The following is a 115219-nucleotide window of genomic DNA, read 5'->3' on the forward strand; positions in this document are numbered from 1 at the left end:
ATCGACCCTTTGCAGCCATTCTAGGTACCAAACCAAGAGCGACTAAAGAATCACATCCGCACGTGAGCGATCGCCTTTGCTCTTGACCCGTCGTCGTCGCCCCCTAAAATGGCGATCCCAAATCAAGGAACGATTTCATGATCACCTGTCATGTCCGGTACATCATCGACCCCTATCAGATCAATGCGTTCGAACGCTATTCCCGCTCTTGGATTCCAGTAGTAACCCGAATGGGTGGCCAGCATCACGGCTACTTCCTACCGGCTGAAGGAGCAAATAACGTCGCGTATTGCCTCTTTAGCTTCTCCGGCCTTGCCGACTACGAACGATATCGGCAAGAAGCCGCAGTCGATCCTGAATGTTTACGTTTGGTTGAGGAAGCGTCCGAATTGAAGTTCATCGTGAGCTACGAGAGAACCTTCCTTCGCCCTTTGCTTGCGTGATGCTCAGGCAACCTCAGCGTCATGCGTATTGAGTCGGTCTGGACTAACACCGTCACGTCCATGCGAGTTTCAATGGGTCGAGCCGCGCCCCCTATGCGTGGCTGAGCTACGCACTGAAACAGTTGCCGCATGCGTCAACAGTTGGTGACTTCGAAGCGTTGTTGCCGTGAAACTGTAAGCCAGTAATGCCACGGTAAACTAATAGCTCACCTTGTGGGCAGGTGGGGTTCATAAATTGGTTAGATATTTTAAGTAAGGACACAAGCATGACCAAGTACAAACTCATCCTGCTCCTGCTGGCGACTGCGGCAATGGCGGGCTGTGTAACCACCGAGCAGATGCCGGACGGCACCACCAAGATTCGCTTTTCGGACGAGGCTGTCAGTTCTCTGACCTCGATGATGCCTAATGCCCTTGTGACCGGGGTTGCGGGTGGTGCAGGTGGGGAGGCGGTCAACCTTATCCCCACTATAAGCCCGCTGGGGACCGGTGAGCCACTGTACCTCAATGGGCAGTTCGAGCTGCAATGCGCATCCGCTTTGCTTTACAGCGCAAAGTCTGGTCGGCCGCTGGACGCGCAGATCAGCAACAGGTGCCGCTCCAGCTACTTCTTGCGCCAGGAGCAGCTCAGGATGGCGGGCAAGTCCTATGATCGAGGAGCGCCAGCATATGATCCTTCAAATCCGCCAAATGAGTACTGGTCCAAAGTGGTGAGTCGCACGGTAAACCAGTTGGCGGCTAAGGATAAGTTCACTGCACGGTTTGCCGGCTACCCGCGGATCGAGAGCGGTGGTGGCATCACGATTTCCGTACGTTTGCTGGGGGAATCCCAGGGGACTTACGCTGCATTGGCGACCACGCCAGCGCGTACGCCGGTTGTTCTGGATGATGCGGGGTTCGAGCTGGGTATGCGCCAGCGTGCGGCACGTGTCGGTAACCAGGTCGTGGATGCTATCGCGTGCGATGCGGTGCTCGCATATAGCAAAACTGTTGATAAAGGGCCCAGGCCATCGAGCATTGATGCAAGTTCGTACACGCGCTATGAGGTATTGTTCACGGTTGCATCCATGGGGTGCAAGGACAGCACCCGGCAGTTCAAGACTGCTTCGCGATAGCGCTTGAATTCACCGGCTGTTGTCGGTTTTGTGCCTGCATTTCTGGCTAGGGGTTCATGTTCCAGATGTCGTCTGCGGCTGACTCGATGATCCCTGTGGTGGGTATATCGGCAGCGTTCAGCCAGTCTTGGCTGACGTCAGCCTGCTGTGCGGCACTTTAGTGGGCAAACTCGCGAGCCAGGATGGAGCCCTCGACCGACGTTACGAGCGCTGGGTAAGCCTGGCCGTACTCGCCCAGCACGGGCTGCATGTGTTCAACTGCAATTTTTCGACATTCATTTTCATGAGCTGAACTGCTCTGGTGCCCTTCATGCAAGATGATGAAAATACCTGCCACGACTCAGGTGCCGAGATGGAATTGCCGGATGGCGTTTTTCCGCCGATGTCTGGCTATACCCACGAAGATCTGTCTGCGGTTGCCCAGATTGCTACTCAGGCTTTCCTGGAAGCGCAGGGTGTTGACCCTGGCCTGATTCGAGAAACCATCATTGCACTGGTCTCTCATCTGTACGCCAAGTTCGAAAAGCAGGGTGTCGAGTTCCAGATCGCGACGTGGTATGAGAAACCGTATGACAACCTGGACAGGCGTAAGCGCTGCGTCACCAGCATGGCTGAAGAGTTCGGAGTGCTTGCACTGCATGCTTCGGCGGACGCTTTGCGAGGCTCGCCACTCATGGCCAGGGGGCGTGAGTTCTGGGAACCACTCATCGACCAGGCCGGGTTTGCAATACGTGAGCACATTCTGAAGTTGAATGCGGACTGATCCGACGTATGTTCATAGGGACACGGCATGAGTGATTCATTGCACGTCACGGCGCACTTAGATGGTACTGGCAGCAACAAGGACATGGCCAGCCCAAGGCTACCCACACCAATGCTGCCCGATTCCGAGCGCTGTACGACGCTGACATTAATCCGCCACCCTGTGCCAGACTTCGCCGGTGGGCATGCTAACGACAGTCGGATCAAAGGAGGTGGCAGATGGATCACAACTGGGGTGCGGGCAGGCGCGGTGGCGGCCTGGATGGCGGTTATACCGGGTCCCTGGACCATGCGATCTCCAACTTGCATGTCGGGCGCAGCCAGGGGCGGCAAGAAGGGCGCAAGGAGGGTTTCTATGAAGGGCATTCCCACGGCTACTCGCAAGGCTGGGATGCGGGGGCGGCGTGCGCCAATGAAAAACTGGAGCCGCTGAGGGGGCATCTACGGCAGTATTTCGAGGAGGCAGTGCAGCTCAGGGCCGTTGTCGAGCGCCAGGAGACAATGATTGACCTGATGTACCAACAACTCTCCCAAGTCGCGAAAGCGGGCAAGCACGCCGAGGGCGGACAGACGACTGGAATGTCAAAAGCGTTTGAGGCGTTGCAGAGCACCAATGACCTGTTGCAGGCAAGGGTTGAGGTCATGGATGAGCATTATGCAGCAGCGCTCGAGCAATCCAGGCTGCGAGACCAGCAGTACAAGCGCAGCTTGGTGTTCATGCAAGCAATGCAAGGGGTTCTTGAAGAACTTGTCGCCAACGATACCCCCGAGGCACTGCACATCCGGCAGCGTTTTGTTGAGCGTTACCAGGATCAGGTTGCCCAGGGTTTACGAGGCGGGAATATCCAGATTGCCCCGGAACTGGACGAGGTATTCCAGAAACTATTGCCCGAGACCCAGCAATTCATTTTGAGGATGCAGCATTCCGTCGCCCCGGGGCAGGATGCTGACGGCCCCTAACCAATGCTTTAGGCCCTCAGGCAGGGGCAGCACTTATCGAGGGTCTTCGGGCGCCCGACACGTGCCTTCTATCACGCCCTGCCGCGGCGTGGAGAAATTACAGCTCTCGCCTTCATGGCGACTGGCGCACGAACGCTAAGCAGAGATTGGCTGTCGACGTTCCCAATACCACACCTTGATGCGATTGCGAGCTTTATTGAGGAAGACGACGAGTAGGGCAGGCAGTTGTTGGTGAGTTGGTGCTGTATTATAGCCTCTGATGAATGCCCGCAATGGGTCGAAAGCAGCCGGTCGTGGGTGACCGTTTTCGACCCAAAGCGAACACTGATCCAAAGCTCTGTAGTCAGTGCAGGCCTCATCGCCGGCAAGCCGGCTCCCACAGGAATATCACCAGCCTTCAGGCATGCGCTGTACTTGTGGGAGCCGCGCTTGCCGGCGATGGGCCGCGAAGCGGCCCCGATTACAGATGTCCGCTTCGAGTCGATAGCTGGATGGGCGGGGCTGAAAATTGGCCGCCTACACATTGCTCTTTCTGAACGATGTCGAGAGCAGATGGGGGCATCATCGGGCTTGTATCAACTGGATTTTTCACCGTTTGCCCCATTCGCCACCAAGTGTTTTGTACAAGGTCACCCGGTTGGTCTGTTCTGTCAGTTTCAGGTTGATCAGCGACTGCTGCGCCGAATACAAAGAGCGCTGGGCGTCGAGTACGTCCATAAAGCTTTCCGAGCCTTCCTTGTATAGGGCCAACGAGAGCTGATAAGCGGTGTCGGTAGCGTCGGTCAGGCTGCGCTGGGCATCAAGGCGCTCATTGATATGACCACGCACTGACAGCGCATCGGCCACTTCGCTGAACGCGGTCTGGATCGTCTTCTCGTAGGTCGCCACTTCGATTTTGCTGTTGACCTTGGCTGCATCCAGACTGGCCCGATTGCTGCCTGCGTTGAAGATCGGCAGGTTGATCGAGGGGGCGAAGCTCCATGCGCCACTGCCGTCTTTGAACAACCCGGACAGCTCGCTGCTGGCGGTGCCGCCGCTGGCGGTAAGGGTAATGCTCGGGAAAAACGCAGCCCGAGCCGCGCCGATATCAGCATTGGCCGCCTTCAGTGAATGCTCAGCGGCCAAAACGTCCGGGCGACGCTGCAGCAGGCTCGAGGGCAGGCCCTGCGGCACGCCCACCAGCAGTGTGGTATCGAATGGCTGGTCGCCTGGCAGCAGCGTGTCGCTCAGGCGTTCGCCGACCAGCAGTTCGAGGGCGTTACGGTCCTGCTCGACCTGGCTGGCATAATTGGCCGCATCGGCCCGGGCGGACTCGACTGTACTGCGCGCTTGCGCCAGGCTCACCCCGGACTCGCCGCCCAGTCCATGGCTCTGCTGCACCAGAGTGTAGGTTTTCTGCTGGCTGGCATAGGTGTCATTTGCCAGCTTGAGCAGTTGCTGGTCGGCGGCCAGGGTCATCCAGGCCGTCGCGACCTCGGCTACCAGACTGAGCTGCGTGCTGCGGCGAGTTTGCTCCAGCGAAAGGTACTGCTCCAGCGCAGCATCCTTGAGGTTACCCATGCGGCCAAACAGGTCCAGCTCATAGCTGCTGACGCCCAGGCCGACGCTGTACTGGCTGCTGACCGCCGAGCTGCCGTTGGTCACGCTGCGCTGTCGGGTACCTTCGGCAGTTGCCGAAACTGCCGGAAACAGCTCGGCGCGCTGGATGCGGTACTGCGCCCGCTGGTATTCGACATTCAATGCGGCCACGCGCAGGTCGCGGTTGTTGGTCAACGCCAGCGCCACGGTATCGCGTAGGCGGGCATCGGTGAACAGCGATTTCCAGTTGATATCGGCGCTCGTGGTGCTTGCGCTGGTGGCGGCTGGCCACTGCTCGGCTACCGGTGCTGCCGGGCGCTGGTAGTCGGGTGCGAGGTTTACGCAGCCAGTAAGAACCAGCGCCAGCAACAAGGGGGACAGACGCATCACGCTTCTCCTGCAACAGTATCGACAGTGCTGGCGCCTCGGCCGGCCAAGCGCTGCACAAGGGCATAAAACAACGGGATGAAGAACAGGCCAAGCAGGGTGGCGGCGAGCATGCCACCCAGCACGCCGGTGCCAATTGCTTTTCGTCCACCGGCCCCGGCGCCGCTGCTCAGTGCCAGCGGCAGTACGCCAAGGATGAATGCCAGCGAGGTCATCAGTACTGGCCGCAGGCGAATGCGCACGGCCTCCAGGATGGCAGTGATGAGGTCCTGGCCGCGCTCGTATCCTTCTTTGGCGAACTCGACGATCAGAATGGCGTTTTTCGCCGTCAAACCCACCGTGGTCAGCAACCCGACCTGGAAGTAGACATCGTTGGCCAGGCCGCGCAGGCCCGTCAGCAGCAGCGCGCCAAGGATCCCCACCGGCACCACCAGCATCACCGCAAAGGGCACCGACCAGCTTTCGTACAGCGCCGCCAGGCACAGGAACACGAACATGATCGAGATGGCATACAGCAGGGGGGCTTGGGTACCCGCCATACGTTCCTGGTATGACTGCCCAGCCCAGGCGTAGCCGATACCGTCAGGCAATTGCGCCATGATCTGCTCGACTGCCGTCATGGCCTCGCCGGAGCTCACGCCACTGGCCGGCTCACCTACCAGTTCGTACGAGCCGAAGCCATTGAAGCGCTCCAGTAACGGCGAAGCGGTGCTCCATGAGGTGTTGGTGAATGCCGACAACGGCACCATGGCATCACTGTCGTTGCGCACATACCAGGCGCCGATATCCTCTGCCAGCATGCGCTTGTCGGCCTCGCCCTGCAGGTAGACTTTCTTCACCCGGCCGGCGTCGACGAAGTCGTTAACGTAACTGCCGCCCATCACGGTGCTGAGGGTGTCATTGATATCGCTGGCTGAAACACCCATGGCACCGGCCTTGCGGTCGTCGATGGCGACGTTCAGCTGGGGCGTGTCTTCCAGCCCCTGAGCACGAACGTTGGCCAGGCGCGCGTCTTTGGCCGCCAAGGTAAGGAACTGATCGCGGGCCTTGAGCAGCTCGGCGTGACCGAGGCCAGCCAGGTCCTGCAACCGCACATCGAAGCCTGAGCTCTGCCCCAAGCCTTGGATAGCCGGTGGGGCTATGACGAACACATTGGCATCGAGGATCTTTGCCAGCGCCATGTTGGCCCTTCGTGCCACCGCTGTGGCGCTGTGTTCGTCGCCCTGGCGTTCGCTCCAGTCCTTGAGTTTGATGAAGGCTCGCCCCGAATTCTGTGCGTTACCGCCGGTACCCAGGCCGCGCACAGTGAGGATCGACGCCACCTCCGGTTGTTGCAGTATGTATTCCTGAACCTGGCGGTTGACCGCTTGCAAGCGCTCGTCGGTGCCGCCCACCGGCAGGGTCATCTGCATCATCAGCATGCCCTGGTCTTCCTCAGGCAGAAAAGCCGTGGGCAGTTTCTCGAACATCAGCGCCACGCCACCCAGCAGCAGTACGTAGACCAGCAGGCCGCGCAGCGGACGCGCAAGTACATTGCCGACACCGCGCTGGTAGCGCTGTGAGGTACGGTCGAAGGTACGGTTGAACCAGCCGAAGAAGCCACGCTGCGTTGTACCGTGGGCCGTCACCGGCTTGAGCAGGGTGGCACAGAGGGCCGGGGTCAGGGTCATCGCCACCAGGACAGACAAGGCCATGGCTGCTACCAGGGTTACCGAAAACTGACGGTAGATGATCCCGGTTGAGCCGCCGAAGAAGGCCATCGGGATGAATACTGCCGAGAGCACCACGGCAATACCGATCAACGCGCCGCTGATCTCGCCCATCGACTGGCGGGTCGCCTCACGCGGCGACAGGCCTTTTTCGGTCATGATGCGCTCGACGTTCTCCACCACCACGATGGCATCGTCAACCAACAAGCCGATCGCCAGCACCATGCCGAACATGGTCAACGTGTTGATCGAGTAGCCGAGCATCGCCAATACGCCGAAGGTGCCGAGCAAAACCACTGGTACGGCAATGGCGGGGATCAGCGTGGCGCGCAGGTTCTGCATGAACAGGTACATGATCAGCACCACCAGGGCGATGGCTTCGAACAGGGTCTTGACCACCTCCTCGATGGAAATCTTCACGAACGGCGCGGTGTTGTAGGCCACCTCGCTACGCAGTTGCAGCTTGCTAGGGAAGAACTGCTCCAGTTCGGCCAACTTGGCTTGCACCGCTTCAGAAACGTCCAGCGCGTTGGCACCGGTGGCCAGGCTCACCGCAAGGCCGCCGGAAGGCCGGCCATTGTGCTCGGCGACCACGTCGTAGCTTTCGCTGCCCAGCTCTACCCGGGCCACGTCGGCCAGAGTCACCATAGCGCCGGCACTGTTGGACTTGAGAACCAGGTCGCGGAACTGCGCGGCGGTCTGTAGCTTGCTGCGGGCGTTGATGGTGGCGTTGAGCTGCTGGCCGGCGCGGGCAGGCAGAGTGCCCAACTGGCCGGCCGAGGTGTCGACGTTCTGCGCTTCCAGCGCGCCGCTGATGTCCGAGGGCATCAGCGCGAATTGCTTGAGCTTGTCCGGGTCGAGCCAGATGCGCATGGCGTAGCTCGAACCGAGGGTGGTCACATCGCCGACGCCGCTGACCCGGCTGATCTGGTCATACAAGGTGCTGGAGATGAAGTCACTGATGTCGGTGGCGGTCACATCAGGGCTGTCCGATACCAGGGATACGATGATGAGGAAGTCGCTGGCCGAATTGTTGATCTGGATACCCTGCTGCTGCACGGTATCGGGCAGGCGCGCCTTGGCCTGCTCCAGCTTGGTCTGCACCTGCATTTGCGCAGTATTTACATCCGTGCCGGCCTCGAATGTCAGGGTGATTTTGGCGCTGCCGGACGAGCTGCTGGTGGAGGACATGTAGGTGAGGCCGTCGAGGCCGGTCATCTGCTGTTCGATGACCTGGGTCACCGAATCTTCCATTGTCTTGGCCGACGCGCCTGTGTAGGTGGCGTTGAGGCTGATCTGCGGCGGGGCGATGTTGGGATACTGCGCCAGCGGCAGTTCGAAGATGGCCAGGCCACCGCCAAGCATGATCAGGATGGCGATGACCCAGGCGAAGATTGGCCGGTCGATGAAAAAACGTGCCATGGGATGGGCCTCAGTTGCTATCGTTGTGAGCGGTCAGGGGGGTGTTCTGCACCTGCACCTGTTGGCCAACACGCACCTTTTGCAAACCCTCCATGATGACCTTGTCGCCAGCTGCCAGGCCGTGACTGACCCACCAACGGTTGTCCACAGCACGGGCCAACGTCAGCTCACGCTGTTCTACCTTGCCATCGACCACTACCAGGGCGGTGGCGCTACCGCGCTCGTCACGGCTGACGGCCTGCTGCGGTACCAAAATAGCGTCGTTCTGTACGCCTTCCTGCAACGTTGCCTTGATGTACATGCCCGGCATCAGCAGGCCGTCGGGATTGGGCACCACTGCGCGGAACGTCACACTGCCGGTGCTTTGGTCAACGCTGACGCCGTTGAAGGTGAGGGTGCCGGCATGGGCGTAGGCGCTCCCATCTTCAAGTTCCAGGGTCACACGAGCGGCATCCGCCTGCCCGCTGCGTGCCAGCTTGCCTTCGGCCAGTTCGCGCTTGAGGCGTAGCAGGGTGCTGCTCGGCTGGGTGAAGTCGACGTAGATCGGATCGAGTTGCTGTACCGTGGTGAGGGCCGTGGTCTGTTCGGCAGTGACCAGTGCGCCAGGGGTGACCGAGGAAGTGGCTGTGCGGCCATCGATCGGTGCGTTGATGCGGGTGTAGTCGAGGTTGATCTGTGCGGTACGCTGCTCTGCCAAGGCAGACTGCAGGCTGGCACGGGCCTCGAGCAAGGCCGACTGGGCGCTTTCGTTGTCTTCGGCACTGATTGCGTCGAGCTTCACCAGTTGAGCATCACGCTTGGCTTTGAGTTCGGCAGCCCGCAGCGTGGCTCTGGCCGAGCTGACGGTGGCCTTGGCCTGTGCCAAGGTGGCCTGGTAGGACTGCGGGTCAATCTGGTACAGCGCCTGGCCGGCCTTGACCGTGTCACCCTCATTGAACAGACGTTTCTGAATGATGCCGCCAACTTGCGGACGGATCTCGGCAATCAGGTGGGCGCTGGCGCGACCGGGCAGGGTGGTGGTCAGGGCCTGGGCGGCGGTTGTCACTTCATGCACCGCCACTTCCTGTACAGGAGCAAGGGCTGCAGCGGTTTCGGTTTCACCGCAACCTCCCAGGACAAGCAGGCCGGCGCCAAGCAGTAGCGCCCGGGACCAAGGTGATCGTGTATAGAACAGGGAGTGGAATAACGTATGCATCGCAGGCTCCGACCCAATTGATTCAGATGGCCCAAGCGTGCGTGGGAATTGTGCAGCAAATGTGCAGAAAGGATGGAGATTGGCCTGCGCGCCTTGCGGCACTGGAGTTGGCACGCTTCAATGGTGGCAATTCCAATTCACCGGCGGAGCCATGAAAGTCAGCCTTTCGCACAAGTTTTTCTTCGCGATGCTCTTGGTCTGCACTTTCGCCGTGTTGGGCATGGTGTTCGCCGCCTACTTAAGCTTGAAGTATGGCTTTCTCGGCTACCTCAATCAGCAAGCCGAGGAGCGCATGGATCGCATCGTGCCGCGGGTCGAGCAGGCCTATGCGCGTAATGGCAGCTGGGACTTCATCCGTCGCGACAAGGACCAGTGGTTCGAACTGCTGCGCCCGGACGATATCCAGCCGGACAAGACTTTCGACCCCAGCTTGCTGACGGTCTCCGACCTGACTGGCGCGTTCGTGCGCTTCGCCCTGCTCGATGCCCAGCGCCGGCCGATCATCGGCTACCAGGGGCCTAGCAGTGAAATGCTGCTGCGCCCGATCAGGCATCAAGAACAGCTGGTCGGCTGGATGGCTCTTGCGCCGCTGCAGTCGGTGACCAGCGTGGGTGACCGCCGCTTCCAGCTGAACCAGCTGCGCTCCAGCCTGCTGATAGGTCTGGCCTGCCTGTTGGCCACGGGTGTGATCGCCTGGTGGCTTAGCCGTGCCTTGCTGCGCCCGATCCGTGAAGTGGCCAGTGCCACCCATCGCCTGGCTGCGGGTGATTATGAAATCCAGCTGCCGGTGCGTTCGGCAGACGAAGCTGGGCAATTGGCCGTCGATTTCAACCGCATGGCCGCCACGCTGGCGAGCAACGAGCGCCTGCGCCGCGACTTCATGGCCGATATTTCCCACGAGCTGCGCACGCCGCTGGCGGTGATGCGGGCCGAACTCGAAGCCATGGAAGATGGCATTCGCCCGGTCGATAGCAACGGTCTGCGCTCGCTGCAAGGCGAAGTCGGGTCGCTGAGCAAGCTGGTCGACGACCTGTTCGACCTGTCGTTGACCGAAGTAGGTGGACCGACCTATCGTCGCGAACGTATCGACCTGCGGGTGCTGCTGCCGGTGGTGGCCGATGCCTTCCAGGCCGGTTTTGCCGAGCGTGGCCTGGCGTTGCGCCTGGAGTTGCCGGAAGAACCGCTGTGGGTGCTGGGCGATGAGTCACGCCTGGGCCAGTTGCTGCACAACCTGCTGGAAAACAGTCGCCGTTATACCGATGCGGGCGGCCACACGGTGCTGCGCGCATTCCAGGACGGCGACCAAGTGCTGGTGCAATGCGAGGACACCGCCCCCGGCGTGGACAGTGCATCCCTGGCGCGTCTGTTCGAGCGTTTCTACCGCGCCGAGCGTTCGCGTAACCGTGCCAGTGGGGGCACCGGCCTGGGCCTGGCAATCTGCCGTGGCATCGCCGAAGTACACGGTGGCAAGCTGACGGCCAAAGCCTCGGCCTTGGGCGGCTTGCTGTTGTCACTCACGCTTCCGGTTGCCGGAGATCAGGCATGAGCCAGATTCTGTTGGTGGAAGATGAACCCAAGCTCGCCGCGCTGGTGGGCGATTACCTGCGCGCCGGTGGCTACCGCGTCGACCACCAAGAGGACGGCCTGGCGGTGATCCCGGCGATTCGCCAGGGCCAGTACGACCTGATTCTGCTCGACCTGATGCTGCCCGGTCGCGATGGCCTGGATATCTGCCGCGAGCTGCGCGGCTTCAGCCAGATGCCATTGATCATGATGACCGCCAGGGTCGACGAGATCGACCGCCTGCTGGGCTTGGAGCTGGGCGCCGACGACTACATCTGCAAGCCGTTCTCACCACGCGAGTTAGTCGCACGGGTCAAGGCCGTGTTGCGCCGTAGCGGGCAGCAGGCACCGAGCCTAGGCGTGGAGCTCGACTCTCGATCATTCCAGGCGCGCTACATGGGGGTGGCGCTGGACCTGACACCGGTAGAGTTTCGCATGCTTGCGGCACTGGCGGCTCGCCCGGGACAAGTGCTGTCACGCGACCAACTGATGAATCACATCTACCGAGACCATCGCGTGGTCGCAGACCGAACCGTAGACAGTCACGTGAAGAATTTACGGCGCAAACTGTCAGGGGTAACTCCAGGACATGACCCGCTCAGGTCGGTATATGGGGTGGGTTACAGCCTGGAGCTTGAGTAGAACCCGGCCGCCAGCGGAGCGCCAGTGCCAGGCGCAACCGGTTGGGCACAAGGTTATCGAAATCAACTGCTCATCTATTTCATACCTAAATTCCCGAGCGGTTTGGTTGTTACGTCAGACCGGAGCAGATACGAGGGCGCTTTCGACCCGTAGCGGTCATTTTGCCCCACAGCAATCATTGTGGGAGCGGGTTCACCCGCGAACACCGGCACGGCCGGTGCCATCCACCGCGGCGCCTGCTTCGCGGGTAAACCCGCTCCCACAGAGTACGCGTCGCGCTTACGAAACCAGTTATCTTTTAGCGTCACCGATCGCCAGCCCCAACATGTCTGGGCCTTACGCCAGCCAATAAAGGTATGGCCCACATCTGAATCTTGTATTTCATCTGCACGCGTTCGCCTGATTAGCATCGTCGATGTCTTCCTGTCGACGAGAACAACAACGTGAACCTTGGAACGATCATTACCCGAAGTGCCCGCTACTGGCCGGACCACATCGCCGTGGCGGACAGCCAGACACGCGTCACATACGCCCAACTGGAGCACCGCAGCAACCGCTTGGCCTCAGCGCTGGGTACGCTAGGCGTGGGTGTCGGGGAGCATGTGGCGATACTCGCCGCCAACCGCGTGGAGCTGGTCGAAGCTGAAGTGGCGCTGTACAAGGCGGCGATGGTCAAGGTGCCGATCAATGCGCGGCTGTCAGTGGATGAAGTGGTGCGGGTGCTGGAAGACTCCTGCAGCGTTGCACTGATCACCGATGCCAGTTTTGCCCAGGCGCTGGCAGCGCGGCGCACGGAGTTACCGCTGCTGCGCCAGCTGATCGTGCTGGAAGACGAGGGCGGTGATCTGGGTTATGCCGCGTTACTAGAGCGCGGCAGTGAGGCACCGCTGGGCCTGGACCCGGCCGACGATGCGCTGGCCGTGCTGCATTACACCTCCGGCAGCTCCGGCGTGCTCAAGGCTGCGATGCTGTCGTTCGGCAACCGCAAGGCGCTGGTGCGCAAGAGCATTGCCAGCCCCACACGGCGCTCCGGGCCAGGCGATGTCATGGCCCACGTGGGGCCCATCACCCATGCCAGCGGTATGCAGATCATGCCGCTGCTGGCGGTGGGCGCCTGCAACCTGCTACTCGATCGTTATGACGACCGCCTGTTGCTGGAGACCATTCAGCGCGAACGGGTGACGCGGCTGTTCCTGGTGCCGGCGATGATCAACCGCCTGGTCAATTACCCCGGCGTCGAACGCTTCGACCTGTCGAGCCTGAAGCTGGTCATGTACGGCGCCGCGCCCATGGCACCTGCCCTGGTGAAAAAGGCCATCGAACTGTTCGGGCCGATTCTCGCGCAAGGTTACGGGGCCGGTGAAACCTGTTCGCTGGTCACGGTGTTGACCGAGCAGGACCATTTGGTGGAAGACGGCGATTATCAACGCCTGGCCTCGTGCGGGCGGTGCTACTTCGAGACCGACCTGCGGGTGGTCAACGAGGCATTCGAGGATGTGACCCCGGGTGAGGTCGGCGAGATCGTGGTCAAAGGGCCCGACGTGATGCAGGGCTACTGGCGCGCCCCAGCGCTCACCGCCGAAGTGATGCGTGACGGTTACTACCTTACCGGCGACCTGGCGACGGTCGATGCCCAGGGGTACGTGTTCATCGTCGATCGCAAGAAGGAAATGATCATTTCCGGCGGTTTCAACGTGTACCCCAGCGAAGTGGAGCAGGTGATCTACGGTTTCCCCGAAGTGTTTGAGGTGGCGGTGGTCGGCGTGCCCGACGCCCAGTGGGGCGAAGCGGTGCGCGCGGTGGTTGTGCTCAAGCCCGGGGCGCAACTGGAGGCCGCCGAGCTGATCGATCGTTGCGGCCGTGCGCTGGCCGGTTTCAAGAAACCGCGCGGTGTCGACTTTGTCAGCGAACTGCCGAAAAACCCCAATGGCAAGGTGGTGCGCCGCCTGGTCCGGGACACCTACTGGCAACACAGCGAACGTCGTATCTGACCCGGGAGCATCACCATGTATCAACCCAGTGCAAAGGCTGCGCAGATTATCGAAGCGATCGAGGGTTTCGTCCGCGATCAGGTACGCCCGCTGGAACAGCAGGCACAGCTGGACTGGGCGCGCCCGCACCCCCAGCCGGTGCTGCGGCAGGTGTGGAAACTTTCCAGCGAGCAGGGCCTGTACACCGTCATGCTGCCCGAAAGCATGGGCGGAGCCGGCCTGAACGTGGCCGACCTTTGCGCGGTGAAGGAGGCCACGATGCTGACAGGCTCGATGCTTGCCTCACACGTGTTGGGCGAGCTGTCGGGGCCACCGCGCGTCGGCCACCTGTTCAAGGTGGCCAGCCCCTACCAGGTCGAGACCTTTCTCAAGCCAGTGTGCCGCGCTGAAAAGGCCGTGTGCTTTGCCCTGACCGAAGCCGAGGCAGGTTCCGATGCCACCGCCATTACTACCCAGGCGCGCCGCGACGGCGACCACTATGTGCTCAGCGGCTGCAAGCGTTACATCTCTGGCGCCTCCTACGCCGACCTGGCGGTGCTGCTGGCGGTGACCGGGCCGGGGAAGGGCGCCCAGGGCATTTCGGCGTTCTTCGTCGACCTCAACGCGCCGGGTGTGCGAATTGACAGCGATTACTCGGTGATGTCCGGTGGCGGTGCCCACGGCGACATCGTGCTTGACCAGGTGCGCGTGCCCGCGGCCAACCTGATCGGTGAAGAGGGACAGGGGTTCAAACTGGCCATGGGGCGCATCACCCTCAACCGTCTGCTGCATTGCCCGACCCTGCTGGGGATGGCCGGCCTGGCGCTGAACTTGTCGATCGAGCATGCACGCAGCCGCAAGCAGTTCGGCCAGCCGATCGCCATGTTCCAGGCGGTCAACCACATGATCGCCGACATGGCCACCGAGCTGCACGCTGCGCGAAGCATGGTCTACGCCACGGCCCAGGTGAACGACGCAGGGGGCGATATCCGCACCCAGGCGCCGATGTGCAAGCTGTTCGTATCCGAGGCGGCCTTCCGCATCGCCGACAAGGCGGTGCAGGTGCACGGCGGTGCCGGGCTGATGCAGGGCCATCCGGTGGAGTGGATTTTCCGCGCCACGCGGATGATGCGTATCCTTACCGGCACCAGCGAGATCCAGCGCAACACCATCGCCAAAGGCGTGCTGATGCCTGCCTGAACGACGGGCCGCCCTTGCGGCGGCCTTTTTGCAACACCTCACAACAATAACAAGAGTACTCGCCATGACTGCGGATTCTTCCCTGCCTAACCCCCGTACCGCCTGGCTGGTGGCCGCGCTGCTGGCCCTGCTGATGCTGGTCAACTTTCTCGACAAGGTGGTGATTGGCCTGGTGGCCGTGCCGATGAGCGCCGAACTGGGCCTGACGGCCACCGAGTTCGGCCTGATCGGTGGTGCCTTGCATTGGTTTTTCGCGATCTCCGCCGTGGTCGGTGGCTTCATGGCCAACCGGCGCCCCACGCGCACCTTGCTGTTGGGCATGGGCCTGTTCTGGGCGCTGATCCAGCTGCCGATGCTGTTCGCCACCTCACTGTGGACCATCGTCGCCTGCCGGGTGCTGCTGGGCATCGGTGAGGGGCCGGCATCGCCGGTGGCCACTCATGCACTGTACAAGTGGTTCCCCAACGACCGGCGCAACCTGCCGGTGGCCCTGCTGCATGCTGGCAGTGCCATGGGCCTGCTGGTGGCGGGGGCAATGATCCCCTGGGTCAGCCTGCATTACGGCTGGCGCACCAATTTCATCATCCTTGCGTTGATCGGCCTGGTCTGGTGCCTGTTGTGGTGGCGGCTGGGCGAGGAGGGCACCCTCGAACGCCTGCGTGCCAGCCAGCTCAAGGCCGACGAATCGGCTATCCCCTATCGCAGGCTGCTGGGCGACCCCAGCGTGATGGGCAACTATCTGTGCCACTTCGCCGCCAACTGGTCGCTTGCCCTCACCCTGACCTGGGTGCCCAGTTACCTGCAGGTGGGCCTGGGTATCGACCCGCTGCAGACCGGGCGCATCTTCATCATGTTCGTGGTCGTGACCACGCCGCTGAGCTTGCTGCTGGCCTGGTTTTCCCAGCGCCTGATGCGTCGCGGCGTGAAGTCAAGGGTGGCACGCGGCGTGTTCGTTTCGGTGTGCCTGATACTGGGCGGCCTGTTGTCGGCTTCGTTGATGCTACCTGGCTTGAGCACGGCCGTAAGGGTCGCCGCGCTGACTTTGAGTGGTGGCCTGGCGCTGGTGATGTATTCCGTGGGCCCGGCAATGCTCGCCGAGTTCACCCCGGCGGCCCAGCGCGGCGGCATCCTCGCCATGGGCAACGGCATCGCCTCGCTGGCCGGGCTGGCAGCGCCGGTGGTGACCGGCTTGCTGGTACAAGGTGCGGGTAGCGAACACCCGGCGGGGTATGCCCAGGGCTTCCTGGTGTGCGGCGCGGTGCTGGTGATGGCCGGATTGGTGGGCCTGGCCACCATGAACCCGCAGCGCACCCAGCAGCGCCTGCGCGAATCTGCTGCCGCTGGCGGGCAGGTGTGCGCTCAGACCGCCAGCTGAACGCCGAGCACCGACTCCAGCGGCTCGGTCTCCTTGCCGATCAGTTCGCCCCGCCACCGGCCGCTGTTGACCAGGTCAATCAGCACGCTGCGCACCAGGTCGCGCAGGCAACCGGCAGCGAACGACAGGGGTTTGTGCTGGGAGTGCGCCAAGGCGATGGTGCGGCTGATGCGCGGTTCGACGATGCGCCGCGCCGCCGTGGGTTCGAGCAGTACGCTCAGCGGCGGCCAGTTGCTGATGGTCGCCGCCAGGCCGGCGCGCACCAGGCTGGCGATACCGGGTGCCGATTGCTGCTCGTAGGCAGCGGCCAGGGGGACGGCGGCTTCCATGGCGGCTTGCTCGATGCGTCGGCGCAGGTGCAGCGTCTTGGGCGGCAGCACCAGCCGGGTGGCGGCGGCTTCGGCTAGGGTGATGGTGTCGGGGGTGCCGGGGGCTGATGCGCCAACCCAGTACAGCGCCTCGGTGAAGATCGGCTCGGCCTCCACATGGTCGAGTTCCTCGGCATTGGGCACCACTCCGAAGTCCACCTTGCCCAGCTCGATGGCCTGGCCGCCTTCACGGCTGAGGCCGTCCCATACGGTCAGAGTGACGCCGGGGAAGCGCTGTTCGGCGCGCCTGACGATTTCTGGCAGCAGCAGGTCGGCGGCTGTGGCCGGGATGGAAATGGCCACGTGGCCCTTGGGGTCGCCGCGGCTGGATTTCAGCTCATCCTTCACCGAGTCGAGTTTCTGCACTACCTGCCGGGCCACTTCGTAGAGCTGGCGCCCGGCATCGGTCAGGGCAATGCCATCGTGCTGGCGGTCGAGCAGCTGCATCTCCAGTTCACTTTCCAGCAGGCTGATCTGCCGGCTCAACGCCGGCTGGGCAATGTAGGCGCGACGTGAAGCCGAAGAGAAGCTGCCGGCTTCGACGATGGCGATCAGGTAGCGGAGCTGTTTCAGGGTCATCGGAGCGGTTCCAAGGGTATGCCGAACTGATATGGCACGTATCCGAACACGTTATTTGTGGGGTTCGAAGCGCGGCTCCTAGTATCACCCCGAAAGGGCGTGCCAAGGCAAGCCCGGCCAGGACACCACAACAACAAGAGGCCAAGCCCGATGAAACCATTCGCTCTGCTGCGCAGCTTCCTGTTCGTCAACGCCAGCCTGCTGAGCCTGTACGTGGGGGCCACGCCACTGCCCGCAGACCTGACGCCGGTGGGGGCCGAACGCGGGCCCAGCGGCGACGGGCGCATACCGGCCTGGAACGGCGGTCTGCGGGCGGGGCAAGTGTCTCTGGCGGTCAACGGCACGCCGCTGGACCCGTACGCCGATGAGCAGCCGCTGTATGTGATCACCGCCAACAACTACACCCAGTACCGGGAGCAACTGACGGCGGGGCAGGTGGCCTTGATGCAGCGTTACCCCCAGTCTTTCCGTCTGCCTGTGTATCCCTCGCACCGCAGTGTCGCGGTGCCGCCACCCGTGGGCGAGTGGGCCCGGCACAATGCGGCCAGTGCCCGGCTGGTCAATGACGGCAACGGCGTGGCGGGCTTTGCCGGCGTAGTGGCATTCCCCAAGCCCGAGAATGGCCTGCAGGTGCTGTGGAACCACCTCACCCGGCCGCGCAACGGCAGTTACAGCCTGGCCTCGGACAGCATCACCCCGCGTGGCGATGGCCGCTTCGCGACGATGAGCCTGCAACAGAACTTCGCCCGCCCCGACGTACTGGAAGGCGGCCAAGCGGGCAACGTGCTGTATTACCTGAGTTACCGTATGACCGCGCCGTCGCGTCTGGCGGGCGATGCCGTGGTGCTGCACGAAACCCTCGATCAGGTCGCCCAGCCGCGCCTCTCGTGGCTGTACAGCAGCAGTCAGCGGCGGGTGCGGCGTGCCCCGACGCTGGCTTATGACAGCATCACCCCGGGCACGGCCGGCCTGCGCACCGCCGACAGCCGCGACATGTTCAACGGCGCCCCGGACCTCTACCAGTGGACCCTGGTGGGCAAGAAGGCCCTGCACGTGCCGTACAACAGCTATCGCCTGGCTTCGCCCGTGCTCGGTTATGCCGCGCTGATCGGGCCGGGGCACGTCAACCCGCAACCCACCCGCTACGAGCTGCACCGGGTGTGGGAAGTGGTGGGCACCCTCAAACCTGGGGCGAAGCACCTGTACGCCAGTCGCCGCTATTACCTGGACGAGGACAGCTGGGCAATCCTCGAGGCGGACTTTTTCGACCACAAGGGCCAGTTGTGGCGCACCGCCCAGGCCCACAGCTACTACCACGTGACTGGGCAGGCGCTGGTCAACGCCATGGAGGCGATCTACGACCTGCGCAGTGGCCGCTACCAGCTGTCAGGCCTGACCAACGAGCAGCCAAGGCCGTACGCCTTCGACGTGCGCACCAGTGCTTCCTACTTTTCCCCCGGCGCATTGCGCAGCCAAGGGCTGCGCTGACACAGGGCTCTCATGAATTCCGATCACCGTCGTACTCCTTGGGAGCGCTGGTTGCTGGGGCAGGGCAAGGCGCCCGACCCGCGTTTTACCTTGGCCAATGAGCGCACCTTTCTTGCTTGGATCCGCACCGCACTGGCCTTGCTCGGCGGCGCCATCGCCATCGAAACCTTCGCTGCCCATGCCTGGCCACCCTCTGGGCGCGTGGCGATGGAGCTGGCGTTGCTGGCCTTCAGCTTGCTGGTGAGCCTGGGCGCCGGCTGGCGCTGGTTCGCGGTGGAGCGCGCATTGCGCCGCGAGGCGCCGCTGCCGTTCCCGCGCCTGGTGCCACTGCTGAGCGTGGCGTGCGGGCTTGCCGGCGTGGCGCTTGTCGGCGTGCTATGGGCGCGTTGGCATGGCGGATAGCGCCAGAGACACCGGGCTGCAGGCCGAGCGTACCGTGCTGGCCTGGCGGCGCACGCAGGTCTCGTTGCTGCTGGTAGCGTGCCTCGCCTGGCGTGGCGAGATGTGGATGGTGGCTGGCCTGGCGGCGCTGCTGGCGGTGTTGTGTCGGGCCCGTGACCGCCGGGTGTACCGCCGTGGGCTGGGCATGCTGCATCGCGAGCAGGGCCACGCGGCCGCCTGGAGTGTGCTGCTCTGTGCCCTGGGGGTGGCGGGCCTGGTGCTGAGCGTGTGGTTGCGCCGCTCGCTTTAGGGCGGCGCTGTAGGTGATTTAGGGGGTGACGATATTGAAGCGCCCGTCCGGCTCGTCCAGCCCTGCCATGAAGCGCATGAACATCATGCGCTCGCCACTGATGTCGATATCACCCACGGTCGCTTCCTTGAGAAAGCCGGTCTGCTTCAGGGCGATGCGGTCCAGAATAGCCTTGCTCATTTTCACCTCGACATCCGCCTGCCTGTGGCGGGTGTGGTCGCGGTGGGTGAGAACGCCGTTGCGTAGGGTCAGTGCATAATCTTCGTTCAGGTCGGTGAAGTGCCAGTTGATGGTCAGGTCCTGCTCGGCGGCCTTGGCAGCATCCACGCGTACGCCCAGGTAATCGAAGAACAGCGTCGGACTCAGGGCGCGTACCAGGTCGTCCGCGCTGCCGCCTTTGCTGGCGGTCGGCGCCACACCGTTGCGCAGCTCTTGCGCACCGGTCAGGTAGGCGTTGCGCCAGGTGGCGTTCTCGCTCTGGTAGCCCAGTTGCTCCAGGGCGTCGGCCTGCAGCTCGCGCGCTGCGCTGTTGTCGGGCTCGGCGAATACCAAGTGCCGGGTGAGCTCGGCAACCCAGCGGTAATCACCGCTGCCGTAGGCCTCAAGGGCCAGGGTCAGCACCCGCTCGGCACCGCCCAGGGCCTTGACGTAATGCGCACCGGCCTCGCTCGGCGGCAAGGGGTTGAGGGTTGCCGGGTTGCCGTCGTAAAAGCCCATGTAGCGCTGATACACCGCTCGTACGTTGTGGCTGAGCGAGCCATAGTAGTCGCGGCTGTACCATTTGCTGGCCAGCCGAGGCGGCAAGGTGGTCAGCTCAGCGGCGATCTCGGTGGGGCCAAGGCCACGGTTGATCAGGCGCAAGGTCTGGCTGTCGATGAAGGCGTACATGTCGCGCTGGTCAGCCAGGTAGTCGCGGATCGCCGCGCCGCCCCAGGTCGGCCAGTGGTGCTGGGCAAACACCACTTCGGCCTGCTCGCCATAGCGCAACAGCGACTGGTCGAGGTAGTGCGCCCACACCTTGGCATCGCGCACCTGGGCGCCGCGCAGGGTCAGCACGTTGTGCTGCACGTGGGAGGCGTTCTCGGCCATGCACAGGGCCTTGAACTGGGGGAACCACAGGTTCATTTCAGCAGGCGCTTCGGTGCCAGGGGTGAGCTGGAATTCGATGTCGACACCGTCGATGCGCAGGGTCTCGAAGGGCTGTTCGATCAGCCGGGTCGGGGCAATCAGGCTAACCGTGGCATTGGTCGGCACACCCTTGCCCAGGCCGGCATCCACCTGGCCGCGTGGACCGCGTGGCAGTGGTGCGCCGTACATGTACTGTGCCCGGCGCTTCATTGCCGGCCCGGCCAGCACGTTTTCGCTGACGGCATGTTCGAAGAAGCCCTGCGGGGCGATGACCTGCACCTTGCCGGCCTTGACGTCCGCCTCGTCGATCACCCCACGCACGCCCCCGAAATGATCGACGTGCGGGTGGGTATAGATTACCGCCACCACCGGTCGCTGCGGGCGATGGCGAAAGTACATGGCCAACCCGGCCCTGGCGGTTTCCACCGACAGCAGCGGGTCCATCACGATCAGACCGTGCTCGCCTTCGATCAGGGTCATGTTGGCCAGGTCCAGGCCGCGCACCTGGTAGATGCCTTCGCTGACCTTGAACAACCCGGCAAGGGTGTTGAGCTGGGCAATGCGCCACAGGCTTGGGTTGACCGTGGCCGGTGCCTCGCCTTTCAGGAAGGCATAGCGCTGCAGGTCCCAGACGGTTTTACCGTCGGCATTGACCACGGGCTGGTCAACAGCTTCGAGCAGCCCGCGGCGGGCATTGTCGAAGTCGCTGCGGTCGCCGAAGGGCAGGCGCTGCAACCATTGCTGATTGCTCTGGCGGGTGAGGTCGCTGGCGTCCTTGGCCGGCCCGCCGGCCAGCGCCGCGTAGGGCAGGGCCAGGGCCAGCAGGCAGGGCAGTGTGCGTAGGCGCATGGGGTAGTCCTTGTTGTTCTGAGGGCGAACACTCTAAGGACAGAGCTCGCCGGCAAACCAATACCACTCTTGCATGGCCACCCATGCCCAAGTGCTATGGCTCAGCCGGCACCAATTTCCATGATGCGCGCCACCAGCCAGGCCAGTGCCGGGTCGTGCTGGCGATGGGCAAGGTACACCAGCTCCAGCTGGAAGGGCTCCAGGGCGAACGGCAGCTCGAATACCTGAAGCGGCAGCAGCCGGGCGAAATAGCGGGCCAGGGCGGTGGGCAGCACCACGCACAAGTCGGAGCTTGCGGCCAGGTGTGCGGCCTGCAGGTAATTGGGCGTGGTGTAGACGATGCGCCGGGCCAGACGCTGTTCCCCCAGCCATTGGTCGACCATGCCACGTGTCTGCCCGCCGTGCACCCACAGGTGGCGCAGGGCGAGAAACGCTTGAAGGTCGAGGGTGCCATCCACTTCGGGGTGGCCCTGGCGCACCGCCACGTGCAGGGTTTCGCTGCGCCAGTGGCGCCGCTCGTAGCGCGCGGGCACCTCATCGAAGCGCCCCAGCACCAGGTCGAGCTCGCCGCGATCGAGGGCTTCGGCGGGCAGATTGGGCGTCAGGTGCAGCACATCCACGCGCAAGTGCGGGGCCTGGGTTTGCAAGGTGGCCAGCAACTTTGGCATGCAAAGCTGTTCGGCGAAGTCGGTGAGCGCGATACGCAGCTGGCGGTGGCTGAGCCGCGGGTCGAAGCTGTCGCCGGCGCCAAGGGTCTGTTCGATCTGCAGCAATGCCGCGCGAATCGGGCCTTCCAGGGCCAAGGCGCGCGGAGTGGGGCGCATGCGTCGGCCCACGCGCACCAGCAGCGGGTCGCCCAGCAGGTCGCGCAGACGCGCCAGCGCATTGCTCACCGTCGGCTGGGTCAGCGCCAGGCGTTCGGCGGCGCGCGACACATTCTGTTCACGCAGCAGCATGTCCAGGACGCGCAGCAGGTTGAGGTCGAAGTTGGTTATATTCATGCGAAAAATACATGGGATGGAAAATGAGAATTTCAAAAATAGTAGGCGCCTGACTAGGGTGAGGGCAATGCCTTCACACCTTGAATCAGGAGCGTCACGCGTGATTATTTCCTACAACGTTCAACAGGCGGCGGTGATCGGCGCCGGCACCATGGGCCGCGGCATCGTCATCAGCCTGGCCCGTGCGGGCCTTGCGGTGCTGTGGCTGGACAACGACTCCAGCGCTACCGAAGCCGGCCTGGCGATGATCGCGCAAACCTGGGCACAGCAGGTGGCCAAGGGCCGTATCGATCAGGCTGAGGCTGACGCCTGCCTGGCGCGGGTGCGCCAGGTAACGGCTTATGATGACCTCGCCGAAGCCGACCTGGTGATCGAAGCGGTGTACGAGAACCTGGCGCTCAAGCAGGCCATCTTCCGTACCCTGGACAGCACGCTCAAGGCCGACGCCATCCTTGCCAGCAACACCTCGGCACTGGACATCGACGCCATCGCGGCAGTCACCCGCCGGCCCGAACAGGTGCTCGGGCTGCACTTCTTCAGCCCGGCCCATGTGATGAAGCTATTGGAAGTGGTGCGCGGGGAGCGCACTTCGCCCGCGGTGCTCGAGGCTGCCCAGGCCCTTGGGCAGCGCATGGGCAAGGAAGTGGTGGTGGCCGGCAACTGTCCAGGCTTCATCGGCAACCGCATGCTCGCCAGCTATGTGGCCGAGGCGCGCAAGCTGCTGCTCGAAGGCGCCACGCCGCGGCAGGTGGATGAGACGTTGCAAAGGTTTGGCATGGCCATGGGCCCGTTTCGCATGTACGACGTGATCGGCATCGACCTGGAGTGGCGGGCCCGTCAGCTGGCTGGGAAAGGCATGGATGCGCCGTTGGCCCAGGTCGACAACAGCCTGTGTGCGCTGGGGCGCTTCGGGCAGAAGGCCGGCCAGGGTTACTACCGTTATGCCCCTGGCAGCCGTGATGCGGTGCACGACCCCGAAGTCGATGCACTGGTGCTCAAGGTCGCCCATGACCTGGGCGTGCGTCGGCGCCAGATCGACGACGAGGAAATCCGTGAGCGCTGCCTGCTGGCGCTGGTCAACGAAGGGGCAAAGATACTTGAGGAATCGGTGGCCAGCTGCAGCGCTGACATCGACCGTGTCTACCTGCATGGCTACGGCTTCCCGCACGAGGTTGGCGGGCCGATGCGCTGGGCTGACCAGCAGGGGCTGGGCTTGCTGCTGGCACGCCTGGAACGCTTGGAGGGACTGTTCGGCGAGCACTGGCGCCAGGCCGGATTGCTGAGGAGCCTGGTGGCTGAGGGTAAACAGTTGGCCGACGTTCGCGAGGGCCGCGCATGAACTACCGAGCCCCCCAGCGTGACATGCACTTCGTGCTGCATGAACTGTTCGATGTGACGGCGCACTGTGCCCGCCTGGGCAATGAGCTGGACCGCGAAACCATCGATGGCATTCTTGAGCAGGGTGCACGCTTTGCCAGCGAAGTGGTTGCGCCGCTCAACCGCCAGGGCGATGAGCAGGGCTGCCGCCTGGAGCAAGGCAACGTGCGCACTCCGGATGGCTTTCGCCAGGCTTACCGGCAGTATGTGGAGCAGGGCTGGGGTGGCATGACCGGCCCGCTGGAACATGACGGCCAGGGCCTGCCGCAAATGGTTTCGGCCTGCTTTCACGAAATGCTGATGGGCGCGTCGCTGTCGTTCCGGATCTATTCCGGGCTGACCGAGGGCGCCGTGCTGGCCTTGCACCGGCATGGCAGCGCAGCGATCAAGCGCGATTACCTGGGCAAGCTGGTCAGCGGCGAATGGGCCGGCACCATGTGCCTGACCGAGCCGCAGGCCGGCACCGACCTGGCGCTGCTGCGTACCCGTGCCGAGCCGCAGGGCGATGGCAGCTACCGCATCAGCGGTAGCAAGATCTTCATCAGCGGCGGCGATCAGGATCTCACCGACAACATCGTCCACCTGGTGCTGGCGCGGCTGCCGGATGCGCCGGCCGGTGTGCGTGGCATCAGCCTGTTCCTGGTGCCCAAGTTCGAATGCACAGAAAACGGAGGGCTGGGCCCGCGCAATGCGGTCGAATGCGGCGCGCTTGAGCACAAGATGGGCATCAAGGGCGCGGCGACCTGCGTGATGAATTTCGATGGCGCCCGTGGCTGGCTGGTGGGAGAGGCCAACCAGGGCCTGGCGTGCATGTTCACCATGATGAACGATGCGCGCTTCCAGGTCGGCCTGCAGGGGCTGGGCATCGCCGAGGCGGCCTTCCAGGGTGGCCTGGGCTATGCCCGCGAACGCTTGCAGTCGCGCAGTCTGGCAGGGCCGGTGGCGCCCGAGCGCAGTGCCGACCCGATCATCTGCCACCCTGACGTGCGGCGCATGCTGCTGACTCAGAAAACCCTCAGCGAAGGTTGCCGCATGCTGGCGGCCTTTGCCGCCCAAGCGCTGGACCTGGAGCACGGTGCTTTGCAGCCTGAAGTGCAGGCGGCCGCAGGGCGCCGCGCGGCGTTGCTGATCCCCATCGTCAAGGCCTTCCTCACCGATGTCGGCCAGGAGACTGCCAGCCTGGGCGTGCAGCTGTACGGCGGGCATGGCTACATCCGCGAATGGGGCATGGAGCAACTGATGCGCGACAGCCGCATCACCCAGCTGTACGAGGGCACCAACGGCATTCAGGCGTTGGACCTGATTCGCCGCAAGCTGCTTGGCGATGGTGGCGAGCAGTTGCGCCTGCTGATCGATGAGTTGCTTGAAGGGGCACGCAACTGCCGCGCAGACGCGCTGGCCGGGATGGCCCAGGCGGTTGCCCAGCGCCTGCAGGAATGGCGCAACCTGAGCGCCGAGGTGCTCGACGCCTGCCGCTGCGACCCGCAGGAAATCGGCGCGGTGTCGGTGGATTTTCTCGCCTATTCGGGCTACGTGCTGCTGGCCGCACTGTGGCTTCGGGCGGCCGAAACCGCCAGCGCGGCATTGACCGCCGGCAGCCAGGACAGCGCCTTCTACCAGGCCAAGTTGCAGGCTGCAGCCTTTTACTGGCGGCGGGTGTTGCCGCGCGCGAGTGCCCACTGCGAGGCCTTGCGCGGCGGCGCACAGTGCCTGATGAGCCTGGATGATTCGCACTTCGCCTTTTGACCTGGCCCTGCTGTTCACCCACAAGAACAAGAGGAACATGAGTATGCAGCCTTTCAGTTTTGCCACCACCCCCCATCTGCTTTGCGAACCCGGCGCGGCCGGGCGCCTGGCGCAGCTGTGCCAGCAACGCGGCGTGCGCCGCGTGCTGATCGTGACCGACCCGGGTATCGTCAGTCTGGGTATGCTCGATGACTTGCTCCCAGGGTTCACCCAGGCCCACTTGAGCGTGGCGATCTTCAGCGACGTCAGCGCCGACCCCAGCCATGCCTGCGTGCTGTCGGCCGCCGCTCGGGCGCGGCATATCGGCGCCGAGCTGATCGTCGGCTTCGGTGGCGGCAGCTCCATGGATGTCGCCAAGCTGGTGGCGCTGCTGGCGCACCCGGCCTGTGACCAGACCCTGGAGGCGGTGTACGGCATCGACCGGGCCAAAGGCCAGCGCCTGCCGCTGATCCAGGTGCCGACCACCGCTGGGACGGGGTCGGAGGTCACTCCTGTCGCCGTGATCACCACCGGCGAGGCGGCCAAGATGGCGGTGATTTCACCCCTGTTGCTGCCCGACCTGGCCTTGCTCGACGCAGAGCGCACTCTGGGCCTGCCCCCGGCGATCACCGCCGCCACGGGGATCGATGCCATGGTCCATGCCATTGAGGCCACCACCAGCCAGTTCAAGTGCAACCCGCTGTCCAGCCTGTTGGCCCGTGAGGCGCTGGCGCTGCTGGCCGGCAACCTCGACCAGGCGGTGCACAACGGTGGCAACCTGGTGGCGCGCCAGGCCATGCTGCTGGGCGCCTGTCTGGCCGGGCAGGCGTTTGCCAATGCGCCGGTCGCGGCGGTGCATGCGCTGGCCTACCCATTGGGGGCGCGTTACCACGTGCCGCACGGGCTGGCCAATGCGCTGGTGCTGCCCCACGTGATGCGCTTCAACCGTCGCGAAGCGTTCGCCGACTATGCCGCGCTGGCCCCGGCCCTGCTGGGCGATCGGCTGGTGCCTGGCGACCCCCATGAGCTGTGTAACCAGTTCATCGATGAGCTGGAGCAGCTGGCGCCACGCTGCGGCCTGCCCAGCCGGCTGCGAGATGTCGGGGTACCGCGGCACAGCCTGCCATTGCTGGCCGAGGATGCCCTGCAACAGCAACGGTTGCTGGTCAACAACCCGCGCAAGGTCACCCTTGACGACGCATTGGCCCTCTATCAGGCGGCGTTTTGAACATGGCCAGGGAGCGCCCGCTGCGCGGCGCCTACCGCCACTTTCAGCCGATCACCACGCGCTGGCATGACAACGACCTGTACGGGCATGTGAACAACGTCGTTTATTACGGGTTTTTCGACAGTGCCGTGAATACCTGGTTGATCGAGCAGGCCGGCCTCGATATCCACCACGACCCGGTGGTGGCCTACGTGGCCGGGTCCGCCTGCGACTATTTCGCCGCCGTCGCCTTCCCGCAACGCATCGAGGTGGGCATTGCCGTCGAACGTTTGGGCAACAGTTCGGTGCACTACGCCCTGGCCGTGTTCGTCGAGGGCGAACCCGAGGCCTGCGCCGCCGGCCGTTTCACCCATGTGTTCGTCGATCGCCGCAACAACCGCCCGGTCAGTATTCCCGCCCAATTGCGCAGTGCCTACGAAAGCCTGCTGCCGGTGTAATTGCCCAAGGAGAGCTGTTTCATGCAAGACGCAGTCATCGTATCCACCGCGCGCACGCCCATCGCCAAGGCTTGGCGCGGCGCGTTCAACGACCTCACCACCCCCAGCATGAGCGCTATTGCCATCCGCGCCGCCGTCGAGCGCGCCGGCGTGGAGCCGGGCGAAGTCGAGGACCTGGTGCTGGGCACCGCCATGCAAAGCGGGACCGCCGCCATCAACCCGGCGCGCTTGTCGGCCCTGGCGGCCGGCTTGCCGCAGTCGGTGGCCGGGCAGACCATCGACCGCCAATGCGCTTCAGGGCTGATGGCAATTGCCATCGGCGCTCAGCAGATCCGCGGCGAGGGCATGCACGTGGTGGTCGGAGCCGGGCAGGAGCAGATCAGCCTGGTGCAGCAGGCACACATGCAGGCCGCCAATGCTGCCCAGGACGACACGGTGCGGCGCCTGTGCGAGCACGCCTATATGCCAATGCTGCACACAGCCGAGCACGTCGCCAAACGCTATGGTATCGCCCGTCACGCCCAGGACCGTTACGCCTTGCTGTCGCAGCAGCGAACAGCGGCAGCGCAGGAGGCCGGGCTGTTCGCAGATGAAATCGTGGCAGTCACGGCGCAGCGCAAGGTCGTCGACAAGGCCACTGGCGTCCAGTCCCACGAGCGCGTGCACCTGAGCCAGGACGAAGGTAACCGCCCGCACACCCGACTGGCGGACCTCGAGGCACTGCAACCGGTGATCGAGGGCGGCTGCGTGACGGCTGGCAATGCCAGCCAGTTGTCCGATGGTGCCAGCGCCTGTGTGCTGATGAGCGGTGCCCGGGCGGCACGCGCAGGCTGCCAGCCGCTGGGACTGTACCGGGGCATGGCGGTGGTCGGCCTGGCGCCGGAAGAAATGGGCATTGGCCCGGTGCTGGCGATACCGCGCCTGTTGGCGCGCCACGCGTTGCGGGTCGAGGACATCGGCTTGTGGGAGATCAACGAGGCATTCGCCTGCCAGGTGCTCTACTGCGCAGAACACCTGGGCATCGACCCGGCTCGGCTCAACGTCAACGGTGGCGCCATCGCCATCGGCCACCCCTATGGCATGAGCGGTGCGCGCATGGTCGGGCATGCCTTGCTCGAAGGCCGCCGGCGCAAGGTTCGCTACGTGGTGGTGAGCATGTGCGTGGGCGGGGGCATGGGCGCGGCTGGCTTGTTCGAAGTGCTCTGAAGCACCGCCATCGAGCCATAACGAACCGGCATGGCATTGATCCGAAGACGCTATTTGTGAGCGTAATCAAACCTCCCTGATACTGCTCGTCACCGACACCGCCGGCCTGGGCGGCCGGCGCGTCCGCGCTGAACCCATCATTTCCCTCTCTAATAAAACAACAAGAGGTTAAGAGTGAGCGCAACCCTTCTATCCTGCCGGCGCCAGGCGCCGCTGGCGGCCCTGTGCTGCCTGCTCGCCACTCCGGTGGCGGGCGTTCAATTCGACGTTGGCTCGCTGCAAGGGCGTTTCGACTCGGCGCTGTCATTGAGTACCGCCGTCAGCACTGCCAACCCCGATAAACAGCAGTTGCAGGCTGCCAATGGCAATGACGGGCGGCGCAACTACCGGTCGGGCGACATATTTTCGGCGATCTTCAAAGGCACCCATGACCTGGAGCTGCACGGCGATAACGTGGGTGTATTCCTGCGTGGCACCTACTGGTACGACACCGCGCAACGCGACCACAGCCAGCGGGCCGTCGACATCGACGATCGCAACCGCCAGGTGTCGGCGAAAACCGCGGGGACGGAGCTGCTCGATGCGTTCGTCTATGGCCTTTACGACATTGGCGGTGAGCCCGGTTCGCTGCGGGTGGGCAAACAGGTGGTCAACTGGGGGGAAAGCCTGTTCATCCAGGGCGGGCTGAACGTGATCAACCCCTTCAGCCAGGCTGCGCTGCGCCGGCCAGGGGCGGAAGTGAAAGACGCCCTGGCGCCGGTCAACCTGCTGTATGTCACGCAGAACCTCAACCAGGCGCTGTCTTTCGATGCCTTGTACCAGCTGGACTGGGAGCAGACCCGGCTGGAGAACTGCGCAACGTTCTTTTCCGGCAACGACTTCATGCCCGAAGGCTGCCAGGGACTGGATGTCGGCGGGCAGATGGTGACCAATCCAGCCGTGTCGTCGGCCCTGTCCCCGTTTGGTGTGACGCTGACGGAGGAGGGTGTGCGCGTGCCTCGGGGCGCCGACCAGAATGCACGCAACGGTGGCCAATGGGGTTTTTCGCTGCACTGGTACGTTGAGCCACTGGATACCGAGTTCGGCCTGTTCGCAGCCAATTACCACAGCCGTTCGCCTTACCTGGGCACGGTCAGCAGCCGCTATTACGCCAATACGGGCTTTGCCCGTGAACTGTGCGGCAATGTCGGTGTGGCGCAGGCCAATTGCGGGGCCTTTCTGGCTTCCAGCAACGGGCAGACCCTGGCTGGCGCGCTACGTATGGGCACCTCGCAGTACCGGGCGCAATACCCCGAGGACATCCGCCTGTACGGCCTGACCTTCGCCACCACATTGCGCAACGGTGCCGCCGTGCAGGGTGAACTGAGCTACCGGCCAAACATGCCGGTGCAGCTCAACGGCAACGATGTGCTGCAGTCATTGCTCAATGCTCCGGGCCGCAGCCCGCTCAACGCCGACGGCCTGCGCCCTGCGACAGACAACACCCCCTTCGACGGTTACCGGCGCAAGGAGGTGACCCAGGCCCAGGTGTCGGCCGTGCAGGCGTTCAACCAAGTCATGGGCAGCAACCAGCTACTGCTGATGGGCGAGGTGGGCGCCACCTATGTAGGCGGGCTGGAGGGGCGTTTCGGGCCGCGCTATGGCCGCTCTGGTGCCTATGGCAACGGCGAGCTGGCCGACAACAGCCTGTGCCTGGCGATCTCGAAAAGCCCGGTCGACTGCAACGGCGAGGGCTTTGTCACACCCTTTTCCTGGGGCTACCGCCTGCGCGCGACCTGGAGCTACCCCAACCTGATCCAAGGCCTGGACGTTCGCCCAGGCCTGGCCTGGGCCCATGACGTCAAGGGTTACTCGCCGGCGGACAGCTCGGCCTTCAACGAAGGCTCTCGCTCGATCAGCCTGGGCGTGGACGTCAGCCTGGCCAGCCAATACTGGGCCAGCCTGGCCTATACCGATTACCTCGACGGCGATTATGGCACCCGCGGCGACCGCGATTATGTGGCGTTCAGCGTGGGCGCCAACTTCTAAGGCAACCAAGGAGCAAGACCATGTCCAAGCGCAGCATGCACCCTTCATCCGCCAACCTGACTGGTATCGCCCTGGTGCTGGCCGGTGCCTTGGCCCCAACCCTGGCGGTCGGTGCACCGACCGGGCAGGGTGTGATGCAGGGGTTCCCACCGGCGCCGGAGTTGCGGGTCACCCAGGCCAATGCCTTTCAGCCACCGTACTTGCGCTGGTCGATGCGCCACGCCCGTGAGGTGTCGCCCACCCGTGGCATCGGTCGGGCAGCCACACCGCTGAGCTTGACCGAAGGCCGCGCGGCGGCGCTAGACCAACTGGCCTTCAGCGCCGGTGACCAGCCTTTGACCTTGGCCGGCTACCTGGAGCAAACCAGCACAGACGGGATGATCGTGCTGCACCAGGGCAAGGTGGTGTACGAGCGTTATCTGGACGGCTTCCAACCTCGCCAGCCCCATATCTGGGCGTCGATGACCAAGTCGGTCACCGGCCTGATCGCTGCCCAGCTGATTGCCGAAGGTGCGCTGGACCCGCAGCGTACGCTGGCGCATTACGTGCCGGAACTGCGCGGAACGCCGTTTGGCGAGGCGACGGTGCAGGCCAACCTGGACATGCAGGTGGCGGTGCAGTACCCCGCGCAGATGCCGCCGGACCTCGGCCTGTTTGCCGCTACTGGCCTGATACCTCGGGGCGAAGGAATGCCGGGGGATATCTACAGCTTCCTGCGGCAGGTGCAGCAGGCGCCGAACCCCGGCCAAGCACCATTCTTCTACCAGAACGGCTCGCCGGAAGCGCTGGCCTGGGCGTTGCGGCGTGTCACCGGGCTGAATTGGGCGCAGTTGGTCGAACAGCGGTTGTGGTCACGCTTCGCCGAGGACGATGCCTATGTGCAGGTCGACCCGCTCGGTACCGAAATGGCCAGTGGCGGCATCAGCTGTAATTTGCGCGACACCGCCCGCTTCGCCGAACTGGTGCGCCGCGAACTGGCCCGTGATGCCAAGGGCGACAGCTTCAACCAGGCTGTGCACAGCACGTTCCAGCCTGCGGACCCAGCAGTTTTCGCCCAGGGCAGCCTTGGCCCCGGCCGTCCTGGCTACAGCTACCGCAATTACTGGTACCAGAAAAACGACGGTGACGGTTCGTTCGAGGCCAGCGGGCGCTTCGGGCAGAAAATCTACATAAATCCCCGCCGCGAACTGGTCATCGTAAAACTCTCAGCCACCGCCGACCAAGCCCGTCGCGCCACGCGTGCTGACGGCGAAGCAAACGCCCCCGCGCGCGTCGTGGACTCGCCGGCTACGTTCAATCGCATGGTGGATGCGGTGTTGGCGGCACTGCCGGGTTAATGTGCAAAAGTGCAACTAGAGGCGGGTTTGATCATCCTCTTTTGGCCAATAGCTGCCCTCAGCGTATGGCTGCCATGGGGCGGAAGCAGTCGTTCGCGAGTGACCGCTTTCGACCCATAGCTGCCAGTGGAGAAAGGCAGCATTCGGCCATGAGCAGTCATGGATGCACCTACGAACTATGAACCACTCACTACTTGCAGATTGAGCCCCTTTAAAGAGTGCTCTGGGCTCTCACCGCCCACCCGACGGACATGGATTTTTCTGAAGCCGAGCTGGCCGATTGGGATGTACAGAGGCGTTTTCAGCTGCGTTTGACCTCGGCACGGATTGCGTCGCGGTTCATCCAGGGGCCAGCCGTCGAGGGCCACTGGGCCAGCATGATGAAACCATGCTGACCCTTCGGACGATTGGTCGCGTCAGGGAGCAGGGGTGATCTGGTCAGGGGAGCTGCTCAAGGGGGATCTGGCCCGATCATGAAGGTTTACATTCAGTGCGTACGATAATAAGGTTCTAATCATACGGAGTGTATGTAATCGTGCCTTGGCGCATGACTGCGCAAGGGCCTTTCGATAAGGAGAGTCGAGCATGTTCAGTACCTACCGCGAGTTGTTCCAGGCCAGGGGGGCCAAGGGCTTTGCCCTGGCTGGCCTGTTGGCCCGGCTACCGTTGCCCATGACCGGTATCGGAATCATCACCATGCTGTCGCAAATAACCAGCAGTTACGGCCTGGCCGGTGCCGTGGCAGCCACCTTCGTGCTGACCTATGCGCTGATGTCGCCGCAGATCTCGCGCCTGGTCGACAGCCATGGCCAGCGTCGGGTATTGCCAGCCTCCGCCGGACTCAGCGTGCTGGGCATCCTCATGCTGCTGGCTTGCAGCTATTGGCGGCTGGCGGAGTGGACGCTATTCATCGGGGCCGCGCTCGCCGGCTTCATGCCCAGCATGTCAGCGATGGTGCGCGCACGCTGGACCGCGATCTACCGCGGCAAGGCGCAACTGCAGACCGCCTATTCGCTGGAAACCGTTCTTGATGAAGTCACCTTCATTGCCGGTCCGCCGATTTCGGTGGGTCTGAGCGTGGCGGTACTGCCGCAGGCCGGGCCACTGGCTGCCGCCGTGCTCCTGGCCATCGGCGTGTTCGCCTTGGTGGTGCAGGTCGGCACCGAGCCGCCGGTAGAGGCCGAAGCCGTCACCGGGCAAGGCAGCAATTCGGTGTTCCGAGTGGCCGATGTGCGCCTGCTGACCTTGCTGATGGTCGCCATGGGCGTGATCGTCGGTACCGTCGACATCGTCAGTGTGGCATTCGCCGAGCAGATGGGCATGCCGGCCGCGGCAAGTCTGGTGCTGTCCTGCTATGCCATTGGTTCCTGCGTCGCCGGGCTGGTGTTCGGTGCGCTGAAACACGATACCCCGCTACATAAGCTGCTCCTGCTGGGCGGGCTGGCGACCGCGGCGACGACTTTGCCGCTGCTGCTGGCGGGGAGCATTGTCGGGCTGGCGAGCGCCGTGCTGATCGCAGGCCTGTTCTTTGCCCCGACCATGATCGTGGCGATGTCTCTGGTAGAGCGCATCGTGCCCGAGAGCAAGCTGACCGAAGGCATGACCTGGTTGCTCGCCGGCCTCAACGTTGGCGTGGCCGGTGGCGCAGCGGCATCTGGGCAGGTGGTTGATGCATGGGGCGCCAAGACCGGATTCAACGTGGCCTTGGCCGCTGGGGCCGCAGTGTTGCTGGTCGCGCTCTGGGGCTACCAGCGCATGCGCGCCCGGGCCCGACAGGCGTCGTATTCGTTTTGATCGGCTTCAAGCTGGCGACGGGCCATGCGGACTGAGGTTCGCTCGGCGCGCGACGAGGCGACAGGCTTGTCAGTGCGCCTCGCGCCCAAGACAATGCGCGCGAGGCATGAATACGTTTTGCCCACCCCATGCTGTTGAAGACAAGGATTAGCTTGATGGTTCGTCGCACCCGCGCCGCAATGCAAGAAACCCGGGCCCTGTTGCTGACCACCGCCCGCCAGATGTTCTGCGAGCTAGGGTATGCGCACACTTCGATGGACGATTTGACCGCCCGGGCGGGTTTGACCCGGGGGGCGCTGTACCATCACTTCGGTGACAAGAAGGGGTTGCTGGCGGCTGTCGTCGAGCAGCTCGACGCCGAAATGGACGAGCGCCTGCGTGCCATCACCGACACCGCCGAGAACGCCTGGGACGGTTTTCGCCAACGTTGCCGCGCCTATCTGGAGATGGCGCTGGAGCCCGAGATTCAGCGCATCGTGCTGCGCGACGCCAGAGCGGTGTTGGGCGGCGGCTCGCCTGAGGCCCAGCGGCATTGCATAGAGTCGATGCGCCAGTTGATCGAGAACCTGGTGCTGCAGGGTGTACTTGTCCAAGCGCAGGCTCAAGCGCTGGCAGCATTGATATACGGCAGTTTGGCGGAAGCGACAGTATGGATCGCGGAGGCCGAGAACGGCGACACGCGGCTGGCGCAGGCAAGCCAGGCGTTCGACCTGCTGTTGCGCGGGGTGCTAAAACGGCCTACAGACTCTACGGACGCGTGACCGCACTCGACATTCAGCGCGTTGCCATCGCGATTTTGTTCTCATCATCAACCGTAATCATCTCGCAGCGGTTCGTCTAGCTAAAACATGCTCAAACCTGTAGGAGGTCAACCCACCGCAGGTAATCGCGCCTAGCCCTTCCGACCTAAAGCCAACACCGTTATCCGGGAGTTGTATTGTCGGGCTTTGGTAAGCGTCCAAAGATGACAGCCAATACCCAGGCTGTAAAACGGAACCGGTTGGACCTACTGCTGCCGCTCGGCAATGGCCGCTCTGGGTCGATCGCGGTCAGTCGAAACCGGCTGCTTCCGACCCATTGCAGGGGAGAATCACTGCTTCTGCGATAGATAAGCTAGTCGAGAAGCTCAACGTAACTAGACTCCCCCCCACCCGTCGCACCGGATAACCATCCCCAAACAAAATGAAGCGTCGTGCGTCCGAGATCGTCTTGGCCAATCTCACCCCGCGACCAGCCAGCAAGGATTTCATCCTCAGTGGTAAGGCAGTGATAAAGAAGCTCGATGGTGCTGCTGCCGGTCACCCGCCCCACTTGACTGCCCAAGCGGATCCGACCGCCGTGGTATGTGCCGGTGATGGCCCCACCGTCGACGAGATAGTGAAATATCGTTCCAGTACCAGAGAGCCCTTGGGAGTTGGTGGCTACGGTGAATCGACGGTTGTTCAACCGCTCTTGAATTTCGGAACTTGCCATAAGCTACTTGCCCTCACCTGGAAATCCATTTCAGAAGCGCAAAGCCTATACCTAGATGGCTGGGGCTTCTATCTGAATGTCCTCAATGGGTCGAAAGCTGCCGGGTCGTGCATGACCGCTATCGACCCTTGGCTGTCATTTTGCCCAACAGCAATCATTGTGGGAGCGGGTTTACCCGCGAACACCGGCACCGCCGGTGCCATCCACCGCGGCGCCTGCTTCGCGGGTAAACCCGCTCCCACAGAGTACGCGTCGCGCTTACGAAACCAGTTATCTTTTAGCGTCCGCTTTGGGTCGAAAGCGGCCGTAATCGGCAGACCTCTTTCGACCCATAGCAGCCATTTACCGAGAGCGAATTACAACCTGTCGACCAATTCAGCCAAGACAGTTACGCTCGCGTCATTTGCACGGAAGCGTCAATGAAAATGACTTATCTAGGTAGCTGCTTGTGCTCAGCAGTAAGTTTCGAACTAGTCACTGCGCCAAAGGCAGTTACTCACTGCCATTGCAGCCAGTGCCGCAAAGGTCACGGGGCTGCATTCGCATCCTACGGAAGCGTCCCGCGTAGCGACCTGCGAGTACTACGTGGCGCCGATAGCATCAGGACGTATGCGTCTTCACCGACAGTAATGCGCGAATTTTGTCTGGCGTGCGGTTCGACTTTATTCTGGTCACGTTCTCAAGGTGAATATGCCGGCTGGATATCCATAGCGCTAGGAACGCTTGATACTCCCTTCGAGCCGAAGCAGCAGAGGCATGTGCACGTCGACTCCGCTGCGCCTTGGTACACACAGGCCAGCATTCGGATCCAGCTCGGCTGACCGACACAGGTTGATACTCGCTATCAACAGGAGCAGCCGATTTGCAACGGACGCCAAGAGCATAAGTGCGCTTGCAGTTGACCTCGTCGTCCATTGCCGTAAAATCGCGCGCCCGAAATTCCGCAGGCATGGCCAGAGGGAGCTTTAATGCAACGGGTGATGATCATTGGTCAGCCAGGGTCTGGGAAAAGTACCCTGGCGCGCAAGCTCGGCGAACGCACAGGCTTGCCGGTCGTGCATATCGACACGATTCACTGGCAGCCAGGGTGGGTCGAGCGGAGTCGGGACGAGAAGACGCGTCTTTGTCATGAGGTCGAGGCCCGTGAGCGCTGGATCTTCGAAGGTGGGCATTCGACCACATGGAACAACCGGCTGGCCCGGGCTGACATGTTGATTTGGATTGATCGCTCGGCACCCCTTCGATTCTGGCGCGTGCTCCTTAGAACAATGCTGAACCGCGGCCGATCCCGACCTGACTTGCCGGACAACTGTCCGGAATTGCTGGGCAACCTGCCGGAGTTCTTGAGGTTCATGTGGCGGACGAAAACCTCGTCGCGGGAGGCGATGAAGCGATTCGTGGTAACGGTCCCTTCGAGCTGTCGCGTTGTCTGCCTACGGACTAATCGGGATACCGATATTTTTCTCGCGAGTATGGGCACGCAGCCTGATCAGGTTATGCAAGGTCCTTAGATGCTAGATCGCGACTGATTGGCGGCAGGCGCCTTCGGTGAAGGCACCGCGGTCAGCAGGAGATGAACTACGCTTCTGTAATAACACCGCAGATCGAAGAAACATTGCACGAGGCCGATACGGCCGGATGCTGGTGGTAAGGGACTGGCCATTCTTCGGGACCCGGCACCCTCATCGCCATCACCCGGGGTAGCCTCCGTGAGAATCAAACAGCCCCTTCCTGCTCTGCTGTTACTTACCCTGCTGTTTGTTGGTTGTACGACACCCACGGTCTCTCACGAACCCAGTCAGGCCTTGCCTGCGAACGATTCGGCGTTCGGTCGTTCTATCCAGGCCCAGGCAGCCCCCCATCGGGGCCAGTCGGGCTTTCGCTTGTTCTCCGATAGTGCCGAGGCTTTCGCCGCACGCGCCGAGCTGATTCGCAATGCTCAAAGCAGCATCGACTTGCAGTACTACATCGTCCACGACGGCATCAGTACTCGGATACTGGTGCGCGAGCTGCTCATCGCCGCCGACCGCGGCGTCCGAGTCAGGATCTTGCTCGATGACACCACCAGCGATGACCTGGAGCGAATTATCGCGACACTGGCGGCGCATCCGCATATACAGATCCGCGTGTTCAATCCACTGCACCTGGGCCGCAGTACCGTCGTGACGCGTACCATGGGCCGGCTGTTCAACCTGGCCCGGCAGCACCGGCGCATGCACAACAAATTGTGGGTGGTGGACAACAGTGCGGCCATCGTTGGCGGGCGCAATCTGGGGGACGAGTATTTCGATGCCGAGCCCAACAGGAATTTCACCGACATCGACATGCTCGGCGTCGGGCCGGTTGCAGAACAATTGGGACATAGTTTCGACCAGTACTGGAACAGTGCCCTGAGCAAGCCCATCGAGCAGTTCATCTCGACCAGGCCGACGACCAGGGACCTGAAAAACCTCCGGACTCGGCTGGACGAGTCCCTGGAGAAAGTACGCCAACAGAATCATGCGCTCTATCAACAACTGATGAGCTATACCACCCGGCCACGCCTGAATGACTGGCGCAGGGAGTTGATCTGGGCCTGGAACAAAGCGATGTGGGATGCACCGAGCAAGGTCTTGTCGAGTGGCGAGCCAGCGCCGTACTTGTTGTTGGCCACCCAATTGGCACCCGAGCTCAATGGGGTATCCAAGGAGCTGATCCTTGTCTCGGCGTACATGGTGCCCGGCCAACCAGGGGTGGTGTACCTGACCCGTCGTGCCGACGCTGGCGTGTCGATCAGCTTGCTGACCAACTCACTGGAAGCCACCGATGTACCCGCCGCGCACGGTGCTTACGCGCCTTATCGCAAAACCTTGTTGGAGCATGGTGTGCAGTTGTTCGAATTACGCAGCCAATCCGGTGACAATGGCGACAGCGACAGTGGGCTGGGCCTGTTTCATGATGGATCCTCCAATAGCTCCGAGTCCAGCCTGCATAGCAAGGCGATGATATTCGACCAGCAGAAAGCGTTTATCGGCTCGTTCAATTTCGACTCGCGCTCCTTGTTGTGGAATACCGAAGTCGGCGTGTTGGTCGATGACCCTGAGCTTGCTGCACGGGTGCGCGAACTGGCTCTGGAGGGGATGGCACCGGCTCTGAGTTATCACACCCGGCTGGAAAAGAATCAGCTGGTATGGGTCACCGAAGACGATGGCAAGCAACATACATTGACCAAGGAACCGGGGAGTTGGTGGCGACACTTCAACTCCTGGCTCAGCAGCGCGATCGGACTGGAGAAAATGCTATAGCGTGGTTAGATCCAAGGCGCGACGATGATTAGCGCCACTGATCTGCTATTCACGTACAGCACTGAACACCTGAGGTAAATCCATTACCCCAACAGGGTAGGGCGCTTTTCCATCGCCCCTGACTTCTGGGAGTTCAGCATGAAAGCAATCGTATACAACGCACCGCGCGACGTCGCCGTCAAGAATGTTGCCGATGCAAGGATCGAGAAACCTACCGATGCGCTGGTGCGCATCACCACCACCAACATCTGCGGGTCCGACCTTCACATGTATGAGGGGCGCACATCGTTCGAGGCCGGGCGTGTGTTCGGCCATGAGAACCTCGGTGAGGTGATCGAGGTGGGGGCCGGGGTGGACCGCGTCAAAGTCGGTGACTGGGTCAGCCTGCCGTTCAACATCGGCTGCGGGTTCTGCGAAAACTGCGAAAAAGGCCTGACAGGGTTCTGCCTCACTGCCAACCCGGGTGCTGCCGGGGCCGCATATGGTTTTGCCGACATGGGTCCCTACCAAGGTGGCCAGGCCGAGCTGTTGCGTGTGCCATACGCTGATTTCAACTGCCTGGTGCTGCCGGAGGACGCCCAGGAACGTGAAGATGACTACGTCATGCTTTCGGATATTTTCCCCACTGGCTGGCATGCGACAGAGCTGGCCGGCCTGCAGCCGGGCGAGAGCATTGCGATTTATGGAGCGGGCCCTGTCGGGTTGATGGCGGCCTATTCGGCAATCATCAAAGGTGCCTCCGAGGTGTTCGTGATCGACAACCAGCCGGATCGTTTGAGGCTGGCCGCGCAGCTTGGGGCAACCCCCATCAACGCGGTCGAGCAGAAGGCTGTGGACGAGATCATGAACCTGACCCATGGCAAAGGCACCGACCGGGGATGCGAATGCGTGGGTTACCAGTGCTGCGACAAGCATGGCCATGAAGCGAACTACCTCACCATGAACAACCTGGTTGCCTCCACCAAGGCTACCGGTGGCATAGGCGTCGTGGGTGTGTTCGTGCCAGAAGATCCGGGTGCGAAGAACGACCTGGCGAAGCAGGGCAAGATGGCCTTCGATTTCGGGGCGTTCTGGTTCAAGGGCCAATTCATCCGCACAGGCCAGGCGAACGTGAAGGCCTACAATCGCCGCCTGGCGCAGCTCATTCATCATGGGCGCGCCAAGCCTTCCCAGATAATTTCCCATCGTTTGACGCTTGCTGAAGGCCCCGATGCCTACAAGCACTTTGATGCGCGGGATGATGGCTGGACGAAGGTGGTGCTCAAGCCTGCTGCCTGACTCGCACCCCGATGCTTCCAGGCAAGGAAGCTCGGCGAGGGAGGCGTTCGTCTGGTTTGCTAACTGGCACCTGCTTGAAACAAGCCCCGAACCACCTCCCTCATCCAGCGATTCCCGCTGTCTTGCTGGTAGCGCGCGTGCCAGTGCTGCTTGACCGTGAAGCCCTCCACTGCAAACGGGCAATCGTGCACCTGCAGACCATGCATTTCTGCAAGTGTCTGCCCGATGTGCCGTGGCAGCGTTGCCACCAGGTCGGTCGACCCGACAATCATCCCCAACCCTAGAAATGCCGGCAGCTCCAGCATGATCCTGCGTTCGATGCCGGCCCGCGCCAAACCAGCCTCCAGTAACTTTTGCCCGGTCCCGGCACTGATCTGTACATGCCCCTCGGCCTGGTAGCGCGCCACGCTCATGCCTTGGCCCAGTCGAGGGTGTCGCGGGTTGCTCAGGCAGACCCAGTCCTGTTCGAACAACACTTGCTGATACATCCCCGCACCCAGCCAAGGCACAAAGCCGATGGCCAGGTCCGCCTCGCCGGACTCCAGCGCGCTTTCGGTATTGCCATCTATGCGCGCCGCCTCCAGGCGAATACCCGGCGCATGGGTACGCAGGTGGTTGAGGATGCTGGGCAGCAGGGTGATATGGCTGGCATCACTGACGCACAGGCGAAAGCGACGCTGGGCCGTGGCCGGAACGAACTGCGGCTCCCAGGTAGTCAGGCGCCGCAGCGATTCCAGCACCTCGCGGCATGGCCCGATCAACTGGTCTGCCCGCGGGGTAGGGGCCATGCCCCCGGGGGTGCGCACGAACAGCGGGTCGTTCAGTTCTTCACGCAAGCGCCCCAACCAGATACTCACGGTAGGTTGACTCTGGCCGAGCTGTTCAGCGCTACGGGTCACGCTACGGCAGTGGTAAAGCACATCGAACAGCTGCAGCAGCTTGGGATCAGGCAAGGCATCGAGCGTGCTCATTATTGCGAAACTCAATAAGTGTATTGAGGCCATTGTATAGCCGAAATAAGCCTTGCTGCATAAGGTGTGGTCGCAAACCACAGGAGGTCAGCGATTTGAAAATCTGCATTCTGGGCGCCGGCGCCCTGGGTTGCGCCATTGGTGCGGCCTTGAGCGAGGCGGGGCACGAAACCTGGCTGTTGAATCGTGGCCAGGCGCATGTCGAGGCGATGAATTTGCGCGGGCTGCGGGTACAGGATGAACGCGGCGAGCGGCAGGTCCGGGTGAAGGCGGCTTGCGACGCGGCAACCGTGGGCGTGGCCGACCTGGTAGTGGTGCTGGTCAAGTCGTTCCACACCAGCGAGGCGATTGCCGGTGCCAAGGCGCTGATCGGGCCGCAGACGCTGGTGCTATCGCTGCAGAACGGTCTTGGCCACGAAGACATCCTGGCCGAGGCCGTGGGGCGTGAGCGGGTATTGGCCGGCAAGACCTACGTCGGTGGCGTGCTGCTGGCGCCGGGTTCGATCCGTGCCGGCGTGGCAGGCAAACACACCTTCATCGGCGAGCTCGACGGCCAACGGACCTCGCGTGTGCAGGCCATCGCCGAGGCTTTCAATGGCGCCGGGCTCGCCACCACGGTCAGCGACAACATTCTCGGCACCATGTGGGACAAGCTGCTGGTCAACGTCGCGACAGGCGCGCTCAGCGGCATCACCATGCTCAGTTATGGCCAGCTGTACAGCGAGCCGCTGCTGGAAAGCACCGCCAAGGCAGCGGTCAGCGAAGCCATCGCCGTCGCCGAGCGGGCCGGCATCCGCCTGAGCCTCACCAGCCCGGACGCTGCGTGGTGCCTGGCAGCTGAAGGCCTGCCGGCAAGCTTCCGTACCTCAATGCTGCAGAGCCTGGAAAAGGGCTCGGTCACCGAGATCGATTTCATCAACGGCTCCGTCGTGCGCTGGGGCCAGCGCCACGGCGTCGCTACGCCGGTCAACGCGACCCTGGTTGCCTGCATCAAGGGTATCGAGCGCGCCATGGCCGATCAGCAGAAGGGAAGTAATCCATGAGCCAGCCGAAAGCCTACCTTGAACACGTTGCGTTCTGGGTGCGGGACATCCAGTGGCACATCCGCTTTTTCAGCGAGGTGTGCGGCATGACCATGCGCGAGATGCAGGGTGACGCCGAGCAGCCTGCGCAGTACTGGACACTTGGTGGCCTGCAGTTCATCCACCAGCCGGACTTTGCCGGCCCGGAAGGGCGCATGGCACACCTGGGCATCATGTGCGAGGATCTCGAAGCCGCGTTGGCCGCCGCACAGCGTTTCGGCGTCAGCGAAATGCCTCAGGGCCGCAACTGGCTGCGCCTGCCTGACGGCCTGGCGGTCGAGTTCATTCAGGCATTGCCGGCGAAATGCGTCGCCCAGGCACTGGCCATCGACCCACGTGCAGAGGTGGTGGCATGAGCGTGGTGGAAAAATACTGGGACGATGCCTGCGAAGGCGATGAATGCATGAGCCCCACCTACACCGTTACCCGCGAACGCATCCTGGCCTACGCCGAACTCACCGGCGACCACACCCCGGTGCATGTCGACGAGGCGTACGCCAACGCGAGCCACTTCGGCTGCCTGGTTGCCCATGGCCTGTTCGGCCTGTCGATCGCCGACGGCCTGAAGACCCAGTGCGAATACCGCTTTGTACCGGGCATGTCGCTGGGCTGGACCTGGGACTTCGTGCTGCCGATCAAGGTCGACGATGTGCTGCACGTGCGCATGCGCGTGGGGGCGATGCGCCCGAGCAACAGCCGACCGGGCTGGGGCATCGTGGTCTTGCCGTCGGAGCTGATCAACCAGCATGGCGAAGTCGTGCAGCGTGGCGAGCACCGGCTGATGGTGCCGAGGAGAGTGCAGGCATGAGCCAGGCATTGCCATTGACGGGTATTCGCGTCATCGACTACAGCCACTTCCTGGCCGGGCCCTATGTGGGCCGCTGCCTGGCAGCACTGGGCGCCGAGGTGATCAAGGTCGAACGGCCGGGCAGCGGCGATGCCGGCCGCCAGCACGCGTTTACCCTTGATGAAGAGCAGAGCGGTTACTTCCTGCAGCTGAACATGGGCAAGCAGGGCGTCAGCGTGAACATGAAGGACCCGCGTGGCAAAGCATTCATGCAGCGCCTTACCGACTCGGCCGATGTGTTCATCGAAAACTATCGCCCCGGCGCCCTGGACAAACTGGGCCTGGGCTATGCCGAGCTGTCGGCGCGCAACCCGCGTCTGGTGTACTGCTCCATCTCCGCCTACGGCCATACCGGCCCGGATGCCCACCGCGCCGGCTTCGGGCTGATCGCCGAGGCCAAGAGCGGGATCATGCAGATGGTCGGCGTGCCGGGCGAAGCGCCGCCGTTGCTGCGCATTTCCCTGGGCGACATGTACACCGGCATCCATGCCGTGGCGGCGATCAACGCGGCGCTGCTGGGCAGAGTGAACAGTGGCCGGGGCCAGCACATCGACATGGCCCTTTACGACACGCTGGTGTCGATGCATGAGTACGCGGTGCAGTGCTACACCTTGTCCGACGGCACCGTCCTGCCCGAGCAGACCGGCCATGACATGCCCACCTCCACCCTGTACGGCGTGTTTCGCGCGGCTGATGGCGACCTGGTAATCGCCGCCCAGGTCGACGACGCCTGGAAGCGCTTTGCCGCGATGCTCGAGGCCAACGGTGGCCCGCCCGGGTTCGGCAGCGACAGCCGCTACCACTGCCTCAATGGCCGCAACGCCCACCGCCAGGCGATCCTGGCCGTGGTGCGTGACTGGGTCGGTGCGCGCCGGGTAGCCGATATCTTGCAATTGCTCGATGACATCGACATCCCCAGCGCCAAGGTGCAGCGCATCGACGAGGTCGTGGCTGACCCGCAGATCCAGGCGCGCAACATGGTCATCGAGCAGCAGCACCCGCGCTACGGTACCTTGCGCCTGCCCAACCTGCCGTTCCGCTTTTCCGAGTGCGACACCACGATCCACCAAGTGGCCCCGGACCTCGGTCAGCACAATGCCGAAGTGGCCGCCGGCCTAGGTTTCAGCCCTGAAGAAATCACCGCCATGCAGGCAGACGGTGTGCTGTTCACCCATGGAGATGCACGATGAGCGACCGCTATGCAGTGATCGGCCGACCGATCAACCACACCAAGTCCCCGTTGATTCATGGCCTGTTCGCCCAGGCCAGTGGCCAGTGCCTGGAGTACGGCGCCATCGAGGGCGAGCTAGAGGGCTTCGAGGCCCAGGTGCTGAACTTTCGCAACGATGGCGGGTTGGGCATGAACATCACCGCGCCGTTCAAGCTGCGCGCCTTCGAACTGGCTGACCAACGCAGCGAGCGCGCACAGCTGGCGCGGGCGGCCAATGCATTGAAGTTCGAGAATGGCCGTATCTTTGCCGAGAACTTCGACGGCATCGGCTTGCTGCGGGATATCGAGGAAAACCTCGGTGAACCACTGGCCGATCGGCGGGTACTGTTGCTCGGCGCCGGTGGCGCGGTGCGCGGCGCGCTGCTGCCATTCCTGAAGGCAGGGCCGAGCGAGCTGGTGCTTGCCAACCGTGACATGGCCAAGGCGCTCACCTTGCGCAACGAACTGGATCACCCAAGGCTGCGCATCAGCCGCTATGAGGAACTGGAGGGGCAGTCCTTCGACATCGTGGTCAATGCCACCTCCGCGAGCCTCACCGGAGAGCAGCCGCCGCTACCTGAAGGTGTGCTGGGCGAGACGCGGCTGGCTTACGAGCTGGCGTATGGCAAAGGCCTGACGCCGTTCCTGCGCATGGCCAAGGCGCAGGGTGTAAGTCGCCTGGCCGACGGTGTCGGCATGCTGGTCGAGCAGGCGGCGGAGGCTTTCGCCTGGTGGCGCGGGGTGCGGCCTGAAACCCGTGCCGTGATCGATCGCCTGACCATTCCACTGGAGTAGGATCCCGCTCCTATGGAACTCCACATAACTCCCTGATTTAGCAGGGACCCTGTGGGAGCGGGTTTACCCTGGTGCCAGTCAGTTGAGCGATTTGGGGCCGCTTTGCGGCCCATCGCCGGCAAGCCGGGCTCCCACAGGTACGGCGCAGACCTCAAGATTTTCGCGGTCCCTGTGGGAGCCCGGCTTGCCGGCGATGGGCTGCGCAGCAGCCCCAAAAGCTACGGGCCTGTTGATTTTGCACAGTTTCAGTTTAATGTAGAGGTTCAAACATATTGTGTTGAGCACTCTACATGATCCACTGGTCGCTACTGATCCTCGGATTGCCGACGGCCAATGCCACCGAGCGCATGCGTGCCTGGAGAAGCCTGAAGGCCTCCGGAGCCACAGTGCTGAGGGATGGTGTTTACCTGCTGCCCGAACAATGTGCGGGTCGGGAAGTTTTCGAGGCAGTCGAGCGTGACGTGCTGGCTATCAACGGCACCGCATTTCTCCTGTCGCTGCCTGAGCGTGAAGAGCGCTTCAGCAGGCTGTTCGACAGGAGCGACGAGTACGCCAGCCTGATGGAAGAAATTGCAGGCTGCAGGGCCGAGCTGGCGCCAGAGAATGCGCTGCAGACCGCACGGCAGGTGCGCAAGCTCAGAAAGGCCTTCAGCCAGTTGGCGGCGACCGATTTTTTCCCAGGCGTGCCCAAGGCACAAGCCGATGCGGCGCTGCAAGAGCTCGAAGCCGCGATTGGCCGCGCACTGTCTTCCGATGAGCCGAGTGCCCACGACGAGGCGATCACCCGACTGGAACGCAACGACTACCAGGGGCGCCTTTGGGCCACCCGCAAGCGCCCATGGGTGGATCGGCTGGCATGTGCCTGGTTGATTCGTCGCTTCATCGATGCCGACGCTCGATTCATCTGGCTGGACAGGCCTGAAGACTGCCCGGGCGATGCGCTGGGCTTCGATTTTGATGGGGCCAGGTTCAGCCATGTCGGCCAGCGGGTGTCCTTCGAAACCCTCATCGAGAGCTTTGCCCTGCAGCAGCCGGGCCTGGCACGCTTGGCCGCGGTCATTCACTACCTGGATGTGGGAGGCAACCAGCCCTCGGAAGCACCAGGTATCGAACGTGTCCTCGCGGGCTTGAGACAAAGCATTGGCGATGACGATCAACTGACAACGGTCGCCGGGGGCATCTTCGATGGCCTTCTGACGGCTTTCGCGAGTGAGGAAGCGCAAAATGGTTGATAGCACCTCTGCAGTGGGCGAACAGCCACCATCGCAAGCGGTTCAGCGGCCGATCGGCCTGTTCGAAGCATTCCTGTTCTGGCTCAAGCTGGGCTTCATCAGTTTTGGTGGGCCCGCCGGGCAGATCTCGATCATGCACCAGGAACTGGTCGAGCGCCGGCGCTGGATCAGCGAAAAGCGGTTCCTGCACGCGCTGAACTACTGCATGTTGTTGCCAGGCCCCGAGGCACAGCAACTGGCCACCTACATCGGTTGGCTCATGCACCGCTCCTGGGGAGGGGTGATTGCCGGCGTATTGTTCGTATTGCCCTCGCTGTTCATCCTGATTGGCTTGTCCTGGGTCTACATCGCCTTTGGCGAGGTCCCGGTGGTGGCGGGGGTCTTCTATGGCATCAAGCCTGCAGTCACGGCCATTGTCGTGCACGCGGCTCACCGGATCGGCTCGCGCGCGCTGAAGAACGGCTGGCTGTGGGCCATGGCCGCAGCGTCGTTCGTGGCCATCTTTGCCCTCAATGTGCCGTTCCCGTTGATCGTGCTGGTTGCCGGTATCGCAGGCTATGTGGGCGGTCGCTTCGCCCCCGGCAAATTCGTGATCGGTGGTGGTCATGGGGCTGCCAGGAACAGCTACGGCCCGGCCCTGATCGACGATGACACACCAACGCCTGAGCATGCGCGTTTTCGGGTGGGGCATTTGCTGCGTCTGGTGCTGATCGGCGCAGTATTGTGGACCTTGCCCATGGGGCTGCTGACACTGACGTTTGGCTGGGCCGGCACCCTGACGCAAATGGGCTGGTTCTTCACCAAGGCCGCACTTTTGACCTTCGGTGGCGCCTACGCCGTCCTGCCCTATGTGTATCAGGGCGCCGTCGGGCATTACGGCTGGCTGTCACCCACTCAGATGATCGATGGCCTTGCCTTGGGAGAAACCACGCCAGGACCATTGATCATGGTGGTGGCTTTCGTCGGCTTCGTCGGTGGCTACGTGCATCCGATGTTCGGTGAGCAAAACCCGTTCCTGGCCGGTGCAGTCGCGGCCAGCCTCGTCACCTGGTTCACCTTCCTGCCGTCGTTCCTGTTCATCCTCGCCGGTGGCCCGTTGGTGGAGTCGACCCACAACGAGATGAAGTTCACCGCACCGCTGACGGGGATCACGGCCGCGGTCGTGGGGGTGATCCTGAACCTCGCCATGTTCTTCGGCTATCACGTGCTCTGGCCAAAGGGTTTCAGTGGGGCGTTCGACTGGCCTTCGGCGTTGATCGCCATTGCTGCCGCAGTGGCCCTGTTCCGCTTCAAGCGTGGCGTGATCCAGGTACTGTTCAGTTGCGCCTTGGCCGGTGTGGCGGTCCATATGTTGCGTGGTTGATACCGGTTGCCGGCCGACATCGTCGGCCGGCTTGTCACGAATCAGAAGGTGTAGGTCACCCGCCCGAAGTAATACCCGCCGGTAAAGCCATAGGGAGAGTACACCCCGTATCCCTTGACCATGGTCTTGCTGCTCGGTGCCTGGCGCTCGGGGTAGATATCGAACAGGTTGCGCGCCCCGATCGCCACTTCCAGGTCCTTGGTCAGCTGGTAGCCTGCATCCAGGTCGGTGATCCAGCGCGCCTTGTACTCGCGGTCCAGCGAACGGTCGTTGGCGGCATTCACCTCGCGCCAGGATCCGTAGCGGGTCAGCCCCAGGTTGACCCGGTAGCGGTCCAGGCGCCAGTTGCCGCCAAGGATCAGCTTGGTGTGCGGTTGTACCTCGGTCAGCAGGTTGCGCGCCTGGCGATTCATAAGTTCGTAGGGCGTGCCAAGGATGTTCACGCTCTGCTTGTAGTCGAGGATCTCGGTGTCGTTCCAGTTGAAGGCCGCCGTCCACTTCACCGTCCCGGCACCACCCAGGTCCTGGTCGTAGCTGCCCACCAGGTCCAGGCCCTTGGTGCGGGTATCGGCGCCGTTGGTGAAGTACTGGCCGCCCGAGGTCGAGTCGATACCGTTGGCGAGCAGGGCCTGGGTGACCTCGGGGCCGAGCAGGGTACCGGTGAGGGTGATGCGGTCGCGCACGTTGATCAGGTAGGCATCGGCAGTGAAGGCCAGGCGCTCGCCGGGCTGCCAGGCCAGCCCCAGGCTGTAGTTGGTGGACTTCTCCGGTTTCAGTGGTTCGGCGCCCAGCGCCTTGGCGGCGGCCGAATCCACCGGCAGCACGCCATAGTTGATCGACTGGTACACGCCGTCGACCACGCCGTAGGTAGTGGAGCGGGCGCTGAACAGGTTGTTGGCCAAGGACGGCGCGCGGAAGCCGTTGCTCACCGTCGCCCGCACGGCCAGTTCGGGGGTCAGCTCGTAGCGGGTGGTCAGCTTGCCGCTGCGGGTGGCCCCGATGTTGCGATCATAGTGCTCGTAGCGCAGGGCAGCGCCCCAGTACCACTGCGGCAGCGGGTTGAAACCCACGTCCAGGTAACCGGCGTAGCTGTTGCGGCTGGCACTGGCGGCCTCGGCGGGGGAGATGCCGTTGGTGACCTGGGCACCGGAGGCGGCGCAATTGCCGGGCGCCTTGCAGTAGCCGCCGTCGGCCCAGCTGGCCCAGTCGCCAGCCTGCACCTGGTAGGTATCGCGGCGCTGTTCCAGGCCCCAGGAGAAGTCCAGCGGCTTGGTCAGCCCAACTTCGAAGCTGCGGCGCAGGTCGAGGTTGCTGGTCAGTTGCGAGCTGACCCAGGTGCCGGATTCGAAATGGTTGGGCGTGGCCTCGCCCAGTGACGGGTTCTGGTTGTTCCAGGTGCCCTGTTCGGCCTCGTTGCGCCCGTAGGTACTGGACAGGTCCCAGTCCCATTCGCCGGCCAGGCCCCTGGCGCCAAACGCCGCCTGGTAGTCGTATTCCTCGATGTACCAGGTGGGCGTGTAGCCCGAGGGGCGCCCGTTGGGCCCGGTGGTGATGGTGTTGACGATGGTCGGCAGGCGGAAGTTCTGGCCCTGCTCGGCCTTGCGGTACGACCAGGTGCTGAACGAGTAGAGCGTCAGGTCGTCCTGCAGCGGCAGTTCGGCGTTGTAGCCCAGAGTCAGAAGGTTGATCTTCGGCGTGCCATAGCCGCCGTAGGTAACCTTGCCGGCGCGGTCCAGGGCTTCGGCCTGGCTGTAGCCATTGGCGCTGGCCTTGTTGTCGTCGTTCTGGCTGCGGGCGTCCAGTGCCAGCTGGACGATGCCGTCGCGGCCGATCTCGAAGCCCTTGTTCAGGCTTTGCTGCACGGTCTGCTTCTTGCCGTCGTAGCCCTGGCCTGCGGTGGTCACGGCAGTGCCGCTGGCGTCGGCCTTGAGGATCACGTTGATCACCCCGGCGATGGCGTCGGAGCCGTATTGGGCGGCCGCACCATCACGCAGCACCTCGACATGGTCGATGGCACTGATGGGAATCAGGTCGAGGTCGGCGGGGGCAGCGCCGGCGTTGATGCCGCTGATGTTGAGCGTAGCGCTGGTATGGCGGCGCTTGCCGTTGACCAGCACCAGCACCTGGGCGGCGTTGAGGCCGCGAAGGTTAGGGGCGCGGGCCATGCCGCTGGCGTCCCAGCCGGTCTTTTCCGGCAAGGTCAGCGACGGCACGCTGGCGCTGAGGGCTTCCATCAGGCCGGGCTTGCCGGTTTCCTGCAACTGCTTGGCGCTGATCACGTCGATGGGCACCGGGCTGCTGGTTACGGTGCGTTTCTCGCTGCCACGGTTGCCGGTGACGATCACCGTGCCCAGGGCCTGGGCGGCGGGTTCCTCGGCCAGGCTGGGTGCGTTGTGCAGCCCGGCGGCCAGGGCCACGCCGAAAAAAGAGGCAGTTTTAAAAGCTGGCTTCATGCACGCAGTTCCTTGTCTGGCATGGCTGGCGCACTTACGGCGCCTTGGCCGCGATCGCGTCGATTTCCACCAGCGCGCCCGGCAATGGCAGGGCCACCACCTGGATGGCGGTGCGGGTCGGTGTACGGGGTTGCTCGGCGGTGGCGAAGAACTCGGTGTAGGCCGCCTGCAACCCGGCGAAGTCGAGGGCGCCGCCGTTGGCCGGGTCACCTACCAGGAACACCCGCAACTGGACGATGTCGCCAAGGTCCAGGCCCTGGCTGCGCAGCGCCGTGCGCAGCTTGTTCAGCACCGAGCGGGCCTGGGTTTCGGTGTTGCCCAGCGCTGCAACGCTACCCTTGGGCGCCTTTGGGTCGGCTACGTCCGGCAGGGTGCCGCTGATGAAGGTCAGCTGGCTGCCGGCCGGTACCGTGACCAGCTGCGAGATGGGGAAGTTCGAGCCGGGTGGCGCGACGCGCTTGATGCCGTCGGCGTGGGCGTTGAGGGTGAGCGACATGAGTACTCCGGCAAGCAGAAGAAGACGAGGCATGGGGGTGGTTCCTTGCAGGTCAGGCGGCAACGCCGCGGGTGGTCTGGCTGGCGTGTTTGGCAATCAGGCCGACCACCCGGCGGGCGGACTCGGCGGCACTGTTCTGCCAGATGCCCACGCCGCCATGGGCCAGGGCGTCGCTGGCCAGCCAGGTACGCCCCTGGGGCTGGTTGAGCAGGTCGTAGCCGGGCTGGGCGACTTCGTCGTGGACGATCCACGGCGCTTCGCTGAAAGGGATCTTCGACCAGTTCACCACCACCGGCCTGGCCAGCTTGTGGCTGTGGCCCGGGTGCAGCGATTCCACCGCCTGGCGCGAGGAGGCGACCTGGGCCTGCAGCGGCTTGGCGGCAAACTGCTGGGCCACCGCGCCCGTGTTGTAGGTGGCGACCAGCACACCCTGGGCGCTGTTGAGGTGATCGCTGGGGTACCACAGGGTGCGGGCTTCGTGGTTGATGTAGCTGAGCCCGCCATAGATCTGGAAGTCGGTTTCCCAGAAGCGCGGCGCCTGCCAGGCCACCTTGTTGGCCTTGTCGCCTTCGGCGCTGGCGATGGCTTGCCTGAAGGCCTTGTCGAAGTTGTTCGGTAGCTTGGCCAGCAGTGGCAGGGGCAGGGTGACGATGGCGTAGTCGGCCTGTTCGACGTGCTGCTGGCCGCTCTTGCGGTCGCGCCAGACCACCTTGGCACCGTTGTCACCGGTATCCACCCCCAGCACCTCGGCGCCCAGGCGCACGCTGTCCTTTACCTGGCGATAGAACGCCTTGGGAATCTGGTCCATGCCGCCGACCGGCTGGAACATGGTCGAGGAGAACTCGGGGATTTCGTCGAACACCAGCGGCAGTAGCAGGTTGCTGTCCAGCAGCTGGTCCAGCGGCACCGGCTGGCGCTGGATCGGGGTCTGGTCGCCGGCGCCGGCGAAGCGGGTGTAGCCGGCGCGTACCGAACCGCGGTACTGCTGCTGGCTGTCGAGGTCGCCGTAGACCTTGAGGAAGTCCAGCAAGGCCTTGCGCTGGCTGCTGTCGAGCTCGGCATCGAGGGAGTTGCGGCTGACACTGCGCGCCAGCAGTTCACTGAAGTGCCCGCGGGTGTCGTTGACTGCCTGGCGCAGCAGCAGCGGTGGGCGAGCCAGGTCTGGTTGGGCCAGGGCGTTGCGGCTGCTGTTGACCAGCACCTGCAGCTCCACGCCCAGCTCACGGCAGTAGCCGAGGATGGTCAGGTGATGGCTGGGCAGGCGCGCGGCGCCGGCGTTGAAGAAGTGGCCCGGGTCGAACTCGACGGTTTGCGAACTGCCGTCGTTGTGCTCGACGCGGTCGCCCTGGCGCAAGGTCCAGACCCGGCCACCGACCCGCTCGCGGGCCTCCAGCACGGTGACCGAAAAGCCGGCCTTGCGCAGCTCGTAGGCGGATACCAGGCCGGAAATACCAGCGCCGACAATCACCACGCGCTTGCCGTTGCCGCCGCTTGCGGCCAGTTGCAGGGGTTGGAAGGTGGCAGCCAGGGCATTCTGCCCCAGCGCGCCCAGGGCTGCCGAATAGCCGCCAATGGCGGCGAGGCGGGTGATCAGGTCTCTACGGGACAATCCCATGTCGCATGCTCCGAGAAGGTTGGGTTCGGATGTGCGCAACGGGCGGATCGAAGGGAGGGACCCGACGGCGGCTGGCACAAATCCATTTGCCTCCGCCATGTTGGGGTCGGTTTACAGAACCTAATGGACTTTCACGGTGCTGTGAAAGGCTTTTTGGTTCTATGTTAATTATGTTTATTACTGATAAATCGCATCAGTAGAAATGCGCAATGCTGATGTTTGAGCGGGGCCTTGTGGGAGCGGCTTTAGCCGCGAACACCGGCGCAGCCGGTGCCATGCACCGTGTTGGATTCTTCGCGGCTAAAGCCGCTTCCACAGGGTACGAGGATCGCTTGCGAACTCAGTTATCTGTCCGACAGCGCGGCCCAAAGGGCTGGGCAATCTCCCACAAGGTCTCTGCCAAGGCAACGAAATGGCCTGCACAGGCGGCAGGGCCTATGCAGAACGCGTACTGCGTCCTGCCTCACGCTGGGCCACCAGTGCGCGGATCCGCGGAATCAGCTCCTGTCCGTACTCCACGGCATCGCGCAACTGCTCGAAGCCACGGAACAGGAAGGTGCTCACACCCAGTTCGTAGTAGGCCAGCGCCGCTTCGGCCACCTGCTCGGGCGTGCCCACCAGTGAGGTGGAATTGCCGGCCCCGCCGCCCAAAGCTGCGATTTCGGTCCACAGCCGGGTATCGTGCACCTTGCGCTGGCCGGCCAGCTGTACCAGGCGCTCGGAGCCGACATTGCTCTTGCCGAAATTCTTCTCGCGGCGGTTGCCCTGGCGGATGCCGATGCGCTGCCTGGCATCGGCCAGGATGCGTTCGGCCCGCGCCCAGGCCTCTTCCTCGGTGTCCCCCAGGATCGGCCGCAGCGACAGGCTGAAGCGGATGTGATTCTCCCGCCCGTGACGGGCCGCGGCCTTGCGCACCTGGGCAATGCGCTCGCGGACCTGCTCCAGTGGCTCCCCCCACATCATGTACACATCGGCGTGTTTCGCCGCGACCTCCACCGCCGCGTCCGAAGCGCCGGAGAAGTACACCGGCAGCTTGCCCACCGGCTTGACCAGGGTCAGGTTGTCTTCCACCCGGTAATGCTCGCCGTGGTGGTCGAAGGGTGTGGTCTGCGTCCAGGTGTTGCGTAGTACCTGCAGGTATTCGTCGGTGCGGGCGTAGCGGGCGTCCTTGTCGAGGAAGTCGCCGTCGCGCTGCAGGTCGCCGCTGTCGCCGCCGGTGATCACGTTGATCGAGGCGCGGCCGCGGCTGAGCTGGTCGAGGGTGGCGAACTGGCGAGCGGCGAAGGTTGGCGCCTGGAACCCGGGGCGGTGCGCCACCAGCAGGCCGATGCGCTCGGTCAGCGCGGCTACGTAGCTGGCCAGTATCATCGAGTCCGGCGCACTGGTGTTGACTGCCAGCAGGGCCTTGTCGAAGCCGGCGTATTCCTGGGCCTGGGCGAAGGCCTTGATGAAATCAAGGTCGACCAGCGGGCCGCGCGGGGCCTGTGATTCGCTGCTTTCCTGGGGGCCGATGAGGCCGATGAATTCTAGGCTCATGCAATGGAACTCCTTTTCGTGTGGGGCGGATTCAGGCAGCTGCGATCTGCCCGCGGCGCAGCGTGTTGCGGTTGGTCGGAACGCTCAGGCCAAAGCTGTCGCGCAAGGTGCTGCCGCTGTATTCGCTGCGCACCAGGCCGCGTGCTTGCAGCAGGGGCACCACCAGCTCGGTGAAATACTGCAGGCCATCGGGCAGCAGCGAGTTGATGATGAAGCCGTCGGCAGCGCCGTCTTCGAACCAGTCCTGCAAGGCGTTGGCGACTTGCTCGGGGGTGCCGGTGAAGTCGCGTCTTGGGCGCGAGAAGCGCAAGGCCAGTTGGCGCAGGCTCAGGCTTTCGTCGCGGGCCAGTTGCTTCAACTGGTCAGCGGTGCCCTTGTGGCTGTTGTCGCCAAGGGTGCCCAGGTCGGGGAACGGTGCATCCAGCTCGTGCTGGCTGAAGTTATAGTCGTTGAACGGGCGGCCGAGGGCGACCAGGGCGTCCTCGATGCTCACCAGGTCGACGGCCTGCTGGTAGCGGCGCTCCACCTCTGCTTCGTCGCGGCCGACGATGGGGCGGATGCCCGGCAGGATGAACAGCTGGTCCGGGTCGCGGCCATGGCTTGCGGCGCGTTGCTTCAGGTCCTGGTAGTAGGCGCGGGCATCGCTGAACGACTCGGGGTTGACGAAGATCGCATCGGCGTTCTGCGCGGCGAAGTTGCGCCCGTCCTCCGACACGCCGGCCTGGAAGATCAGCGGCTGGCCCTGGGGCGAGCGCTGGATGTTCAGCGGGCCCTTGACCTTGAAGAACTCCCCCTTGTGGCCCAGGGTGTGCAACTTGGCCGGGTCGAAGAATTCGCCGCTCTGCTTGTCGCGGGTGAAGGCGTCGTCTTCCCATGAGTCCCACAGGCCCTTGACCACTTCGACGTGCTCACGGGCGATGCGGTAGCGCACGGCGTGGGGCGGGTGCTGGTCCTTGCCGAAGTTGTCGGCGGTGCCCGACAGCCATGAGGTGACCACGTTCCAGCCGGCGCGGCCGCCGCTGATCAAATCCAGCGAGGCGAGCTGGCGGGCGACCTGGAACGGTTCGGTATAGCTGACCGTGACCGTGGCCACCAGGCCGATATGGGTGGTGACCGCCGCCAGTGCCGAGAGAATGGTCAGCGGCTCGAAGCGGTTGAGGTAGTGGGGGCTGGAGCGGGCATGGATGTGCAGGCTGTCGGCGATGAAGGCGAAATCGAACTTGGCCGCCTCGGCCAAATGCGCCTGCTGCTTGTAGAAACCGAAGTTGACGCTGGCGTCGGCCAGCGCCTTGGGGTGCCGCCATTCGCCCCAGCCGTGGCCGACACCGTGGATCATTGCGCCGAGATGGATCTGTCTTTTGCTCATGTTCAATACCTCTTGCCAGATAGGCCTCAATGTCTGATCCGCGCGGCACGCCCGTGCCGCACGGCAAAACGGTCAAACCGCCACGGGCAGCACGCTGCGCGAATGCCCGGGTATCGCCTCGATCAGCGCCCGCGTATAGGCGCTGGCCGGTTGGCCGAACACCTGCACCGCCGGCCCTTGCTCGACCACCTGGCCGCGCTGCAGCACCAGCACCTGGTCGGCCATGCTCGCCACTACCGCCAGGTCGTGGGAGACCAGCACGTAGGCCATTCCCAGCTCGCGCTGCAGCTCATCCAGCAGGGCGAGGATCTGCGCCTGCACCGACACGTCCAGCGCACTGACCGGTTCGTCGAGCAGCAGCACCTCGGGCTCCAGGGCCAATGCCCGGGCGATCGCCACCCGTTGGCGCTGGCCGCCCGACAGCTCCCGGGGCAGGCGGTCGAGGAAGTGCACCGGCAGCTGCACCCGCGTGATCAGTTCACGGGCCCTGCGCTCCAGGGCCTCGCCCTTGAGCAGGCCGAACGACACCAGCGGTTCGACGATGCTGTCGAACACGGTGAAGCGCGGGTCGAGCGCGGCGAACGGGTTCTGCTGCACCAGCTGGATGCGCCGGCGCAGGGGGCGGAACTGCCGCCAGCTGCAGGCACTGACGTCCACGCCAGCGAACTCCACCCGCCCATGGCTGGGCTTTTCCAGCCCGAGGGCGATCCGTAGCGCGGTGCTCTTGCCTGAGCCCGACTCGCCAACGATGGCCAGGGTCTGCCCGGCATGCACCTCAAGGTTCAGGTCATGCAGGGCGGTGAAGTGGGCATCCTGCCCGGGCAACGCGAAGTGCTTGCCGACGTTGCTCAGGCGCAGCAGCGCTGCCTGGCCCCTCGGCGCGCCAGGCCTGCGCCGTGGCACGAAGGCCGGCGCGGCGTTGAGCAGGCCGCGGGTGTAGGGCTGCCGTGCGCCCCAGAGGATCTGCCTGGGCGAGGCCTGCTCGACGAGCTCACCCTGTTTCATGACCAGCAGGCGGTCGGCGCGGTCGCAGGCCATGCCCAGGTCATGGGTGATGATCAGCAGCGCGATGCCGCGCTCGGCCACCAGCTGTTGCAGGTGGTCGAGGATGCGCCGCTGTACCGTCACGTCCAGCGCGCTGGTGGGCTCGTCGGCGATGATCAGCCGCGGCTCGCCGGCCAGGGCGATGGCGATCAGCACCCGCTGGCGCATGCCGCCGGAAAGTTCATGGGGGTACTGGCGGGCGCGCAGCGCCGGGTCGTCCAGGCCGACCTGTGCCAGCAACTCCAGCACATCGGCATCCACCGTCGGGTAGCGTCGGCCGCGAGCCAGCAGCAAGGCCTCGGCAATCTGCCGGCCGATGCGCAGGGTCGGGGTGAGGCTGACCATCGGGTCCTGCGGTACCAGGCCGATGGTGCGCCCGCGCAACTGGCGCCGGGTACGCTCGCTGGCCCGGGCCACATCCACGCCGTCGACCCACAGCTGGCCCTGCTCGATGCGGGCATTGCCCGGCAGCAGGCCGAGCAGGGCATTGGCCAGGGTCGACTTGCCCGAGCCGGACTCGCCGACGATGGCCAGCGTCTCGCCCTGGGCCAGGCTGAACGACAGCTGGCGCAAGGCCTGGATGGGTTGCCCGGCGAAGGTGTAGCTGACACTCAGGTCGCGGACCTCGATCAGGGGGCGCAGGCTCATCGGGCATGCTCCTCGGCGCTGCGCGCCAGGTGGTTGAGGCTGAACACCACGGCTACCACGAACAGCCCTGGCAGCAGGGAGACCCAAGGGGCGGTGATCAGGAAGTGGCGGCCGTTGGCGATCAGCGTGCCCCATTCCGCCGCCGGCGGCGCCGCGCCGAAGCCGAGGAAGCTCAGCCCGGCGGTGGCCAGGATGGCGGCGCCGAAGTCCAGGGTGGCGAGCACCGCCACCGGGCCCCAGGCGTTGGGCAGCACATGGCGCAGCAGCGTGCGCGCCCAGCTGGCACCGCCCAGGCGGGCGGCCTCGACATAGGGCAGGGTCTTGATGCGCAGCACTTCGGCGCGGGTGGTGCGGGCAAAGCCCGGGATGATGCCGACGCCCACGGCGACTGCCACCGGCACCGTGCCGAAGCCGATCGCGGTGACGATGGCCAATGCCAGCAGCAGGCCGGGCAGTGCCAGCAACACGTCGATCAGGCGCATCAGCGCCGCGTCGACGCGCCCACCGGCAAAGCCGGCCAGCACGCCCAGGCCGAGGCCGCCGAGCAGGGCGATGGCCACCGCCAGCAATGCGGCCAGCACCGACAGGCGCGCGCCATAGACCACCCGGGTGTACAGGTCGCGGCCCAGCTCGTCGGTGCCGAACCAGTGCACCACGCCGGGGGCGCTGAGCTTGTCGGCGGGCGAGGTGGCGTAGGGGTCGAAGCTGGTCAGCAACTGCGGGGCCAGTGCGGCGAACAGGGCGAACAGCACGATCAATAGCGCCAGGCTGAAGCCGGGCCTGCGCAGCAGCGGGATCAGGGCCTGCCGGGCGCGCTGCAGGTGCGTGCGCCGCTTCCAGGCGCTGGCAGGATGTGCCACCTCGCCCGTGGGCTGGGTGTCGATCGGGGGCAGGGAAAGGTCGATGGTCATCTCAGCTCACCTTGGCCGTGTGGGTGATGCGTGGGTCGAGGTACGGGTAGAGCAGGTCGACGATCAGGTTCACCACCACGAAGGCGGTGGCCGATACCGCGACGATCGCCAGCACCACCGGGATGTCCTGGCGCAGCACGGCCTCCTGGGCCAGGCGGCCGACGCCGTTGCGCGAGAAGATGGTTTCCACCAGCACCGCGCCGGATACCGTATTGCCGACCTGCAGGCCGATCAGGGTCAGCAGCGGCAAGGCCGCGTTGCGCAAGCCATGGCGCGCCTGCACCTGGGCCCGGCTCAGGCCCTTGGCGAAGGCGGTGGTGATGTAGGGTTCCTGCCACACGCCCTGGAAGCCACGCTGCAGCACCTGGGCGTACACCGCGGCGCTGGGGATCGCCAAGGTGATCGCCGGCAGCACCAGGCTGGCCAGGCCCTGGCTGCCGGTGGCCGGGAACCAGCCGAGGGCGAAGGCGAATACCTGGATCAGCAGCAGGCCCATCCAGAACACCGGCACCGAGAAACCCAGCGACGGCAGGCGTGCCAGGGCAGTCTTCAGTGGCCGCCATTGCAGGTAGGCGGTCAGGTAGGCCAGGCCGACCCCGGCCAGCAGCGACAGGGCGATGGCCGCGCCGGCCAGGGCCAGGGTCTGCGGCAGTCGCTCGGCCAGCAGCGCGGTGACCGGCCGGCCCAGTGACAACGACTGCCCGAGGTCACCGTGCAGGGCGCGCCACAGCAGGTCGAAGTACTGCTCGAGCAGCCCCTTGTCCAGCCCGTAGTAGGCACGGGCCTTGGCCAGGTCCTCGGGTGACAGGCCATCGGCCTCCATGCCCGAGGCGCTGAGCATGATCGCCAGGGTGTCGCCCGGCAGCAGGTAGAGGATGAAGTAGGTGATGGTGTAGGCGCCCCACAGCACCAACAGGGCCTGGCCGATGCGGCCGATCAGGTAGCGTTTCATGGCTGGCCGACCTGGATGTCACTGAGCAGCGCGAAGCCTTCCGCAGTCCAGCGGAAGTCCTTGACCCGCGGCGCGGTGGCGGCTTGCCAGACGCGCTCGTACAGCGGGAACGCCGACGCCTCGTCGACCAGCAGGTCCTGCAGCTGGCCGTAGGCCTGGGCCCGTTGCGGGGAGGCGGTGGCGGTGATGCCGCTGTCGAACAGCGCCTGGGCCCTGGCCAGGGTGTGCGGTTCGTAGGTGTTGGTGGCCAACGTGGTGCTGCTTGCTGCCCGCGGGTCGAGGATGGTCTGCAGGATGATCGGGTCGGCGCGGGTCATGTAGGTGGAGGTCAGGTCGTAGTTGCCGGACGCGTTCCCGGCCACCCATTCGGCGCGGGTCAGCACATTGAGCTTCAGGTCGATGCCGACCTTGCGCAACTGGTCCTGCACCAGCACGTCACCGGCGCTTTCGGCCGGGGTCAGGTTGTAGCGCAGGGTCAGGCGCTGGCCGTTCTTGTGCCGGTAGCCGTCCTCGCCCTTGTGCCAGCCGGCGGCCTCGAGCAGTTGCTCGGCGCCCGTGGGGTCATAGGCGAGCTTGTCGGCCTGGGGCTTGAAGTACGGCGTGGTGACGTCGTAAACGCCACTCACCACCGGGAACGCGGCGTTGTACACGGTATGCGCGTAGCTGGTGCGGTCGATGGCCTTCTGCAGTGCCAGGCGCACCTGGCGGTCGGCCAGCAGGCGGTCGTTGCGGGTGTTGGGGTAGAGGTTGAGCGCCGGGCCCGGCAGCGAGCGGCTCTGGATGGTCGCGCCCTTGGACTGGAACAGCTTCAGGTCGACTTCCGAGAACGGGTTGCGCGGCCACAGGATGTCGGCCTTGCCCTGCAGGAACAGGCCGTTGCGCACGCTTTCCTCGGGGATGTAGCTGATGTCCACGGCATCCAGGTGCGCCGGGCCCTGGTTGTGCATGTTGGCTGATGGCCAGGCGTAGTCGGCGCGCTTGACCAGCCGTGCGCCTACCTCCGGGGTGTAGTGCTCGAGGATGAACGGGCCGGTGCCGATGATGTTGCCCAGTGAGCGCGCCTGGGCAGTCAGCTTGTAGGAGGCCGGCGCAAGGATGGCCAGGTTGGTGGTCGAGGTGGCCTGCAGGAAACCGGCGTTAGGTTTGGCCAGGACCAGGCGCACGGTGAAGTCGTCCAGCACCTCGGCGTGGTCGTAGCCGGCCAGGTAGGTGGCACCGAAGGTGGCCGGCAGCTGCGTGGCGAAGGCCTTGTTGCTGTCGAAGGCGGTTTTCACGGCGTGGGCGTCGAAGCGTTCGCCGTTGCTGAAGGTGACGTCCTGGCGCAGCTGGAAGGTGTAGCTCAGGGTATCGGCACTGACCTCCCAGCTTTTTGCCAGCCAGGGGATGATGCGGCCGGTTTGCGGGTCCTGGTCGGTCAGGGACTCGGCCACGTTGCGCAGCAGTACGCGGTGCTCCAGCCAGTAGACCTGGAAGGGGTCGACGCTGACCAGGGTGGTGTTGTCGCCCCAGAAGGCGATGTTCAGGGTGTTGCTGGCCGAGGTGTTGTCGGCTGGGGAGCAGGCGGTGAGGGCCAGGGCCAGGGAGCCGATGGCGAACAGGCGGTGCAGTGGGGGCATGGGATGGTCCTTCATTGAATTGGGGTTACCTGTGCCGGCCTCTTCGCGGGTAAACCCGCTCCCACAGGTACGGCGCTCCACTCAAGGGAAGTGAAATCCCTGTGGAAGCGGGTTTACCCGCGAAGAGGCCGGTACAGGCGACAGCTGCCTTCCAGTCAGTCCTGGTAATCGCGGCCCTCGCGGTCCAGCTGCCGGATCAACGCATCCCAATGCCTCTGGATGCCTTCCCCCTTGCCATCGGAAAACCGCTTCGACTGTTCATGCACCTTGGCAATCGCCGCCTGCGATGCATGCAGCAGCTGGTCATTGCCCCCGGCCTGGGCTGCCACCTGGATGTTGCAGGCCCGCTCCAGCCCATGCAGCTCACGGAACGCGTGCTCGACGCTGATCCCCCCGGTGAGCAACCCGTGGTTGCGCAGGATGAGGATGTTGCTGTCGCCCAGGTTGGCCACCAGCCGCTGCTGTTCGTCCAGGTCCAGGGCCACGCCTTCGTAGTCGTGGTAGACCACCCGGCTGTAGTAGGCCAAGGCATGCTGGGAGATCGGCAGCAGGCCGTCGCGCTGGGCCGATACCGCTGCGCCATCGCGGGTGTGGGTGTGCAGCACGGCCTTCAGGTCGGGGCGGGCGCGGTGGATTGCGCTGTGGATCACGTAGCCGGCCTGGTTGATGCCCAGCCCCAGCGGGTCGTCGATGATGGTGCCGTCGACGTCGACCTTGACCAGATTGGAGGCGGTGATTTCGTCGAACAGCAGGCCGAAGGCGTTGATCAGGAAGTGTTCGTCCGGCCCCGGCACGCGGGCCGAAAAGTGCGTGTAGATGTGGTCAGTCCAGCGGAACAGGGCGGCCAGGCGGTAGGCGGCGGCCAGCTTGACCCGCACCTCCCACTCTTCGGCGCTGACCCGGTCGCGCACCTTGTCGGTGCTGGTAGTGACGGCAGACAGTGAACTCATGGTGTGCTCTCCGGTAATCAGTAGCCGCGCGCGGTGTCGACCAGGTTGGCCAGGGGCGCCTGCTCGCGGTAGCGGTGGAAGTTGGCGATGAAGGCTTCGAGCAGGGCCGGGTAGCCGTCCTCGGAAATGGCCGAGGTGTGCGGCGACAGAAACACCCGTGGGTGGTGATACAGCGGGTGGCCGGCGGGCAGCGGCTCGGGGTCGGTGACATCCAGGCTGGCGCGGCCGATCAGGCCGCTGTCCAGGGCCTCGAGCAGGGCCTGCTGGTCAAGCAGGCCACCGCGGGCGATGTTGATCAGGTGCAGGCCAGGGCGGGCATGGGCCAGCACCTGACGGTCGACCAGGCCACGGGTGGCGGCGGTGAGTGGGGCGGCCAGCACCAGGTGGTCGCTGCCGGCGAACAACTGCTGCAGGTCGGCGGCGCGCTCCACCCCGGGCACCTCGGCGATGGCCTGGCCGGGGCGGCTCAAGGCCAGCACCTGCATGCCAAGGGCCACTGCCTTGCGCGCCAGGCTCTGGCCGATACTGCCAAAACCGAGAATGCCCAGGGTGCGGCCGCGCAACGGCGCCAGCGGGGTCAGGCGCCAGTCGGCATCCTTGACCCACAGCCCCGGCAGTTGCTTGGCGGCGGCGAACACCAGGGCCAGGGCGAATTCGGCCACCTGCTCGGCATTGGCGCCCTTGCCGCTGGTGACCGGTGTGCCCTGGAACACCCAGTCGGGGTAGAAGTCGATGCCCGAGGACACCAGCTGCACCCACTTCAGGCCCCAGGGCCAGCCTGGCGGCGGGGTGTCGATGCGCTGCCCGCGCACGTTGATCGGGCGCAGGATGAATACATCGGCAGGGGCTTGGAGGGCCAGCTGGCCGGGGGCGATATCGATGACTTCATGGTCCGGCAGGTGTTCGCGCAGGTGCTGGTTGGCCTGGGCGTCGAGCTGGCTGGCGATGATCGAATGGCTCATGCGTGCACCTCCGCCAGCGCCGCGCGGCCGGCCTGGCCGAACACCACATCGTCCTGCGGAGTGTGGATGCGGCTGCAGAGCACGTCGCGGTAGTGCCGTTCCAGCGGATTGCGCCGCGACAGCCCGGGGTTGCCGGCGGCCTCGATGGCCAGCTCCACGGCCTGGATGGCATTGGCGCTGACCAGGTGCTTGAGTTGCCCGGCATGCTGCGCAGCAACCTGCCCGGCGGTGGCTGCGTCAAGCAGGCCCTGGTTGGCGAACAGCAGGGTGTCGATGCGCCCCAGCACGTCCTGGAAGCGCGGCAGGCTGGCCAGCGGCGCGCCCAGGTTTGAGGGGGCACGCTGCTTGAGAAAACCCGCCAGCCAGTCGCGGGCGGCACGGGCCACGCCGTCGTACAGCGCCGGCAGCAGGACGGACATCCACAGCAGGCTCTCGCCGTCGAGTTCGGCCTTCGGTGCGCTTGCCGGGCTGACGCTGACGGCATGGTCGAGGGGGATCAGCACATCGTCGAAGCGCACTTCATGGCTGCAGGTGGCGCGCATGCCCAGGTGGTCCCAGTCATCGACGATGGTGATGCCGGGCGTGTCGCGGTGCACCAGGAAGCCGCCGACCAGCGGGTCGGCGTCGTCGCTGCGGCCCCAGACCAGGTACCAGGTCAGGCCGTGGCTGCCGGTGGAGTAGATCTTGCGCCCGCTCAGGCGCCAGCCCTCGGCTGTGCGCCGCGCCACGGTGGCGGGCAGGCCACCGCGGGCCGGGGTGCCGAGTTCGGGTTCAACGCGCAGGGCATTGATCAGTGCGCCCTGATGCACGGCATCGCGGGCCACGCGCTGGCGCAGGTGTTCGGGCCAGCGGGCCTCGTCCTGCAGGCGAAAGTGCTGCAGGTACTGCATCACCAGGATCAACGCAGTAGCCGGGTCGCCCTTGCCGACCGCGCCGATCACCCGACGGGCGCTGGCCAGGTCCGCGCCAGTGCCACCGAGTGCGCGGGGTACGGTGAAGGCGAGCAGGCCGTGGCGGTGCAGCAGGTCGAAATTGTCCTGGGGGAACTGCGCGCTGCGGTCGTAGCGTTCGGCGTTGGCCGCGAGGGCCTGCGTCAGCTCGGCGAGGGCGCTGTCGGAGGGGTGACTCATGGGGTTTCATCCCTGAATGACGGTGTGTTGCTAAGACCGTATTCGTATGGATGAACGCTGTAAAAGTCTTTTTGGTTCTATGCTAATTATTTGTTTTAAGAATTTATTGTTTTTACTGTTATGCATGAATTGCATTTATCGGCGGGGCGCCAGGCGCCCCTGCGTGGTCAACCCAGGAGCCTGTGCCCTGCCACCTCACCGAAAAGCTCGACCGGTTCCTGCAGGTTGCCCAGGTAACGTGGATGGAACAGCCACAGGTCTACCTGCGGCTTGAAATCACTGACATTGATCACATCCAGCGCATCGCGGTGGCGGCTGGCCTGCAGCAGTGGTTCGGGCACCAGCCCCAGGCCCTGGCCATTGGCGACCAGGCCCAGTTGCAACTCGGTGCCGAAGGTTTCCAGGTTGATCGACAGGCTCAGCCCTTGTTCGCTCAGCGCCCGCTGCAGGCCGGCGCGGAAACCACAGCCGTCGGGGTTGAGCACCCAGCCACGGGTGTAGCAGTCCTTGAGCTTGTAGCTGCGCTTGGTGACGCTGCCCTTGGCGGCTACCACCTTCAGCGGCATGCGCGCGATCGAACGGCTGGCGATGCCTTCGGGGAAGATCTTGCCCGGTGGGAACAGCGCGGCGGCGGCATCCAGTTCAGCGTTTTCCATGCGCGCGATAAGGCTGCTGCCCCAACCGCTGCTGACCTGGGTACGCAATTGCGGGTAGGCCTCGCGAATCTGCGCCAGGGCATCGAGCAGCACCACGTCACCCAGGGTTTGCGGCACACCCAGGCGCAGGGTGCCCGAAGGCGCGCCATCGTTGGCCACCAGTTCGCGCAGCGAGTCGATCTCGCGCAGGATCGCCTTGCACTGCTCGTACACCCGCAGGCCCATGGGGGTGGGCTTGAGCGGCTTGGTGTTGCGGTCGAGCAGGGTGGCGCCAAGGTCTTCCTCGAAGTTCTGCACCCGGCGGGTGATCGCCGGTTGCGTCAGTTGCAGGGCCTCGGCGGCGAGGTTGGTGGATTGGCAGCGGATGACCGCGACGAAGGCGTCCATATCATCGATTTTCATAATTGGCGCTCACAGGGTCGAATGGAAAATAAGGCATTAGCATAATCTGCCTGGCGGGTAATGCCATCGGTTCTGTTTTGATAGATGAAAACGCATATTAGGTTATTCCTAAAATCAATTTAATTTATTTGACGGATCTCGCTAGAGTCGCCTGGCACGGGCCGCATGATGCTGCCCGCCCAGACACCGAGGAACGCCATGTCCATCCGATCGAAGCTGCTGACCCTGGCCGCGGCCCTGCTGCTGGCCAGCCAGGCCGGCGCCGCCGAGCGCCTGACCCTGCGCATCGGCGACCAGAAGGGCAACATGCGCGCCCAGCTGGAAGCCGCAGGCGCATTGCGCGACCTGCCGTACGACATCCACTGGGCCGAGTTCCCCGCTGCCGCGCCGCTGGCCGAGGCGCTCAATGCCGGGGCGATCGATGCCGGCATCATCGGTGATGCGCCGCTGCTGTTCGTGCTGGCTTCGGGGGCACCGGTCAAGGCCATTGCCGTGGACAAGTCCGACCCCTATGGCACGGCGCTGCTGGTGCGCCCTGACGCGCAGCTGCACAGCGCGGCCGAGCTCAAGGGCAAGCGCATCGCCACCGGTCGCGGGTCGATCGGCCATCATCTGGCCCTCAAGGCACTGGACCAGGTCGGCTTGAGCGAGAAGGATGTGGAGTTCCGCTTCCTCGGGCCGGTGGACGCCAAGATCGCCCTGGCCAACGGCTCGGTGGACGCCTGGTCGACCTGGGAACCCTACACCGCGCTGGCCGAGCTGAGCGGGCAGGGCCGGGTGCTGGTCAACGGCCGCGGCCTTTCCAGCGGCAACAGCTTCCTCGCCGCCACCGACAAGGCGCTGGATCAACCCGAGCGGCGCGCGGCGTTGCAGGACTACCTCAACCGCCTGGCCGGGGCGCAGGTCTGGGCCAACCAGCACCTGGACAGCTACTCGAAAACCCTGGCCGCGATCATCGGCTTCCCCGAGGACGCCGCCCGCCTGCAGTTCGAGCGCCGCCAGCTGCGCTGGCAGGTGATCGACCCGCAGACCGTGGCGCAACAGCAGGACACCGCCGATTTCTACCACGCCCACGGCCTGATGAGCGAACGCCTCGATGTGGCACCGACCTTCGCCACCGGCTTCACCCTGCCCGATGCCGCCACGCTGGCCGCGCAACCCTGACTCCGGAGACCTCTACATGTCCTTCAAACCCCTGCGCCAGCTTGGCCTGGCGCTGCTGGCCAGCGCCTTGCTGCCGAGCCTCGCCAGCGCCGAACAGACCCTGCGCATCGGCTACCAGAAATCCTCGACCCTGCTAACACTGCTCAAGGCCCGCGGCAGCCTCGAACAACGCCTGCAGGCCGAGGGCATTCGCGTCAGCTGGCACGAGTTCCCCAGCGGCTTGCCATTGCTGGAGGCGCTGAACCTGGGCAATGTCGACCTGTCGGCGGATGTTGCCGACACCGTACCGGTATTCACCCAGGCTGCTGGCGCCAGGCTCACCTACTTCGCCCGGGAGACGCCATCGCCAACGGCCCAGGCCATCCTGGTGCCCGCAGACTCGCCACTCAGGACCCTGGCCGACCTAAAGGGCAAGCGCGTGGCGGTGACCAAGGCCGCTGGCAGCCACTATTTGCTGATCCAGGCCCTGGCCAAGGCTGGGCTGACCTTCAAGGACATCACCCCGGCCTACCTGATCCCTGCCGACGGCCGCGCCGCCTTCGAGAACCACAAGGTCGATGCCTGGGTAACCTGGGACCCTTACGTGGCCAGCGCCCAGCGCCAGCAGAACGCCCGCATCCTGGCCGATGGCAGCGAGCTGGCCAGCTACCAGCGCTACTACCTGGCCAGCAGCGACTATGCCCAGGCCCACCCCGAGGTGCTGCAGCAGGTGTACCAGGCCCTGCGTGAGGCAGGTGTCTGGACCAAGGCCAACCCGGCGGCCGCAGCACGCATCCTCGGGCCGTTGTGGGGCAACCTGGACAGTGCCACGGTGCAGCAGGCCAATGCCCGGCGCAGCTACGACGTGCAGCCGGTGAAGCCGGAGAACCTGGCCGAACAGCAGCGCATCGCCGATGCGTTCTACCGCGAGGGGCTGTTGCCCAAGGCGGTGGATGCCAAGGCGGTGAGCTTGTATCAGCCGGCTGCCGACTAGCGTGGGGTAGTCTGTTTGGTTTGTTCTGTCTTCTTTTCAATGTCCGCTTTCGGGCGAAAGCGGTAACTATCAACTAATGGATTTGGCCATTTCCGACGTTCCAGTCCAACCGGTTTGCTCATAGACCGGTTTACCCGTCTCGGTTGCGTGCAGGACAGCGAAGGTGATGCCTCGGCGAGCGAACTCGGCGTCGGCTGCCTGCATCAAGGCTGAAGCCAGGCCACGGCGGCGGTAGGCAGGCTGGACGAACACATTCAGCACGTACCCTCGCTTGTCTAGGGTCGGGTGCGATGGATGGGGAGGCCAATCAATGCTCATCAAGCCAATGGCTGCGACAGGTTGGTCGCCATCCAGGAGCTTGAAACCGTAGTACCGACCGTCACCGAGCCGCTCTTCAAGCCATGGGCGAAAGTGCTGAGTCATGACTTGCAGCTTTTCAGGGTCGCCACCTGCCTCAAGAAACATCTCCTGGCGATGTGAGCAGATCGTTTCTGCGTCAGCGGGCTCGACACGCCGGCACTCCAAGCCTGAAAACTTTCCACATCCTTGTAGGTCGATCATCGTTTATCCCGTGTCAGTGGCCGATTCATGGAAAGGCAGCCTATGGCACCTTCAGGCCTGTTTGCAATGGCTAACGATCGCCCTTGGCAAGCCACTCAGCTTTTGTCATCTCTCCTGGAGCTGCACATAACTCATTGAATCAGCGGGGCCTGAAGCAACTGTCTTGCTCAAATTCCCAAAGGTGGCGCGATCCCCTGTGGGAGCGGCCTTGTGTCGCGAAAGGGCTGCAAAGCAGCCCCAGCAATTTCAACTATCGCGCATCAATCCAGGGGCCGCGATGCGGCCCTTTCGCGACACAAGGCCGCTCCCACAGGTACAGCGACAACCTCGAGAGCAACGCCCAGGCCGGCATTGTGGGCTGAGGAAGGCTCGGCATGATGGACGATCCCTCCTCCTGAAGCCCATGGCGATGATCAGGCTTGTACCGCATTGACCCCGCCAGTGGGCATGGATTTTTTGCGCACCGCTTGATAGAGAAGGCTGGACACCATGAAGCCCACGATGGCCAGTATGCTCATCAAGGTGAACACATAGTTGTAGCCCTGTTGACCAGGGAAGTGGTCGAGGAGCGCGCCATAGATGACGTAGGCAAACATGCCGGGGGCATAGCCGATCAGGCAACCGATGCCGAAGGCCGAGCCGGTGATGTGCTGGGGAATACCGACTTCGCCCATGGGTGCCCAGAACACGCCGCGCATCGAGAACACAATCAGGGCGAAGGACAGGGTGGCCGCCATCCCCGCATAGATGAAGCCCGGGCTTTTGGGAATCAGCATGATCACGCCCATCAGCGGCAATAACGCCAGGAATGCCCATTTCAGGTAACGGCTGGTGCTCTTGAACTGCTTGTCGGCAATGAAACCACCGGCAGGCCCGCCGAGGATTTTCAGGAAGTATTGGTTGATGATGCCGTAGGCACCTACCAACGCCACGGGCAACCCGTACATTTCCTTGAGGTAGGGAATGAAATAGGTCAGGCCGCAGTAGACGATGTAGACCATGAACACGTTGAGACTGACCAACCAGATACCGGGTACCTTGATCGCCTCCATCAGGTTCGCCAGACCGTTTTTCGGCTTGGCGGCCGATTGCGCGTTACCGCCCTTGAGCAGGAGCCAGGTCAGGGTGCCGGCGAGAATGTCGATGACCGAGTAGAACAGGATCGCCGACTTCAGGCCGGTTTCCCCCGAGCCCATGGCGACGAACACGCCCAGTGCGGAAAAGGCCACCAGCGTATCAACCATGCCACGCCCGCCTTCCAGCAGGCCGAACAACCGGCCTTGCTCCTGATCGTCACCCAGATTACGGATGGCTTTGAGCAGCGATGGCCAGAACAGGCAGTCGGCACAGACGGCCAACAGGCTGAACACGATCAGTAAGCTGCTGAAGGGCGGAAAGGTTGCCAGGTACAACCCAAGAGCTCCGGTCCCGATCAGGCCGAGGGGGATCAGTTTGCGCGTGTCATAGCGATCGGCGAGCAGGCCGCCAACCACAAACAGTGCAGTCGCGATGATCGCGTTGGCACTCAACAGCACGCCGATTTCAGTGTGGCTCAGGCCCATGAATTCCTGCATGGGGACATAGAAGGCGTCCTTGAGGTTCGCCAACTTGTAAATGGTGCCGCCACCGAGGATGAGAATCAGGAGTCTGAGCCATTTGGCCTTGTTTTGAGTTGTCATTATTGTTCTCCGGGCGTAATCGGGTCGTCAGGTTCAGGCGTTGGAAGGGGTGGCCAGGGTCAGTTCAGCCAAGGTGCGCAGTTCGCCCAGCAAGCGTCGGACATAAGCCACCTGATTGTTCGCCCAGCGGTGTTCGTCGGCCAGCATGCGCTCGAGCGAGTAGCCTTTCGGGAGCGGCGTTTCGCTCATCTCCCGGTAAGCAATGAATGGATCGGCCGCTTCGAGGCTCTGGCGGAAGGCCGGGGCCACGTAGTGATTTTCCTGCTCGAGAATGAACGCGATCACCTGTGGGGTTGCTTCGCCCAGCATCAACAGTTCGAACAGCATGCGGGCGCTGGGCAGGTCGTCTTCGTCGCTGCCTTGCAATACGCCGTAATGGCCGAAGCCGTTTTGTTCGGGGACGATGCGTACGCCCTTGAGATGAGCCTGGCGGATGTGCGGCGCCAGGTTGTGCAGGGCCTGCAGGGGCTGTTCGCAGGCATTGATCATGTTGCCGAAGTCGAACAGGGCATGCAGGCGAGGGTGGTTGAGACGGTTGAGCAACTGCGCGATTTCGCTGCTCTTGAGTTCTTCATGCTGCTCGAAGTCAAAGTACAGATCGTTGGCGTCGGCCTGTTGCGCGAGGTAGTGCAGGTCGGTCTCGATCACGTCCATCACCCGCGACAGCGTGCCCTCGTAACGTGAGTAGACACGGATGTTGCGCACCCCCAGGGCCTTGGCGATGGCGATCACCTGGTCGACATCCTTTTTCAGCGTGCTGCTGATTTCCAGGTGCACATCCAGCCCCAGCGCCTTGGCCTTGCTGGCAAACGCCTGGAGCTGCTCTGGCGACATCTGGCTCAGGCTGTTTTCCTCACCGTCGAGCAAGTGCAGGCTCAGACCTTGCAGCTCGTGGCGATAGGCAAAGTCCAGCAGGTCGGCGGGGGTGACACGACCGTGGGTGAGGTTGGTCAGTAGCGGGTAGGCGTGGGCAAACAGGCGCAATTGCCCGAGACGCTCAAGCAACCGCTGGGCCAGTGCTTCGGTCAGCGCTGGAGCAGCTACGTGTTCGACCACCTTGTGGCTCAGCAAGGCGTTGAATCGTTCCTGGATCTTGTTGTTCATTAGAGTCGTTCCTGGTTCAGACTCCGGGTCTACCGGCGCAGCCTTTATCGCGCCAGTCAGGAACTCTCGATAGATCCATTATCAACTAATTGATAAGGCCACTTGCCTCGCATCAAGTGGCTGGCGGAAGGTAACCCAGCGTGCGCAAGGCCTGGGCCAGCTCCTCGACACGCTCCCGGGCCTGCTTTTCAGGCGTGCCGGCAAAGCCGATCAACAGGGCAGGCGGCAGGTCATGCTTGATGCGGTAGTCGCTCAAGGCGTAGGTGTGAATGTTGTGTCGGGCCAGTTGCCGGGCGATGTCAGTGTCACTCAGTTCGGGGGGCAGCCAGGCGATCAGGTGCATGCCGGCATCCGTCGGAGTGATCCTGAAAAAGCTGCCGATCTGCTGTTCAAGTTGTTCGATCAATGCCTGCTGGCGCGCCTTGTACAGTGCACGCATGCGGCGGATGTGCCCCAGGAAGTGGCCTTCGCTCATGAAGTCCGCCGTTGTGGCCTGAAGCAGCGTGGGCGGGCTGCGATCCATGACCGCCCGCAGGGTGCAGAAGGGCTCGACCAGAGCCTGCGGCAGAATCACGTAACCCAGTCGCAGTGACGGAAAGAGCACTTTGCTGAACGTGCCGACGTAGATCACCCGGGCCATCTGGTCCAAGGCATACAGTGCCGGGAGAAGGCGACCACTGTAGCGAAACTCGCTGTCGCAATCGTCCTCGATGATCCAGCTCTGATGCTGCGCAGCCCAGTCGATGAGTGCCTGGCGCCGCACATAACTCAGGGTGACACCCAAAGGATGCTGACGCGAAGGCGTACAAAATACCAGGCGTGCATCAGGGCACTCGGCAAGGCCTTGCTGGACATCGATCCCCTGCTCATCAATACGCAACGGAATGATCTTGGCCCCTTGGGCTTGCAACGCAATTCGCGCGGCGATGTGCCCGGGGTCTTCCATCCAGACACTGTCCTGCGGATTGAGCAGCAGCATGCCCAGCAGGTTGAACGCTTGTTGTGCGCCGGAAACGATCACCACTTGCTCGGCATTGCAGTCGATACCTCGCGCATCGAAGACGTATTCGGCAATCGCTGTGCGAAACGCCTGCAAACCTTGCAACTCGCCATAACCCAGAATCGCCTTGGTCGGCTTGAGCAAATGACGGTTCATCAGGCGCCGCCAGATGGCTTGCGGAAATTCTTCATAGGTGCTGTGACTGGGCAGGAAGGAGGTCGGCGTCGCGGGATCCCAGTCGGCATAGGACACCCCGCGAAAATGATCGCTGCGCAGCGACAGCATCGACTGGCTCAGTTCGGACAGGCGCGGTGGCTGGCGCGGTTGCTCGTCCTCGATACGCCGGCTTTCCCACTCAGTACCGACATACGTACCTGCACCCGTGCGCGAGGCCAGGAAACCTTCGGCAATCAACTGATCGAAAGCATTGAGGATGGTGATCCGCGACAGCCCCAACTCGATGCTCAAGGTCCGGGTCGACGGCAGGCGCACGCCCCCCTGAATTCTGCCGTTGAGTATCTGTTTGCGAATCTGCAGATACAGCTGGCGGTACAGGGGTATGGCACTGGCACGGTCCAGTTCGATAGCCGACAGCAGCAAACCTGTGGGGGATTTCATGACATGCTCGTCTGGTGAAATGGGACTTGGCCTGGAAACCGTCAGGTGACGGGGCTTTCAGGGTAGCGAGCGATACCCGATAAGTCATCCGTCCGGCTTTGATGTCCGGTGCAGCGTCCGTTTTGGGTCGATAGTGGCCAGTCGCGAATGGCTGCAAACGACCCAAAACGGACGCTAAAAGATAACTGGTTTCGTAAGCGCGACACGTACTCTGTGGGAGCGGGTTTACCCGCGAAGCAGGCGCCGCGGTGGATGGCACCGGCTGTGCCGGTGTTCGCGGGTAAACCCGCTCCCACAATGATTGCTGTTGGGCAAAATGACAGCTAAGGGTCGATAGCGGTCACTCGGCGAAAGCTGCATCTGGGCTAAACACTTATACTGGCGAGAGTATCAGTCCAGGCCTTGTTACACTTGAAACAACCGTTCCAGGAGTTTCGAAACAAAGGGGGAGTTCCGAAACTTGAGCCTTTCGATGGCCATTCGGGCTCGTCACAAGCCCGGCGCCGCGTGGCATTACTGGGGAGCGGCGGCGGTAATGATTACTTCCACCAGCAGCCGCGGATCTGCCAGCTTCGCCTCGCCGCAGGCTCGCGCCGGTGCATGGCCGCTGGGTACCCAGGCATCCCAAACGGTATTCATCTCGTCAAAGTCTGCCATGTCGGCCAACCAGATAATGGCCTGAAGCAGGTGCTGGCGAGTGGTGCCGGCCTCATCGAGTAGGGCATCGACCCGCGCCAGGGCTTCTCGGGTCTGTTCCGCCACCGTCTGGCTGGCCTCGCCGACCTGGCCTGCAAGATAAACGGTGTCGCGGTGGATCACGATCTGGCTCATGCGCGGGTTGATCTGTTTGCGCAAAATGGTCATGGGTCAATCTCCTTGGGTCAGAAACGGCGTGAGGAAAACGCGTCGATCCATGCAGGCGCTGTTCCTTCGATGAGTTGGGTTACCAGTTGCCCTGTAACCCCCGCCAGTGTCAAGCCAAGGTGCTGATGACCAAAGGCGTGAATCAGGCGCGGTTCGTTCGGCGAGACGCCAATGACCGGTAGCGAGTCCGGCAGCGACGGGCGAAAGCCCAGCCAGCGCCTCGCCACTGGCTGGCGAAGGCCAAGCACGCGCCGTACCCGTTGCTCCAGGTACTCGAAGCGCCGGGGGTTGGCCGGGTCATTGATCGAACCCAGCTCCACGGTGCCGGCCACGCGCAGGCGACCCGCCATGGGGGTCATGTAGAAGGCGCTTTCGACCGGGCAGCAGGGGCGTTCGAGCAAGGTATCTTCCAGGTCGAACTCGATATGGTAGCCACGCTCGGTATCCAGCGGGATGCGATCGCCCAGTTGCTGCGCGAGGGCGGCAGACCAGGCTCCGCCGCAGAGCACCACGCGTTCGGCGAGCAGGCTGTGGCCATCGGCGCAGTCCAGTTGTAGTGCATTGCTGCGCCGAACAAGGCGCTGCACGGTGCTGAAACACAGGGTGCCATCCTGCAGCAGTGGCGATGCCAAGTCTTCGAAGAAGCGCTTTGGATCATCCAGATGGGAGGATTTGGGGAAGAGGATGCCGCCTACCGTCTTGCCGGCCAGTGCGGGCTCAAGTGCTTCGAGTTCGTCGCGACTCAAGCGCTGTTGAGGGATGCCGAAGCTGTCACGCAGCGCATAACCGCCGTCGGCGCCGCGCAGGCTGTCCAGGCTGGAGTAGGCATAGATGCAGCCTTTATGGCGCAGGTGCATTTCGGCCACAGGCGCCTCATCCAGCAGTGGTGCATACCCTTCGTAGGTGTGTTGCAGCAATTGTGCAAGGGCCGTCGCGTTACGCTGGAAATGATGAGGCCGGCACTGATTCAGGAAGCGGACAAGCCAGGGCATCAAACGAGGCAGGCGAGACCACCGTACAACAAAGGGCGAGTCCGCCGAGAAGAGCAGGCGTGGTATGTCGCGCAGCAGGCCAGGTTGTGCGATAGGCATGCAGCCGTAGGGCGCAAATGTGCCCGCATTGCCATAGGAGGCACCTGCAGCGACCGCATCGCGCTCCAGCAACACCACATGGTAACCCTGGCGGCGCAGCCACAAGGCAGTGGCAACGCCGACCGCACCGGCACCGATTACAGCGACTTCACAACGCTCTGGCATCTTCATCTAGGCTTCAGACCCTGTCGAACATGTGCAAATGGCCTTGCTGCGCGAAACGGGCAATGACGTCCAGGGCGTGGACGAGCTGCTCGCGAGACTTGGCCGCGGAAAGGTTGATGCGCACCGCGTTGGGCGACTGGTCATGGCGCAAGCTGAACGCCCCGCCGGGCAGTAGCCCGACGCCATGCTCCTGGCAAAGGCGGGCGAAACGTGACGCGCTCCAAGGTTCAGGCAGCTGCAGCCAGGCATGTGTGCCAACATCGCTGGCCTGGTAATGCAGGCCCTTGAGGTGCTCTGCGAGCAAGGCCTGGCGTTTGCGCAATTCCTCGCGCTGATGGGCAATCAGTGCCTCGCTGACGCGATCCTCGATCAAGCGTGTCGCGATCAGCGCGTTAAGCGGCGAAATGCTCCAGCAGTCGATGCGCAAGGTGGTGGCGATGTTCTGCACCTGTCCGGGTGGCGCGACGACGAAGCCGATGCGCAGGCCCGGTGCGATGCATTTGGACAGGGCGGTGACATAGAACGTTCGCGCAGGGCGGCGCAACATGAATGTTTCGTCCCTGCACTCGAGCAACGGGCGATAGACATCGTCCTCGATCAGCCAAAGGTCGTCGTGTGGTGCAAGTACCTCAAGAAGGTCCGCACGACGTTGCGCGTCGAGGGTGATGGCGGTCGGGTTGTGGATCGACGGCACGAGGAACAGCACCCGTGGCCCGTAGTTAGCGATAGCCTCGCCCAGGGCTTGAGGGTTCATGCCCCGCTCATCCCCATCTACGCCGACCAGGTTCAGCCCCAATGACCGGCACAGGGCGTTGATGCCCTGATAGGTAATGCTGTCGGCCAACACGGTGTCACCTGCCACTGTCATGGCGCGCAGGATGCAGGCGATGCCGTGCTGAGCACCTTCGGTGATCACCACATTGCTCGCTTGAGCGGGTACATCCAGTGCACGCAACCAGTTCGCCGCGGCTTCTCGCGCCCAGGGCATGCCCTCGGAGGGGTGATATTCCTTCATCCCGGCAAAGCGCGGGTCGCTGGCCAGGCGCGGCAGGAGGGTGGCCAGAGCCTGGGTGTAGGCATCGGTAGCTGGACGGTTGACGCTGAGGTCGATCATGCCGGGCGCATCGCTTGGCGCCGACTGGAACTGCACCTGAACCTGGCGCGGCACCGCAACCTGGGTGCCCCGGCCTGGGCGGCTCTCGACCAGGCCTTGCTCCTGCAGCACGGCCATGGCGCGGGTCACGGTGGTGATGTTGATGCCCAGTTCGCCGGCCAGCTCGCGATGGGGTGGAAGCCGTTCGCCCGGACGCAGGGCGCCACTGCGAATGGCTTCGGCAAGGGAGGAGGCCAGTTGCGCGTAGAGTGTTTCAGCGCCGTCGCGCTGCAGCAGCGTATCCGTCTTTAGGGCAGCAAGTAGCTCTTTGAATGGGCTCATGGCCTGATTTTTCCTTGTGCTTATCCTTCACGTAGCAGGATAAAAGCTGGGCTTGTCCTGTATTTTTACCCATGACAAACGATGTTGACAAGACATATATGGGTTGATAGCTTCAAATTGTACTGCTTGTCATGCATTACAATAATACGAACCCCTACGGTAGGAATTCGCCATGACAGATCAGCCGTTCCACAGCCTGGCGCGCAGCCCGCTTGCATTGCTTCCGGCTCCAGGGGGCCGCGGCAGACGCCCAGAATATCCGGCGTCGCATCACATTTCATCATCCGATGTCTCGTTCTGTGAGGCTCGCTTGTACGGCAACACGCAGGATCAGGAGGCGCGCCCATGAGCAATTCGCTGAAACTGGATGAACCGCGTGAGCGCCGGCTGAGCGGCGCCTTGCGCCAGCGGCACATCACCATGATTTCGCTGGGCGGCATCATTGGCGCTGGCCTGTTCGTTGGCAGCAGTGCAACCATTGGCGCGATCGGCCCCGCAGCGTTCCTCAGTTATCTTGCCGCCGGCATCGTGGTGATGCTGGTAATGCGCATGCTCGGTGAAATGGCGGTGGCGATACCGGGCGTTGGATCGTTTACCGAGTACGCGCGACTGGGGCTGGGCAATTGGGTCGGTTTCACCAGTGGCTGGTTGTACTGGTACTTCTGGGTCATTGTCGTGGCGGTGGAGGCGGTGGTCGGAGCCGACATATTGAAGCAATGGATCCCGCTGCCCGCCTGGGCCATCGGCCTGAGCCTTCTGGCAGTCATGACCGCCATCAATTGTCTGTCGGTGAAGTCCTATGGCGAGTTCGAGTACTGGTTCGCATCACTCAAGGTGTTCGCCATCATCGTGTTCATCGGCCTGGGTTGTGCCTATCTGTTCGGTTGGGCGCCTAGCACCGGCGCCTTGCTGGACAACCTGGTCAACGACCGCGGCTTCATGCCTTACGGCATCGGTGCTGTGCTCGCCGGCGTGCCAACAGTGATCTTCGCGGTGGGCGGCGCAGAAATCGCTACCATCGCTGCAGCCGAATCGGATGACCCTTCCAAGAGTGTCGCTGCTATGACCCGCTCGGTGATCTTTCGGGTGATCGCGTTCTACGTCGTCTCTATTCTGCTGATCGTCTGTATCGTGCCCTGGGGCAGTATCGAGGCAGGGCATTCACCCTTCGTCGCCGCCATGGAGGTCATGCATGTACCGGGTGCGACGGTGATCATGGAAGCCGTGGTTCTGGTCGCCGTGCTGTCGGCGCTGAACTCCGGGTTGTATGTGTCTTCGCGCATTCTGTTCGGCCTCAGCGAGCGTGGCGATGCGCCGGTTGCACTGTCGCAACTGACCGGGCGCCGGGTACCGCGCATGGCTGTATTGCTGAGCAGTGTGATTGGCTACATTGCCATCGCCGCAGCGATCGCGTCACCACAAGGTGTTTTCCTTTTCCTGGTGAACGCCTCGGGCGCCATCATGTTGTTTGTCTACCTGGCCATCGCGATCGCTCAAGTGCGGTTGCGCCGTCAACTGGAGCGCGAAGCGCCACAGCGCCTAACGCTGCGCATGTGGCTGTTCCCCGGTTTGTCCTACGCGGTTATCGCCGCCATCGTCGGGGTGCTGGTGGCCATGGCGTTCCAGGAAGGGCTGCGCACGCAATTGCTTGCCAGCCTGGTCAGCCTGGGGGTGGTTTCGGCGGCGCATCTGTTGGTGCGCAAGCGCCGATTGCACGCTGGGCAGCACGGGACGCGCGCTGCATAATCGCGCCATCGGATCGAAACCCCGCCAACTGGCGGGGTTTTCTCATGAAGCGTCATTGCAAAGCAGTCACTCGCGACTGGCAGCTATCGACCCAAAGTGGACACTGATCCAAAGCTCTGTAGTCAGTGCAGGCCTCATCGCCGGCAAGCCGGCTCCCACAGGAATATCACCAACCTTCAGGCATGCGCTGTACTTGTGGGAGCCGCGCTTGCCGGCGATGGGCCGCGAAGCGGCCCCGGTTACAGATGTCCGCTTTGGGTCGACAGCCGCCATTCGCGATCGATCGCTTTTGCCCAAAGCGGACGCTAAAAGATAACTGGTTTCGTAAGCGCGACGCGTACTCTGTGGGTGGGTTTACCCGCGAATAGGCCGGTGCAGGCGACACAACCTAGTGATCACTGCTGATTCCCCGGGGCCGCTTTGCGGGCCTATCCAACCGGTCCGGCGCCCCGGCAAGGCTACTCCCACATGGATCGCGTCAGCAGGTAATGAGTGAGAGGCGCCAACGGAAGTGTTACTACACATTCCCTTCGCTTGAAACGCTTCCCTGACACCGGTAGTCTTTGCCCGCTGCTGTAAGTCCAGCGGCCGGGTTTGGTCACCCGCAATCATCAAGGCGCACAAGCGCCCGCTCTGCGATACAGTTGGCGCTTTTTTGTGCCCGCTGTTTCGTTTTATGGCGGCTGTGCGTGGGGCGCCTCCGTGCGCGCCGGTTTCCTTGATTCCCGGTTGACCAACCCGCGTACAGTCGCCACCCATTCGTTTGGTCACGTTGTGTGGCGGCTCCAGTGAATCAAGGAGCGACACAATGACAAAAGGCTTACCCGATCCTCCCGTACGCGCCACCACGGCGTCCTCCAGTTTCTCCACGTGCGAATGCAGCCATCCGCCATTGTTTGCCGTGCGTTCTGGGGTGGACTACGAAGATGCGCTGGTGCATCTGTCTACGCTGCTCAAAGGGGCGTTTGCGACCAATCTCAAGGCACTGGAACTGGCCAAGGGGACCTGTCGTGATCTGCTGTTGAGCAATGACCATGGACTGGATTCGGCCAAGGCGGTGGTGGAGGCGTTGCTGGATGGGGTGGAGAGACAGCAACTGGTTGGGCGGAAGACGGTACCGGGTGTCTGACGAGCGTTTGGGCTTTGTTGGACTCAAGCGGCAGCCGTGATTGACCTCGAGGCCCCTTCGCGGGTGAACCCGCTCCCACAGGTTCAGCGCCAACTCGAAGCCCGCGCAGTACCTGTAGGAGCGGGCGCGCCCGCGAAGCAGACGACGCGGTGGATGGCACCGGCTTTGCCGGTTTTCGCGGGCATGCCCGCTCCCACAGGTACCGCGTGATCTCAAATGCGACGCCGTCCCTGTGGGAGCGGGTTTACCCGCGAATGGGGCGGTGCCGGGTGTCTGGCGGGCGCCTGGGTTTTGTTGAAATCCAGCGGCAGCCGTGATTGAGCTTGAGGGCCTCTTCGCGGGTGAACCCGCTCCCACAGGTACAGCGCCAACTCGAAGCCAGCGCAGTACCTGTGGGAGCGGGCGCGCCCGCGAAGCAGACGACGCGGTGAATGGTACCGGCTTTGCCGGTGTTCGCGGGCATGCCCGCTCCCACAGGTACCGTGTGATCTCAAGTGCGACGCCGGCCCTGTGGGAGCGGGTTTACCCGCGAAGCAGGCGCCGCGGTGGATGGCACCGGCTGTGCCGGTGTTCGCGGGTAAACCCGCTCCCACAATGATCGTCGTTGGGCAAAGCGACAGCTATGGGTCGTTATCCGCGGTACGCACCAGATCCTGGCGGTCGTTCACCGCTGGCAGGCCTCCGCGCTGTACTGACCATAGCCCCTTATCAGGCTCTAGGTTGCCTTTCGCCAGCCACCGATCGTCAGCTCCATCGACCTCCAAGCCCGCCGCCCGGTCAACCGGTAGACCCTAGGCCGCGATGGTGAACCAATGGACGTCTTTGCTGACAATGAAATGTCGACCCGCAGTGATGTGGTCGGGCAACTGATCGTGGCGTTTTCCCTGATTCTGCTGTTGGCCTTGTTGCTGGGGCTGTTCTCCCTCTACCGCCTCGCCGGGGCGCTGGACGCCCGAGAAGTGGAGCAAAGCCGCTTCTATGCTGAATCCGCCATGGCCCAGCTGCAGAAGAACGACAAGACGTTCCTGCTGACCCATGCCAACTGGCAGGCCGCCTATGATCACTTGGGCGGGCAGGTCGATGCACATTGGGCATACGACGAGGACAATGTCGGTGCCACGCTCTATACCTCCGATGGGTACGAAGGCGTATATGTGCTCGATGACGACGGTACGCGGTACGCAATACTGGACGGTAAGCTCAGCCAGCAGGGCCTGGAGCAGCATACCGTCAGTGCCGGCAAGATTCTGCAGGAGGCTCGGCAAGCAGCGCAGCACGATCAGGCGTCTTCAGGCTATCTGGTCTTTCGTGGCCAGCCGGCGGTGTACGTCGCTGCACTGATCCGCCCGCAGACCCAGCCGGCCCGCCCGCCGGGACCAACTGCGGTGTTGGTGTTCATTCGGGTTCTGTCGCCACAGGTGCTCTTGCCGCTGGGCCAGGCTGCGGGGCTGTCCGGCCTGGCCGTGGGCGATTCGGCCGATCAGCGCCAAGGGCGCGGTGCCTTGCCACTCGAAGGCAGCGGCCACACCTTGACATGGGATATACCGCAGCCCGGCACCGAACTGATCCACACGGTAATCGCGCCCTTGGCTATCGCCGTTCTGTTCATCGCGCTGAGCATGGCATTGTTTGCACGCTATGCGATCCGCGCCAGCACCAGGATCGATCGCAGCCACCGTGCTCTGGTGACTTCCAGGGTTGCCCTGCAATCAAGTGAAGAGCGCTTCAAGGCAGTGGCCGAAGCTGCCTCGGACTGGATCTGGGAAACGGATGTGCTCCTTCGCCTGACCTACCTTTCGGACCGGTTCACCGAACTCACCGGGCACCCCGTCGAAGCGTGGCGACAGCGCCCGATTACCGAGTTGCTGTCGTGTGATACCAGCAACCTCCGGACCTCGCTGCACAGCCTGGCCGCGACAGGCTCCTCCGGCACGCTGCGCTGCCAGTACCAGGACCATCTAGGCCAGCAGCGTATCTGCAGGATCGCTTCTCGCGCGATCGTGGCCGAGGGCGTGTGTACCGGCTTTCGTGGAACTTGCAGCGACATCACCGACGAAGTGGCCGCCCATGCCCAGATTCAGCACCTCTCCTTGCACGACGCCCTGACCGGCCTGCCGAATCGCAACAAGCTGTTCCGTTTCCTCGAACAATCAGCCCCTGGCGCTGAGCTACCCCAGGTGGCGCTGCTGATGCTCGATCTGGACAACTTCAAGCCAATCAACGACAGCCTTGGGCATCCGGCCGGCGACGCGGTGCTGCTCGAGGTAGCGAGCCGCCTCGGTCAAGTTACCCGCGACAGTGATCTGGTCGCGCGTCTGGGAGGCGATGAGTTCATCGTCGTGCTGACCCGGCCAGGCGATCACCAGGACATGGACCGATTCTGCATGCGCGTGATCGAGGCGATCAAACGCCCCATTCAGGTCGAAGGGCATGTCGTGCAAGTGGGGGTAAGCCTGGGCGTAGTGCTGTCGGCCGAGTACCCCGGTACGCCGAGCGACCTGATCCGGCACGCCGACGTGGCCCTTTACAGCGCCAAGCAGGCGGGCAAGAACACCTGGCGATTCTTTTCGGCACAGATGAACGCAGCATTGATGGAGAAGCGTGTGCTGGAAAGCGAGCTACGCGAGGGCATACCGCGTGGCGAGCTGGTGCTGCATTTTCAGCCGCGCTTCAAGGTCGATGGGGTCTCGATCGCATCGGCCGAGGCCCTGGTGCGCTGGCAACACCCGCGCCTGGGCTTGCTCCGCCCGGATCGTTTCATCCCGCTTGCCGAAGAGTCCGACCTGATCGTGCTCCTTGGCAACTGGGTGCTGCAGGAAGCCTGTACCAAGGCGCGGGGCTGGCCGCAGGCGGTGATGGTCTCGGTCAACATGTCGCCGGCCCAGTTCAGCCGCAGCGATGTGGTCCGCGACGTCGGCAACGCGTTGCGCGCCACCGGGCTGCCAGCCCACCGCCTGGAGCTGGAAATTACCGAGAACGTCATGCTCAACGATGTTGAAGGCGCACTGCACACCATGCTTGCACTGAAGGAGCTGGGCGTGCGCCTGAACATGGACGACTTCGGGACCGGTTACTCCTCGTTGGGCTACCTGCGTACCTACCCGTTCGACAGCATCAAGATCGACAAGCGCTTCGTGCAGCACTTGGGCAAGAGCGGCAGTGACCGTAGCGTGGTCCAGGCCATCATCAACCTTGGCAATGCAATGGGCATGACGGTGACTGCCGAAGGTGTCGAGACCGCCGAGCAACTGGCCTTGCTCAGCGATGACCAATGCCATGAAGTACAAGGGTTTCTGCTCAGCAAACCGCTGGAAAACGAGGTACTGATGGGGATGATGAAAGACCAGGTGTCGTTAGCGCAATGACGCCTCGCAGAGGAGGGCAGTTTCATTCGGACGCAAACGACGGCCGTTCCGCGAACCATGCCACCGCCAGCTCCTTGAACGCCTCAGCCGAAGGCGTCAGCGGATAGCGCTGATCATGCGCCAGCACGATGCTGTGCGTTGGCAATTTCTCCTCGGTCGGCCGGCATACCAGCGCTTGGCCATCATAACTGCGGTCACCAAATGGCCGGGTGTAGATCAGTGCCACGCCAAACCCGTTGGCGACCAGGCTACGCTGCATCTCGAAGGTGCGCACGCGGTGCACAGCGGCGGGCGAAAGATCGTAGAAGCTGAACAGATCCAGCACATGCTGCCAGCTGTGGACCTGATCGGTGACTACCAGGGTGTATACGGATAGCGCTTTGAGGCTGACGCGCGACTCCTTGGCCAACGGGTGATCGGCAGCCAGCAGTACCTGAGCGGTCAGCTGGCACAGCTGGGTGCATTGAGTGTTCGGCGGCAGACCCAGATCGTAGGTGATCGCCAGCTCTATCGCACCCTCACTCAGCCGCTTGCCCACATAATCGAAGCTGCCTTCGCGCATATCGACCGTGACCCTCGGGCAGGACTCCTGCATCCGTCGCACGATCTGTGGCAGGCAATAGGGCGCCAGGTCTTCAAAACACCCGACCACCAACTCTCCGACACACTCTCCCGCATTGGCATTGATCTCGGCAAAGGTCCGAGCCTCGCTCAGCACGCGCCGGGCCTGGACCATGACGGTACGCCCGAACGGGGTCAGCGATATGCCGAGGCCACGTTGGCGCACGAAAATCGATTGGCCCAGCACCTCTTCCAATTCGCTGATGGCCGCCGAAATGGAGGGCTGCGAAACATGAAGCTCCATGGCGGCAGTCGTCAGGTTCCCGTGCTTGGCCGCTGCGAGCGCGTAGCGCAGTTGTCGCAGTGTGAACTTCATAGGTTTTTCCGTTGTGATACATCAGGACATATTATTTTATCCTTTTTTGAGGTTGTGAAATATTTCCTCTGTGCAGTGGCCACAGATCACAGGTGCCACGCCGATGCCGATTGCAAGGCTGATCAGCCAGTTTGGCGACCCTCTTTGGGCCGGATGCCCTCGACTACTGCAATCCATGTTCTTGTTTGGGAGCGTCACAATGAAAATTACAAAGGCTCTGCTGACCACGACACTATCTTTCGGGCTGCTGGCGGCCGCTGGTGCCAGCCAGGCGGCCGGCTGGTGCGAGTCTGGCAAACCGGTGAAATTCGCCGGATTGAACTGGGAAAGCGGGATGCTGCTCACGGACGTGATGCAGTTCGTGCTGAAAAATGGTTATGGCTGTGAAACCGACAGCCTGCCGGGTAACTCCATCTCCATGGAAAACGCCCTGAGCAGCAACGACATTCAGGTGTTTGCCGAAGAGTGGGTAGGGCGCAGCGAGGTCTGGAACAAGGCTGCGGCCGCCGGCAAGGTCGTTGGCGTCGGCGCGCCGGTCGTTGGCGCGGTCGAAGGCTGGTATGTGCCGCGTTACGTGATCGAAGGCGACCCCAAGCGCAAACTCGAAGCCAAGGCACCGAACCTCAAGACCATCGCCGATCTTGGGCAATACGCCCAGGTATTCAAGGACCCGGAAGAACCGGACAAGGGGCGCTTCTACAATTGCCCGGCCGGCTGGACCTGCGAGCTGGACAACAGCGAGATGCTCAAGCACTACGGCCTGGAAAGCAGCTACACCAACTTCCGCCCGGGCACCGGCCCGGCACTGGATGCCGCCGTGCTGTCGAGCTACAAGCGTGGCGAGCCGATCCTGTTCTACTACTGGTCGCCGACGCCACTGATGGGCCTGGTCGACCTGGTCAAGCTGGACGAGAAGCCAGGCGTGGATAAATCCCTGACCATCAAAGTGGGCCTGTCGAAGGCCTTCCACGAGCAGGCGCCGGAACTGGTGGCGGTGCTGGAAAAGGTCAATCTGCCGATCGACCTGCTGAACCAGAACCTGGCGCGCATGAGCAAAGATCGCATCGAGTCGCCGGAGCTGGCCAAGTTGTTCCTCAAGGAGCACCCCGAGGTCTGGCACAGCTGGGTCAGCGAAGACGCAGCCAAAAAGGTGGACGCGGCACTCTGAGCGTGTGGGCTCGTCCGGCTCCTGCCGGACAAGGCACGCGACAGTCCGTTTCATGCACTTGCTCGAGAGAATTCCATGTTTCCCAAGAACTTCACGTTTTCCATTGCCGACTGGGTCAATGGCTGGGTCGATGCGCTTGTAACAAACTACGGTGACGTGTTCCGGCACATCTCCGACACCCTGCTGTGGGCCATCGTCAACCTCGAAGGCCTGCTGCGCGCAGTACCCTGGTGGCTGATGCTGGCCATCGTCGCCGGTATCGCCTGGCACGCCACCCGCAAAGTCGTGACCACTGCCGTGATCGTCGGCTTGCTCTTCCTGGTCGGCGCGGTCGGCCTCTGGGACAAGCTGATGCAGACCCTGGCGCTGATGCTGGTCGCAACGCTGATATCGGTCCTGGTCGGCATTCCGCTGGGTGTGCTGTCGGCGCGCAACGATCGCCTGCGGGCGGTGTTGATGCCGCTGCTCGACATCATGCAGACCATGCCCAGCTTCGTGTATCTGATACCGGTGCTGATGCTGTTCGGCCTGGGCAAGGTGCCGGCGATCTTCGCCACCGTCATCTATGCCGCGCCGCCGTTGATTCGCCTGACCGACCTGGGCATTCGCCAGGTGGATGGCGAGGTAATGGAGGCGATCAACGCTTTCGGTGCCAATCGCATGCAGCAACTGTTCGGCGTGCAGCTGCCACTGGCGTTACCGAGCATCATGGCCGGTATCAACCAGACCACCATGATGGCCCTGTCGATGGTGGTCATCGCCTCGATGATCGGCGCCCGCGGCCTGGGTGAAGACGTTTTGGTCGGCATCCAGACCCTGAATGTGGGCCGCGGCCTCGAAGCGGGCCTGGCCATCGTGATTCTGGCGGTCGTGATCGACCGCATTACCCAGGCCTATGGCCGACTACGGCATGGGGTGGGCAAATGAGCGCCAGACAGACAATGAACAAGATCGAAGTCAAGAATGTCTTCAAGATATTCGGTGCTCGCGCCGAAGATGCCCTGAAACTGATCCGCCAGCAAAAAGCCAAGGATCAGGTCCTGGCCGAAACCGGCTGCGTGGTCGGGGTCAACGATCTCTCGTTGTCCATCGGCAGCGGCGAGATCTTCGTGATCATGGGGCTGTCGGGCTCGGGCAAGTCCACCCTGGTGCGCCACTTCAATCGCCTGATCGACCCGACCAGCGGCCAGATCCTGGTCGATGGCGAAGACATTCTGCAGTACGACATGGAGGCCCTGCGCGAATTCCGCCGGCACAAGATCAGCATGGTGTTCCAGAGCTTCGGCCTGTTGCCGCACCGCACCGTGCTGGACAACGTCGCCTACGGCCTGAAAGTCCGTGGCGAGAGCAAGGCCATGTGCACAGAGCGTGCCCTGCACTGGATCAACACCGTGGGCCTCAAGGGTTACGAAAAGTCGTACCCGCACCAGTTGTCGGGTGGCATGCGTCAGCGCGTCGGCCTGGCCCGCGCCCTGGCTGCCGACACCGACATCATCCTGATGGACGAAGCCTTCAGTGCGCTCGACCCGCTGATTCGCGCCGAAATGCAGGACCAACTGCTGGAGCTGCAGAAGACCCTGCACAAGACCATCGTCTTCATCACGCACGACCTGGACGAGGCGGTGCGTATCGGCAACCGGATTGCCATTCTCAAGGACGGTCGCCTGGTCCAGGTCGGCACACCGAAAGAAATCCTCTACCAGCCTGCGGACGAATACGTCGATCGTTTCGTGCAGCGTCGCGTAGCTTCGCTTTAAGGAACGCGTGTATGTCGTTTGCCGAAAGAATCATCATCGCCGAGGCGCCAGTGCGTTGGCAGGACGTGGTGGCAGTGGCCCGGCATGGCGCGAAGCTTGAGCTGGCCCCATCGGCCTGGGCGCGGATCGAGAACGCCCAGGCCATTGTCCAGCGCATCGTTTCCAGCGGTGACCGCGCCTATGGCGTCAACACCGGGCTTGGCGCCTTGTGCAATGTCTCGTTGCAGGACGAACAACTCAGCCAGCTGTCGCACAACACCTTGCTCAGCCATGCCTGTGGCGTGGGTACGGCGCTGTCGGACGAACAGACCCGGGCGATCATGTGTGCGGCGATCATCAATTTCTGCCAGGGCCGTTCCGGCCTGCAGCGCAAGGTGGTCGAGGCGCTGCTGACCCTGCTCAACCAGCACATCACCCCGCAGGTGCCGAAGCAGGGGTCGGTGGGGTACCTGACCCACATGGCGCATATCAGCATCAGCTTGCTGGGCGTCGGCCAGGTCAGCTATCGCGGCCAGATCATGCCGGCGCAGCAGGCCTTGGCCGAGGTCGGCCTGGCGCCGGTCAAACTGGGTGCCAAGGATGGCCTGTGCCTGGTCAACGGTACCCCCTGCATGACCGGCCTTAGCTGCCTGTCCCTGGACGATGCCACGCGGTTGAGCCAATGGGCGGACGTTATCAGCGCCATGAGTTTCGAGGCCCTGCGCGGCCAGCTCGATGCCTTCGACCCTGAAATCATCGCGATGAAACCGCACCCCGGCATGCAGCGCGTGGGCAGTAACCTGCGGCGCCTGCTCGACGGCAGCGAAATCATTGCCAGCAGCCAAGGCATTCGCACCCAGGATGCCTTGAGCATTCGCTCGATCCCGCAGGTTCATGGCGCCGCGCGCGATCAGTTGGAACACGCTGCGCGGCAGATCGAAACCGAACTCAACTCCACCACCGACAACCCGATGCTGCTGGGTACACCCGAGTCGTACCGGGTGGTTTCCCAGGCGAATCCGCATGGCCAGTCGGTGGCCATGGCGGCCGACTTGCTGGCCATCGCGGTGGCCGAGATCGGGGCGATTGCCGAGCGTCGTCTCGATCGCCTGATCAACCCGTTGGTAAGCGGCTTGCCGGCCTTCCTGGTCAGCCAGCCGGGGGTGAATTCGGGCATGATGATTGTCCAGTACGTGGCCGCTTCACTGTGTGCGGAAAACCGTCAGCTTGCACAACCGGCAGTCGTCGACAACTACGTCACCTCCGGCCTGCAGGAGGACCATCTGAGCATGGGCACCAATGCCGGGTTGAAGCTGCACCGCGCCCTGGAGAACTGCACGCAGATCCTCGCCATCGAATACCTGTTGGCGGCCCAGGCATTCGAGTTCCTCAAGGAGCAGCGCTTTGGCGCGGGTACCAACGTTGCCTGGCGGTTGTTGCGCGAACGGGTCCCGGCGTATGCCCAGGACCGTTGGTTGGCCCCGGATATCGCCAGCAGCGCATCGATCCTGAAGGACCCGGGCCTGCTTGGCGCTGCATTCCCCGAGCTGCTATGACCGATGCATCCGCGCGCTGTGTAGGCGTTATGGCTGCCGGGTGCCGTACGGGATGCGTCCGTACGGCATGGTTTTCCCCACGATTTTCTAGAGGATCGGTTTGCCGCCAGTAACTCCGTAACGTGAACCACTGATGTAACTGGCTTCGTCGGAGCCCAGCAATACGTAGATCGGGGCGACTTCCACCGGTTGCCCAGGACGGCCCAACGGTGTTTTCGAGCCGAAGTTCCTGACCGCTTCGTCTGGCATGGTGGAGGGAATCAGAGGCGTCCAGATAGGCCCCGGTGCCACGCTGTTCACTCGGATTCCCTTTTTTCCGAGTAGTTGAGCCAAGCCAGCAGTGAAGTTGGCGATAGCACCTTTGGTCGTTGCATAGGCCAGCAAGCTTGGAGAGGGGTCGTCGGAGTTGACCGAGCTCGTATTGATGATCGAACTCCCCTTTGGCATGGAAGCGATTGCCGCCTGGCAGATTCGGAAGATGGCGGTGATGTTGGTATCGAAGGTTTTTACCCATTCATCATCGTCGATTTCTTCCAGGGTTTCGTGGGACATCTGGAACGCCGCGTTATTGACCAGAATGTCGATACGCCCGAACTGTTCGACTGTCTTTTCGACGATGTCGTAGCAGTGCTGTTTCTGCGCCAAGTCCCCCGGCAACAGCAGGCATTGTCGGCCCGCTGCCTTAACCCAGCGCGCGGTTTCTTGCGCGTCTTCATGCTCATTGAGGTAGGCGATGGCCACGTCGGCTCCTTCGCGGGCGTAGGCAATGGCTACCGCTCGGCCGATACCGCTGTCCGCTCCAGTGATAAGTGCAATTTTGCCTTCCAGTCGGTTCTGACCGGTATACGACTGCTCTCCGCAGTCTGGATACGGCTCCATCTTCCGCTGAGAACCGGGGACGCCTTGAGGCTGGGAGGGGAAGGGCGGAGTAGGGAAGTCTCGCACGGTAGTCGCTCCTGCAGTTGAGAACGTTAATACCGGTTTGAAACGATTGGCCCTGGTTTTGTTGGTTGCAATCTGCATTCGGTACGATGAGCGGTGCGGGGTACATTGCCCAATGAGTTACGTGCAATGCAGCGGAACGACCTGTTTCGCCAGAAAGTCCAAAATGTAGTCGAAAACTCTTTCAAGGCTTGTGCGCAGATGACCTTCATCGTCTGGTTCGCCATGCTGGGCACCGTCTTGCTGCTACTGGCGCTCTCATCCTCCTACCTGCGATGGATCCCTGTGACTTCATCCGTGGTGTGCCTTGCCCTGGGTATCGGCCTGGGCACATCGGGGTTGGGTTTTCTTCATCTGGACCTGAGCAAGGCGAGCGGCTGGATGGAGCACCTCACCGAAGTCGCTGTGCTGTTTTCGCTGTTCTTCAGTGGCTTGAAGTTGCGCCTGCCCTTGCATGACCGCAGATGGTGGGGCGCCTTCTACCTGGCGGGGCCGGTGATGTTGGTCTGCATCGGTGGGGTAACGCTGGTGCTGCATCATGGCCTGAACCTGGGGTGGGGCATATCGGTTTTGATCGGGGCGATACTCGCACCCACAGACCCCGTGCTTGCCACCTTGGTACAGGTGGTTGATGCCCGGGATGATGATCCGGTGCGTTTCAGCTTGTCTGGCGAGGCAGGGCTCAACGATGGCGTGGCGTTCCCCTTCGTCATCCTCGGGTTGTTCCTTCAGCAGGATACCGGCCAGGCATGGTTCAGTGACTGGTTGTTCAAGGACATGCTGTGGGCAGTGACTGCAGGCCTGTTGCTTGGTTACTGGATGGGGCGCGGCCTGGGCAAGCTCACGCTCTTTTTGCGCCTGCGCAACGACGACAGTACCGTGTCGCCCAATGACTACCTGGCCCTTGCCCTGATTGCGCTGGCTTACGTGAGCGCCGAGTCGGTTCAGGCCTATGGGTTTTTAGCGGTGTTCGCTGCTGGCCTCGGTTTACGCCAGGCAGAGGTTCAGACCTCCAATGGCCCCGAAGAGCCGGCTGCTGAACACTTGGTACAGCCCGTGGTAGGCCACCAGCATGTGGCGCCGGAGATGGCCGTCAAAGGTGATGTGCAAGGCCTCGACGACTCGCAGGTGGCAGCAGGCATCATGTTGGGGGATATGCTGGCTTTCGGCAGCTTGATCGAACGGGCAATGGAGGTGTTTCTGGTGACCATGCTCGGGGTAGTACTCATCGAGCATTGGGACTGGCGGGCCTTGATCGTAGCCGCAGCGCTTTTCCTGCTGATTCGTCCCTTGAGCATCCTCCTGTTCCCGGCTCGAGGAATGCTGGATATCCGGCAGCGTGGGCTATTGGGATGGTTTGGCATTCGAGGAATCGGCAGCTTCTACTATCTGTTCTACGCCCTCAATCACGGGCTGATTGCCACGTCAGCCGCGCAGAGTATCAACCTGGTTCTATCGGTGGTGGCGCTAAGCATTCTGCTGCACGGATTGAGCGTTCAACCGCTGCTTGCCAGATACGAAGCGTGGAAAGGGCGGCTCACTGCTTCGGTGTAGCTTGAAACCGACGCGGCACGTGTGGTGGCCGCTGCGTTCAATCTGAAAAAAAGCCAGGGCGCCGTGCACCCTGGCCGAACTCATTTCAAGTTAGCGATTTTCGCTACCACGACCGCCGCCGTGGCTGTTCTGTCCGCCTTTGCGTCCAGCCTCGGAGGCGCGCTCACGGTCGTTGGCAAAATTGCCCCCAGAGCTCTGGCCGCCTTTGCGACCTGCCTCCGATGCCTTCTCACGGTCATTGGCAAAGTTGCCTGGGTTGTTCTGTGCGGTACCACCTTGGTGGCCACGATTGGATTGGTTGTCAGCCATGATCTTTCACCTCATGTCGTCACACAGGAAAGTCTGTGTTCAACTCGGACGTCAGGCAGGGGGGCGTTTGCTCCACTGCTTTCTGCTCGGCCCGACGGGTTGCGCGAAAGAACCCGTGCGGGCGACTGTGGCGCCACAGAGCTTTGTTCGCCAACCTTTTGGAAGGATCTGGCTTGCGTCGAGTTGGACGGCACGGCCGTTCAGCTCCTGCGTCGTGAAAGGGTGATTGCAAGACCTACGATCATTCCAAGCGCCGCTGCGCCGATCAGTACAGGCGTCTTGTCTTTTGATTTCCTCCAGCCCCCGTCGATACTCCTTCTGCCACTCGGCGGCTCAAAGAGGTTGCCTGATGATGTTTCGGCTTTGGGACTGTGGTTTATTCCCCGACGCGTCAGCCACCCCGATAACAGAGGCAGACCTGGTACCAGGTAACTGGCCAGATGCGCCAGGCGGGCCGTGGCACCGACCGTGGTGTGGGCGCGTGGTGATATTGCGCAGGCCACCATGGCCTTCGCCACAAGTTCGGGATCATATACAGGGCCCGGAGGCGTCAGCGCATGGCCTGTGTAGTTGCCGCCGTCTCGGAAGCCCGGTGTGTCCATGACGGCCGGATAGATATCGCACACGTGGATATCGCGAAACTCCGTCAATTCCCCCCGCAGCGCCTCGGTCAGGCCACGCAAGCCGAACTTGCTAGCTGAGTACGCGGCTGCATAGGGTTGGGCTACCCAGCTGCCCAGTGACAGCGTGTTGATCAGGATGCCGCTGCCCTGGGCTTTGAAGAGGGGGAGGGCTACGAACGCACCGCGCAGGTAACCCATCAGGTCGGTCTGAATGACCTGCTCGTGGGACTCCAGCGGTGTTTCTTCGAAATTGCCGACCGCCCCAACGCCGGCGTTGTTGATCCAGATATCGATTCGCCCGTGGCCGAACTCTGCTGCCTGTGCGGCCAGCGCTTGCACCTGGTCGTTGCGGGTGACATCGGTCGTGATCGCTATGGCATCCGTCCCGCAGTCGGTGCATTCGTCCAGGACGTCGAACAACGCTTGTTCATCGCGCGCGGCAAGCACCAAACGAGCACCCTTGCAGGCAAATGCGTGCGCGGCGGCCCGGCCGATACCGCTGGAAGCGCCAGTGATGACCACGACTTTGCCGCGCAGCGGCCCTCTGCTCGGATAGCCCTCTCGGGGCGATTCCCGCTCTTTGCCAGACGTAGGCTGGTCGTCAACTGACGCGATCGTTTCGCTGGCTTCGATCCGAGAGAGTTCAAGAGCGGTGCCGTCGACCAGGGTCAACGTCAGCCCTTCAACCGTGCCAGCCTCCCGGTTCGGAAACACGGGTTCCCCTTCGGCATCCACGCTGTCGTAGATGAAACGCTTGCCCTCGATCCAACCCACGGCGGTCAGAAGTTCAGGGCCGAGGTAGTACTTCCCGTCCTGGAAGAAACCTGGGAACTGATGTGCCCGCTCCACGTTTTCCACGCGATAGCGTTCACCTGATTTCATACCTGTCGCTTGATCGATCATTTTGCGAACCCCTGTAGATCTAATGTCAGCCTTCTGCTAGGCATCTTTGCGTGATGGATATGCAGGGGAAGCCAAGGTGGGCCGCAAAGTTCAGACCAACAAGTCCGGTGGTAGGCTGCGTAATGGAATGCAGGCAGAAAAATACCGGTCACGCCGGTATCAGGCCGAGGCGCAGTGCCGGTCAGCCCTGGCCAGCATTGAGCCAGGGCCGCCAATTACCTTCAGGCGATAAGGTCCACTGCCAGCTGGAAGGCTACCCATAGCGCCAGGCCAGTGGCGAAGGCCAGCGCGATGTTTTCGAACCAGTTGTTGCGGTACGCCTTGCCCAGCAGCGATTTCTGGTTGGACATGATCAGCAGGCCCAGCGAGATCACCGGCAGGCCGATGATGTTCAGCGCGCTGACACCGATGGTAAGGCTCACGAAGTCGGGCATACCCGGGATCGACCAGGCCAGTGGCGTCACCAGGATGAACAACATGAACCATTTGTGCATCGGGTCGTTGTGGAATTCCTTTCCATAGCGTTCGCGCCGCTCGGGCTTCACATGCTGGAAAGCGTCGGTGATCAGCATGGGGAACGCAGTGGTCTTGCCAGAAATGCTGGCGAACAAGGTGGCGAATACGCCGACGAAGAAGATGTACCAGCCGATCGGGCCGAAGAACAGTTCCAACGCCTTGCCCAGGTCGCCAAGCGTTTTCACCTCGATGCCGTTGGGCCGCAGGATTTCCGCGCCGACGATCCAGATCGCCAGGTTGATGACGATACCGACGAATACCGCAAACAGCAGGTCGTTGCGCTGGATGCGTTTGTGTTGCGGGCCGACCCAGCCTTTTTCACGCATCACATAGGGGTGCACGAAGTTGGCTACCGAGCCTGCCACGGCACCGATCACCGATACCGCTACCAGCAGTGCGCCGTGAACGCCTTCATCGGCTGGAATGCTGAAACCGATGGTGCCTTTGACGATACCCGCCACGTCAGGGCCGGACATCACAGCCAGCGCCAGGAAGGCCAAGGTCATCACCGCCAACAGTACTTTCATGACGCCTTCGATCATTGCGTAGATGTTGCGCCCCACCAGCATCCACACGGCCAGCACCACGGCCATGGAGCACAGCAGTGGGTAGTCGACCCGCAGCAACATCGCCAGCGCTTCTCCCGCACCCTTGATCATGTAGGCGTTCATCAGGTGCCCCATCAACAGGGCATAGGCCAACATGAACCAGGCGAACACCGGGTGCAGCTGCGCATAGCCCTGCAGAATGGTCATCCCTTGGTTATTGCACAGCTGGAAGCGGGCGATGATGTTTACGATCAGGTACCGGAGCAACAGCGAAACGGCCAGCACCCACATCATGGCGTAACCGTAGTTCGCCCCGGCGACAGATGAGGTTATCAGATCTCCTGCCCCCAGCCACGACAGAACCGCGATGACGCCGGGGCCAAGCAATTTGATCAGCTTTGACAGGCGATTTTGAGGGGTTACGGCAGTTTTCCCCTCGACAGAAGGTATGCTCGACATGGTGACTCCATTGTTTTTTTTGTGAGAGCGGAGCGTAGTCGATCACAGTAGATAGGACGTCGTACAACTGAAATTTCAGCAAAGATATTTCTTGATGTTTCGAGTTAAGGGCCAATGTCCATAGAACGGTCGAGACGAAACTGACAGGCTTCCTCAAACAGTGAGGGAAGGCCGCATTTGTCGCGGCCTTTACTCGTTAGACTTGCGCTTGGCCACCGTCGACGAACAGTTCGGCCCCGTTGACGAAGCTGGCGTCGCTGGACGCCAGGAACAGAGCGGCTTTGGCAATCTCTTCAGGCTCGCCGACGCGCCCCAAGGGAATCTGCGATGCCAGGTAGTCCAGCAGGCCTTGCTGCTGAGCTGCGTCCGGTCCGGCGAGGTCTACCAGACCCGGGGTGCGAGTCGCGCCGGGGCTGATGGTGTTGACCCGGATGTTGCGATCTTTAAGGTCAAGGATCCAGTTACGGGCGAAGGCACGCACCGCAGCCTTGGAGGCCGCGTACACGCTGAATGCGGGTGTGCCCGAGCTGGCAGCAGTGGAGCCGGTCAAAATTACCGAAGCGCCTTGGGCCAGAAGCGGCAGCGCTTTTTGAACCGTGAACAGCGTGCCTTTTACGTTACGATCAAAAGTGTCGTAGTAATGTTCTTCAGAAATGTCTCCCAGAGGCAACATCGAGCCACCCCCTGCGTTTGCGAACAACACATCGATTCGCCCGTGCTCTGCGGCCACCTGTTGGTACAGGGCATCAAGTTCGTCCGGCTTGGAAGAATCCACTCGAACCCCGACTGCGCTACCAATCTGTGCGACGGCGTTGTCCAGCTCCGCCTGGCGGCGCCCGGTGATGAATACTCGTGCGCCTTGTTTAGCGAAAAGCTTGGCGGTCGCCAGCCCGATGCCTGAGGTTCCGCCAGTCACGATTGCGATTTTGTTTTCAAGCTTGCCAGTCATGATCATCTCCGGTGTTTGTGATGTTGCGTTGGGAGAAGCGTATCGACGACCGGAAAAAACCAAAATAGAATTGTTGGAAACTCATCGTTGCAGAAATGAAATGAGCAAACTTCCGGATTTTGAAGGGCTGGCGATGTTTGCCAAGGTAGCTGAGGAGGGCTCGTTCGCAGCCGCCGCCAGAGTCATGGGCGTTTCAGTGCCCACTGTGTCCAGGGCGGTAGCACGGCTGGAGGAGCGACTGGGGGGGCGCCTGTTCAACCGCACGTCTCGACAACTTTCATTGACCGAATTTGGCCAGAGCATGGCTGGCAAGGCTGGGGAAATCTACCGACAGGCCGAAGAGGTGGAAGGCGAGGCGATGGAGCTCTCCGTTCGACCTCGCGGCCTGGTTCGCCTCGCGATCCCCATGTCGTTCGGCTTGAGATGGGTCGCGCCCTTGATGCCCCAACTCATTCGGCAGTATCCAGAGCTCTCGGTAGACCTCCATTTGTCCGACGCTTCGGTTGACCTGATCGCGGATGGTTTCGACGCGGCCTTGAGGATCGCTGCATTGCCCGACTCCTCGTTGGTGGCTAGAAAACTGTGTGCCGTGACTCAGTTTCTTGTCGCCTCACCGGCCTACCTCAACCAGCACGGAAGGCCAAAGCACCCCCGAGAGCTTGCAAGTATGCCTTGCCTTAGCTACGCCTACCGCGCTCGGACGCAGGTCTGGAGATTCACGCATACATCTGGAGTAGAAGAGGATGTCGTGCCTACCGGGCCTTTGCGTGTCACTAATTCGGAGGCGATGATCCCAATGCTGCTAGAAGGGATGGCCATCTCTGAACTGCCTGAGTTCATCGCGAGTGAGTATCTGGCGGATGGGCGCCTGGAAAGAATCTTGCCTGAGTGGAGTATGACTCGGGGCGGCTTGTATTTCGTGACACCGTCTGCGCGAACTCGGCCAGTTAAGATCAGAGCTGTTTCCGATTTCTTCTTTGAACACCTGTCCGCGCCGACGTGGCGCTGGACGCCGGGGTATGAGTCATCAGGTGATATTCAGCGAGCAGAGCTGGAGTAAGGTTGGTTCATCTACGGAGAATGACATGGGTAGTCAACTTCCAAAGGCCCTGGCCCATGAGAAACGCCGGAATCAGAAAAATTTCCCCCAAAATACCCTTTGATACTCCAGCAGCCTATGGCTGGTGCTTGCCAGCGCAGTAGCGCTTCTTGCGGGATCAGTATCCGCGCTGCTTCTGTTCTCCCTCGATCACGCGGCCCAATGGCGTGCAACCCACCGCTGGGCCACCTGGCTGTTGCCTCTGACCGGCTTTGCAGTGGGGCTGGTTTATCACTTGATCGGCAAGCCGGTGAACGCAGGCGTAACCTGCTAATCGACGAGATTCACGCCTCGAAGAAAACCGTTCCGCTGCGCATGATGCCTCTGGTGTTTGCGGGCACGGTTATATCCCACTTCTGGAACTATCGTGCTGTTTCAAACAATCGATTTTGTCATTTTACGATCCCTCTCCAAGCACCATTGAGCTGCATAAATCAAAGGTTCCAGGGCGCGTCGGGATTTCTCGCAAAAAGCGATGATGGCACGTTGACTCTCCCCTTAGGGGGAGACTTTAGACTCCCGGCCCTCGATATATCTGGCCTGAAAACAGTTTTTTTGGCCCGGTGCCTTTATTCATTCAATGCGGCTTTTGTAGGGAAACAATCAATGAACAATCCCTTGGAATTGGACAGCGTTATCAGCAGTACACAGGAAATTCTTGCGCAGTTGCTGGTGTTGGACAGGGTCGACGTGGCAGAGCACAGCAGTATCGTTGACGACCTCGGCGCCGACTCGCTGGACATCGTCGACCTGAGCTTCCAGTTGGGCCGTCAGTACGGTTGCACCTTGCCGAAAACCAGCGTGCTGGATCACGCGGTAGCGGTGTTCGGCGACGCCACCCGGTTTGTCGAAAAAGGCCGAATCACGCAGGACGGCGTGGCCTTGCTGGAGCAGAGCCTCGGCGCTTATGCGCCGGGCCAGTTGCACGTGGGCATGCAGCCGGGCGATGTCTTCTCGGCCACCACCGTGCGTAACTGGGCGCAGCAATGCCATAACGTTTTCAACTACCTCCCCGAGGCCTGCCCTGAGTGTGGCGCGGTTCATGCCCAACTCAATGAACGCAAACAAGTGGTGTGTGGCGGTTGCAGTGCTCGCCTGACCCCTCTGGACGGTGACTCGGTCTCGCGTCTGTTGGTTGAGCAGTACGCGGCCACCCAGTTGAAAGCTTCGGCGTAGGGGTTGCCTTGATGCAGGCCCGAGAGGTTCTGGTCACCGGCTATGGCCTGGTGGCTCCCACGGCACTGGATGCGGGCTCGCTGTTCACGACGATCAGCGAAAACCGTTCCTGCATTCGCCGGCACCCGGCGTTTGTCGAACTGGGTTTTGCTAACCCGGCGGCCGGATTTATCGATGAGCAACAATGGCAGGCCATCGCGGCGGCCTTTCCGGGCGATCTGCAGACCACCTCCCGCCAGGAATGGCTGGCGCATTACGTGGCCCGTCAGGCGTTGGCCCATGCCGGGTTGGCCGACGGCGCATTTGCCCGAGTCGCCAGCGGTATTTTCGTCGGGGCCAATAAATACTGCATGAGCGGTGATTTGCGGGACGCTAGCCGTTACATGGACGATCAGGGGCGGGTCGATCTCGACCAGTACCTGGATAACCACACCCTCAGCGGTGGGGCGTTTGCCCGGCGGGTTGATCAGCAAACCCGCCATCTCGCCGAATGGCTGGGTGTACGTGACCATATCTCCACACATTCCGACGCCTGTGCCGCCGGCACCATTGCCATCGGCAGCGCCTATCGAGCGATCGCCCGTGGCGAGATCGACCTGGCGTTGTGTGGCGCGGTGGAGTTGATGGCCCATGAATTGTCCTACTACAGCTTTGATGGGCTGGGCGCACTCTGCCAGCGAGTGGACTTTTCCCCACAAGAACAGAGCCGGCCGTTCATGCCGGACCGCTGCGGTTTTGTGCTGAGTGAAGGGGCGGCGCTGTTGGTGCTTGAATCCCGCGAGCATGCCGAGCGTCGTCAGGCCTGTTCGCTGGGCCGGGTTCTGGGTTACGCGAATCTGTGCGAGGCAGAGAAAATCACCTCCAGCAGCCGCGATGGCAGCAAGTATGCCGCCTGCATGACCGCGGCCCTGGCCGATGCCGAACTGCCCAGTGCGGCTGTGGACCATGTGAATGTTCACGGTACGTCGACACAGGCCAATGACCGTTGCGAGGCCCTGGGCCTGGCGCAGGTCTTCGGCGAAACCCTGGAGCAGATGACGTTCACCGCCAACAAATCTGCCGTAGGGCATTCGTTGGCCGGCAGTGGTGCCATTGAGGCGGTGTTGTCGTTGATGAGCATCCAGTTGGGCGTGGCCTTGCCGACCCTCAATTTTCAGCCGGAAAAATCCGAATTTCCGGAGTTGAAATTCCTTTGCGAACCGTTGCAGCAACCGATCAATGTCGTGCTCTCAAACTCCTTCGGGTTTGGTGGCGTGAACAGTTCGTTGGTGCTGGGCAGGGCATGACATGACCAGATCCAATTCAACCGCTGTTTATATCACCGCTGCGTCGGTACTCAACGCCGCCGGTACAGAATGTGCGTCTCGTGACAGTCAACCTCAGGCCGCGCAACCGTTGGATTTCGACCCGGCACGCCTGGCCCGTTGTGTCACAGCGCCCGCCTTGCCGGCTGGTGTGTACGACCGCAAACTGTCTCGCAGCCTCGAGCCTCAGGGCGCGCGGCTGCTGTATTGCGCCGGCCGTCTCGCCGAGGCCTTGCGTGGGCTGGAACTGCCCGATGAGCGGATCGCATTGACCGCTGCCATTCCGGAAGTGGATGGCCCCAGCTCGTGCTGGGATGCCGTGCAGGCCATTGGCGCACAACCGGCGGATCTGTTGGCGCAATTTTTTGCCCACACACCGCCGCTGCATGCGCTGATGATGCTCAACAGCAGCGTCATGGCCCACGCGGCTGAGGCCTTGCATTGCAAGGGCCCCATGGGCGGTTTTTGCTCCCAGGGCAATGCCGGGCTGGATGCCTTGATGGAGGCCGCCGCCCATCTGAGCGAAGGCCGTGCCGATGCTGCCGTCGTGGTCAGTAGCAGTCCGAACATCACCCCGGCGTTGTACCTGCGTGACGCTACTCACCCGCCTGTGAACCCCGGCCCGTGGGTTTTCGGCGAAGGTGCTGCGGCACTGTTGCTGACGACCAACCCGGGCAGCGGTGCTCGATCTGCGTTGCGCATTGCCGGGTTTGCCCGTGGTTACAGCGCGCAACCCGAGCGTGGGCTGGCGGTTGGTCGCGACGTCATCGAGCGCGCTTTGAGCAACGAAAAACTGTGCCTCAGCGATGTCGGGCAAGTCGTTGCCGATGCACAGGATCCGCAGATTGCCGCGTTGTTTACCCTATCGGGGCACACCCTCGAACACTCCAAGGCGCTGGTAGGTGATCTGGGCGCCAGCGCCTTGCTCAGCGAAATCGCTGTGACCTGGGCACTGGATGGCAGCCGTTACACGCTGTTGCTCGAACATAGCCGAGGCGGGCATTGGGGCGCGGTGCTGCTGGCCAGAACGTCGTCGGACACAGAGACAATGGAGAGTTACCCATGAGCCCCACACGGATCGTGATCACGGGCATGGGCGCCGTCACCGGCTTCGGTTTCGAGTGGCAGTCCATGTGGCAAAGAATGTTGGCCGGCGAGCATTGCATTCGGCCATGGCAACCGGAAGGCGTCGAGGCGGGTGCGTTCCCCGTGCGTTACGCAGCGCCCGTGGATATGCGCTTGATGCCGGCACACTTGAAAGACCATCCGGCCTGGGGATTGTCGCTGGAAAAACGCACCCGCTTTGGTTGGGTCGCGGCAACCCAAGCCATTGCCGACAGCGGCCTGAGCCCCGAACGGTTGCGTGGCGCGGCGGTATTGTCAGCGTCCGGCGCACCTGCTCATCGTTTGCAGGACATGCTGCTCAGCCTGGCGGATGACCCGGCGCAGGCACCGTCCTGGGCTCAATTGATGGCGCGACAGGCGCAGGTCGATCCTGACAGTTCACTGTGTCAGAGCAACGACCGCCTTGCGCGGGTGATTGCCGATGGTATCGGCAGTGAAGGCCCGGTGATCAATATCAGCAGCGCCTGCGCGGGAGCGTCCCAGGCCATCGGCAATGCATTCCAGATGATCCGTCGCGGCGAGGTCGAGCTGGCCATTGCCGGGGGCGCCGATTCGGTGCTGAGCCTGGACACCATGACCGCGCTGTATCTGCTCGGCGCCGCCAGCAGCGAGCAGCGTTGGGGCACCGAACTGTGTCGGCCGTTCGACCGCCATCGCAGTGGCTTGATTGCGGGTGAAGGCGGTGGTTTTGTCGTGCTCGAAACCCTCGAACGGGCGCTCGCCCGAGGGGCAACGCCGTACGCCGAAGTGCTGGGTTTCGGCAGCAGCCTGGATGCCTACAAAATCACCGCGCCCGACCCGCAGGGCCGGGGAGCGGTGCTGGCGATGCAGACGGCCCTGACGGATGCAGGGCTGGAGCCGCAACAGGTCGATCTGATCAATGCCCACGGTACGTCGACACCGCTCAACGATGCCGCCGAAACCCTGGCGATCAAGACCCTGTTCGCCGAGCGCGAACATTATCGGCGGTTGCTGGTGACGGCCAACAAATCCCAGTTCGGCCACCTGATTGCGGCCGCCGGAGCACCGGAGTTCATGCTCACGGCCCTGGCCTGCCGGGATGATCGGGTCACGCCGACCCTGAACCTGCATGATGCCGACGAACAATGCGACCTCGACTACTGCGCCCATCAAGCGGTCAAGCGCAAGGTCGACGTTGCCCTGAGCAACTCCTTCGGTTTCGGCGGGCTCAACACTTCACTGGCGCTGGGCAAGTACCGGGAGGCGCCGCGATGAAACAGGCTGTCGCGATTGCCGGTGCGGGTTGCGTGTTGCCCAGTGGCTGGGGTGTCGAGTCTTTCTGGGCGGCTGCGAACGAAGGGCGCAGCGCAATTACGGCGCTGAACGCCCGACGGTTCAGCAGCGAACGCGTGGTGGCGTTCGGGCAAATTCAGGATCAGGACCACCAACGCAGCCGACAAGACCTTGCGCAAAACCTTCAGCGTTACTGCACGCCGGCAGTGATCTGGGGTGTCAGCGCGGTACGTCAGGCTTTGGAAGAAGCAGGCCTGGCCCATGAGCAGCCGGATGTCCGTTTCGGTTTGTATTGCTGTCAAGGCGGCTACACCCATCCGTCTCTGGAATCCTATGCCGAATTGTTGCTCGGCTGTCGGCAGGACGGCGTCGCCGACATGGCGGCGTTCGCCAGACGGATCCTGCAAGACCGTGCCCAGGACCCTTTTCTGGTGCTCAAAGGCTTGAGCAACTGCTTGCTGGGTGTCACCAGCCTGGCGCTGAAACTGGTGGGTGAGTGCAACGCCTATATGCAAGGTGTCGCCGGCAACCTGGCAGCCTTGCGTGAGGCTACGGCCGCTTTGCAGGATGGCCGGATTGACGCGGCAATCATTGTCGGTGCGGGCAGCGAGCTGGATGCCCTGGCGCTGTCCGGGTTGGTCCAGGCGGGAGTCATCAGCGCCAACGGCTCGAACACTCTGCTGCCGTTTGACCTTCGGGGCACCGGCGGCATTGCCGGGGAGGGCGCGGCAGCATTGGTGCTGCGCCGGCGCGAAGACCTGCCGGCCGGTCCTCAGGCGTGCCTCGCCGACATGACTGCCCATGCCACCCTCGGTCGCTTGAGCCTGCCCGACAGCCCAACCGATCTGTTGGTGTGCAGCGGCACCGGCGATGCGCACAAAGACAGCGTGTTGTGCCAGACGCTGGCCCTTGCGCGCGCCTCGCACATCACCAGCGGGTTGGCGATCAATGGCATTCTCAGCGCGGCGCCGAGCCTGGTGGATCTGATGCTTGCGCGCTGCGCATTGCAGGCCCAAAGCGTGCCGCCGATTGCCGGTTTGCAGCAGCCAGTGGCGAACCTGCCGTTTATTCAGGGCGCGCCACACGCCGCGAGCCTTGCACACTGCCTGGTGCTGAACCGCGACGACAACGGATTCAGCGCCGCCTATCAAGTGCTCTACAGCGCAAAGGTCACTCAAGACTGACGCTGACTACCGCCTATTTTTTACTTTCAGGGATATGACAGTCATGGATTATCGCGATTTCGTTCGGCCCAAATTCGTCGGCCTGCTCCAGGCACTGGGCCTGGAGTGTGAGTTTCAGCGCGCCCTCGGTAGCCAGTTGTTCTACCGCAACCCCAAGGGCGATATGGTCACGGTCACCGACTTTCTCGGCGGTTACGGTGCGGCACTGTTCGGCCACAACGACCCACAGTTTGTCGATCAGCTATGTGGGCTGCTGCGCAGCGACGTGCCGTTCAACGCACAAATGTCGATCCGCGGTGCGGCCGGGCAATTGGGGCGAGAGCTCAGCGACGCCTTCAATCGCGAACTGAAGAACACCGAACGTTATATTTCGACTTTCTCCAACAGTGGCGCGGAAGCGGTGGAAATCGCCGTCAAGCACGCGGAGTTCCGTCGCCAGAAGAACCTGCAAAAGCAGTTTGACGACATCGATTTCACCCTGGCCAACCTGACCGCCAGCGAACGCGCCTACCGCGAGCTGGATGTGTCCGACCTCGACCTGCCTGCAGGTGTCCTGCCGGCCACCCTGAACAGCGTGACCTTGCGCCAGGTGGTTGAAGCCGTTCGCCAACACAACCTGGCGCAGTTGCACATCGAACCGGTATTCGTCGCCCTGCGCGGCAGCTTCCACGGCAAATTGGTCAATACCGTGCAACTCACCTATGGCCGTCAGTACCGCGCGCCGTTTGCCCGTTTTGGTCTGAACGTCGAGTTCATCGACCCACAGCAGCCCCATCAGTTGCAGGAATTGCCGGCCCGGCACACGCACCATTGGTTGAGCCTGCAATGGGACGGCGAACACCTGAACGTGCTTAAACTGCCGTTCAGTGCGATTACCGCCGTGTTGATGGAGCCGATTCAAGGCGAAGGCGGTATCAACGAGTTCGCGGCCGAGTTCTACCTGGGGCTGCGCAAGCTGTGTAACGAGCAACAATGCCCGCTGGTGGTCGATGAAGTGCAGTCGGGTTTTGGTCGCGCCGGGACGTTTCTTGCCAGCAGCCAGTTCAACCTGCAAGGCGACTATTATTGCCTGTCCAAGGCCCTCGGCGGCGGCTTGATGAAAATCGCCGCGACGGTGATCCGCAGCAGCCACTACGAGGGCGAGTTCAGCTACATCCACAGTTCGACCTTCGCCGAGGACGATCCGTCCTGCCATATCGCGCTGTCGGCATTGCGCCGGTTGTTCGCCAATGACGACGCGATGCTCAAAGACATACGCACCAAGGGCGCCTACCTCAAAGCCTCGCTCAATGAACTGAAGATGGCCTATCCGGATGTGATCGCCGATGTGCGTGGGCGCGGCTTGCTGGTGGGTTTGGAATTGCACGACCTGAGTGTCAGCAGCTCGCTGGTACAGGCGTCGGCCCAGTACAACGATGCCTTGGGTTACTTGATCGCCGGTTACCTGTTGCAATTCGAAGCGTTGCGGGTAGCACCTTCGGGCAGCAACTCCAACGTGATTCGCCTGGAGCCGCCAGCCTGTATCACCCTGAACGAAATCGACGGGCTGATCGGTGCCTTGCAACGGGTCTGCGACATGCTGCGCCGTGGCGATGCGTTGCCGTTGGCGGCGGGTATCTGCGCGGACTCGATTCCCGCCGTGCCAGCCCGTCAGGACGATTTTCGGGTGGCCGAGCCCGTTGAAAACATCGATGCCAAGGTCGAAGTCGTCGCTCGGGTAGCGTTCATCAACCACCTGATCGATGCCGATATCCTCGGTGACGTCGATCCCTCGCTGGCAGCCCTGAGCCCGGAACAGAAACGCACGTTCATCAACCGCACCAAGCCTGAACGCCGCGCTGCGCCAGTCGGCCCTGTGATCATTCGGTCGCGCCTCGGCATGGCGGTGGATTTCACCTTGTACCCGCTGTGCATGGATTCGGATGCCATGGCCGAGTACATCCTCAGCGGTGACCTGGACAGCATTCGCGACGAAGTCGGCAGGCGTGTCACCGATGCCCGCGCCGACGGCTGCAGCATCGCCGGCCTCGGGATGTACACCTCGATCGTCACCAACAATTGTCAGGCGCTGAAGATTGCCGACATGGCGCTGACGTCCGGCAATGCCCTGACCATCGGCATGGGGCTCGAAGCCATCGAGCAAGGCTGTGTACAGCAAGGCCTGGCACTGCGCGAGCAAACCGCTGCCGTTGTCGGTGCCGCCGGTAACGTTGCCTCGACCTATGCCTCGGTGCTGTCCGCCACCGTCGATCACCTGATTCTGATTGGCAGCGGTCGTGACGGCTCGGTTCGGCGTCTGGAGAAAACTGCCCAACTGATTTACGCCGACGCGGCCCGTTCGATCCTCAAGGGCACAGCCGAACACGACCGTTTGGCGCAGCGACTGCTGAGCCTTGAGGGTTTTTGTGACTTGTTGCGCTCACATGGACAAAAAGCCGACCTCGGTTTGCACATCGCCCGTCTGGTGGATGAGCGCCTTGGCGCGAACGCTTTCATTACGGTCACCAACGATCTCGACGCCCTCAAGGGCGCACGGGTTGTCCTGTGCGCGGCCAATGCGCCTCAGCCATTCCTCGGCGCCGAACATTTCGCCGAGCGCAGCGTGATTTGCGATATCGCCGTGCCGCTGAACGTTCATCAAGACATGCCGAGCCAACGCGAGGACGTGCTCTACATGCACGGCGGCATCGTCCAGACGCCGTTCGACGACGGCCTGGCGCCCAACGTGCGGGCCTACCTGAAAAAAGGTCAGCTGTATGCGTGCATGGCCGAGTCGGTGTTGATGGGCTTGTCTGGCATGAGCCAGCACGGCTCCTACGGCGATATCAGCCGTGAGCAAGTTCAGCAGGTCCGCGCACTTGCCGCGACCCACGGCTTCACCCTCGCGCAATTCAAAACCCGAAACTCGCTTTAAGGAGCGGTCATGACTCAGAAAATAGCTGTCGTGACCGGCGGCAGTCGCGGCATTGGCAAGTCCGTCGTGCTGGCCCTGGCCGGCGCGGGTTATCAGGTTGCCTTCAGTTATGTCCGTGACGAGGCGTCAGCCGCTGCCTTGCAGGCGCAGGTCGAAGGGCTCGGCCGGGAGTGCCTGGCTGTGCAGTGTGATGTCAAGGATGCGCAGAGCATTCAGGCGTTTTTTGAACGGGTCGAGCAGCGCTTCGAGCGTATCGACTTGTTGGTCAACAACGCCGGTATTACCCGTGACGGTTTGCTCGCCGCGCAATCGTTGAGCGATATCACCGAGGTCATCCAGACCAACCTGGTCGGCACATTGTTGTGCTGTCAGCAGGTGCTGCCCTGCATGATGCGCCAACGCAGCGGGTGCATCGTCAACCTCAGCTCGGTGGCCGCGCAGAAGCCCGGCAAGGGCCAGAGCAACTACGCCGCGGCCAAAGGCGGTGTAGAAGCATTGACGCGCGCACTGGCGGTGGAGTTGGCGCCGCGCAACATCCGGGTCAACGCGGTGGCGCCTGGTATCGTCAGCACCGACATGAGTGAAGCCCTGGTCGGCGCCCATGAGCAGGAAATCCAGTCGCGGCTGTTGATCAAACGGTTCGCCCGGCCTGAAGAAATTGCCGACGCGGTGCTGTATCTGGCTGAGCGCGGCCTGTACGTCACGGGCGAAGTGTTGTCCGTCAACGGCGGATTGAAAATGCTATGAGCCAGGCACGCACGATTGTGATCACCGGCGCGGCCAATGGTATTGGCCGCGCCGTCGCGGAAAGTTTTGCAGCCCAGGCCGAGCACCTTTTGATCTTGCTTGATCGGGATCTGGAAACCTTGCAGAGGTGGGTCACCGAGGGCGAATTTGCCGCTCGCATCGAAACCCATCAAGCGAACATCGCCGATCTCGCCAGCCTGCAACTTCTGTTCAAGGGCCTGGCCAACCGGGTCGGCTTTGTCGATGTGCTGGTCAACAGCGCCGGGGTTTGCGACGAGAACGAGCCCGAAGACCTCGACAACTGGCACAAGGTGATTTCGATCAACCTCAACGGCACCTTTTACGTCACCTCGTTGTGCCTGCCACTGATGGCGGATGGTGGGCGGATCGTCAACATGTCGTCGATCCTCGGCCGAGCGGGCAAGGTCCGCAACACCGCTTACTGCGCCTCCAAGCACGGCATCATCGGCATGACCAAAGCCTTGGCGCTAGACCTGGCGCCCCGGCGAATCACCGTCAATGCCATCCTGCCCGCCTGGATCGACACACCGATGCTGCAAGGCGAACTGGCGGCTCAAGCGCGCATCGCCGGGATCACCCACGAGCAAATCCTGCGCAATGCCAAGAAGAAGTTGCCCCTGCGGCGCTTCATTCAGGGTGACGAAGTGGCGGCCATGGTCCGTTATCTGGCGAGCCCGCAGGCGAGTGGTGTCACGGCGCAAAGCCTGATGATCGACGGCGGTGCCGGGTTGGGAATGTAGCCATGGCTCGACTGGGATTGAACCGCGGCCTTTTGGCCGCGCTGGTCAGCCTCGGCTCGCCAGTGGCGATCGCCGAGTGGTTGCCGGAGCATCATGAAGCGGAGATCGGCGTTGCCACGGCCGTGCGTCTGCACGGTGACGACCAGGTCACGCAAAAGGCTTTGTACCTCAAGTTCAGCCTGGAGGATGCCTGGGACAGCGGCTACTACAAGGCCAAGGGCCGAGCCCGTTACGACTTCCGTTATGACGGCAACAACCCCTATAGCGCGCAAGCCCGGGACGATTACCGGGCCACTGCCGATTGGCGGCACCTTTACTGGGGGCTGTACGTCGGTGACGGCGAGCTGACGGTGGGCTGGCAGCAGGTGGTGTGGGGGCGTGCAGATGAATTACGGGTGCTCGATCAGATCAACCCGCTGGATTATCGCGAGGGTGTGATCGGTCTGTTGGAAGACAGCCGCATCGCCGTGCCGATGATTCGCCTGGTGCAGCCGGTCGCCGAGTGGGAGCTGGAGGCGCTGGTGATCACTGATTTTGTGAAAAACCAGGCGCCGGCCGTCGGCAGCGAGTTCGATGCACCGATCTTTGCCACCCCCGATCCGCAGATGTTTGTGGTCGATTCGCGGCCCGGTTATGACGGTCACAGTGGCTTCGGTTACGGCGCCAGTGCCAACGGCCGGATCGGCACGGTGGATGTCAGTTTCGTTGCCCTCAACGCCCGCCAGCAGGACCCGGTTTACGCCGTCGAAGGCCAGACCGAAGAGGGCCTGATTCGCCTCGAACGGCAATTCCCGCGCTATTCCATGGGCGGCGCCGGTGTGGCCATCGATGCCGGCCACAGCATCGTGGTACGCAGTGAAGTCGCCTACTTCGACAATTGGCGCGTCACCAATCCTTACCGCGCTTACGGCAGCGACCAGACGGCGATGACCAAGTCGCTGCTGGGCGTCGATTACCTGTTGCGGGACTGGCTGATCTCGACGCAGTGGCAACATCAGCGGCTGCTCGACTGGCAGCCCGGCATGATCCAGGACAAACGCGACGACCTGTTCACCGTGTCTGCCGAAGGCTCGCAGTTCCAGGATCGCCTCAAGACCCGTCTGGTTTTCGGCATGTCGCCGCCAGCACAGGACGACAGTTTCGTTCAGGGGATCTTCACCTACAAACCGGTGGACTGGCTCAAGTTGGGGCTCGAAGTCGATGTGTTCTTCGGCAGGCCCGACCGCCAGTTCGGTGCGTACGCCAACCGCGACCAGGTGCGCGTGTCCGCCGGTTATCTGTTCTGACCACACCAGTGCGGTGTGCGAACCACTCAAACAATGAAAAGGAAATCGCGATGTTGCCCATCTTCAAGGCCCTGACTGTAAGCGCACTGCTGCTGAGCGCCGCTGCCGCCATGGCAGCTGAAACACCCACGGCCGACGACATCATTCGCCAGGCCCGGGACCGCGATGACGGCAAGAGCTTCATGTCCCAGGTGTCCCTGATCCTGATCGACAAGCAAGGTAACAGCCGCATCCGCGAGTTCAGCTACCTGCAAAAGGATTACCCGGACAGCGACAAATTCACCATGTATTTCTCCGCGCCGAGTGATGTGCGTGACGTCGCGTTCCACATCGAAAACCCGCGCGAGGCCCTGGGCCTCGAAGACAGCCAATGGATGTATTTGCCGGTCAGCCGACAGACCCGAAGGATTTCCACCACCGACAAACGCGGGGCGTTCATGGGTAGCGACTACTCCTATGCCGACCTCGACAAGATTCGCGCCGAAGACTATCGCCAAACGCTGGTTGGCGAAGAGCAGTTGCAGGGCCGCGATTGCTACGTGATCGAGCGTGAGCCGGCGACGCCTGCCGTGCTGGCCAAGACCGGCTACAACAAGCTCAAGGTCTGGGTTGACAAGAAGAACTCACTGGTACTGCGCCAGGACTTCTTCGATGTAAAAGGTGTGATGTTCAAGCAGATGCGCACCCTGAAGACTGAAACCATCGACCAGATCGACAGCATTACCTTCAGCGAAACCGAGGACTTCATCGCCGGTACGCGCTCTCAGCTGCGCTTCAACCAGTTGCAGTACAACGTCGCACTGGACGACCGCCTGTTCACGCAGACCGCGATCAAGCGTGGGCTGAAAGCCGGCGACTTGCCGGAATACGCCGTGTCTGCCCGCTAAGCGCCGCTCTCGATTCATCTGGAACCCTCATTCATGGAAAGATACCTGAACTTCGTCGAGCGCCATGCGCGGGCAATTGTGTTCGTGCTGGTGGCGATCACCGCCTACTTCACCTACACCCTCGGCGCGCTGATGTCGGACACCAATCCGTATCTGCTCAAGGACACTCACCCGGCGCGCAAGACGATCATTGATTTGCAGCGCGAGTTCACCGGCACATATGACTCGGTCATGGTGGCGCTGAGCAACCCCGAGAGTGTCTTCAACACCACGTCGCTGAACGCCCAGTTCGAGTTGTCCCAGGCCATACGCCGGCTGATGCTGGCGAATGATGAGGACCGTGTCGAACTGCAGCGCATCGTTGGCCTCCACAGTGGCGATCCCGATGCCCAGGCCTTGCTGGTGCAGATCCTCGCCGAAGGCTTTTCACAGAACGATTACGCTGCCGCCAAAGCGCTGCGCGACCATGGGATTGCCCGGCACTGGGACAGCCACGACCTGCAGTTCCTGAGCTTTCTTGCCGAGCGGCTCAACCCGATCCAGGAAATGGCCTCGATGGCTGACCTGGAAAACATCAGCTTGAGTGCCGATGGCGAGTTGTGGATCCACAAGACCCTGCACGCCCTGGATATGGACCCGAGCAAGGTCGAAGCGCAGATCATGGGCAACGAGCAGATGGTCGGTGGCGTCGTCTCGGCGGACAAGAAAGTCGCCATGGTCGTCGCCGAACTGGGCACCAAGCAGGACGACGCTCAGGCCCAGTTGCGTGCCTATCACCAGGTCCGCGAGATCATCGCGAAGTACCAGGCCGCTCACCCGGAGTTCACCGATGAGGTGTTCATCGCCGGCATGCCGATCTTCATTGCGGCCCAGCAGGAAATCATCGATCACGACCTGGCGATGCTGTTCCCGATCGTGTTCCTGTTGGTGACCTCTCTGCTGGTTTTCTTCTTTCGCAAACCACTTGGCGTGGTGCTGCCGCTGTTCAATATCCTGTTCTGCACCATCTGGACTCTTGGCCTGATGGCGCTGCTGCGTGTGCCGATGGACTTGCTCACCAGTGTCTTGCCGGTGTTCCTGTTCACCATCTGTTGTGCCGATGCGATCCACGTCATGGCCGAGTATTACGAACAGCTCAATTCGGGCAAGTCTTTCCGCGAAGCCAACCGTGAAACCCAGCGCCTGATGGTCACGCCCGTAGTTCTGACAACGGTCACGACTATTGCGACGTTCTTGATTTCCACCACCAACAACATTGTCAGCATCCGCAACTTTGGCGTGTTCATGTCCATTGGCCTGACGGCGGCGCTGATCATCTCGTTGCTACTGATTCCGGCGTGGATTTCGATCTGGGGCAAAGATGCCGTCCCGCGCAAAGTGCAACTCAAAGAGTCGCTGATCTCCCACTATCTGGTGGTGTTCTGTGCCTGGCTGATTCGCTGGCGCAAGCCGGTATTGCTGGTGACCCTGCCGTTGTTGGCGATGATGACGGTGTTCACGTTCAAGGTGGATATCGAAGACTCGGGCATTGCCTACTTCAAGAAGGACAGCCCGGTGCGGATGTCTGACGAGTTCATCAACCGGGCCGGGGTCGCGGGTACGTCGCCGGGCTGGATCGCTTTCGACACCAAGACTCCGCGTGGCGCGCTGACCACTGAAACCGTGCAGTTCCTCGAACGTCTGGACCAGTTCATCAGGGCCCAGCCGAACGTGAGTTACACCTATTCGGTGGCGACCTACATCAAGCGCATGAACCTCGTGCTCAACGACATGAACCCTGCTTTCCTGCGGGTGCCGCAGGCGGTGGAGCAGGTGACGGTGGTCGATGATGACGGGAAACCGGAGACCTTCGAAGTCGATGGCAACTCGCTCATCGAGCAACACATCATGATGTTCGAGAACGGTGGCGGCACTGACTTGCAGAACGTGCTCAATGCCGATTACTCGAAGGCGGTGACGCTGTTCACCATGACCTCCTCTGTGGCGGGCGATTACCAGGCGATGCTCGATAAACTGGACGCCTGGCTGGCGATCAACAAACCGGCCAACCTGCAAGTCACCCATGCCGGTACGCCGTACATATGGACCGGGGTGTTGCAGGAAATCACCCAGGGTCAGGTGCTGAGCTTCTCGCTGGCGTTGCTGGCCGTGACCTTGATGATGATGTTCTGGCTCAAGTCAGTACGCCTGGGCATCCTCGGCATGCTGACGTTGCTGACCACGTCGGTGACGGTGTACGGCAGCATGTACCTGTTGGATATCGAGTTGAACATCGGTACCACACTGGTGACGTTCCTGGTTGTGGGCGTCGTGGATTACGCCGTTCACCTGCTGTCACGGATCAAGATGCTGGTGCAGAAGGGCATCGAGGTCGACGAGGCCATCCTGGCGGCCATGCAGGGCGTCGGGCGCTCGACGGTGGTCAATGTCGTGATCTTCTCGATGGGCTTTGTCGCGCTGCTGTTCTCCGCCTACAAACCCGTCATTGACCTGGGGGTACTGGTGATACTGGCGCTGTCATCCAGTGGCTTCATGACCATTTTGTTGGTCACGCTGATTTCGCCGTGGTTCTTTGCCTCGATTGTGCCGCAACCAGCAGTGCAAGAGGGCGAGCAGCCGCGGGGTGAGGCTGTGCCAGGCTAAATCGCCGGGGCGCCTGCGTGTTGAAAACGGCACGGGGCGCCATGGCCGTTCAGGGGCGGCGGTGCGGATTCAGCGGGCTTTTTCCAGGTGTTCGAACTGGCATTGCATCTGAGCATCTTTGAGGCTCAGCTCAAACTCTACCAAGCCGTCATGCACTTGCTGCAAGGCCTGGATCTGCCCCATCAATTCCTGCTTTTTGTTATCGATGGCCTGCATGGCCAGATCCCAGGGCAGCTCCTGGCCGCGATGATCCTGCAGAATGGCCTGCATTTCCTTGAGCTTGAAACCGAGTTGCTGAGCGCATTTGATGAAGGTCAGCAGCTCTACGCTTTGCTGGCTGTAGATGCGGTACTTGCCTTCGCGTTGCGGGGGGGGCAAGAGGCCGATTTCTTCGTAATGTCGAATGCTTTTGACGGTGGTGCCCGACAGCTGGGCGGCTTTGCCGATGTACATGAAAATCCCTTTTTGACGCATCAGAAGCGAAAAGATGTCGCGCGCTCGCGCAGGCGCGCGACATCTTTGCACAAGCGTCAGGGGGTTGGAAGCCAAGTTGGACAAGGTGTCGCAGCAGGGAGGCTCGGCTGGGCAGCGCAGGGGCACGATACGACCGGGGCCGATCAGCGGCTGGCGACTGCCTGGACTTGTTTGAGCCAGGCTTCACGCTGTTCCGGCCTGGAGCCCAATACCGGACCGAAGGTCAGGGTTTTCAGGGGTTTTATGCCGCAGAACTCCAGGGTGGTCTTGCGCATTTGGTGCAGGCCCGGCATGCGATACACCCACCGGTAGTACCACGGCGGCGTGTCCATGGTCACCAGAAGGTGAGCTGTGCGGCCCTTGAGCAGCTTATCCGGGAAGGGCGAGCCCTTGCGGTACTTGAAGGCAAAACCGGGCAAAAACACGCGGTCGAAGAACCCCTTGAGCAGCGCCGGAATGCCGCCCCACCAGATCGGGTACACCAATGTCAGGTGTTCGGCCCAGGTAATGTCGTTCTGTGCGTTGATCAAATCGGGCTCAAGCAACTGGACCTGGTTATAGCCATCGTGCAAGACCGGATCGAAATCCAGGGTGTCCAGGCGCAGCAGGCGCACCTCATGGCCTGCTTGCGTGGCGGCCTCGACATAACGTTCGGACACAGCGCCGCAAAAGCTGTCGTTCGAAGGGTGGCCGAGGATTACGAGCATGCGTTTGCTCTTCATGACAAACTCCAGGTAATGAAGTGCCAAGGGTAAAGTCTGCCCCTTACGGTAGAGTCAAGCGTTGCCGGTTAGCGGTAGAGACAAACAGTCCAGCAGCGAACGGGTGTAGCCCGGCAAACTGTCGAATGAGTGGGCGCAGGAACGTAATGTGTCAGGATCCCCGAAGAACATTTGGACAGGGCTGTGTCCGTTTGGGAATGCTTTCACGAACGGCTGCTATCGACCCATTGCGGCCGTTCAGCTCAGGCAGACCACTGCCAGAGCCGGACACTCACGGGCTCTAATCTCCAATACTGTGCTGTCTACGACCCATCGCGGCCGTTCGCCGAGGTCGGCTTACGGCCACGAGCGGCCACTCACCGAACCTTCTCATCTGCTCAAATGTTATTCTCATCAGGCTACGCGCAAGCCATCTAAACGTCCCATATTTGTTAGGTGCAAAATGGCAAAAGCAATACTGACTGTTGGTTTCGAATTAGCTTCGAATGATACTCATTACGAGGGGTTTCGTTCAAAAATATCTCTCTTGGACTGGGATATCATACTATTCCGCCCTTCTATTGATAATTTTTGGGGTCACTACGTTGATTTCTATCAAGGCAAGCCTAGCTTGGATGACTCTGCGTCGTTTCAACTCAAAGAGTGCTGCGAGCACTGGCGCAGGGAGATCAAGCAAGCAGTCGAGGCTGGTAAAACCGTCATTGTTTTTCTTCCGCCAGTGGAAGAGGTATACATCGCCACAGGCGAGCGGCAGTACTCGGGAACAGGTCGCAATCAGAAAACAACACGTATTGTTACTCAGTGCACTAACTATGCATCCCTGCCGCTAAGTCTGAAGCCAGTCAATACAAGCGGAAGCGCCATGAAGCTGGCGCCGCTTGGAGCGGAGATTTTAGCTCCTTATTGGGCAGAATTTGCGGATGTATCTGAATACAAGGTTTTGCTTCCTGCCGATACATCAAACGTCTGCATCACTACCAAAAATGGCGATAAGCCTGTGGCGGCCCTGAATCGCAGCAAAACTTCGACAGGATCCCTCATCTTGCTGCCTGATATCGATTTCTATCCAGCAGCTTTTATCAAGCAAAAGGCGAAGGAGGAAGTCTGGACTCCAAGTGCGGAACAGTTCGCCGGGCGGTTTATCGGCGCCGTAGTTGCGCTGGATAAGGCTTTACGCACCACCGCGGACGTCACTCCAGAGCCCGGATGGGCTTCAAACGCCTCGTACATTCTAACCGCTGAGCGAATCTTGCAGTCTGAACTACTTGAGGCTGAGCGCCGGGTTGAGGAGGCGCAACGTATTAAGGAGTTAGCAAAAGAAAAACTTTCCAGTGCCGGGAAGCTGCGTTCACTACTTTATGAAAAGGGCAAAGCCCTTGAGTACGCAATAGTAGATGCTCTCAACGCTATAGGATTCGAAGCTTCTCAGTACAAGGATACTGAGTCTGAATTCGACGTTGTTTTCCAGTGCCCCGAAGGCCGGCTGTTAGGAGAAGCCGAAGGTAAAGACAGCAAAGCCATCAACGTCGATAAACTGCGGCAGCTTGCTATGAACATTCATGAGGATCTTCAGCGGGAAGATATACAGAAGCCGGCTAAAGGCGTCCTATTCGGAAACGGATTTCGACTAACCATGCCTGAAGAACGAGAAACGCAGTTTACCGAAAAATGCATATCGGCTGCTCAATCATCTTCTACGGCATTGGTGCCGACCACCGAGCTTTTCAAAGCAGTACAGTATCTAGTAGAGCAGCCAGATGAGGACTACTCAGCAGCATGCCGTCAAGCGATATTAATTGGTGTGGGTCTCGTTGCGCTCCCCACGGCTCCAACTCAGGTGTCAGGTGCACCCGAGTCTGAGTCCGAACCTGAGGTGGATAACGCGTAAAATCGGCTGCGCACTCGTTACCCACTAGGTGGTTTTTGGTTAAAGGGCTCTCGACAACATTGAAGCCTAATAATGGATCACTTAAGCCTATCCCTGATGCTACAGCACTTATAGAAAGGCAGTCCGAAATCGACCCAGAACTAACGACTCTCACCGTCAGCTTTGGGTCGAAAGCGTTCGGTCGCGATCAGGGCCCAAACCACTGGATGCCGATGAGCCGACGAACCTTGCCATCGCCATTGCCGACCTTGGCCTGAAGTATGTGGTGATCACCTCGGTGGACCGTGACGACCTGCGCGATGGCGGTGCCCGCCACTTCGCCGATTGCCTGCGCGAGATCCGCAGGCTGTCGCCGGGTATTCAGCTGGAAACCCTGGTGCCGGATTACCGTGGCCGTATGGACGTTGCTCTGGACATCACTGCGCAAGAGCCGCCAGACGTGTTCAACCACAACCTGGAGACCGTGCCGCGCCTGTACCGGGCGGCACGGCCGGGCTCGGACTTCGAGTGGTCGCTGGACCTGCTGGAGCGCTTCAAGCAACGCCTGCCGGCGGTACCGACAAAGTCCGGCCTGATGCTCGGCCTGGGCGAGACCGATGCCGAGGTGATCGAGGTGATGCAGCGCATGCGTGAGCATCAGGTTGACATGCTGACCCTGGGGCAGTATCTGCAACCGTCTCGCAGCCACCTGCCGGTGCAGCGCTTCGTGCATCCTGACACCTTCGCCATGCTTGCCGAGCAGGCCTTGGCGATGGGGTTCAGAAACGTGGCCTCCGGGCCGCTGGTGCGCTCGTCTTACCACGCTGACCGGCAACTGCAAGCAGTTTAAGGGTTCAGATCAGCATCATTCGCGGTAAGTGCCTTTTTGCTTGGCGGCGTGAACCGCGAGTGCATCCATGAGTGGGGGCGACAAGCAGTCGCAAGGTTCCAGGCCAAGTTCACGCAGACGCTCGCGAATCGCCGCCATCTGTGCCGGTGGCGTGCCGCTTTCGATCACCGAGGACACGAAAGCGGCAAATGCCAGGATGAGGCCTCAGTTCACCATCACTTCGTCCAGTGCCTGCTCAAGGGTGCTGACCGTGCGCTCGATATCGTGCAGTTTTTCGAGCCCGAACAGACCGATGCGGAAGGTCTGGAAGTCGGCCGGCTCGTCACATTGCAACGGCACTCCGGCGGCTATCTGCAGGCCGTGCTCGACAAATTTCTTACCGCTCTTGATATCGGCATCATCGGTGTAGCTCACCACTACGCCCGGGGCCTGAAAGCCGGCGGCGGCCACGCTCTTGATGCCTTTGCCGGTCAACATGGCGCGCACCCGATCGCCCAGAGCCTGCTGTTCGCCGCGGACCTTGTCGAAACCGTAGGCTCGCATCTCGTTGATTACTTTGTTAAATCGCGCGAGAGAGTCGCTGGGCATGGTCGCATGGTAGGCATGCCCGCCCTGTTCGTAGGCCTGCATGATCTGCAGCCACTTTTTCAGGTCGCAGGCGAAACTGCTGCTTTGCGTCTGCTCGATGGGCTCCAGGGCCAAAGCACTGAGCATCACCAGGGCGCAGCAAGGGGAGGCGCTCCAGCCTTTCTGTGGAGCGCTGATCAGCAGGTCGACTGCGCACTTTTGCATATCAACCCAGATCGTGCCTGAGGCGATGCAGTCGAGCACGAACAGGCCGCCCACCGCATGCACAGCGTCGCCTACGGCCCGCAGGTAATCGTCGGGCAGGATAATCCCGGATGAGGTTTCAACGTGGGGGGCGAAGACGATCTGCGGCTTGTGCGCCTTTATCGCCGCCAGCACTTCGTCCAGAGGGGGCGGAGCGTAGGCAGCCTGGCGACTGGTGTCGACTGGTCGGGCTTTCAGCACCGTGGTGGCCGCCGGGATGTTGCCCATCTCAAGGATCTGGCTCCAGCGATAACTGAACCAGCCGTTGCGTATCACCAGGCATTGCTGACCGGTGGCAAACTGGCGCGCTACCGATTCCATGCCGAATGTACCGCTGCCGGGCACTACCGCAACAGCCTGGGCGTTATAGACCTGTTTCAGGGTCCTGGAAATGTTCTTCATCACGCCTTGAAACGTCTGCGACATGTGATTGAGCGAGCGGTCGCTGTACACCACCGAGTACTCGACCAGCCCCTCAGGATCAATGCTGGGATAAAGCTTCGACATGGGTGACTCCTTTGGCAGGGATGTCATTGGTATCGACCCTGTCCTTAGCCTTGTCAAATGCCAAGATTGACCGGGACTGATGAAATCCATGTGATACCGCGGCGCCTGCTTCGCGGCTGAAGCCGCTCCCACAGGGGGGCGTGGCGTTCTTGCCGGTCACGCGTGAAATCCCATGCACCAGTGCTCCGCTGGATCTGCTCTACCTCGTGATCTATCTCCTGATAGACCGGGCAATCGTTTAGAAGTAATTGCTTAAAAGGTCTCAAGTCGTTCGAAATATGACTTGGACGGTCTTGGTGAGTGAGGCATAGGATTGCAGCCACTGGAGTTCACAACCGACTCCCCTCACCAGGAAAACGCACATGAACCTCAAATCCCTTATCGCCAACCCACTGGGCTTCGGTACCGCACCGCTGGGCAACATGTTCCGCAACGTGCCTGAAGACGAAGTACAAGCTACCGTCGATGCCGCCTGGAACAACGGCGTGCGCTACTTCGACAGCGCCCCGTTCTACGGTGCCGGCCTCTCCGAAAGCCGCCTGGGCAACGCCCTGGTCGGCCGCCCACGTGACGAGTACGTGCTCAGCACCAAGGTCGGCCGCATCATCCTCGACGAACTGGAAGACCCGGCAGCCCGTGAACTGGGCGAAAAAAGCGGCCTGTTC

93 protein-coding genes and 3 pseudogenes are annotated in these 115219 nt (G+C 62.5%); 58 read left to right on the forward strand and 38 right to left on the reverse strand.

Going from position 1 to position 115219, the window contains the following annotated elements; translation table 11 throughout:
- The first annotated feature begins 137 nt into the window (after positions 1-137).
- The 5 genes and pseudogenes from CAG46_RS16160 (at position 138) to CAG46_RS16180 (ending at position 3280) form a co-directional block, all read left to right on the forward strand.
- A complete protein-coding gene (locus tag CAG46_RS16160) occupies positions 138-443 on the forward strand; it encodes an NIPSNAP family protein (protein WP_075045476.1) in 306 nt (101 codons plus the stop codon).
- Between the two features lie 62 nt (positions 444-505).
- Positions 506-613 (forward strand): annotated as a pseudogene (locus CAG46_RS29110) (transposase domain-containing protein); the annotation flags it as partial.
- Between the two features lie 96 nt (positions 614-709).
- Entirely contained in the window at positions 710-1558 is an 849-nt protein-coding gene (locus tag CAG46_RS16165) for a hypothetical protein (RefSeq protein WP_085616218.1), read from the forward strand.
- Positions 1559-1868: 310 nt separating this feature from the next.
- Positions 1869-2321: a hypothetical protein gene (locus CAG46_RS16175; RefSeq protein WP_085616220.1), complete on the forward strand. Its 453-nt coding sequence runs from the start codon at positions 1869-1871 to the stop codon at positions 2319-2321.
- A gap of 218 nt (positions 2322-2539) precedes the next feature.
- Entirely contained in the window at positions 2540-3280 is a 741-nt protein-coding gene (locus CAG46_RS16180) for a hypothetical protein (protein ID WP_085616222.1), read from the forward strand.
- A 588-nt stretch (positions 3281-3868) separates the two neighbouring features.
- Here the strand turns inward: CAG46_RS16180 and CAG46_RS16185 are convergent.
- Genes CAG46_RS16185 through CAG46_RS16195 form a run of 3 tightly spaced genes read right to left on the reverse strand, consistent with a single transcriptional unit; the run spans position 3869 to position 9571 of the window.
- Complete coding sequence (locus tag CAG46_RS16185; protein ID WP_085616224.1) at positions 3869-5245, reverse strand: efflux transporter outer membrane subunit; 1377 nt, start codon at positions 5243-5245, stop codon at positions 3869-3871.
- Entirely contained in the window at positions 5245-8376 is a 3132-nt protein-coding gene (locus tag CAG46_RS16190) for an efflux RND transporter permease subunit (protein ID WP_085616226.1), read from the reverse strand. The genes CAG46_RS16185 and CAG46_RS16190 overlap by 1 nt, the downstream gene beginning before the upstream one ends.
- A 10-nt stretch (positions 8377-8386) precedes the next feature.
- Positions 8387-9571: an efflux RND transporter periplasmic adaptor subunit gene (locus tag CAG46_RS16195; RefSeq protein WP_085616228.1), complete on the reverse strand. Its 1185-nt coding sequence runs from the start codon at positions 9569-9571 to the stop codon at positions 8387-8389.
- Positions 9572-9722: 151 nt separating this feature from the next.
- Here CAG46_RS16195 and CAG46_RS16200 point away from each other — a divergent pair, with 151 nt between their 5' ends.
- The 5 genes from CAG46_RS16200 to CAG46_RS16225 all read left to right on the forward strand — a co-directional run bounded on the left by CAG46_RS16200 (position 9723) and on the right by CAG46_RS16225 (position 16321).
- Entirely contained in the window at positions 9723-11117 is a 1395-nt protein-coding gene (locus CAG46_RS16200; protein WP_085616230.1) for an ATP-binding protein, read from the forward strand.
- A complete protein-coding gene (locus tag CAG46_RS16205; RefSeq protein ID WP_085616232.1) occupies positions 11114-11776 on the forward strand; it encodes a response regulator in 663 nt (220 codons plus the stop codon). Before CAG46_RS16200 ends, CAG46_RS16205 begins: the two co-directional genes overlap by 4 nt.
- 443 nt (positions 11777-12219) lie before the next feature.
- Positions 12220-13767: an AMP-binding protein gene (locus CAG46_RS16215; protein ID WP_085616234.1), complete on the forward strand. Its 1548-nt coding sequence runs from the start codon at positions 12220-12222 to the stop codon at positions 13765-13767.
- Between the two features lie 15 nt (positions 13768-13782).
- The gene (locus CAG46_RS16220) at positions 13783-14946 is read left to right on the forward strand and encodes an acyl-CoA dehydrogenase family protein (protein ID WP_085616236.1); all 1164 of its coding nucleotides are present in this window, start codon (positions 13783-13785) and stop codon (positions 14944-14946) included.
- Positions 14947-15010: 64 nt separating this feature from the next.
- A complete protein-coding gene (locus tag CAG46_RS16225) occupies positions 15011-16321 on the forward strand; it encodes an MFS transporter (RefSeq protein ID WP_085616238.1) in 1311 nt (436 codons plus the stop codon).
- Here CAG46_RS16225 and CAG46_RS16230 read toward each other — a convergent pair.
- Positions 16306-17268 (reverse strand): LysR family transcriptional regulator, encoded by a 963-nt coding sequence (locus tag CAG46_RS16230; RefSeq protein ID WP_085616240.1) that lies wholly within the window; start codon positions 17266-17268, stop codon positions 16306-16308. The two genes, CAG46_RS16225 and CAG46_RS16230, sit on opposite strands and share 16 nt — an antisense overlap.
- A 150-nt stretch (positions 17269-17418) precedes the next feature.
- Between CAG46_RS16230 and CAG46_RS16235 the strand changes: the two genes are divergently transcribed.
- The 3 genes from CAG46_RS16235 to CAG46_RS16245 are packed head-to-tail and all read left to right on the forward strand — an operon-like array spanning position 17419 to position 19447.
- Positions 17419-18756: a DUF1329 domain-containing protein gene (locus CAG46_RS16235; protein ID WP_085616242.1), complete on the forward strand. Its 1338-nt coding sequence runs from the start codon at positions 17419-17421 to the stop codon at positions 18754-18756.
- Between the two features lie 12 nt (positions 18757-18768).
- The gene (locus CAG46_RS16240; RefSeq protein ID WP_085616244.1) at positions 18769-19158 is read left to right on the forward strand and encodes a YidH family protein; all 390 of its coding nucleotides are present in this window, start codon (positions 18769-18771) and stop codon (positions 19156-19158) included.
- A complete protein-coding gene (locus CAG46_RS16245; RefSeq protein WP_085616246.1) occupies positions 19148-19447 on the forward strand; it encodes a DUF202 domain-containing protein in 300 nt (99 codons plus the stop codon). Before CAG46_RS16240 ends, CAG46_RS16245 begins: the two co-directional genes overlap by 11 nt.
- 18 nt (positions 19448-19465) lie before the next feature.
- Here the strand turns inward: CAG46_RS16245 and CAG46_RS16250 are convergent, their stop codons facing one another.
- Together CAG46_RS16250 and CAG46_RS16255 are read right to left on the reverse strand one after the other, a co-directional pair.
- Positions 19466-21424, reverse strand: coding sequence for an alkyl/aryl-sulfatase (locus CAG46_RS16250; protein ID WP_085616248.1), 1959 nt, complete (start codon positions 21422-21424; stop codon positions 19466-19468).
- A 101-nt stretch (positions 21425-21525) separates the two neighbouring features.
- Positions 21526-22425, reverse strand: coding sequence for a LysR family transcriptional regulator (locus tag CAG46_RS16255; protein WP_085616250.1), 900 nt, complete (start codon positions 22423-22425; stop codon positions 21526-21528).
- A 67-nt stretch (positions 22426-22492) separates the two neighbouring features.
- Between CAG46_RS16255 and CAG46_RS16260 the strand changes: the two genes are divergently transcribed.
- The 9 genes from CAG46_RS16260 to CAG46_RS16300 all read left to right on the forward strand — a co-directional run bounded on the left by CAG46_RS16260 (position 22493) and on the right by CAG46_RS16300 (position 34318).
- Positions 22493-23764: a 3-hydroxyacyl-CoA dehydrogenase gene (locus CAG46_RS16260; protein ID WP_085616252.1), complete on the forward strand. Its 1272-nt coding sequence runs from the start codon at positions 22493-22495 to the stop codon at positions 23762-23764.
- Complete coding sequence (locus CAG46_RS16265; protein ID WP_085616255.1) at positions 23761-25548, forward strand: acyl-CoA dehydrogenase C-terminal domain-containing protein; 1788 nt, start codon at positions 23761-23763, stop codon at positions 25546-25548. The genes CAG46_RS16260 and CAG46_RS16265 overlap by 4 nt, the downstream gene beginning before the upstream one ends.
- A gap of 43 nt (positions 25549-25591) precedes the next feature.
- Positions 25592-26755 (forward strand): iron-containing alcohol dehydrogenase, encoded by a 1164-nt coding sequence (locus tag CAG46_RS16270; RefSeq protein ID WP_085616383.1) that lies wholly within the window; start codon positions 25592-25594, stop codon positions 26753-26755.
- 2 nt (positions 26756-26757) lie between these two features.
- A complete protein-coding gene (locus CAG46_RS16275; RefSeq protein WP_085616257.1) occupies positions 26758-27192 on the forward strand; it encodes a thioesterase family protein in 435 nt (144 codons plus the stop codon).
- Positions 27193-27213: 21 nt separating this feature from the next.
- Positions 27214-28398 (forward strand): acetyl-CoA C-acyltransferase, encoded by a 1185-nt coding sequence (locus CAG46_RS16280; protein ID WP_085616259.1) that lies wholly within the window; start codon positions 27214-27216, stop codon positions 28396-28398.
- Positions 28399-28572: 174 nt separating this feature from the next.
- Positions 28573-30426, forward strand: coding sequence for a DUF1302 domain-containing protein (locus CAG46_RS16285; RefSeq protein WP_085616261.1), 1854 nt, complete (start codon positions 28573-28575; stop codon positions 30424-30426).
- A 20-nt stretch (positions 30427-30446) separates the two neighbouring features.
- On the forward strand, positions 30447-31763 hold the full coding sequence (locus tag CAG46_RS16290) for a serine hydrolase (protein WP_085616263.1): 1317 nt from the start codon (positions 30447-30449) through the stop codon (positions 31761-31763).
- 585 nt (positions 31764-32348) lie between these two features.
- The gene (locus CAG46_RS16295) at positions 32349-33557 is read left to right on the forward strand and encodes an MFS transporter (protein ID WP_085616265.1); all 1209 of its coding nucleotides are present in this window, start codon (positions 32349-32351) and stop codon (positions 33555-33557) included.
- A gap of 155 nt (positions 33558-33712) precedes the next feature.
- Complete coding sequence (locus CAG46_RS16300) at positions 33713-34318, forward strand: TetR/AcrR family transcriptional regulator (RefSeq protein ID WP_085616385.1); 606 nt, start codon at positions 33713-33715, stop codon at positions 34316-34318.
- Positions 34319-34670: 352 nt separating this feature from the next.
- Here CAG46_RS16300 and CAG46_RS29115 read toward each other — a convergent pair whose 3' ends face one another.
- A complete protein-coding gene (locus tag CAG46_RS29115) occupies positions 34671-35030 on the reverse strand; it encodes a hypothetical protein (RefSeq protein ID WP_085616267.1) in 360 nt (119 codons plus the stop codon).
- 419 nt (positions 35031-35449) lie between these two features.
- Between CAG46_RS29115 and CAG46_RS16310 the strand changes: the two genes are divergently transcribed.
- From CAG46_RS16310 to CAG46_RS16325, 4 genes are all read left to right on the forward strand, one after another.
- Entirely contained in the window at positions 35450-35851 is a 402-nt protein-coding gene (locus CAG46_RS16310) for a GFA family protein (RefSeq protein WP_075045466.1), read from the forward strand.
- 147 nt (positions 35852-35998) lie between these two features.
- Positions 35999-36541, forward strand: coding sequence for an AAA family ATPase (locus CAG46_RS16315; RefSeq protein WP_085616271.1), 543 nt, complete (start codon positions 35999-36001; stop codon positions 36539-36541).
- Between the two features lie 198 nt (positions 36542-36739).
- Positions 36740-38314, forward strand: a complete 1575-nt coding sequence (locus tag CAG46_RS16320; RefSeq protein WP_085616273.1) for a phospholipase D family protein — start codon at positions 36740-36742, stop codon at positions 38312-38314.
- Positions 38315-38452: 138 nt separating this feature from the next.
- Positions 38453-39592, forward strand: coding sequence for a glutathione-independent formaldehyde dehydrogenase (locus tag CAG46_RS16325; RefSeq protein WP_025339478.1), 1140 nt, complete (start codon positions 38453-38455; stop codon positions 39590-39592).
- Positions 39593-39651: 59 nt separating this feature from the next.
- Here the strand turns inward: CAG46_RS16325 and CAG46_RS16330 are convergent, their stop codons facing one another.
- Positions 39652-40563: a LysR family transcriptional regulator gene (locus tag CAG46_RS16330; protein WP_085616275.1), complete on the reverse strand. Its 912-nt coding sequence runs from the start codon at positions 40561-40563 to the stop codon at positions 39652-39654.
- Positions 40564-40658: 95 nt separating this feature from the next.
- On the opposite strand from CAG46_RS16330, the gene CAG46_RS16335 reads away from it, so the two are divergent.
- The 7 genes from CAG46_RS16335 (at position 40659) to chrA (ending at position 47092) form a co-directional block, all read left to right on the forward strand.
- Positions 40659-41606 (forward strand): ketopantoate reductase family protein, encoded by a 948-nt coding sequence (locus CAG46_RS16335; RefSeq protein WP_025339476.1) that lies wholly within the window; start codon positions 40659-40661, stop codon positions 41604-41606.
- Positions 41603-42001: a VOC family protein gene (locus CAG46_RS16340; RefSeq protein ID WP_025339475.1), complete on the forward strand. Its 399-nt coding sequence runs from the start codon at positions 41603-41605 to the stop codon at positions 41999-42001. Before CAG46_RS16335 ends, CAG46_RS16340 begins: the two co-directional genes overlap by 4 nt.
- Entirely contained in the window at positions 41998-42453 is a 456-nt protein-coding gene (locus CAG46_RS16345; RefSeq protein WP_085616277.1) for a MaoC family dehydratase, read from the forward strand. Before CAG46_RS16340 ends, CAG46_RS16345 begins: the two co-directional genes overlap by 4 nt.
- A complete protein-coding gene (locus tag CAG46_RS16350; RefSeq protein ID WP_085616279.1) occupies positions 42450-43682 on the forward strand; it encodes a CaiB/BaiF CoA-transferase family protein in 1233 nt (410 codons plus the stop codon). The genes CAG46_RS16345 and CAG46_RS16350 overlap by 4 nt, the downstream gene beginning before the upstream one ends.
- Positions 43679-44497 (forward strand): shikimate dehydrogenase, encoded by an 819-nt coding sequence (aroE, locus tag CAG46_RS16355; RefSeq protein WP_085616281.1) that lies wholly within the window; start codon positions 43679-43681, stop codon positions 44495-44497. Before CAG46_RS16350 ends, aroE begins: the two co-directional genes overlap by 4 nt.
- Positions 44498-44787: 290 nt before the next feature.
- Positions 44788-45729, forward strand: a complete 942-nt coding sequence (locus CAG46_RS16360) for a chromate resistance protein ChrB domain-containing protein (protein ID WP_143493447.1) — start codon at positions 44788-44790, stop codon at positions 45727-45729.
- A complete protein-coding gene (gene chrA, locus CAG46_RS16365; protein ID WP_085616283.1) occupies positions 45722-47092 on the forward strand; it encodes a chromate efflux transporter in 1371 nt (456 codons plus the stop codon). Before CAG46_RS16360 ends, chrA begins: the two co-directional genes overlap by 8 nt.
- 41 nt (positions 47093-47133) lie before the next feature.
- Here the strand turns inward: chrA and CAG46_RS16370 are convergent, their stop codons facing one another.
- The 13 genes from CAG46_RS16370 to CAG46_RS16430 all read right to left on the reverse strand — a co-directional run bounded on the left by CAG46_RS16370 (position 47134) and on the right by CAG46_RS16430 (position 63829).
- Positions 47134-49545: a TonB-dependent siderophore receptor gene (locus tag CAG46_RS16370; RefSeq protein ID WP_085588196.1), complete on the reverse strand. Its 2412-nt coding sequence runs from the start codon at positions 49543-49545 to the stop codon at positions 47134-47136.
- A 34-nt stretch (positions 49546-49579) separates the two neighbouring features.
- Positions 49580-50074, reverse strand: coding sequence for a RidA family protein (locus tag CAG46_RS16375; protein WP_025339468.1), 495 nt, complete (start codon positions 50072-50074; stop codon positions 49580-49582).
- A gap of 19 nt (positions 50075-50093) precedes the next feature.
- Positions 50094-51656, reverse strand: coding sequence for an FAD-dependent oxidoreductase (locus tag CAG46_RS16380; RefSeq protein ID WP_085616285.1), 1563 nt, complete (start codon positions 51654-51656; stop codon positions 50094-50096).
- A gap of 435 nt (positions 51657-52091) precedes the next feature.
- Entirely contained in the window at positions 52092-53192 is a 1101-nt protein-coding gene (locus CAG46_RS16385) for an LLM class flavin-dependent oxidoreductase (RefSeq protein WP_085616287.1), read from the reverse strand.
- A gap of 31 nt (positions 53193-53223) precedes the next feature.
- The gene (locus CAG46_RS16390) at positions 53224-54558 is read right to left on the reverse strand and encodes an LLM class flavin-dependent oxidoreductase (RefSeq protein WP_085616289.1); all 1335 of its coding nucleotides are present in this window, start codon (positions 54556-54558) and stop codon (positions 53224-53226) included.
- Positions 54559-54630: 72 nt separating this feature from the next.
- Positions 54631-56250 (reverse strand): ABC transporter ATP-binding protein, encoded by a 1620-nt coding sequence (locus tag CAG46_RS16395; protein WP_085616291.1) that lies wholly within the window; start codon positions 56248-56250, stop codon positions 54631-54633.
- A complete protein-coding gene (locus CAG46_RS16400; RefSeq protein ID WP_085616294.1) occupies positions 56247-57161 on the reverse strand; it encodes an ABC transporter permease in 915 nt (304 codons plus the stop codon). Before CAG46_RS16400 ends, CAG46_RS16395 begins: the two co-directional genes overlap by 4 nt.
- 1 nt (position 57162) lies before the next feature.
- On the reverse strand, positions 57163-58113 hold the full coding sequence (locus tag CAG46_RS16405) for an ABC transporter permease (protein ID WP_075045452.1): 951 nt from the start codon (positions 58111-58113) through the stop codon (positions 57163-57165).
- Positions 58110-59729 carry an ABC transporter substrate-binding protein gene (locus tag CAG46_RS16410; RefSeq protein WP_085616296.1) on the reverse strand — a complete coding sequence of 540 codons (1620 nt, stop codon included), beginning with the start codon at positions 59727-59729 and terminating at the stop codon, positions 58110-58112. Before CAG46_RS16410 ends, CAG46_RS16405 begins: the two co-directional genes overlap by 4 nt.
- A 155-nt stretch (positions 59730-59884) precedes the next feature.
- Complete coding sequence (locus tag CAG46_RS16415; RefSeq protein WP_025339460.1) at positions 59885-60679, reverse strand: class II aldolase/adducin family protein; 795 nt, start codon at positions 60677-60679, stop codon at positions 59885-59887.
- A gap of 17 nt (positions 60680-60696) precedes the next feature.
- Positions 60697-61641, reverse strand: coding sequence for a D-isomer specific 2-hydroxyacid dehydrogenase family protein (locus CAG46_RS16420; RefSeq protein WP_085616298.1), 945 nt, complete (start codon positions 61639-61641; stop codon positions 60697-60699).
- Positions 61638-62771 (reverse strand): acyl-CoA dehydrogenase family protein, encoded by a 1134-nt coding sequence (locus tag CAG46_RS16425; RefSeq protein ID WP_085616301.1) that lies wholly within the window; start codon positions 62769-62771, stop codon positions 61638-61640. Before CAG46_RS16425 ends, CAG46_RS16420 begins: the two co-directional genes overlap by 4 nt.
- Positions 62772-62938: 167 nt before the next feature.
- Positions 62939-63829, reverse strand: a complete 891-nt coding sequence (locus tag CAG46_RS16430) for a LysR family transcriptional regulator (RefSeq protein WP_075045447.1) — start codon at positions 63827-63829, stop codon at positions 62939-62941.
- A gap of 198 nt (positions 63830-64027) precedes the next feature.
- Here CAG46_RS16430 and CAG46_RS16435 point away from each other — a divergent pair, with 198 nt between their 5' ends.
- Together CAG46_RS16435 and CAG46_RS16440 are read left to right on the forward strand one after the other, a co-directional pair.
- Positions 64028-64993 carry an ABC transporter substrate-binding protein gene (locus tag CAG46_RS16435; RefSeq protein ID WP_085616303.1) on the forward strand — a complete coding sequence of 322 codons (966 nt, stop codon included), beginning with the start codon at positions 64028-64030 and terminating at the stop codon, positions 64991-64993.
- A 16-nt stretch (positions 64994-65009) separates the two neighbouring features.
- Entirely contained in the window at positions 65010-65966 is a 957-nt protein-coding gene (locus CAG46_RS16440) for an aliphatic sulfonate ABC transporter substrate-binding protein (protein ID WP_085616305.1), read from the forward strand.
- 69 nt (positions 65967-66035) lie between these two features.
- Here CAG46_RS16440 and CAG46_RS16445 read toward each other — a convergent pair whose 3' ends face one another.
- The 7 genes from CAG46_RS16445 to CAG46_RS16480 all read right to left on the reverse strand — a co-directional run bounded on the left by CAG46_RS16445 (position 66036) and on the right by CAG46_RS16480 (position 74483).
- Positions 66036-66527 carry a GNAT family N-acetyltransferase gene (locus tag CAG46_RS16445; RefSeq protein ID WP_085616307.1) on the reverse strand — a complete coding sequence of 164 codons (492 nt, stop codon included), beginning with the start codon at positions 66525-66527 and terminating at the stop codon, positions 66036-66038.
- A gap of 413 nt (positions 66528-66940) precedes the next feature.
- Positions 66941-68206 (reverse strand): MFS transporter, encoded by a 1266-nt coding sequence (locus CAG46_RS16450; protein ID WP_085616309.1) that lies wholly within the window; start codon positions 68204-68206, stop codon positions 66941-66943.
- A gap of 33 nt (positions 68207-68239) precedes the next feature.
- Positions 68240-69310 (reverse strand): sugar phosphate isomerase/epimerase, encoded by a 1071-nt coding sequence (locus tag CAG46_RS16455; RefSeq protein WP_085616311.1) that lies wholly within the window; start codon positions 69308-69310, stop codon positions 68240-68242.
- A 112-nt stretch (positions 69311-69422) separates the two neighbouring features.
- Positions 69423-70928 carry a PLP-dependent aminotransferase family protein gene (locus CAG46_RS16460; protein WP_085616313.1) on the reverse strand — a complete coding sequence of 502 codons (1506 nt, stop codon included), beginning with the start codon at positions 70926-70928 and terminating at the stop codon, positions 69423-69425.
- A gap of 513 nt (positions 70929-71441) precedes the next feature.
- The gene (locus CAG46_RS16470; protein WP_085616317.1) at positions 71442-71792 is read right to left on the reverse strand and encodes a RidA family protein; all 351 of its coding nucleotides are present in this window, start codon (positions 71790-71792) and stop codon (positions 71442-71444) included.
- Between the two features lie 17 nt (positions 71793-71809).
- Positions 71810-73054 (reverse strand): FAD-binding oxidoreductase, encoded by a 1245-nt coding sequence (locus tag CAG46_RS16475; protein ID WP_085616319.1) that lies wholly within the window; start codon positions 73052-73054, stop codon positions 71810-71812.
- A gap of 7 nt (positions 73055-73061) precedes the next feature.
- Complete coding sequence (locus tag CAG46_RS16480; protein ID WP_085616322.1) at positions 73062-74483, reverse strand: PLP-dependent aminotransferase family protein; 1422 nt, start codon at positions 74481-74483, stop codon at positions 73062-73064.
- A 345-nt stretch (positions 74484-74828) separates the two neighbouring features.
- Between CAG46_RS16480 and CAG46_RS16485 the strand changes: the two genes are divergently transcribed.
- The 3 genes from CAG46_RS16485 to CAG46_RS16505 all read left to right on the forward strand — a co-directional run bounded on the left by CAG46_RS16485 (position 74829) and on the right by CAG46_RS16505 (position 80723).
- On the forward strand, positions 74829-76229 hold the full coding sequence (locus tag CAG46_RS16485; RefSeq protein WP_085616324.1) for an amino acid permease: 1401 nt from the start codon (positions 74829-74831) through the stop codon (positions 76227-76229).
- 892 nt (positions 76230-77121) lie between these two features.
- Positions 77122-77358 carry a hypothetical protein gene (locus CAG46_RS16490; RefSeq protein ID WP_015270586.1) on the forward strand — a complete coding sequence of 79 codons (237 nt, stop codon included), beginning with the start codon at positions 77122-77124 and terminating at the stop codon, positions 77356-77358.
- Between the two features lie 812 nt (positions 77359-78170).
- Positions 78171-80723 carry an EAL domain-containing protein gene (locus CAG46_RS16505; RefSeq protein WP_085616329.1) on the forward strand — a complete coding sequence of 851 codons (2553 nt, stop codon included), beginning with the start codon at positions 78171-78173 and terminating at the stop codon, positions 80721-80723.
- A gap of 22 nt (positions 80724-80745) precedes the next feature.
- Here CAG46_RS16505 and CAG46_RS16510 read toward each other — a convergent pair whose 3' ends face one another.
- Positions 80746-81660 (reverse strand): LysR family transcriptional regulator, encoded by a 915-nt coding sequence (locus CAG46_RS16510; protein ID WP_085616331.1) that lies wholly within the window; start codon positions 81658-81660, stop codon positions 80746-80748.
- A 199-nt stretch (positions 81661-81859) separates the two neighbouring features.
- Between CAG46_RS16510 and CAG46_RS16515 the strand changes: the two genes are divergently transcribed.
- From CAG46_RS16515 to hutH, 4 genes are all read left to right on the forward strand, one after another.
- Positions 81860-82828 carry an ABC transporter substrate-binding protein gene (locus tag CAG46_RS16515; RefSeq protein ID WP_015270114.1) on the forward strand — a complete coding sequence of 323 codons (969 nt, stop codon included), beginning with the start codon at positions 81860-81862 and terminating at the stop codon, positions 82826-82828.
- 75 nt (positions 82829-82903) lie between these two features.
- Entirely contained in the window at positions 82904-83755 is an 852-nt protein-coding gene (locus CAG46_RS16520) for a proline/glycine betaine ABC transporter permease (RefSeq protein WP_085616333.1), read from the forward strand.
- Positions 83752-84585 (forward strand): glycine betaine/L-proline ABC transporter ATP-binding protein, encoded by an 834-nt coding sequence (locus CAG46_RS16525; RefSeq protein WP_085616335.1) that lies wholly within the window; start codon positions 83752-83754, stop codon positions 84583-84585. Before CAG46_RS16520 ends, CAG46_RS16525 begins: the two co-directional genes overlap by 4 nt.
- 11 nt (positions 84586-84596) lie before the next feature.
- A complete protein-coding gene (hutH, locus tag CAG46_RS16530) occupies positions 84597-86120 on the forward strand; it encodes a histidine ammonia-lyase (protein WP_085616337.1) in 1524 nt (507 codons plus the stop codon).
- A gap of 87 nt (positions 86121-86207) precedes the next feature.
- Here the strand turns inward: hutH and CAG46_RS16535 are convergent, their stop codons facing one another.
- Complete coding sequence (locus tag CAG46_RS16535) at positions 86208-87065, reverse strand: SDR family oxidoreductase (protein WP_085616339.1); 858 nt, start codon at positions 87063-87065, stop codon at positions 86208-86210.
- A gap of 198 nt (positions 87066-87263) precedes the next feature.
- Here CAG46_RS16535 and CAG46_RS16540 point away from each other — a divergent pair, with 198 nt between their 5' ends.
- Entirely contained in the window at positions 87264-88616 is a 1353-nt protein-coding gene (locus CAG46_RS16540) for a sodium:proton antiporter (protein WP_085616390.1), read from the forward strand.
- Between the two features lie 90 nt (positions 88617-88706).
- On the opposite strand, the gene CAG46_RS16545 is transcribed toward CAG46_RS16540, so the two are convergent.
- The 4 genes from CAG46_RS16545 to CAG46_RS16560 form a co-directional block, all read right to left on the reverse strand.
- Positions 88707-88925 carry a general stress protein gene (locus CAG46_RS16545; RefSeq protein ID WP_003256807.1) on the reverse strand — a complete coding sequence of 73 codons (219 nt, stop codon included), beginning with the start codon at positions 88923-88925 and terminating at the stop codon, positions 88707-88709.
- A 200-nt stretch (positions 88926-89125) separates the two neighbouring features.
- Positions 89126-90451, reverse strand: a complete 1326-nt coding sequence (locus CAG46_RS16550; RefSeq protein WP_085616341.1) for an SDR family oxidoreductase — start codon at positions 90449-90451, stop codon at positions 89126-89128.
- 221 nt (positions 90452-90672) lie between these two features.
- Entirely contained in the window at positions 90673-91974 is a 1302-nt protein-coding gene (locus tag CAG46_RS16555; RefSeq protein ID WP_085616344.1) for an Nramp family divalent metal transporter, read from the reverse strand.
- Positions 91975-92170: 196 nt separating this feature from the next.
- Positions 92171-92923, reverse strand: a complete 753-nt coding sequence (locus CAG46_RS16560) for an SDR family NAD(P)-dependent oxidoreductase (RefSeq protein ID WP_085616347.1) — start codon at positions 92921-92923, stop codon at positions 92171-92173.
- 100 nt (positions 92924-93023) lie between these two features.
- On the opposite strand from CAG46_RS16560, the gene CAG46_RS16565 reads away from it, so the two are divergent.
- The 12 genes from CAG46_RS16565 to CAG46_RS16625 all read left to right on the forward strand — a co-directional run bounded on the left by CAG46_RS16565 (position 93024) and on the right by CAG46_RS16625 (position 109303).
- Positions 93024-93983: a LysR family transcriptional regulator gene (locus CAG46_RS16565; protein WP_085616350.1), complete on the forward strand. Its 960-nt coding sequence runs from the start codon at positions 93024-93026 to the stop codon at positions 93981-93983.
- Positions 93984-94628: 645 nt separating this feature from the next.
- Positions 94629-95198: an acyl carrier protein gene (locus CAG46_RS16575; RefSeq protein ID WP_085616393.1), complete on the forward strand. Its 570-nt coding sequence runs from the start codon at positions 94629-94631 to the stop codon at positions 95196-95198.
- Positions 95199-95209: 11 nt separating this feature from the next.
- Positions 95210-96484 (forward strand): beta-ketoacyl-[acyl-carrier-protein] synthase family protein, encoded by a 1275-nt coding sequence (locus CAG46_RS16580; protein ID WP_085616353.1) that lies wholly within the window; start codon positions 95210-95212, stop codon positions 96482-96484.
- Positions 96485-96641: 157 nt separating this feature from the next.
- Positions 96642-97568: a beta-ketoacyl synthase gene (locus CAG46_RS16585; RefSeq protein WP_178080710.1), complete on the forward strand. Its 927-nt coding sequence runs from the start codon at positions 96642-96644 to the stop codon at positions 97566-97568.
- Positions 97565-98863: a beta-ketoacyl-[acyl-carrier-protein] synthase family protein gene (locus tag CAG46_RS16590; RefSeq protein ID WP_085616356.1), complete on the forward strand. Its 1299-nt coding sequence runs from the start codon at positions 97565-97567 to the stop codon at positions 98861-98863. The genes CAG46_RS16585 and CAG46_RS16590 overlap by 4 nt, the downstream gene beginning before the upstream one ends.
- Entirely contained in the window at positions 98860-100065 is a 1206-nt protein-coding gene (locus CAG46_RS16595; RefSeq protein WP_085616359.1) for a beta-ketoacyl synthase N-terminal-like domain-containing protein, read from the forward strand. The genes CAG46_RS16590 and CAG46_RS16595 overlap by 4 nt, the downstream gene beginning before the upstream one ends.
- A 43-nt stretch (positions 100066-100108) precedes the next feature.
- Complete coding sequence (locus tag CAG46_RS16600) at positions 100109-102979, forward strand: aminotransferase class III-fold pyridoxal phosphate-dependent enzyme (protein WP_085616362.1); 2871 nt, start codon at positions 100109-100111, stop codon at positions 102977-102979.
- 9 nt (positions 102980-102988) lie between these two features.
- Complete coding sequence (locus CAG46_RS16605) at positions 102989-103726, forward strand: 3-oxoacyl-ACP reductase family protein (RefSeq protein ID WP_085588309.1); 738 nt, start codon at positions 102989-102991, stop codon at positions 103724-103726.
- Positions 103723-104487, forward strand: coding sequence for an SDR family NAD(P)-dependent oxidoreductase (locus CAG46_RS16610; protein ID WP_085616365.1), 765 nt, complete (start codon positions 103723-103725; stop codon positions 104485-104487). Before CAG46_RS16605 ends, CAG46_RS16610 begins: the two co-directional genes overlap by 4 nt.
- A 2-nt stretch (positions 104488-104489) precedes the next feature.
- Positions 104490-105773 (forward strand): DUF1302 family protein, encoded by a 1284-nt coding sequence (locus CAG46_RS16615; protein ID WP_085616367.1) that lies wholly within the window; start codon positions 104490-104492, stop codon positions 105771-105773.
- Positions 105774-105823: 50 nt separating this feature from the next.
- Positions 105824-106660 carry an outer membrane lipoprotein-sorting protein gene (locus CAG46_RS16620; protein ID WP_085616369.1) on the forward strand — a complete coding sequence of 279 codons (837 nt, stop codon included), beginning with the start codon at positions 105824-105826 and terminating at the stop codon, positions 106658-106660.
- Positions 106661-106693: 33 nt separating this feature from the next.
- Entirely contained in the window at positions 106694-109303 is a 2610-nt protein-coding gene (locus tag CAG46_RS16625) for an RND family transporter (RefSeq protein WP_085588317.1), read from the forward strand.
- A gap of 69 nt (positions 109304-109372) precedes the next feature.
- Here the strand turns inward: CAG46_RS16625 and CAG46_RS16630 are convergent, their stop codons facing one another.
- Positions 109373-109756, reverse strand: a complete 384-nt coding sequence (locus tag CAG46_RS16630) for a MerR family transcriptional regulator (RefSeq protein ID WP_003253954.1) — start codon at positions 109754-109756, stop codon at positions 109373-109375.
- Positions 109757-109920: 164 nt separating this feature from the next.
- On the reverse strand, positions 109921-110499 hold the full coding sequence (locus CAG46_RS16635; RefSeq protein ID WP_085616371.1) for an NAD(P)H-dependent oxidoreductase: 579 nt from the start codon (positions 110497-110499) through the stop codon (positions 109921-109923).
- 442 nt (positions 110500-110941) lie between these two features.
- Between CAG46_RS16635 and CAG46_RS16640 the strand changes: the two genes are divergently transcribed.
- Positions 110942-112387, forward strand: coding sequence for a hypothetical protein (locus CAG46_RS16640; protein ID WP_085616374.1), 1446 nt, complete (start codon positions 110942-110944; stop codon positions 112385-112387).
- Between the two features lie 190 nt (positions 112388-112577).
- A pseudogene (locus tag CAG46_RS16645) lies at positions 112578-113216 on the forward strand (lipoyl synthase); the annotation flags it as partial.
- Positions 113217-113231: 15 nt separating this feature from the next.
- On the opposite strand, the pseudogene CAG46_RS28990 reads toward CAG46_RS16645, so the two are convergent.
- A pseudogene (locus CAG46_RS28990) lies at positions 113232-113405 on the reverse strand (glutathione-dependent formaldehyde-activating protein); the annotation flags it as partial.
- Positions 113406-113420: 15 nt separating this feature from the next.
- Complete coding sequence (locus tag CAG46_RS16655) at positions 113421-114554, reverse strand: aminotransferase class V-fold PLP-dependent enzyme (protein WP_085616377.1); 1134 nt, start codon at positions 114552-114554, stop codon at positions 113421-113423.
- A 362-nt stretch (positions 114555-114916) separates the two neighbouring features.
- Between CAG46_RS16655 and CAG46_RS16660 the strand changes: the two genes are divergently transcribed.
- Positions 114917-115219 (forward strand): aldo/keto reductase (locus CAG46_RS16660; protein WP_143493451.1); only part of this gene is annotated, 303 nt, incomplete at its 3' end.

Origin of the sequence: Pseudomonas sp. B23(2017) (genome assembly GCF_002113725.1) — a bacterium.
Classification (GTDB): domain Bacteria; phylum Pseudomonadota; class Gammaproteobacteria; order Pseudomonadales; family Pseudomonadaceae; genus Aquipseudomonas; species Aquipseudomonas putida_Z.

What these genes read in the sequence shown, in the direction of transcription:
- CAG46_RS16250 (WP_085616248.1), bottom strand. Translation starts at nt 21,424, where the DNA reads ATGCGCCTACGCACACTGCCCTGCCTGCTGGCCCTGGCCCTGCCCTAC.
- CAG46_RS16225 (WP_085616238.1), top strand. Translation starts at nt 15,011, where the DNA reads ATGACTGCGGATTCTTCCCTGCCTAACCCCCGTACCGCCTGGCTGGTG.
- CAG46_RS16260 (WP_085616252.1), top strand. Translation starts at nt 22,493, where the DNA reads ATGCCTTCACACCTTGAATCAGGAGCGTCACGCGTGATTATTTCCTAC.
- CAG46_RS16520 (WP_085616333.1), top strand. Translation starts at nt 82,904, where the DNA reads ATGTTTCCCAAGAACTTCACGTTTTCCATTGCCGACTGGGTCAATGGC.
- CAG46_RS16350 (WP_085616279.1), top strand. Translation starts at nt 42,450, where the DNA reads ATGAGCCAGGCATTGCCATTGACGGGTATTCGCGTCATCGACTACAGC.
- CAG46_RS16455 (WP_085616311.1), bottom strand. Translation starts at nt 69,310, where the DNA reads ATGAACAACAAGATCCAGGAACGATTCAACGCCTTGCTGAGCCACAAG.
- CAG46_RS16560 (WP_085616347.1), bottom strand. Translation starts at nt 92,923, where the DNA reads ATGACTGGCAAGCTTGAAAACAAAATCGCAATCGTGACTGGCGGAACC.
- CAG46_RS16380 (WP_085616285.1), bottom strand. Translation starts at nt 51,656, where the DNA reads ATGGGATTGTCCCGTAGAGACCTGATCACCCGCCTCGCCGCCATTGGC.
- hutH (WP_085616337.1), top strand. Translation starts at nt 84,597, where the DNA reads ATGTCGTTTGCCGAAAGAATCATCATCGCCGAGGCGCCAGTGCGTTGG.
- CAG46_RS16625 (WP_085588317.1), top strand. Translation starts at nt 106,694, where the DNA reads ATGGAAAGATACCTGAACTTCGTCGAGCGCCATGCGCGGGCAATTGTG.
- CAG46_RS16550 (WP_085616341.1), bottom strand. Translation starts at nt 90,451, where the DNA reads ATGATCGATCAAGCGACAGGTATGAAATCAGGTGAACGCTATCGCGTG.
- CAG46_RS16450 (WP_085616309.1), bottom strand. Translation starts at nt 68,206, where the DNA reads ATGACAACTCAAAACAAGGCCAAATGGCTCAGACTCCTGATTCTCATC.
- CAG46_RS16565 (WP_085616350.1), top strand. Translation starts at nt 93,024, where the DNA reads ATGAGCAAACTTCCGGATTTTGAAGGGCTGGCGATGTTTGCCAAGGTA.
- CAG46_RS16460 (WP_085616313.1), bottom strand. Translation starts at nt 70,928, where the DNA reads ATGAAATCCCCCACAGGTTTGCTGCTGTCGGCTATCGAACTGGACCGT.
- CAG46_RS16340 (WP_025339475.1), top strand. Translation starts at nt 41,603, where the DNA reads ATGAGCCAGCCGAAAGCCTACCTTGAACACGTTGCGTTCTGGGTGCGG.
- CAG46_RS16290 (WP_085616263.1), top strand. Translation starts at nt 30,447, where the DNA reads ATGTCCAAGCGCAGCATGCACCCTTCATCCGCCAACCTGACTGGTATC.
- CAG46_RS16390 (WP_085616289.1), bottom strand. Translation starts at nt 54,558, where the DNA reads ATGAGCAAAAGACAGATCCATCTCGGCGCAATGATCCACGGTGTCGGC.
- CAG46_RS16385 (WP_085616287.1), bottom strand. Translation starts at nt 53,192, where the DNA reads ATGAGCCTAGAATTCATCGGCCTCATCGGCCCCCAGGAAAGCAGCGAA.
- CAG46_RS16610 (WP_085616365.1), top strand. Translation starts at nt 103,723, where the DNA reads ATGAGCCAGGCACGCACGATTGTGATCACCGGCGCGGCCAATGGTATT.
- CAG46_RS16415 (WP_025339460.1), bottom strand. Translation starts at nt 60,679, where the DNA reads ATGAGTTCACTGTCTGCCGTCACTACCAGCACCGACAAGGTGCGCGAC.
- CAG46_RS16345 (WP_085616277.1), top strand. Translation starts at nt 41,998, where the DNA reads ATGAGCGTGGTGGAAAAATACTGGGACGATGCCTGCGAAGGCGATGAA.
- CAG46_RS16400 (WP_085616294.1), bottom strand. Translation starts at nt 57,161, where the DNA reads ATGACCATCGACCTTTCCCTGCCCCCGATCGACACCCAGCCCACGGGC.
- CAG46_RS16235 (WP_085616242.1), top strand. Translation starts at nt 17,419, where the DNA reads ATGAAACCATTCGCTCTGCTGCGCAGCTTCCTGTTCGTCAACGCCAGC.
- CAG46_RS16595 (WP_085616359.1), top strand. Translation starts at nt 98,860, where the DNA reads ATGAAACAGGCTGTCGCGATTGCCGGTGCGGGTTGCGTGTTGCCCAGT.
- CAG46_RS16485 (WP_085616324.1), top strand. Translation starts at nt 74,829, where the DNA reads ATGAGCAATTCGCTGAAACTGGATGAACCGCGTGAGCGCCGGCTGAGC.
- CAG46_RS16505 (WP_085616329.1), top strand. Translation starts at nt 78,171, where the DNA reads ATGGACGTCTTTGCTGACAATGAAATGTCGACCCGCAGTGATGTGGTC.
- CAG46_RS16620 (WP_085616369.1), top strand. Translation starts at nt 105,824, where the DNA reads ATGTTGCCCATCTTCAAGGCCCTGACTGTAAGCGCACTGCTGCTGAGC.
- CAG46_RS29115 (WP_085616267.1), bottom strand. Translation starts at nt 35,030, where the DNA reads ATGGCAAGTTCCGAAATTCAAGAGCGGTTGAACAACCGTCGATTCACC.
- aroE (WP_085616281.1), top strand. Translation starts at nt 43,679, where the DNA reads ATGAGCGACCGCTATGCAGTGATCGGCCGACCGATCAACCACACCAAG.
- CAG46_RS16435 (WP_085616303.1), top strand. Translation starts at nt 64,028, where the DNA reads ATGTCCATCCGATCGAAGCTGCTGACCCTGGCCGCGGCCCTGCTGCTG.
- CAG46_RS16275 (WP_085616257.1), top strand. Translation starts at nt 26,758, where the DNA reads ATGGCCAGGGAGCGCCCGCTGCGCGGCGCCTACCGCCACTTTCAGCCG.
- CAG46_RS16615 (WP_085616367.1), top strand. Translation starts at nt 104,490, where the DNA reads ATGGCTCGACTGGGATTGAACCGCGGCCTTTTGGCCGCGCTGGTCAGC.
- CAG46_RS16425 (WP_085616301.1), bottom strand. Translation starts at nt 62,771, where the DNA reads ATGAGTCACCCCTCCGACAGCGCCCTCGCCGAGCTGACGCAGGCCCTC.
- CAG46_RS16640 (WP_085616374.1), top strand. Translation starts at nt 110,942, where the DNA reads ATGGCAAAAGCAATACTGACTGTTGGTTTCGAATTAGCTTCGAATGAT.
- CAG46_RS16555 (WP_085616344.1), bottom strand. Translation starts at nt 91,974, where the DNA reads ATGTCGAGCATACCTTCTGTCGAGGGGAAAACTGCCGTAACCCCTCAA.
- CAG46_RS16475 (WP_085616319.1), bottom strand. Translation starts at nt 73,054, where the DNA reads ATGAAGATGCCAGAGCGTTGTGAAGTCGCTGTAATCGGTGCCGGTGCG.
- CAG46_RS16575 (WP_085616393.1), top strand. Translation starts at nt 94,629, where the DNA reads ATGAACAATCCCTTGGAATTGGACAGCGTTATCAGCAGTACACAGGAA.
- CAG46_RS16300 (WP_085616385.1), top strand. Translation starts at nt 33,713, where the DNA reads ATGGTTCGTCGCACCCGCGCCGCAATGCAAGAAACCCGGGCCCTGTTG.
- CAG46_RS16410 (WP_085616296.1), bottom strand. Translation starts at nt 59,729, where the DNA reads ATGCCCCCACTGCACCGCCTGTTCGCCATCGGCTCCCTGGCCCTGGCC.
- CAG46_RS16220 (WP_085616236.1), top strand. Translation starts at nt 13,783, where the DNA reads ATGTATCAACCCAGTGCAAAGGCTGCGCAGATTATCGAAGCGATCGAG.
- CAG46_RS16470 (WP_085616317.1), bottom strand. Translation starts at nt 71,792, where the DNA reads ATGACCATTTTGCGCAAACAGATCAACCCGCGCATGAGCCAGATCGTG.
- CAG46_RS16265 (WP_085616255.1), top strand. Translation starts at nt 23,761, where the DNA reads ATGAACTACCGAGCCCCCCAGCGTGACATGCACTTCGTGCTGCATGAA.
- CAG46_RS16375 (WP_025339468.1), bottom strand. Translation starts at nt 50,074, where the DNA reads ATGCCTCGTCTTCTTCTGCTTGCCGGAGTACTCATGTCGCTCACCCTC.
- CAG46_RS16205 (WP_085616232.1), top strand. Translation starts at nt 11,114, where the DNA reads ATGAGCCAGATTCTGTTGGTGGAAGATGAACCCAAGCTCGCCGCGCTG.
- CAG46_RS16545 (WP_003256807.1), bottom strand. Translation starts at nt 88,925, where the DNA reads ATGGCTGACAACCAATCCAATCGTGGCCACCAAGGTGGTACCGCACAG.
- CAG46_RS16540 (WP_085616390.1), top strand. Translation starts at nt 87,264, where the DNA reads ATGACCTTCATCGTCTGGTTCGCCATGCTGGGCACCGTCTTGCTGCTA.
- CAG46_RS16605 (WP_085588309.1), top strand. Translation starts at nt 102,989, where the DNA reads ATGACTCAGAAAATAGCTGTCGTGACCGGCGGCAGTCGCGGCATTGGC.
- CAG46_RS16480 (WP_085616322.1), bottom strand. Translation starts at nt 74,483, where the DNA reads ATGAGCCCATTCAAAGAGCTACTTGCTGCCCTAAAGACGGATACGCTG.
- CAG46_RS16370 (WP_085588196.1), bottom strand. Translation starts at nt 49,545, where the DNA reads ATGAAGCCAGCTTTTAAAACTGCCTCTTTTTTCGGCGTGGCCCTGGCC.
- CAG46_RS16165 (WP_085616218.1), top strand. Translation starts at nt 710, where the DNA reads ATGACCAAGTACAAACTCATCCTGCTCCTGCTGGCGACTGCGGCAATG.
- CAG46_RS16600 (WP_085616362.1), top strand. Translation starts at nt 100,109, where the DNA reads ATGGATTATCGCGATTTCGTTCGGCCCAAATTCGTCGGCCTGCTCCAG.
- CAG46_RS16420 (WP_085616298.1), bottom strand. Translation starts at nt 61,641, where the DNA reads ATGAGCCATTCGATCATCGCCAGCCAGCTCGACGCCCAGGCCAACCAG.
- CAG46_RS16515 (WP_015270114.1), top strand. Translation starts at nt 81,860, where the DNA reads ATGAAAATTACAAAGGCTCTGCTGACCACGACACTATCTTTCGGGCTG.
- CAG46_RS16180 (WP_085616222.1), top strand. Translation starts at nt 2,540, where the DNA reads ATGGATCACAACTGGGGTGCGGGCAGGCGCGGTGGCGGCCTGGATGGC.
- CAG46_RS16440 (WP_085616305.1), top strand. Translation starts at nt 65,010, where the DNA reads ATGTCCTTCAAACCCCTGCGCCAGCTTGGCCTGGCGCTGCTGGCCAGC.
- CAG46_RS16280 (WP_085616259.1), top strand. Translation starts at nt 27,214, where the DNA reads ATGCAAGACGCAGTCATCGTATCCACCGCGCGCACGCCCATCGCCAAG.
- CAG46_RS16185 (WP_085616224.1), bottom strand. Translation starts at nt 5,245, where the DNA reads ATGCGTCTGTCCCCCTTGTTGCTGGCGCTGGTTCTTACTGGCTGCGTA.
- CAG46_RS16295 (WP_085616265.1), top strand. Translation starts at nt 32,349, where the DNA reads ATGTTCAGTACCTACCGCGAGTTGTTCCAGGCCAGGGGGGCCAAGGGC.
- CAG46_RS16395 (WP_085616291.1), bottom strand. Translation starts at nt 56,250, where the DNA reads ATGAGCCTGCGCCCCCTGATCGAGGTCCGCGACCTGAGTGTCAGCTAC.
- CAG46_RS16315 (WP_085616271.1), top strand. Translation starts at nt 35,999, where the DNA reads ATGCAACGGGTGATGATCATTGGTCAGCCAGGGTCTGGGAAAAGTACC.
- CAG46_RS16200 (WP_085616230.1), top strand. Translation starts at nt 9,723, where the DNA reads ATGAAAGTCAGCCTTTCGCACAAGTTTTTCTTCGCGATGCTCTTGGTC.
- CAG46_RS16580 (WP_085616353.1), top strand. Translation starts at nt 95,210, where the DNA reads ATGCAGGCCCGAGAGGTTCTGGTCACCGGCTATGGCCTGGTGGCTCCC.
- CAG46_RS16190 (WP_085616226.1), bottom strand. Translation starts at nt 8,376, where the DNA reads ATGGCACGTTTTTTCATCGACCGGCCAATCTTCGCCTGGGTCATCGCC.
- CAG46_RS16360 (WP_143493447.1), top strand. Translation starts at nt 44,788, where the DNA reads ATGATCCACTGGTCGCTACTGATCCTCGGATTGCCGACGGCCAATGCC.
- CAG46_RS16325 (WP_025339478.1), top strand. Translation starts at nt 38,453, where the DNA reads ATGAAAGCAATCGTATACAACGCACCGCGCGACGTCGCCGTCAAGAAT.
- CAG46_RS16310 (WP_075045466.1), top strand. Translation starts at nt 35,450, where the DNA reads ATGAAAATGACTTATCTAGGTAGCTGCTTGTGCTCAGCAGTAAGTTTC.
- CAG46_RS16590 (WP_085616356.1), top strand. Translation starts at nt 97,565, where the DNA reads ATGAGCCCCACACGGATCGTGATCACGGGCATGGGCGCCGTCACCGGC.
- chrA (WP_085616283.1), top strand. Translation starts at nt 45,722, where the DNA reads ATGGTTGATAGCACCTCTGCAGTGGGCGAACAGCCACCATCGCAAGCG.
- CAG46_RS16245 (WP_085616246.1), top strand. Translation starts at nt 19,148, where the DNA reads ATGGCGGATAGCGCCAGAGACACCGGGCTGCAGGCCGAGCGTACCGTG.
- CAG46_RS16175 (WP_085616220.1), top strand. Translation starts at nt 1,869, where the DNA reads ATGCAAGATGATGAAAATACCTGCCACGACTCAGGTGCCGAGATGGAA.
- CAG46_RS16240 (WP_085616244.1), top strand. Translation starts at nt 18,769, where the DNA reads ATGAATTCCGATCACCGTCGTACTCCTTGGGAGCGCTGGTTGCTGGGG.
- CAG46_RS16635 (WP_085616371.1), bottom strand. Translation starts at nt 110,499, where the DNA reads ATGAAGAGCAAACGCATGCTCGTAATCCTCGGCCACCCTTCGAACGAC.
- CAG46_RS16430 (WP_075045447.1), bottom strand. Translation starts at nt 63,829, where the DNA reads ATGAAAATCGATGATATGGACGCCTTCGTCGCGGTCATCCGCTGCCAA.
- CAG46_RS16195 (WP_085616228.1), bottom strand. Translation starts at nt 9,571, where the DNA reads ATGCATACGTTATTCCACTCCCTGTTCTATACACGATCACCTTGGTCC.
- CAG46_RS16525 (WP_085616335.1), top strand. Translation starts at nt 83,752, where the DNA reads ATGAGCGCCAGACAGACAATGAACAAGATCGAAGTCAAGAATGTCTTC.
- CAG46_RS16270 (WP_085616383.1), top strand. Translation starts at nt 25,592, where the DNA reads ATGCAGCCTTTCAGTTTTGCCACCACCCCCCATCTGCTTTGCGAACCC.
- CAG46_RS16230 (WP_085616240.1), bottom strand. Translation starts at nt 17,268, where the DNA reads ATGACCCTGAAACAGCTCCGCTACCTGATCGCCATCGTCGAAGCCGGC.
- CAG46_RS16510 (WP_085616331.1), bottom strand. Translation starts at nt 81,660, where the DNA reads ATGAAGTTCACACTGCGACAACTGCGCTACGCGCTCGCAGCGGCCAAG.
- CAG46_RS16405 (WP_075045452.1), bottom strand. Translation starts at nt 58,113, where the DNA reads ATGAAACGCTACCTGATCGGCCGCATCGGCCAGGCCCTGTTGGTGCTG.
- CAG46_RS16160 (WP_075045476.1), top strand. Translation starts at nt 138, where the DNA reads ATGATCACCTGTCATGTCCGGTACATCATCGACCCCTATCAGATCAAT.
- CAG46_RS16330 (WP_085616275.1), bottom strand. Translation starts at nt 40,563, where the DNA reads ATGAGCACGCTCGATGCCTTGCCTGATCCCAAGCTGCTGCAGCTGTTC.
- CAG46_RS16255 (WP_085616250.1), bottom strand. Translation starts at nt 22,425, where the DNA reads ATGAATATAACCAACTTCGACCTCAACCTGCTGCGCGTCCTGGACATG.
- CAG46_RS16630 (WP_003253954.1), bottom strand. Translation starts at nt 109,756, where the DNA reads ATGTACATCGGCAAAGCCGCCCAGCTGTCGGGCACCACCGTCAAAAGC.
- CAG46_RS16655 (WP_085616377.1), bottom strand. Translation starts at nt 114,554, where the DNA reads ATGTCGAAGCTTTATCCCAGCATTGATCCTGAGGGGCTGGTCGAGTAC.
- CAG46_RS16445 (WP_085616307.1), bottom strand. Translation starts at nt 66,527, where the DNA reads ATGATCGACCTACAAGGATGTGGAAAGTTTTCAGGCTTGGAGTGCCGG.